Source organism: Candidatus Marimicrobium litorale, from assembly GCF_026262645.1.
Classification (GTDB): Bacteria; Pseudomonadota; Gammaproteobacteria; order Pseudomonadales; family Halieaceae; genus Marimicrobium; species Marimicrobium litorale.
Genome location: NZ_SHNO01000002.1, coordinates 1 through 113,170 on the forward strand (window position 1 = coordinate 1; position 113,170 = coordinate 113,170).

Consider the following 113,170-nt stretch of genomic DNA (forward strand, 5'->3'; position numbering starts at 1 on the left):
TCGCCAGGCTTCTAAACCCAATCCCGCAGTGCGTCAGTGCTGCGGGATTTTTTATGGGTGACGAATGTGCTGGATCGACGCCTCTTTGCGCATAGTGTGTTGCACCGTGAGAGGGGATCAGCGTATTTTGCTCTGGCGGCTTTACCTCGCAGGGTGTGCGTTTAGTGCCAAAGTATTAAAACGCAGTGAGCTTAGCAGTGGCTAAAGGCAGAGTGGGATTTGATCCCGGGGGTAGGTTGATGCCGCAAAGAACCACATTTCGATCGCGTAACGGGTGTTTGTCATGCTTTTGTCGATACCGGTCCTGTGCAGTGTCAGCTGGTCGAACAGCAGCGCGTCTCCTGTTTCAAAAACAGGGCGTACGATATTTTTCTCGCCGTAACCCGCAGCAGTGTCGTTACTGATCGACCAGTCGAAAATGTCTTTTCCTCCTGGCTTGACTAACTCTTTAAAAGGCCACGGGAAGATGTCCAGACTAGGCGCATCTACGCCGCACGGTGTGAACGCCGTCCAGATATTTAGAGAGCGTGTGTCTGTCCCAAGAAATGAGCCATCTTGGTGCCAGCCCGCCAGCGCAGTTGGCTCGGTCCGTCGCAATGTTGATTTTTTGACTGACAGAGCGGTGCGCTCGCCGAAGTACTCATTTACCACTTTGTTAAAATCAGCAGCATAAAGCGCATCAAGATGACGAAATAATGCCCTTGGAGAATCCACCGCTAAAACGCCGCCACCATCTGTGGCAAAGGCTCTGTCCAAACCGCCAAACTCATAACCATCGCAAGCTCTAAAAGGCGAGTACCATTCAGTTCTATCAGCTACAAGAGCGTTTTTGGAAGTCGTAACACCGTCGAAAGCTGCATCTATTGCTTCACGAATTCCTGCAGCTCTTTTCTCATCTACGAGTCCTCGAACTAACAGCGAGCCGTGGTGTTGAATGGCGGAAGCAATGGTTTCAGCAGTTAGTTCTGAAGCAAGCACCTCTGGAATCGATGCTTCACAATCCGGGAACAGGTCGTCTACAGGTTTAGGCCATGGCCCAGGCGGAGTGTCATCTACAACTTCTGCAAATGCTTGATGGCGAATCTTGACGAGGCGCCTCTCTATCTCGCCATTTTCAACCCGTTGGTTTGCCTTTGAAAGTACTTGAATTGCATCGTCCCAGGCCCCGTCAGCTACAAGTTTATCGGCCTCTTGTATTACGGTATTGGCTTCTATTGCGACCATGAACGCCTACTATTTTCAGTGTAATAGTAAAAAAACAATGTAGCCTACTTTAGATCGGCCTACAACAGCGTACCTATTATCATTTTTTAGGATCGTATTACGCTAAAATCGAGTTGTTTTTAGCTCCCGTCCCATACTTTATGACATGCATTATTGAGTCTTCATATGACGCGATCGCTTCCTCCGTCGATAGGGATTTGAGCGCCAGTTGTAGCCGCAAATACATCGCCCGCCATTACTGAGAGTAAGCGGCCAACATCTTGCGATCTAATTTCCTTTTTGAGCAAGTTTTTGGTTTTGTATTCTGCAACGCTCAGATTGTAACGTTTCGCTGACTTATTAAGCGTCTCTTCGGTCCATAATTCTGTGTCAAATACTGCATCGGGATGCACAACATTAACCCGAATTCCAGCGGCAGCCAGCTCCAAAGCGGCGACTCTGGCAAGTTGCGTGATTCCTGCCTTACTCACTGAATACGCGGCGGCGCCTCTGCCTGGCGCGGAAAAATTACGGGATCCCACTAAAAGGAGAGACGGATTGACCCCGAATTTCAGGTAAGGAATTGTCGTGCTCATGAAGCGCTGAGTTGCCGTCAGATTAATACTCAGGGTCTGGTCCCAGGACTCAGGACTAAGATCCTCTACATACTCTCCGGCATTGAATATTCCAGCATTACAAACGGCTATATCGATACCTCCGTAGGCCGCCACCACTTGCTCTACGGCTTCTGTCATTGCCTGATCGTCGGTCAGATCACAGCAAATACCAAGCATTCCATCCTTTTCGAGAGAGTCGTTTATCGCGGGGTTGATATCTATGCCAACAACCACTGCACCGTCGGCAAAAAGTGAATTGCAGCACGCCCGCCCGATGCCACTGTAGGCGCCTGTCACGACAGCAATTTTACCCGCGTGGGGCTTGGCGATTGCAGGTGTCTTCCCCAGCTTTGCTTGCTCCAGTTCCCAGTATTCCATCTCAAAGATATCGAGTTCAGGCAGCGCCGCCCACCCTCCGAGAGACTCACCGGTTTGAACAGCCCAGCGAGTGTGGCGCACTATATCTGAAATAATCGTGCATTCACTAACGCTGGATCCAAAAGCTATAGAGCCAGAATTTCTCCAAACTGCATAGCGAGGTGCTTGATCAAGAATCTTCTGATGAGGCTGACTGTGCCGTTCATAATATTTTTTATATTCCTCTACAAACTCGGCCACCTCGGGAACCCCTTGTTCTGGCTTGTTACCGATGATCACTGGTATGCGCTTAGTGCGTATCACATGGTCAGGCGTTATTGGCCCCCTGAGGGCAATATCTTTAAGACTGTCTAGTCGCGCGTAGCCCACAGCGTCAGCGGTATTTTCTAGAATAGCTAACTGCGCCTTTCCGCGAGCGCAGCAAACTGCCTGCCGAATTCGTGCGAGATCTTGTAGATCAATCGGGCCGTTTTTTGCTGTGGCGAGTGGTTTCGCATTTTCGCTGATGAAATCTTCAGCGCGGGTAACGAGCTCAATCATATTTTCATACGCTTCTTTTGCATCATCACTGAAAGTAAAAACGCCATGATTCTGCAGGATGATGCCTTTGCACTGCGACAAATCGGTGACTTTTATAGCATCATTCACCTGCCTGGAAAGGATAAAGCCAGGCATGATGTACGGAAGTATGAGGCAGTCAGGAAATAAATCCGCAAGTATCTCCTCGCCGCGCGGATTATTAGAGAGAGTAACAATAGCGTCTGTGTGTGTGTGGTCGATAAACTTTGGCGGCAATATTGCGTGCAATATGGCTTCTACAGAGGGAGAGGGAGCTGAAGGATCAAGCATGAGCGCGCGCAACTGACGAGTCATATCCGTATCAGATAGAGCCTCAAGATCTGCTAGCATTTTCGTTTCTTTTAGTCGCAGGGCAGGAAAGCCTTTTTGCTCTATAGTTTTTAAATCCCATCCGCTACCTTTTACATACAGCACATCAAGCGGGTTGCCGAAAAAATCCTGAACTTTGGCTTTTACGGATGTGTTGCCACCCCCGTGCATAACAAGATTTTCCTCAGACCCCAGGAGTCGCGATGTATAGACTCGCATGGCGAGACTATTATCCTCCAAAGCGGCGGCATCTTCTTCGCACCATAAACTTTGCATTGTAAAAAATCCTGTGTCGCGAAAATAACGTTATTGAGGTCCTATTTCCTCACAGAGCCAGCACGTGGGTCAAGGCAGGGAGAGGATGTATTTTATCGCTAGTTCAACCCTCATATTCGTAAGAGCAAATCTGAGGCTTTTTCGCGTCAATACCCTGCCGCGAGGGAGCGCGCGAAATCATACAGTTCTATGTCGGCCCAGTTATCTTTTGCAATACGACTTTCGAACTCATCTGATACTTTTTGAGTTGCGCCGACATTCCGCTTAGGCATGGTTTGTATTTCCCAGGAATACCGGTCCCGCAGTTGGTGGAGGAACTGATCATAAGTCTCGGTGACACCAACCAGTTCTACATGGGTAAGATTCTTTTTAGCGGTATCTAGTCTATTTCTGTCGATAGCGATGACGCCGGTGCTGGGGACGAAAGATTCGAGAGTAAAACGTGCCGGATTCAATTTCTCGAATTCGACGACTTCTTCAGATAAGTTTTCCCGAGTAATCAAATCCTGTAGTGATGGAATCGCAGGTGCATTGTCGGCGAAGCGTATCTTCGTCATGGCCTCAGCTACCGACATGGAAAACATCTTTGTTTGATAGTTCTGGATAAACGTATGTTTAAACCAGGCTCTTTCGTAAATCTCTTCCAAGGAAATATTTTCGTGCTCTTTATGGTATTGGCGACAATGCTTGAGATAGGACAAAGTCCGATCTACCGGGTGGCGTAATATTGTCATCGTTTCATAATGGCCATGCAGCAGCGAGCGTACAGCATAGGGAACATGTGCGCTCGCCACCCGCAGTTGTGACCCTAGTGAGTTAACGTCTTGTACAAAGGCCGGGACATCTGTGTAGGACTGAATTCGCCTCGCGTAATCGGTATCAGTGTTAAAGCAGGCGTTGGGATATCGAACCTTGTCGGAGAAATTAATCTTTAGAATATCTGCGAATGATGTCCCACCAGTCTTCATTACATGAATAAATAGAAATCGTTTATTGTTTAGTGGCGCCATTGTAGAACCTAATCTGGTATCGCTCACATACCTAAAAGGTGGTGAGGAAAAATGATTTCACTCAGGATATTTTACTTGAATCATAGAGTAAGTGGGCTGAGCAATCGCCTATTAGGTCTACATGCATTTCTCGAACTGAAAAAACCCATGACGATCCTGTATTGACAAAACGGTCATGATATCTGCCGGAGATTATGGGCTGCAACGGCAGGGAATCTGTTGATTGAATCACTGTGTAGTATGAGCGAGCGTTAGCTTCAGAAGAGCCATCTTCCAGCTCGATAATTACGTTCGTAGTCAGGTGTTTAGTCATTGGCGTTCCGGCTGGCGCGTACAGCCTCGCTGATTGCTGATACATCTGCAAGACCTCGTCGTAGCCGGTACAGCGAGAATTATGCGCAGGCGATACGATCACTGCATTTCTAAATAGCTCGGCCACACCTTTCAGGTCTCCCGCATCGATCAGCTCTGCGTAGTGGTAGATCAGATTTTCAATGTGTCGGCTGTCATTCATTGGCAGCATAGGCGGCTCCTGGGTGCTTTTTCATAAATACCCACATGCCTTACAACTACTCATTGTAGCTGGTGGTTGTTTATGTGGTGCTGATGGCGGGAATAAGATCAGCAGCTAACATGCCATCGGGATGTTTATCTCCATAGTCGAGTAAACGCCCCAGTGCGACATCGATATCACGGCTGACCTTCAGCAAGGATTGCTCTAGTTCAGTGACTGTTTCTGCTGTGGTTTCGCCTTCACTAAGTGCACGAAGTTCTTCAGTCAGCATGTTAATAGGGTCGTGATTACAGGTTTTGCAGACAGGCTCTCGACTTACCACCATGGCCAGTTTTTGTCGGGAGACTTGCAAGAAACTATAGTCAAAGACTGATCCGAGACTTGCCTGCTTTCGCCAGTCAGAACAGCAGAGATAGTAATTTCCATCGTAGCCGACGAACAGAAAACCCCAGGGCGCTCCGCACAAAGGGGGTGTGTCACCTTGTGTTAACTTTTGACGCGCTCTCACCATCTCACTGTATTGCTCAAACTGCATGTGCTCGACAAATAGCGCTCCACCTCGATTAATGACACTGTAGTCATGAAACTTTTTCAGGCCACGTTCACGCCAGAATGTCTGCATCGCCTTAATATGCTCACGACTATCGTGGTGATCGACGAGGATAATAACGGGTGTACAGCGGCCCTCCGCCAACTTGGCGAAGCGTGTGATATTTTCGCAGGTCGAGTCAAAGGGCAGGTTGTATATTTCTTCGTACTCTTCGTGAAGGTCAGAGATATTGATATAGATCTCGTCCAGCCCCGCATCCAGAATTTCGTGAGTCTTGTCTTCGGTCAGTAGGGCTCCATTGGAAGACATGGAGCAGGTAAAACCCTCTGCCTTCACTTTTTTGATATACGAGATAGTGTTTTTATTGATCAGGGGTTCACCGAGCCCACAGAGGCTAACAACAACCTCCAGGCCGGAGACGTCCTGCACTACCTTGCGGTATTCCACTGCACGGGCGAGCGCCTTGTCGAAAGTTTCAACGTCCATGACGCCCTGATGCGGTGTGGCATCCCTAGGGCAAAAGTGGCATGTGGCATTGCATCGATTGGTGACTTCGATGTCGATGGTTAAAAACATATTTTACTCGTAGCGGCGTGACTCAAAAAATGATGGCACCTAAGGCGATGGACTGTCAAGAAGTGTGCCTGTTTATGCGTTATCTGACTCATATCAGGCGAAATTCGTCATAATTTCGGACATTTCGTCGGTTATAAGGGCTTGCCCGTATTTCACCCCGTGAGGAAGTTGCTGGTTGAAACACTCACAGGTTGTCGATTTTTAGTCAGTCTTGCTTGCACAGTTCGGCATTCATTAGGCTAACAGGCGTGAGTGACAGTTTTTCACGCGCGAAGAGAGATTGATAGAAATCGGTAAACTGTGGCCGGATATTAGGGGCGTATGGGTCAGAAAAAGAACCCAGCATTAGGTTAGAAAATCGTGCCCTGCCGTTATAGTTCACGAAAGTCGGTTGGCTGAGTGCCCCATTGGTATCGGGTCGTTCCGGCAATCCCTGTTTGTAGTCACGAAGAAAGCCCGAGGAGTAAAGCTTCAGTTCTGACCGCGGATCTCGCTTGGCAAGATGCCCCCGGGGCTGTATGTAGCCCGTGAGCACAATGGCATTGCACCGGTTGGGCTCAAAACTTGCGTCCCTGAGTATGCTGTTACCCATGTGCCATTCCACGCCATGGCCCGGCTGATAGAGCAACTCCCAGCCATTTTTCTGTCCCGCGAGGACAACAGTTTCAGCTGAGGCAGGGTGGGGAAGCAGATCCGATAGCGGTCCGATTTCCAGGCCGATGGCAAAACCGTGCCTCAGCGGTGTACGCATAGCATCAAACCCGCCATAAAGCGTCTGTCCAGCCACAGACGCCTGGCTTTCAATCACAGGAAGCAAACTTTTTTCCCAGTGTTGTGACCAGAAACTGTCGGTCAGATCTTGCAGAATGGCGGTATTGTTGGCAGAGACATCATTGTCGGCGGACGGGTTTGCCGCGAGGTGGTAAAGGTGAGGTGGCATGCCTGAGCCCTGCTGGCTGGTCAGTCGCCAAGCACCTGAGGCAGACAGTGTGCTGAAATTCACCAGATTGACGTTGGGGCTATATATTTCCCAGCTCCTGCTGCGTTGGGCAAGTATGTGTTCCCCGAGTAGTGCTGGCCAAAGCGTTTCACCATCGAGCCGCCTAGCGACAGGCTGGTTTGCCGCCGTGAGAAGTGTGGGATACAAATCGACATTCATAACAACATCGTCAATTATTTGACCTTCAGAAATATGACCGGGCCAGCTGATAATTAGCGGAGTGCGGAAGCTGCCCTCAAATAGCTCGCCCTTCTTTCCGAAAAAGGGGTAATTATTGTCTCTCTCAACATTGGTCCCCCCGTTGTCGCTGATAAAAACGACAAGCGTGTTATTCCTGTCGATGGTCTTGAGAATTCGTCCTACGGCATCATCCATTTGTGTGACGAGTGCGGTGTACCTTCCCGCTGGAGTATCTGGAAAAAGGCTGGCGTAGCGCGGTGCGGGTTGGATGGGGTGATGAGGAGCAAGGAACGCATGGTATAAAAACCAGGGCTTGCCATTTGCCTGCAGTCTATCTATCTGGGCGACCGTGTGGTCGGTAAGTATGTCGGTTAGGTGCCCCCTATGTTTTTTCTGGTTGCCGCCATTTTCGCGCAACAGGGGATTGTGATAGGTGGGTTTGCGTGTTCCGCGGTCGCTTTCCGAGACAGCTCCGGACAGCTCCCATTGATTAAGAAAGCCAAACCACTGATCAAACCCCTTGCGCCCCGGCCATGCTTCAGCTCGTTCTTCGCCCGCGTGCCATTTTCCCGTCAGGTATGTGTTATACCCCGATTGCTTCAAGGCCTCTGCAATGGTCGGAAATTCTGCCGGTATCTCTGAGCCTACAGGTCGGAAGCCCGAGCGTTCCGGGTATTGACCTGTCAGAATTCCCACTCGGCTGGGAGTGCAGGTTGCGTCGGCATAATGACGTGTGAAGGTAGCTCCCCGGTTGGCCAGCTGTTTGAGGTGAGGAGTGTTCAGGCCAGTGCTGGTTAGCGCACTGGTGTCGTTATAGCCGAGATCGTCCGCGACGATCAGGAGTATGTTTGGCCGCGCTGCCTGAGGGGTTTCACTGGAGGGGTTCACCCAGTCCAGGAGGAGATTTTTAATTCCAAGGAACCAGGAAAAGAAAAGAGCTACGACTAACAGTAGGCCCAGGGAAAGTCTGTCACCGGAAGTCGATGATGGTGCCGAGGACATTGTCTCTCTCTGGGGTCATTGTGTATCGGACAGTCTAACACTGTGAGCGAGTGACAATAAGCATTGAATAGCAGAGCTGGATTGGAGCGGTCGACTCGGCTTCATAAGAGATAATCGTGATAAATAGATCGTGCCAGATCGTCATACGGGCGCGTCTATTTGCGGACCCACTTTTCCCATACGAAGTGATAGTCCCAGACTAACGTGTGAGTTTTGCTCAGTGCGCGTCGAATATGGCGTCGTCGCTGATAGGCTCGTGGATGCCATTCATGGAACTGGATGAGGTAGCAGTCGACCTTGCTCAGTAGTTCATTCCTGATCATTTGCTCCAGCAGGGGGAACTCTGCCCCCTCAATATTTATTTTCATCAGGTCGACATTGTGCAGTTCGAGCGTGCGCCATGTAGAGGCAATATCACGAATTTCTGCCTCAGCAGTTGGCGTGTTTGCTGCAGGCCGATTGCCTGTGTAGAGCGTGGAGCCCAGGTACTCGAGGGTAATACGAGCCTGCTCATCGCGATCGCCCAGACCGTATTTGTGGGGTTTTAGACAGGGTTCAATTTGTGCCTTTTTTTCCAGGTGCGAAAAGTTGCGAGGGTCGGGCTCAAAGGCGTGAATCGTAGGGTGATAACGGTCGATAATTTCTTTGGCCCACTCGCCGGTATAGGCGCCCGCATCGACCACGATACTTGTCGAATCGAGTTCTGCCTCATAAAGTAATTGCGGGTTTTCGCTGATGGCACCGCACCAGGTATAAAAGGCCGGTCGATAGTAGTGCAATTCCATCGCGCTCAACATGAAGCCCGGTTCGAGATTTTCACGGTGACGCATATAGAGCTTACGAGGGAAGCATGCGGCTTTTTTGAGTTCGTAAAGACTAGGAAAGGTTAGCGCCATATCATCTCCGGAGCACGTCCGGAGAACATCATGCAGCTCCGGTGTGTTCCTTTTTTTAGCCGGGTGGCGCGGTGAGCCTAAAATATTACCGTGTATTCAGCTACTCAGGGCGGATCTTCTCGCTACGGGCTTGTCAGGGATTTGCTTCCCGTCATGAAACCCCGGTACTTTCTCGCCGAAATTGAGTGAAAAAAGCCGACGTCTTTCTCCACCATTATAGCTGCCATGCACGGTGCGGAAGTTCCACAAAATTAAGTCGCCGGGTTTGCTGCTCACCGTTATAGAGGGAATGTCACCACTGGCCATACCGTAAATTTCTTCGACTCCGCTCTCATCCTTGAAATTTTTACGTAAGGTGCGGGAAAAAGTCTGCTGGTGGAAATGGCTGCCCGGGATGATGCGTATGGCACCGTTATCGCCGGACAGGTCATCCAGGTAAAAAGACAGTTTCACGTGATAATGATGCAGCGGCGCCGCGTAGTCATCAGGATGCCAGTAACTTTCGCAGTAGAACAGGTTGCCATCACTGCTTGACCAGATATAGTCGGGACCGAGAATGCTCTTCACTACACCCACAACGCGCGGATCGTGTTGCAGCGGAGCGAGCGTTGGCGACTGCTCTATGAATCCCGGGATGATAAGGCGCTTCTCATCGCCGTGCAGCGCTTCCTTGGTTTCCCAGACGGGTTGTTCCTCGTTACCAAACATGCCCTCGAATCCAGCAACGATATCGTCGATATCGTTGGCGAAAAGCCCTGGAATTCTCAAGAAGCCGAACGTCTCGTAGAAGTGAATCTGCTGCGGGGTGAGCAGGTACTGGCTATCGACCTCAGCTGTGTTTTCTGGCCGGGTGGTCAGTGCTTCACTCATGGTGCTGCCTTGCAAGTTTTGCTGGATTACGGAACACGCTACCACTAATAATGAGCGTAGTGAAGTCGGATGCCCGGGGATGAGAGCCGCGTGACAGTATTTCCTTGTCTAGGTGTCCGAAGCGCTGTTTACAGTAGACTTATCAATAACTTGGTGGAATATGGCGATGAAAGGCAGCCTGCTTGCGGCGCCCTCGGAAAAGGCCTCTAGGGGCCGCTTTTCACTGGGCGTGCTTTGCCTGTGTGGTGCGATCGCCTGGCCGACTTTAGCAGCAGAGTCCGATTCTCGCCCACTGCAGAGTCGATTTCTCAGGACTGCCGGTCATCTCCAGCACACGGGTTCCTCACTGCGCTCGGCGTTTGCCAGCCTGGCCTTGTCGGAGTTGTCTCGTGCCTACCGGGATGAAGTGACGCTTGCCCGGGATGAGAGTAGAAGTGCGCAAGCAGATAAAGGGTTGAGGGGCTGGTCTCGCTCTGTGGCCGGTTATGCGCGCGAGTTGCAGCGCTTGGTAGATGATATAGAAATGGGCTTGCCGGTAAGTCTGATGGTTGAAGATCGTAAGCCCCTGGCTCTGTTCGTATCCAGCCGGTTTCTCATCCTGAGCCATCCGCGACCCTTGCAGCAGCGAATGTTTGAACATCGTGTCCTGGAGCAATTTTGTGCGCGTTACCGCTGCGAACAATTTCTGCCGGGTGAGGTGGGCTCTGGACCGATTCCGATTGCCAGGGCGTCTGTTTCGCCCGACTGGCACTTCGGTCAAGGGCTGTGGTCCTGTTCCCACCGGGGAATTCGTGTTGAGTTCAAGTACCAATCAGATATATCGACCGCAAGGGCAATCTGCGAGGAGCTCATGCGCGAGGTGTTGGCGCTGGCGGACGAGGTTGCCTGGCAGGTCATACACGCGGTGGAGGTCGATTGGGATGGGCTGGCACTAGAAGTCGCTCCCGGGTCGACGCAGCATAGTCTGCCTCTCAACGTGTCTGGTGATACGGTTCTTGCAACTTTGCCGCTACTGCATAGCACTCCAGGGCTGTTTGATAGCGTTCTGCCCTGGATCAGGGCATGGGTGACACGACGGATTGATACAACGATAGAACTGCGGGCAGAAGATTTTGGTTGGCAGGAATCGTAATGGCGTTAATTGCGGAATTTCATTACAGCGCTGAGTAATTGCCGGCAGGTTATCTGGCCAATGAGTTTACCGTTTTCGACAACGGGTCTGCGCCGCTTGTTTTTGTGCAGCATGTCCTGCGCGACATCTACGATATCCTCGTTGGGGTGAGCGACAACCAGATTGTCGGATGTCATATGATCTCTGACAATGCCAATACTGGTGTTGTTATACACAGCCCCGAGGACAGCTTCGAGGCAGTCCATTTCCGAGAGTATGCCCACGAGATTCTCCTGAGCATCGACGACGCAGACACCGGAAATTTTGTGCTCAATGATAATCCGCATGGCATCCATAACATTGTCGTCCGGCGATAATTTAACCGGGTTGTGCAACATATAGTCGCGCAGATTTACGGATTGCAACATGTAGACCTCCTGTACCCGGATCCCTTCGGTGCCATGGGGGCGAATTAAGCCTCTCTCACCTTACTCTGGCTCGAGGCATTTATACGTCGTGATGCGTTCCTATCCAGTATAGCCTCTAATTGGCAGAAAGGTGAGGCAACGAAAATAGACGCATGCGCGGAATGCGGTCGTGTTGGAGTGCAGCACGGTATTCAGCGAGTACTCGGGCCGATGACGAGTCAGTTGATAAGGGTGTAAAACGTCGACCCCTGAGCGGGCTGAAACCCGCGGTGTCTAGCGTATCCTGAAGGGCCGGCCTGAGAAAAATGGCCCGAACAATTGCGGCATTATCGCAGGCTCGCCAGTTACCGCGCGTTGGGCAAATTTGCGTCCGCAGGTAGCGGTGGTTAGAGTGCGATTGAATGCTGCGACAGCGTCATAGCGAACAGAGATACGGTGGAGAGTGCCATGCGACGATATCTGCTTTTATTGATACCGATACTGTCCCTGACGAGCGGGGCAGGGCAGGCCGGCAACGCTGCGGCCGAGCGCCTGGCGGAGGCAGTTCGGTTCAAGACGATCAGTTACCAGGATCGTAGTCGTATCGATTATTCCGAATTTTTGCGTTTTCACGACTTTCTGAAATCGCATTACCCCCGCGTTTTTACGGAGTTGGATGTGGAAACGGTCAGCAACTACAGCTTGTTGATACTCTGGCCGGGCAGCGACCCGCAACTGACTCCGGTTATGTTTACGGCGCACATGGATGTTGTCCCGATAGAACCCGGTACAGAGACTGATTGGGATTACCCTGCTTTTGAGGGCGTCATAGACAACGGGCGAATATACGGTCGCGGCACTCTTGATGACAAACAGGGCCTGCTCAGCCTGATGGAAGCCGCCGAATCACTGCTGGAGGAGGGGTTCACTCCGCGGCGCACGGTGTTGTTTGCGTTTGGGCATGATGAGGAAATCAGCGGATTGCACGGCGCGGTCAATTTGGCTGCCAGAATCAAGGAGCGAGGTCTGCAAAGCGCCTGGATGATCGATGAGGGTGGGTTTTTGATTGCTGACAGTCCCCTACTGCCGGGGCGTCCGCTGGGTCTTGTCAGTGTCGCAGAAAAGGGTTACCTGACCGTTACGCTGTCGACCAGGGGAGAGGGCGGTCACTCCTCGCGTCCGCCGGCAACTGGCACTATTGGGCGCCTCTCTGCTGCGCTTGAGCGGGTGGAAAATAGTCCGTATCCGCCCCGGCTTGTGGGTCCTGTCCAGGCCATGTTCGAGACAATAGCGCCGCACACCGACCAGCCGCAGCGATTTATTTTCGAGAACCTGTGGCTGACGGGTGGTTTGTTGGCGAGTCAGCTGGCTGAGGACCCAGTGACAAGCTCTTTCGTGCGGACCACTGCGGCGCTGACTATGTTTAATGCGGGTGTTAAGGAAAACGTCATACCGCAGTACGCGGAGGCAAAAATCAATTTCAGGCTGCTGCCCGGGGATACCGCAGACACCGTGGTAGCGCGTATTACAGACATCGTAGACGACCCGCTGGTCGATATCAGCTATGACGCGTGGTCTGACCCCTCACCCGTATCTGACCATACAGGCGACGGTTTTGCGGTCATTTCTGAAGCCGTTGCTGAGGTTTATCCCGAGGCCATTGTGGTGCCCTCGTTGCTGGTGGCAACCACCGATAGCCGCCACTATGTGGATGTTAGCGATAACCAGTATCGGTTTCACGGCAACAGGCTTTCAATGGAACAGGTCAATTCAATGCACGGGACGAATGAGTTTTTGGACGTAGAAAGCTATGAAGATATGATTTCAATCGCTCGTCAGATGCTGAAAAAGGGAACCCGCTAGGCGTAATTTGCTTCGGTTCCCAGTGCGGCGAGCGCATGACAATGGTAGGCTGCGCATTGCCGGGATAATCGCCTCCGGCGGGGAGAAATAGATGAGAATCGCCAGCGTATTGGCGCTTTTAATGGTGGTCGCAGGTTGCGCCTCGACACCTGATATAGCATTTGAATGCAGTGAGCCGCGTCCCCAGGTGTGCACCATGGAGTTCGCTCCCACCTGTGCCCGATTGTCTGGCGGCGACCGCAAGGAGTTTGCCTCGCCCTGTACCGCCTGCGCTGACCCCGGGGTCAGCGGATACGACAAGGGTGGGTGCCCCGAGTGAGCCTCACCAACCGTATTTTGATTGCGATGGTTGCGGGCATCCTGACGGGCTCGCTGCTCAGTATGACGCTAAGTAGCGCGACGCTCCCCGAAATGGTTCGCGCGGCGCTGGAAGTGTATCTGATCGATGGTGTGCTGGACGTTGTCGGGCGTATTTTCGTGGCGTCTCTCAAGTTGCTGGTGGTACCCCTGGTATTTGTATCGCTCATCTGTGGAGCCAGTTCTCTGGGAAACAGTTCGCGGATGGGACCTATTGCGGGTAAGACCCTGTTTTTTTATTTGCTGACTACCGCCTTGGCGGTCACGGCGGCTCTTACCTTTGCGGTGTTAGTCAGTCCGGGTAGTGGTGTTGAATTGGCAGGGGAGGCGAACTTTCAGGCGAAGCAAGCTCCGCCGCTGACCGACGTGCTGGTCAATATCTTCCCCTCCAACCCGATTCAGGCGATGGCGGAAGGTAAGATGCTGCAAATCATTGTATTTGCCCTGCTGTTTGGTCTGGCCATATCCTGGGCGGGAGAGCCTGGACAGCGGATAGCCGGCTTCTTCCGCGACATGGAAGCGGTTGTCATGAAAATGGTTGAAGTGCTCATGCATCTGGCGCCCTACGGCGTGTTCGCCCTGCTTTGCAAGTTGTTTGCAACGTTGGGTATTACCGCTATTTTCGATCTGGCGACGTACTTCTTCACTGTTCTCGCTGTGTTGCTGTTCCACGCGTTGGTCGTCTACAGCCTGTTGCTCAAGGGCTTGACCGGCCTTTCGCCCGCCATGTTGTTCTCCAAGATGCGCCCCGTCTGGGCGTTCGCTTTCAGCACCGCGTCATCCGGTGCTACCTTGCCCGTCACCCTGCGTACGGTAGAGCGAAGGCTTGGCGTGGACAACTCGGTGGCGGGGTTCACTGTGCCGCTTGGCGCCACGATCAATATGGACGGCACGGCCATTATGCAGGGCGTGGCGACCGTATTTATCGCCGAGGTGTATGGCGTAGATTTGTCCTGGGTGGCGTATCTTACCGTGATTCTCACCGCTACTCTCGCATCGGTTGGTACCGCCGCGGTGCCGGGTGTCGGCCTCATAACACTAGCCATGGTCTTGTCTCAGGTGGGATTGCCGGTTGAGGGCATAGCACTGATCATCGGCGTCGATCGTTTGCTTGATATGGTGCGCACGGCCGTGAATGTGACGGGTGACTCGGTGGTGTCGTTGATCGTGAGCAGCAGTGAAAACAAGTTCGATGAGACGGTATTCCTCGATCCCCACGCGGATCATGATGGTGATGACGTGGGAGATTTTGTACCGCCTCCCCATTGAGCAAAATGCCAGACCCAGAACAAAGAGACCGATTCCATGTCCATTCAGTGCACTATTGTTCCCGTCACGCCCTATCAGCAGAATTGCTCCGTCGTCCGTTGCGAAGACACTGGACGCGCAGCAATTGTTGATCCCGGTGGTGATATCGAAAAAATACTGGAGGCTGTGCAGCAACTGGATGCCAAAGTAGAGAAGGTGATTCTCACCCATGCCCATCTCGATCACTGTGCCGCCTCAGATGTGCTGCGGCAGCAGTTGGGTGTTCCCATTGAGGGCCCTCACGCAGAAGACAATTTCTGGCTTGAAGGGTTGCCGGAGGCGTGCAAGATGTCGGGCTTCCCCATGACGGAAGCCTTTACGCCCGATCGATGGCTGAACCAGGGCGACACCGTGACGGTGGGCGCGCAAGTATTAAAAGTCATTCATTGTCCGGGACATACTCCCGGGCACGTGGTGTTCGTTCATGAGTCACAGAAAGTCGCCTGGGTCGGTGATGTGCTTTTTCAGGGCTCTATTGGTCGTACGGATTTTCCAAGGGGCAACCACGCAGACCTGATTTCCAGCATACGCGACAAGCTGTTTCCTCTGGGCGATGACATCACCTTTATTCCCGGCCATGGGCCCACGTCAACGTTCGGCCAGGAGCGTCAGGCTAACCCCTATGTCGCAGACTCGCTGCATGAATGATGGACCGGTTGGGCGTGAGGCGCTGCTGCGGAGTGAGTACCACGGCCAGACCGCTCGAATTCCCTGGCATGACCTGCAGACACACTATGCTCGCGGCAACGTGGTCATGGTCTCTCCAGCGCTTGATCTGGTGGAGGTGGCCGTGCAGTTGGGCATGGATAACAGCCAGGTGTTCCAGGCTTGGATAGAGGGCGGCGACATTGCTTCGGTGAGCGAGGAGCAGGCCTTGCACTGGTATGACACTCACGCGGTGCTGTGGGCTGTTGTGGCAGCCCCGTGGGTGCTGATACAGCAGCGCGAGCCGGACTCGAACCCTACCGAATAATCTTTATCCAGTCTCCCGTTCGGGGCTCGCCGCGCGGATAAAAATCATTCAACAAGCGCAGCTGTGCCTCGGCATCGGGAATTCGCATGCCGGCGGCCAGGCTGGCCAGGGTGGCGCCCCGTGGTACTTGTATGTAGTGCACATGGCTTCCGCTACTGGCGCGTTGTTCCTGCGGGTGCATGGGTCTGAAGCTCTCTATCATTTCAAGCAGCGTACTGTCCTGTGATGAGAAATTTCGAGCTTCCCCGTCAAAAAGATAGCTGAGGTTTCTGTAGTCAATCACCGCGAGCCGCCGCGTCCCGGTCGTGCTACTCGACAGCGCGGTAAAGCCCTTTAGTCCGGCTTGGTCGAGTGCCTCGCCATCGTTAATGACCCCCCCAGCACTGGTTTCCAGAACCTTGCGCGGTGTGCTGGCAGGCTCGCGTCGTCGCACTGTGATGTTCAGCTCGGCAGAACCGTCGGCGGCGCTGGCGACAATGGCTCGAGAACCGGCATTGACACTCCAGCCTGGGGGTTGCGTAAAGGTGAAAGCCAGCTTGTTGTGGTAGTAGCGATCACTGCTGCGGCTGCTCTGTACGCTGTCGCCCCAGACCAGCCCCTCAATATGGCGCCGAAATTCGCCCGGCACGGAAGGGTCCTCGGTGTAGGTATCCGTATCGAGTTCGGCTGCAGTGCTGACCACTTTTCTCAGTCGCTGGTCATTGCGCGGGTGAGTGGCATAGAGGCCGTGGTAGGTGGCTCTGCCTGCGCCCCCATTCTTTGCCTTCACCCGCTGAAAATTTTGTTGATTTTTGAGAGCACCGATCACCTCCAGCAGTGATTCAGGGTCGTAGCCGGACTCGTACATATACTCTGCCCCCAGCCCGTCCGCCTCCAATTCCATTTCCCGCCCAAAGCCGCTGATGAGTTCGTTGCCATACATGTTGGATGCAGCTGCCAGATCTCCACTGCCCGTGAGGATGTAGGCGGTGTTAGCGACTATGGTGTTCGTCACGGCGGCACCCTGCTGGCGGCCATGATGATTCGCTGTCACATGACCGATTTCATGACCCAATACGCCCGCCAGTTCTGCTTCATTCTCGAGGTAGGCCAACAGGCCTCGATTCACATAGATATAGCCACCCGGCAGCGCGAACGCATTGATATCGGGGCTATCAACGACAGTAAATGTGAAAGCCATAGTGGGCTTGTCGCTGTTGGCAACCAGCCGTTGTCCGATTCGATTGATGTATGCCTGTAGCTCGGGATCGTCGTACACCGCGTCCTGAGCGAGCATTTCCTGGTGCATCTTTGCACCCGTCGCCGGATTGCTCACGCATCCGTGGAGAAGGGGCAGTGCCGCCAGAAGTAGGGTACCGAGCAATCGCCCTCGTTTTGTCATCGGGCCCTCCTAGTATTCGCTGGACAGGAACTCAAGCAGTTGGTCCCCCACGCCATCGCAGGCGGTACCCTGCACCGGCGCAATAATTGGAATCGGCACAATGACGGCGGGCATATAGGACTGCCCTGACGCGCTGGTGCTGATGTGCCCGACTGCAGCGCGGTCTGAAAAGTCCCAGATGGTGGCTTCGTAGTTCGCATCGTGAGCCCAGGTGCCAAAGCCAAAGCAGCCGCCCAGACTGCACGCCATGGAGCCGCTGCCACCGCTGCGCTCGGTGGACCCGTCCAGCCAGATAATGTATTCGAGCTTCAAATCTGCAATTTTCTTCGCCACGGGTTCTTGTAGAACGAGTTGCTCCAGGCCTTCCGGATGCAGCGGCGCGGTGCGCGGCTCAAACCACGGGTAGAGCGCATTAATGAACTCCAGCTCTCCGATTACGGTAATGGAATTGTCGTAGGATGTAATATGTTCACCGACACAGAGTACGAAATCTGGCTCGGTCTCATAGTTGCTGCTGTGTCTTCGTCCAAGGATGACGACGCTGGATTCGCCGATACCTTCGACCGGTTCGTTGTAGATCATTTCATCCACAGTAGAGGTGACGCAGCCGGATAGCAGGCAAGCAGTGGTCAGGGTCAGGGTCGTCAGCAGCGCATATTTCATGGGCTCGACCCCGGTGCTGGCACGTTTTGAGCTTGCAACCACGCTTGAATAGGCGCGATTCTGGTAAAGGTGGTGGCGAAGTTTGCGCCGGCATCACGCAGGGCCATTACCGCGGCGAGATTCACCGCTTCCTGGTCAGATTGCAGGAAGGCAGTGGGCGTTTTACCGTAACTGCTCATGTCCCACTCGGCGACCGGCTGTGCATCGGGGGTGAGTAGTTCAAAACGGTAAAGCATCCAGATCTCGTAGACCTTGACCTGGGTATGCTTGGGGATGGTGTACTGCAGTTGTGAGACATGCGGAACCAGGATGCCATCGACGCCTGGTATGCTTTGCCCCGGTATCGGTGCGCTTTGTAAGTGGACCACCTCCTCAAAGACGCCGGCCAGCAGACTGTTCCACATCAGTATTTGTGCCTGTCCGGTCTTCACGATCCAGCTGGATTGTCCGCGCGTGGTGGACTCGTCAAAAAACTCATGCTGCGCGAAATCCGGGCCGTACCACACGCCCAGTTTAAGGGGCAGGGGTTCGATAAGGGGAGGAGGAAAGCGGCCCTCCACCACAACGGTAGCCGGCCCGCAACCGCTTAGCAGTAACAGCGATAACAAGACTGCGAACAGGTGTTGCTGATGCCGTTTAGCGAAAGTCATTGAGCGCGACAAAGGTTCCTCCGTTGCGGCGAGTCAGCTCCCGCATCAGAGTAGCGAAGCGGATACCGGTGGTCTGCAAATTCGGTGCGCGAATAAACTGTACGGGGAAACCCACGGCGTGGATGCGTACCAGTCTGTTTCCATTGGCGTCCACCTTGTTGATGCGATCAACCGCATCCAGCACGTCGGTGATGGACTCACCCGTGAATTCGTCTCCAAAGACATAGATGCTGATTTTTTCGCCGGGGCGGGCGAACGTCCGAATAGCGGCCTGTATACCCTCGACGGGGCTTGAGTTGCTAAAAATATTCCAGCCACGCAGATTTTTGATAATCGCACGTCGACGGGCGGGAGAATCGGGAATCCAGCGGCCTCGATAGCTGCTGAACATATAGTTTCCCATGTCGTTCATGATCTGTATGCCCTTCACTTCGGGATAGATATTGAGCGTGGCTTCCACCTCTTTCAATACCCGCTCCCAGGCGTAGGAGAACATAGAGCCAGAAGTATCAATAACGAAGATGATGTACTCGCTATCCACCGGGATGCCACCGATCAATTGATTTTTCGCTTTGTAGGAGGGCCCCAGCAGGCGCTGCATCTCCTCTGTCAGTGCCTGTTTTGCGATAGACAGTTGCCCTGCAATGGCCTCATTGCTCCCGGTTGCAACCTGCAGGCTGTCGTATCGGGACTTCGCGCTGGCCCTCTGTGCGCGCAGTATTGCGATCTTCTCCTCTTGCTCTGACAACTGTTCGTGTTTTGCGTTCAGGTCACGGTTGAGAATTTTTGTCTCGCCGCGAATGTCAAATACCTGCTCCGTGAGCTTGGCGAGTTTGCCTTCGAGATTCACGGTGGAGGCTTCGATAATTTGCGGTTCTACAGTCTTGGTAATCATCAGCAGCAGGATAATGGCACCGAAACCACAGCAGATTACGTCCAGAAAAGACATGGAGAACTCTTCGGGGGCTCTGCCCTTGCGCCGCGCCATCAGGGCCAATCCATCGAGGGCATGAGTAGCGACCCCCGTGTGCTCTGGGCCAGCTGCCACAGCGCCGATACCGCCATCGGGTCGCCTTCCATCGGCGTCAGGATAATATTGACCGGGACCCGGGCGGGGAGTTGTCGGACAGCACTGGCGAACAGGCGCAGACGTTCCTGGCCGCTCACGGTATTAGTCCTTGGCTTCGATTTTCCCTGCGTCGGCAGTCCATCGGTAATGAGGAAAATATTATCGGGTGGGGGTGACAGGCTGCCCAGCGCGAGGAAGGCATTTTCCAGACTGGTACCACCGCCGGGTGTGAGCTTGCGCAATGCCGCGCTCATGTCGGCCAGTTGCGCCTGATTGGCCACCTCCAGCCACTTACCCTCGGTGTCGGGCAGGGCAGCCCTGGCTTGCGTGCTAAAGGTCATGACCTGGTATTTGCTTGCGACCGGCAGCTGGGCAGTCAGCCAGTCTACGGTGTTGACACCCTGCATCCACTTCTCAGACTTGCGCTGGATGCTATCTCCCATGTTTCGCAAACGAATAATCTGGACCACTTTATCAGCCAGCATGCTGGCGGACGCGTCCAGCAGAATGGCAATACGCTGCCCGCCCAGCTTGAGGCCCGTCAGGTATTGGCGATTTCCGTCCCCAACAAAGGTGCGCGCATTCACTCCGCTATTGTCATTGGCGGCCTGGCGGCTTTTTTCAACCTCGGATTCCAGTGCCAGTAGTTCGGCCTTGAGTTGTTCTATCGCTTCGTCGTCGGTGAAGCCCTCGCGTTTTTTGTCTTCGATCAGGGCCTCACTGCGTTCCTTTTCCTCAGTAATTCGTGTTGCCAGACCCTGGGCCTCTGTCATTTGCAGATCTATCTCTGAAAGCGTATTGCGCAGTCGCACAAGGTTTTTTTCGCCGTCGGTTACATCCTCTTCAAGCAGGTCAATTTCAGACAGCAGGTTTTGGTTGAGGTCTGCCGACTCCTCATCGATAGCGTGATTCATGATGAGAAAAACAAGCACAACAGCCCCAAAGCCGCAGGACATAATATCCAGAAAGCTCAGATTGAAGGTCGTGAACTGACGTTTCTTCCTCGCCATGGCGCTAGGTGGTCACCTCAATGAGTTGGAAAACAGCGTTTTTATCGGTGCAGACCTTGTCTCCCGGCATGAGAGGCTCACCGGGCAGATAAGGACTGCCGTTGACTTGCGGTGCTGGTCCGTCACCACGCAGTTGCCAGCCGGTTTTATCACGGTACAAAACCCAGCCGTTATGCAGCGTCACACCGTCGTGATGCAGTGGCGCGGCGACGTGTCCGTTCAGTAAGTGGGTCGGTTCAGCAGGGGTGGGCGCTGCGGTGGTGCGAGTTTCAGCAGTCGCAGGAAGGGGTGGCACAGCCAGGCGTTCCAGCCCGAGGAAGGGAAGGTCGGTGACAAAGCTCAAGGCGTCTTGCCGTTGGATGATTTGTTCCTGATGGTTGTGCAATGCGGTGCGAAGGTCGCCCCCAGACAGAACATGTAAAGTCGTGAACGCTTCGGTGAGGCCCGGCAGCAATCCTGCCAGCGGGTCAGCGACAAGGTGGCCATTGTCATGCCCGCTACCGATGTTCTCCCTGATACTTTCAAACAGACGTTTGCCTGCGTCTTGTAGCTGTAACGCGCTGACCCGCGCTTGATATCCGCCTATATCGAGATTGGCTTCTGGTTGAGCATTGAGTGTGCGAAGGACCTGCGGCAGGGCATCGTACAGCTGTTGTTCGGTGGCCGCTTTGCGCCGCGGATCGAACCGCGTCTGGCGAATGAACTCTGCTGCAATAATTTCTACCAGGCGCTCCTGCAGTTGCAACAAGCCGCAGCCGGGTAGTGGGGTGCAACGTTTGAGGCTGGCGCTGTCCGCGCCCCCCGTTAGTTCGCTGATCACGGCCTGATGCAGCTGTATTTCAAGATGAAACAAGCGTTCCAAAGGTGAAAAAAGGCTGGCCAGCGCCACGCTTCGGTTGACCAGTGCGACTGCATCGAACGGGCACTGCTGCACTATACCTAGCAATAGAGCGAGTTGGTCGCGCTGCATGCTGGCAGGCACTGCCAGCATGATTTCGGCGGGCTTGTCCGCCTCTGCGTGCAGTTGCATGAGGTGCGCGTGCACCAGATCTCCGGTATGGCGAGCGGGTCCCAGTGCTGGTTGTAGCGCCTCAGTGCTCAGTCGCCACCAGTACCGGGTGTTGACGTCTCTGGGCTTAAGGCGCGCCGTCGCGCGGGCGGGCGTGCCAAATACATAGTCCTGGCCGTCCAGCAAGGCATAGCCCGGGCTCTGCACACACCTGTCTCCGTGCCACAGCTGCAAGGTGCTATCCAGCAGGTCAAGCAGAGCGGCAGGCATTAGTGCGATACCAGAAAGCGCAGTAAACGTCGGTCGGCGTAGCGTTGACTGTCCAGCACCAGTCGCTCTTGGGAAAGCTGCAACTGGTGTAGGCAAAACATGATCACGATACTCAGCACCAGCGCCACAAACGTGCTGTTAAAGGCGACACCAAGGCTCGCGGTTACCCCCGAGATATCACCCTCAACAGCTTTATAGGCCTGTCCGAGCGCGTCGCCGATCCCGCGCACGGTGCCAATAAAACCAATGGACGGAATGGCCCAGGCGATATACCTGACCATGGAGTTTTCGGAATCGAGGCGGTCGGATTCGATCTCGCATTGCTCCTTAATAGTATCGGACACCGCCTGGATGGAGCTGGTGGTCGCAAAACGCTGGAGTGCGGACAGCAGTGTCCGTGGCAGCAGATAGTCCTGCTCTGCTTCCGGCAGTGCCTCCAGAGAGCGACTGTATTCTCGTGCGTCCTCGGGCAGAACGCTGGTGCCCTCCGGGATATCCAGTAGCGGGCGCTCCAGCATGGCGCGTTCATGCATGCCGCGGCGGCCTTTGTAACCCATGATGGCCAGTGCCCAGATGAGCAGGATAAAACACGACTCTTGCTCAAAGTCGCCAATGACCACGGCCAAGCTGCGCGTGGTAACGTCCAGTTCTCCGGCCGCTTGTTGGGCCGCCTCCTGTGCCAGGTGCGCTTTGGCACTGGGCCTTATCAGGCCCACATAAAGCGCGTGCACCAGAATGACGGCAATCAGTAGTGCGAATAGCTGATAGATAAATTCCGACGACATTTTTTGTTTCATTGGGAGATCCTATATATCAACCGGAAAAGAAACGGGTACATCCTCGGATATTTCCTCGGAGGCACGATAATCAAAAGGGGATTCGCGCTCTGCCTGTGCATTTTCACGCGCTGCTGTTGCGTCGGTGGCGGAAGTCGTACTCGATTCCTCCCGGGGCACGGCGGGTTCGCTTGTGTCTGTCTGACCTACACAGGGCAGGGCAAATGTGAACAGAGCCAGTGCCAGTAGATTCAAACGGTGTGATTGCAGCATGCCTTACTCCGCGTAACGCGCAATTCTAAATCCTACGTCATCCCGCCCCGATTGCCCATAATCCCGGTAAGAGAGTCGCAGTTCCGAGAGCTTGGACAGGGTCCAGCTAGCCCCGCGAATCACGTAGTTGTCTCCGCCCTGGCGGCCCAATGGGTCTCGCTGTGTCGCCCCGTTGGCGGGCGGAATACTGTACACATTGTTGACCCACTCAGAGACATTGCCGCCCATGTCATACAGTTGGTGCTGGTTCGACTTAAACGAGGCGACCGGTGCGCTGACCACGTGACCGTCCTTGTAGTTGTTGAGCACGCGCCCGGTGATGTAGGCGGAGCTGCTGTCCGCGTAGTTCTCGACGATTTTGTCGGGTGGGAAGGCGTCGCCCCAGGGAAAACGCAACAAACGGTTACCGTCAGCGCGGGCAGCCCAGGCCCATTCTGCCTCAGAGGGCAGACGGTATCCGGTTGACTCGGGGCGGAAGCCCGTGACGATACCGTTTTGCTCCTTATAAAATGCGCGGACGCCCTGTTTCGCGCTCAGCCAGTTACAAAAGGCAGCGGCTTGCTGCCAGCTGACCTGGACCACGGGTTGATGCTCCCGGTTCAGGCTTTTGCCGGCTATGTTGCCCGAATTATGACTCGACTGGAACTGCCGAAACTGGGCATTGGTCACCTCGGTGGTTTGCAGATAAAACATGCGTTGCAGCGCCACCGGGTGTAGCACCTCGTTGGCGCGTCGGCCGGGGTCGCGTCGCGAGGCGCCCATGGTGAATTCTGCCAGGGGAGTTGCTGCCGGGTTGAAAAGAAGCAGGGTCTGGCCCAGTGGGGAGGTAATTTCTGGCTTGATGCGGGCCAATTTCGCGGCCTGTTGTGTCTGTAACTGCACGTCCACGCTTTGCTCGAGTCCGGGTCTGGGCGTCACCTTGCGCGTGACGCTGGAATAACCCTCGAGGCTCACGCGGATCGTGTGTTCTACAGCGGGTAATGACAGCGTTTGACCGCCTTTGCCGCGGCGGATGCCATTGATGCTCAGCACGGCGTTGCTTGGACTGATACGGAATCGGACCTCGCCCAGTTGCGCCAACAGCGTCACGGCACGCTGGTCTGTTGCGCCCGCGGAGAGCTCCACAGTCTCATTGAAGCGCTTGTAACCCGGTTTAAACACGGCCAGCCGATGGGGGCTGCCGGGGGTCAATTGTAGGCTAAGGGGCGTTTGACCCTGAAATTCACCGTCCAGCGTCACATTGGCCCCGGTCGGCTCGCTGGACAGCGCCAGAATACCCTCGGCCGGCAGCAATTCGATGGTGCCGAGGTCTGCATCCTTCCCGGCTTCCACAGTAAGGCGTTGCTGCCATTCGGCATAAGCAGGCAAAAGCAGCGTGATCGTCCGTTCGCCTTGCAATACCTCAAGTGTGAGGGGCGTTTGCCCGACCGGTTCGCCGTCCAGTTGTGCGGTGGCACCAGTCGGTGTGCTGGAGAGGCTGATGTCAGCCCAGGCGGGTGCCAGATCAATGTGTAGTTGCTGTTGTACGTTGCGCCCCGTGATCTCAATGTCCTGTGTCATTGTCAGGTGTCGCGGCTCTTCGAGTGACACGCTGTGAATGCCCTTGTCTAGTGACAGGTCGATCAGCGGCGTTTGCCCTACCGCCACATCATCGACGAGCACAGTGGCGCCTGAGGGTGTGCTGTTGATCGACAGGCGTCCCGGCAGGGCGTCCAGAGTCAGCACGACGCTTTGGTCGTCGCCGTCATCAACAGAAAAAGCGGCGGACAAGGGGCGATAGCCCGGTGCGCTCGCGTCGACCTGATAGTCCCCGGGGCGCAGCAGGTAGCGCTGGCCCAGCGGTAACGCAAGCCCGCTAACGGAGACATCAGCGGGGACTTCCGCGATCACCTTTATCTCGACAGACCGTGCCGTCAACAGGAAAAAAAGGACTAGGGCGGCCGCCGCCAGGCAGGCGTAAAGCAGGGCGCGCCCCGATCGCTGCTGACTGCGCGGTGCTTTCCCCGCCTGGTTCAATGGCGTGAAGCCGCTGGGCGCGATGACATCTTTCTGGTCTGATTGCGGTGACATCTCAGATTGGTTCCGAGCAGACGATGTTAACGGGCGCGGCTATGCCATTGCGCTTGATCGTGAACTGCCGACGTACGTCGCGGTAGCCGTCGCGCGTACCCACCGCGGTGTACGTGCCGGGGCGCAAGGTGAGTTCTTTCTGCGTAAAACGGCCCAGCCTTGCCACCTTGTAGACGATGATCTCGGTCTCTCCGTCGGAGCGTAACGTGATGTCATACTCTCTGTTGGCCTCGGCAAGCAGCGAGTCCAATTGAGTAATCTGGCCAGCCAACACAGTGCCTCGGGGAGACACTGTCCTGGCCCGTTCGAGCAAACGCGCAGCACCTTGCGCTACGGAGGTGTTCGCCAGGCGATCGGGTTCATCGAGCACTGTTTGCAGGTCCCGATTCAGTTGCGCCCTGCCGCGGCTGCGTTGCAGACCCTCACTTGCAAATAGCACGCTGCTATCTGTCTTCTGCGCCTCTTCATAGGTGTCTACTGCTTTCTGCCATTGTTCACCCTGCTCATACCGCTTCCCCCGACTGTCCAGCGAGCCAAGCTTTCGAGCGGTTTCCGCTGTTTCGACTTCCTGCAGTGCGCTGGCCGCCTCGGTAGACCCGGACTGCAGTGTGGCAGCTTGGCGAAAGGCCGTTCGCGCGTTGTTATAACGCCCCTCGTCCAGTGCGGCATAGCCCTCGCTCATGGCCGCGTTGAAGGCCTTTTTCGCGGCCGCAGCCGAAACGCGTTTTAGCTCGGCCGCGGTGTACTGATGCTGTGGGTCGAGTTTGGCGGCCTGTTGGAGTGCGTCCTCGGCCCCGGCCAGTTCGTCGCGGGATTCGCTGGCAGCGGCCTCCTCAAGCAGCGTCAGCAGGCGCGGCAGTGTCTCCAGTCGGGTTTGCAGAGTGGCTGCAGCGCTGCTGTCCGGGGCGATCAGCAGTGATAGCTCCAACGCGTTGCCCGCCGCTGCGGCATCTCCCACCTCTATAGCCTCCCGTGCCTGTTCCAGCAGGGTTGCCAGTGTTTGGGGTAGGCCAGCCTGAAGAGCCTGCAGGCTGCTCAAGCCCTCCTGGTAGAGCGTGTTGGCCTGTTCATAGTGCTGATCCCGGTAATGCGCATCACCGTCCTCTGCAAGGCGTTGAACGTTGGCGAACGGTTCCGGCGCCCAGCGCTCAATGCCTGTTTCGCGCAGTTCAAATTGCAGGTCCAGTAATTCCGCCGCGGTCTCCTGTGCTTCGCGGCGCAACCGGGCCGCTTGCGCATCAGACCAGGGCGAGGCAGCCGGTGCGACGTTTTTTTCGACCGTTTGTGTTGCCGTGCCAGCACCGGCAGGCGCGGTTCCAGAGGGAGTGGCGTCATCTGCCACTGCCTCTGCGGCGGGGCCATCAGACTGAAGACTGGCAGGTAGCCATACTACAACGGCAACGACCAGCGCGAGCAGTACCGCGAGAGCCGGCAGGACCCAGCGCGGCGTCGACTCCGCAGGGCGCGCGGTGCCGGCGGGGGATGACGCGGTGGCGGCCGGAGCGGGCTTTGCCGTGTCAAAGGGCGTCGGTTTTACTGGGTCGTTATGCGAGGGCATGCCAGGGCGGCCTTGTGAACAGGGACTGCGAGTCTAAAGTGTATCAGCTGAGCCGGGTGATTCCTCGGGTGAGGCCAATTCACCGATCTCTGCGAGATAAATATCGGCCAGCAGCTCGCGCCACTGACCGTATTGTTGTTCCACGTTGCCGCTGAGGGTGACCGTTTGGTCCTCCAGTTCAATGACCTGCGGACTGACTTCAGCCTCGAGGGATGCACCCAGTTCCTCCAGCTCGGCGACATGAAACTGCGCCTCGTTGCGTTTTTCAAGTCCGCTTTTCAACAGGTAGCCGCCACCAAGCACACCGATTTGTCCCGCGGCCCGGGTGGCAGCGCTATCGCCAGTGGTAGCGGCTGCCAGCCCCGCCAGGATGGCGACACCTCCGGCGATTAATCGCCGTGTACTTTCTGCTTGTAGCTCCTGTGCCGCCAGTGCAGCGTAGTAGCTGTTGCGTCGCCACTCTTGGTAAGGGCTGCTCATCTGCAGGTCAAAGTTGGTGTAGTAGCCTTGCAGCGTGTCCACGTAGACATGGTCGCGTTCCCGTATTTGTCGCACTCGCTCTAGCATCGGGTCTCCCTCTGCCGGCAAACGCCGTATCTCGTATTCGCCCTTGCGGCTTTTCTCGAGATAGCCTGAGAAGGCGTCCGGCGAAAAATCCTGGGCAAAGCGCAGTTCCGTCACGGCACGTATGGCGCTCAGGTCATCCACGCTCAAGCTCTCCGAGTCGGTCAATAAATCATTGGCAATGGTGTGATATACCGCCTGGAATGGATCGTAAGGATTGCGTGTAGAGGGTTGGTAGGCGTACCGGCTGGCATGGCCCTTGTAGGTCTTGTCCAGCCAGACCTGGCCGAGGGAGTCAGTGGCCACAATCTTCAACTGCAACTGTTCTCCATCGGAGTGCATAATTTTGCCACGCACGACCAGATCGGTGATTTGGCTATCGTTTGGCACGACCCGCACGGCACCCCACGCACCGCTGCCTTGCATGGCTTCGGCAAGTTGCAGGGGCATAAAGCGAGACTCTGCCTTGCGTACCTCCGGGTAAACCTGCTCATCGTCGTCGTAGTCATCCAGCCCCGGTTCGAAAATCACGATGGCAACATCGAGCAGCAAAGCCTCGGGTACCAGTGAGGAGGGCGTCTGGATCGGCGGCACAGAGGTGCTCTTGATAGACTGGCTGACGCACGCGGTCAGCAGCAGGCAGAGCATGCCAAGCAGAAACAGCCGAGTAGCATTCACGGGTCAATCCCTTTGTATTTGCGGTATTCATTCCATAATTTTTCCCGAATAGCGGGATCGGGTTCACGCATCGCAGCCTCTCGCAATTGCCGGGCGACGACGTCATCATCGTCTCCTGCAGGAATACCTGCGGGCGGCGGATACTTTGCCGTGTTCTGGGGTGGGCCGCCGCTGGCACCACCGAGACCGCCGCCGTAGCCGCCGGCACTGGCGATGCCGCCACCGTAGGGGCTATCCGCATCCGCGTTTTCTGAGCCATAGCCTGCGCTGCCGCTGCCTGTGGCAGGAGGCGGTGCTTGTTCTCTCGCGGCTTCGCGCTGCTGCGTCTCTGTTTGCATGATGATTTCGTCGAACTCCCCCGCACCCCGTGCCAGTTCCGCATCCAGAATGGCGATCTGTTCACCCGGTGTCAGAGCCCCTTCGGGATTGTCGCTACCATAGGCTCCGCCGGTGCCATAAGGACTGTTTTCGTCGTTGCTGCGCGCTGTCCCTGCATTGGTGCCGGGCACGGCATCGGGCATGGCACCGGCGATCTCTCCGTACGCCTCGGGTACGCCGCCTCCGGTGGCTGCGTCTGCGCTGCCGCTGTCGGGTTCATCTCTCAGATCAGGGAGCCCTGCGGCCCCTGTTGGCGCATTACCAAAGCCTGACTCGTCAGTGCCAGCAGTGGGTTCGCCAGTGCCGGCTTCTGCGCCGGCGGCAGCGCCGGATTGTGCGTTCGAGGAGGAGTCATTACCCTCTGCCCCGGCGGTCTGTTGCGAGTCATCTGCACCATTGGCTTGGCTACCGCTGGTGCCGGCGCCTTCCCCGGCTGCACTCTCGCCCCCGGAAGCTGTCTCGCCCTCGGCGCCGCTGCCGGTCGGACCCTGCTTGCTTCCGGAGGTGCTGCCAGCCGCGCCGCCCGCGCTGCTGGTGGGCGGTGGGGTGCTGGGTGAACTTGATTCCTGCGGCTTGGGCGGGTTGCTGGCACTGGGGCATCCCGACAGGAGCAGGCACAGGCAGGCCGCGCCTGTCGCGTAGCCGAGGGCGCGCAGGGTGCCGCTACTGGATGTCGAAGGCTTTGACAATGTGCTCGGCCTCTACTGGTTGTCCCGCTTCTATGCGTGGACGAAACGTTGTGTTGCGTAACTGTCGCATTAATCGTGATGCCCGTCTTTCATCGATATCATTCTCATCCAGCCGCTCCAGTTCCCGCACGCGGCCTTCATCACTGACGTTAAATGACAGCAGTATATCGGCTTCTTCCGGCTTCACGGTCGGCGGCAGCGTATTCACCGCCTCGAAGTCGGGCAAGGGGACGGGCTCCCCAAACAGCATGGTACTCATCGCTTGGGCATCATTAACGCCAGCAAGTTCCACCTCGGCGGCCTGATAGGCGGCGAAGGCGCTTTCCGTCTTGCCATTCCACAGACGCCAGTCCCCCAGCATGACCATGGAGCGGGCTCTGGAGAGCGCATTCTCGGGTGCTCGCTCCTGCTCGATATCGGACAGCGTGCCGAGCACAGCGTTACCCTGCTGGTAACTCTTCGCGCGGTACTTGTTGAAACGCATGAGCGCCTCGTTCGGTCGCCCGTCCTCGCCAAACGCCTGGGCTGGACTCCTGATTTCATAGCTGGAGATTAAATACTGGGTTTGCAGCATACCGAGCAGGGGCGGCAGTAAATTTGGGGAAGACTCTCCCTCGCGGTCGACGATATCACCCATTGCCAGTCTGTAGAGTTCCCACATATTCATCAGGCGAGCGTAGCGCTCCGACCCTTCAAGGCCGAGTTGATAAGCCTCAAATTGCCAGCTGGCCTGCGCCATCAGAGCCTGTGGCAGCCCCTCGTTATTTTGTAAACTGCTCATTTGCACCCGGTAGAGATAGTTTTGACGCTCATCGGCCTCGGTGTAATCCCGCTGCGCCTTGTGACTGTCAATCTCCGCGTGCAACAGGGGTATCTGCTGAGCGCAGTAAAGGCCCTCGTTGATGCGGGTCAGGTGGACACCCCGTTTCAGTACATCAATGGCTTCTTCATGCCGGCCCTCGCGCTGCAGCGCTTGGCCAAGACCGAGCAAGGACTCAGGTAGTCCCGCCGCGTAGGCACCTCCGCGAGATTCAATCGCCGCAATGGCGCGCTGATAGGATTGCTCATCAAGGCGTTCGTCTGCGAATGCCGCGGCTGCATCGGCCTGTTCCTGTGCCGCGACAGGGAGGGTCGTCAGCAGGGCACTGAGAACAAGGCTTATGAAGCGGCTGGGAATGTCGTCGATACTCATCTAACGTCGCGTCCTGTTTCAAGGCAGACTATACATTGCCTGCAATGGCGGACAAAATACCTGCGCGGCCTAAATCCGGGCGTAAGATTAACCAGAGTGTGGCCAAGATGAGTCAATTTGCAAGGGAAACTGCTGTTGAAGCGGTGGGTGAAAACCTCTACCGGGGTGAATTATGTGAGGGCTGGCGCGTCGGCGAGGTCCCCAACGGGGGCTATGTCATGGCAATCGCCGGGCGAGCCCTGCGGGCAGCGTTGCCTCATCGTGACCCGTTGACTGTGAGCGCGTTTTACCTCGCGCCGACGGCGCTGGGTCCTATCGATTGTCAGGTTGAGATGCTGGGAGGAGGGCGCGGCACCAGCTTTGCCGAGGTCAAAATGTTCCAGAACGAACAACTGAAAGTGAAGGTGACGGCCGCGTACACCGATCTTGACAAATTGAAGGGAGAAAACTGGTCGTCCAGGGAACGGCCCCACTACCCTCCATGGGACGAGTGTCCGCCATCGCGAGACAAGGGCGTCGAATTCCGGCAGCGGGCAGAAATCCGTCTGGTGTCTGGTCAGGAGGTATTCAGCGAACGCAAAGGCGATGGCAGTGGCGAATTCAGGGGGTGGATGGCCCATCGTGACGGTACCGACCCGGATATTATCTCGTTACTGATGTTTGCCGATGCGGGTCCGCCGCCCGTACTGACCGTGTTTGGGCCGGTGGGCTGGGTGCCCACCGTTGAACTCACCGTGCAGGTGCGTGCGCATCCTGCGCCGGGCCCTATTCAGTTCCGCACGGTCTGCCACTATCTGACCAATGGCGTGGTAGAAGAGGATGGGGAGTATTGGGATAGTGACGGTCAACTGGTGGTCATCAGTCGGCAGACCGCGAAGTTCAGGTTGCAGGGAAGCCCGCTCAAGAAAAAAGGCTGACAGTGCCAGTGGCGCTTTTTCGCCGGCTGGCGCTGGCTATCCCCGCGGTATCCTGTTCAGCGGTAGATGCCAAGGTGAGCAGCACCCGGCCACTGAGATCCTTGCCACGCCTTCGGGTGCATGCCTCGACAACAGCGATAAGCGCGCAGTAGCGCCTCATTCCTGAGCCTGCGTGCTGCCGTTCGGCGTTGTGTGCAGGCGCAAGGTTACTGACCCTGCGATGAATAGCCCGCGACAAACCCACCCGGGCGGCGCGTATCGGAGGCACCCAGTAACCAGCCATCCTGCAACATAATTGAGTTGGTGCGTCCGCTGGTCCGCGGTGAAATGCCCACCGGGTGACCCATGTCGATCAGGAGCTTGATCGTGTCCGGGCTGAATCCTTTTTCCATGCGCAGTTCATCCGGCATCCACTGGTGGTGAATGCGTGGTTCTGCAGCAGCTGTTGCGATATTCATATCAAATTCCATGGCGTTCAGAATTGTCTGCAGAACGGTAGTGATTATGACGCTCCCCCCCGGGCTGCCCGTGGCGATCCACGGTTGACCATCGCGAAACACGAGCGTGGGGCTCATGGAAGAGAGCGGCCGCTTTCCCGGCTCGATCCGATTAGCGTCACCCTGTATCAGTCCAAACGCGTTAGCCGTGCCCGGAGCAGCGGCGAAATCTGCCATTTCGTTGTTCAGCAGCATGCCGGTATGTGGCACCGCAATGTGTGAGCCGAAGCTGAAGTTTAACGTGTAGGTATTGCTGACCACGTTGCCAAAGCGATCTGCCACACTGTAGTGAGTGGTGTCCGTGCTTTCTCCATTGATCAAGAGTCCGGGTGCGATCTGCGCCGATGGCGTGGCTACCCCGGAGTCAATCCGCTCGCGTTGCAGTGTGGCGTAGTCCTTACCTATCAATTCAGTGACGGGTACATCGACAAAATCAGGATCTCCCAGATAGAGGCTGCGATCGGCGTATGCCAGTTTCATGCTCTCCGACAGGTGGTGCAGGTAAGCGGCCGAGTTGTGCCCCATGGCTTGCAAATCGTAACCCTCCAACAGATTGAGCATTTGCAGGATATGCACGCCGCCAGAGGAGGGGGGTGGCGCTGACACGATCTCAAAGCCGCGGTAGGTGCCGCGCACGGGTGAACGCTCGACGACGTTGTACTCTGCCAGGTCTTGCGCGGTGATCAGTCCGCCACCGTTTTCCATTTCTGTGGTGATATAGTCGGCCACAGAGCCCGCGTAAAAGCCGTCGCGACCCTGTTGGCTGATTGCCTCGAGAGTGCGCGCAAGATCGGGTTGGCGCCAGCGCTCGCCAATGTCGTAAAGGGTGCCGTCCTCGTGGAAAAATATGTCACGGGCCGCAGGGTTTGCGCGCAGGCGCTCGGCACTGGCGGAAATTTCAAAGTGCAGCCCGAACGATAGGTCTATACCCTCGCGGGCTAGCGCGATAGCGGGAGCCATCACCTCCTGGCGGCTGAGTAAGCCATATTTTTCTTGCGCATACAGCATGCCTGCGACGGTGCCGGGTACGCCAGCCGACTGCAGACTGAAAAATTCCCTTTGTCGATCGACCTCGCCCGCGGGGTTGAGATACATAGTTTCGGTTGCGGCTATCGGTGCTTTTTCGCGGTAATCAATGAGTGTTTGCTGATTTTCATCCGCCAGGTGGATCAGCATAAATCCCCCGCCCGCTAGATTGCCGGCGCGAGGATACGTCACGGCCAGCGCAAAACCGGTGGCAACAGCCGCATCGATGGCATTGCCACCTCTGCTCAGGATGTCGACGCCAGCTTGTGCGGCCAATTGCTCCGGGCCAACAACCATTCCATCACGGGCTACCACCGGCAGGAAACGTTCGCTGTAGTTGATAATCGGCGCTGCCGATTCGGTAGTCACCGGAGTGATGGTGCGTGTCGATACACTTTCGTCTGCCGAATCACCCGGACTCATAGCGGTACATGCGACCACAAGGGTCGCAGCGAGCAGTGATGTCAGTCGTTTGCCAAGTTGCTTAGTCATGCCTTGTGATTCCATTGTGCTGCCAGTGCCAGACTTTAACTGTTTTGATTTGCCACGCATACTGTAATGCGGGCGTATGTGGGAGCCGCGTCAGCGCCTGTTTTTTGGCGTGTTAAATCTATTATTACAGGGCATCGCGTATGCACCCGTTGGAAACAGAGCTGCAGGTCCGCTGGAATGAGATATTTCTTGCATTAGCCACCGGTGATGATGTGCCTCCCGCCGTGCGTCTGCGTGCCGAGGGTATGATGGAAGCGGCAGTGTTGCTCGGTGTGGCGTCTCGTGATGCGCTGATCGAGTCTATGGACGAGTGCTACCGTAATGCCGGCGGGCAGCTTATTGCTGAAGATTTCGGTGCTGATTGGCAGTCGCTGTTCCCCTTCCCCCAGATCCCGGCGATGATGCAGCGTGCACCGGTGTTTCCCAGCACCAAGGATTAAGCCGCATGCCCGGACAGACTAGCGGGGGTCGCGCCACATAAACCAGGCCATCGGCCCGTTTTTGCCCACTACCTGCTGCGCCTTGATTTGAAAACCATGGCGCTGGTAGAGCGGTACGTTGCGGTGATTCGAACACTCGAGGTAGGCCGGCATGCCGCGGTTATCGCAGATGGCCAGCCCATCCTTCAGCAGGGCTGCGCCGATGCCCTGACCCTGGTCTGCGCTGCGGCAGCCGATAAACTGCAGGTAGTAATGTGGCTCACGCGGGTAATGCTTCTCGAAGACCCTGCCTTGTCGATACAGTCGCGACAGGGCTCTCAGCCCCCCTGTTTTACCCACCAGTCTGATACCAAATCGCAGTAGGCCAAGGCGAGGTGCAACCTCCAGGCGTTCTGCAGGCGGTAGCCACAGTGCCGCCGCGCGGTCCCTCTCGTCCATGTGCACAATACCGTGCGGGAGGTACACTTTTTTCACCAGCAGATGAAAAAAGTGGGGATAGAGTTCCGTTTGTGGAAAGACCCAGTTAAACATGGGGTCAGTGGAAAAACTGTCGCTGAGTATGTCGACCAGAATGCCCAGATCGGTGTCATTGGCGATTTGAATGGTGGGTGGGTGTTCCATAGGGCCGGACTTTGCCTCTGTGAGGCCTCAAGGCTACACTACTAGGCCCGCAGCGTAACAGGCATTGACATTGGGATACGAGAAATTCCGGAGGGAATACACGGCAGGCGGCCTCGCCAGGGATCGGCTGGACGACAGTCCTCTGCGGCAGTTTGAGCTCTGGCTGGAGCAGGCTGTAGAGGCTGGTCTTAAAGATCCGACTGCAATGGTGCTGGCGACTGTCGGTGAGAACGACACGCCAGGGCAGCGGATAGTGCTGCTGAAGGGGATGTCTCAGGGTGGTTTTATATTTTACACCAACCTTGACAGCGACAAGGCAAGAGCGATGGCGCAGCGCCCCCAGGTATCTTTGCATTTTCCCTGGAACGTACTTGATCGCCAGGTCATTATTGGCGGTCATGCCGAGAAAATGACGGCGACTGAATCGGCGGCTTATTTCCTGACGCGCCCGAGAGAAAGTCAGATCGCGGCCTGGGCATCTCGTCAAAGTAGACCTGTCAGTGCCCGAGCCGTTCTCGAGCAACAGTTTCATGGTATCCGCGAGAAGTTTGCGCAAGGAGAGATTCCGATGCCCGATTTCTGGGGTGGTTACCGTGTGATTCCGCAGCGCATCGAGTTCTGGCAGGGGCGAGAGCACCGCCTTCATGACCGTTTCGTATACACCCTTGGCAGCAATGCCGTCTGGCAGATTGAGCAATTGCAGCCCTAGCGGGTATTACCCGGTGTGCTTGGCCTGACGCTGATCAAAGTAGCGCGGTTCAGTGTCAATGCCCAACAGGGTTCTTCGGATCATGTCGAGCCCTGCGGCGGCGATCATGGTTTGGAATAGCGTTCGCTCGACCGGCCAGCACAGGTTGCGCGTGTGTAAATCCTGCGCTGTGCCCCAGGCGAGCCACACTGTTCCCACCGGTTTTTCGGCGGTACCGCCGCTTGGGCCGGCTATACCGGAGACTGCGATTACGTAGTCCGCTGCGGCTTCTCGCAGTGCGCCCCTGGCCATTTCCCGAACCACTTCTTCGCTGACTGCTCCGCACTGCGCCAGCGTGTCTTCACTCACTCCCAGGACGGAGTGTTTGATGCTGTTGGAATAGGTGACAAAACCCGCATGAAAGCCGCTGGAAGCGCCGGGTACCTGCGTGAGGCTGGAGGCGATTAGTCCGCCGGTACAAGACTCCGCTGTGCACAGGGTGGCGTTTCGCCCGTCAAGTAGTTGCAGCACGCGCTGCGCCAGAGTCGTGTCTCCCTCTCCAATAATATGGTCACCAAACAGCTCATTCAGTTGTTGCCTGCATTTTTCCTGCGCGTCTGTGGCAGAGGGAGTATTGATGCTGAGCTTGATTTCCATTTGCGGCGAGCCGGCGCGAAAGCCCAGCTCAACGGCAGTGGGCCAGTCCGGGATCGCGTCGCTGATTATCTGCTGTGCAGTGGATTCTCCGAGACCAAAGGTCTGCAAGCGCAGTACGTTGCGTCTCGACGCAGAGGCTGTCTGCCCGGCGATGCTGGCGACAATAGGACCCAGCATCGCCTTGAGCTCCCCGGGCACTCCGGGTGTGCAGATGATGCGGCAACGGTCGATATTCAGCTCGAAGCCCACAGCGCTCCCGATAGGGTTATCAATGATCGCGCAACCCGCGGGGAGCATAGCCTGCTTTAGATTGGCTTGGTTCAGTTGCAGGTTGCGTCGTGCACACCATTGTTGCAAATGAGTGACCGCCTCCTGTCGTTCTTCAAGCGCCACGCCAGCGGCATTGGCGAGTATTTCGGCAGTAAGGTCGTCAATGGTCGGGCCGAGTCCACCATTGACGATAACCACATCTGCACTTTTGGCCATGTCGACAAGCTCGTCTGCGATCAACTGTGCATCGTCTCCCAGTGTGACCTTGCGGTGAATGCCCAGCCCCGCCTCTGCCAGCCGTTGGGCAATGACCGCAGAGTTGGAGTCGATAGTGTCGCCGCTCATAATTTCGTTGCCGGTGAGCAGTAATTGGATTTCTGGCAGACGGTCGTTCATGCGGCTATCTCGCTAGTGCAAAGGGTGCAGCATAGCGCCAATGCTTTTGCCAAGGCAAAGTGCTATCGTTTCCCGACAAGGAGTGGCCTGTTGTCCGATATCAAATATTGTCCCGAATGCTGTGGCCCGCTGATGCGCTCGGTGGTCGGTGGCGAAGTGCGTAACTATCTTTTTTGTCAGCGCTGTCAGGCACCGGTTTACGATTATCCCCGCGTGGTGGTGACAGCGTTTATCTCCTGCGGAAAGCGGCTTTTATGGGTGCAGCGCAGTCACCCGCCGCAGCGCGGAAAATGGGCTATTCCAGGTGGTTTCCTTGAGCAGAACGAGACACTGGCAGAGGGTGCTGCCAGGGAGCTTTGCGAAGAGGCCGGGGTTAGTTTGGCCCCTACTGAGCTGCAACTGTACATGGCGGGGAGCATCACGTTCATCAATCAGTTATATGTTGGTTTTCGGTCTGCCGTGGTGTCAGAGGAGTGCGAGCCTGGTGAAGAGTCTTTGGCCTGCCGTTTTTTCTCCCGGGATGAATGCCCTTGGGACGAGGTGGCTTACCCCCAGGTAAACGATTCTATTCGCCAGGCCTACGACGATCTGGAAAGCGGCTGCTTTGGTGTCTGGGAAGCGCAAATGACGGAACAGCGTTACGAGCTGCGGCCTGTTCGGACCAAGGGTCATGCGGGAAGCGTTGACCCCTGATGATTACGGCTACCCCACTAGCCCCGCCTTTCGCGCCAGCTGCAGTGTTTTTTTACCGTAATGAGCTCGACCTTTCGTGCGGGTCGCCTTGACCTCGCATACCTGCCTTGCGAGAGTGCCACCTCAAAGCACATCAATGCACAAAAGTACGTCACAGGAGATCGCGCAATGGCGTCGATAATTAACCTGCCCCGCATTCTGCGTGTCGGCGCCGGAGCTAGCGCAGAACTGGTCACGACACTGACAGAACTCGGACTTTCCAGGCCGTTATTGGTGACCGACCCCTTCATGCGAGAGTGCGGCTACAGTGATCGTATACAGTCGCCCCTGTCGGAGGCAGGTATTGCCTGCGGCCTGTTCGGTGACTGTGTGCCCGATCCGACAACCGAAAGCGTGTATGCGGCCCTCGAGGTGTGTCGCGCCGGTGAGTACGATTGTGTCGTTGCTCTGGGCGGAGGTAGCTCTCTGGATACCGCCAAGGCGGTGGCGGTATTGGCGGTGCACGGTGGCGTTATGCGCGACTATAAGGTGCCTCATCAAGTGAATTCCGGCTTGCCTGTTATCGCCATTCCCACGACCGCCGGCACGGGGTCCGAAGCGACCCGTGTGGCGGTCATTACGGATACACAGACGCAGGAAAAAATGCTGTGCATGGGGCTGGGGATGATGCCGGTCGCTGCCCTGGTCGATTTCGAGCTGACTCTGAGCATGCCTTACAGGCTGACTGCAGACACAGGTATCGATAGCTTCTGCCACGCGATGGAGGCCTTTGTGAGTCGCAAGTCCAATCCCTTCACCGACAGTGTCGCGCTCACCGCAATGCGCACTATTTATCAGAATATTCAGACCGCTTGCGCCGAGCCGGACAACCGGCAGGCGCGCGAAGCGATGATGCTGGCGGCGACTCAGGGTGGTATTGCTTTTGCCAATGCCTCCGTGACCCTTATCCACGGCATGAGCCGCCCCATTGGCGCCTTGTTCCATGTGCCGCATGGGTTGAGCAATGCAATGCTGCTGCCGGAGGTGACCGCATGGTCTGTTGGTGCTGCAGCGCAACGCTATGCCGAATGTGCCCGCTATATTGGCGTTGCAGAAGCATCAAACGCCGATGCACTTGCCTGCGAGAAATTGGTTGACGCACTGCGTGCATTGACACGGAATCTGCAGGTGCCCGGGCCTGCCACGTGGGGCATCACTGAGCGAGACTGGTTTGACTCGCTTACGCTGATGGCGACGCAGGCACTGGACTCGGGCTCCCCGGCAAACAACCCGCGTATTCCCGACACGGGGGAAATTATCAGCCTGTATGAGCGTATCTGGTAGCATGCAACCGACTGCGACAGGGCATATCTATATACTTTGCGGTTATTGGTAACTAGGTTTTTGATTCTATAAAGTTCATTCCACGAAAATGGGAATAGGGTGGTGTCATCCGCCGTGGATTTGGATATTGACAACCTGAATAAAACCTTGCGCGATGCCAGTGCCGGGGACATCGTGTCCTGGGCGCTGGGTTTGCAGCAGCCTACGATTGCGACTACCAGCATGGGCCGCAATGCTGCGGCCATGTTGCACCTCGTGGGACAGGTCGATGCGACAGTGCCTACCATCTGGGTTGATACCGGCTACAACCTCCGCGATACCTACGTGGTAGCAGACAGGCTGATCCGCAGCCTCGATGTGAATATCCATGTGTACTCACCAGAGATGACATCGGAGCGCCGCAATGCATTAACGGGCGGGATTCCTACGGTAGATGAAGAAGAGCGGCACCAGGAGTTTACCCGGCAGGTGAAGCTGGAGCCTTTTGATCGTGCGCTGAACGACTTCCAGCCGCAAATCTGGCTCACCGGTATTCGTCGCGAGGAGACAGAGCACCGTAAAACCCTCGATATCGTCTCCAGAGATGCGCGGGGAATTCTTAAGGTAGCACCCCTGTTTTATTGGTCCGAGGAGGATGTCGAAGCCTATATGGAGCGCTTCGAACTACCTACCTGTAAGCATTACTTCGATCCCACCAAGGTGCACGACGGTCGTGAGTGCGGTATGCATACGGCCGCCTGAATGGCTGAACCCATGACAACGGCAATAGCGATGGCCATTGCTGCCGTTGCAGCGATAAAACAACCGACTACCATACCCAGGCGCCGCATGATGCGTTGATCTTCAATGTCGTGTTGGTGCAGTACGTGTTGCGACATGAGTCTTTCTCCACTGGTTTTTGTCTTTCACAGTGGCATGGTTTCTTATTGTTTGAGTGTTCGCATTGATACAGGTCAAGTGGCAGGGAAATTGACTCGGATATAGGCGCGCCGCTGCATTTTACCGGTTAATTTTGAGAAAAAATCGGCCGCCAGCATTTGCAGGCCGTATTTGCGGCGCAAGGCGTCAAGTGCTGTTTTCTCATCTGCAGGTGTGGTGAGCAGGCAGGCCTCGGCTTCGATCCATGCGCCGGTGACGGTGCCAGTGACCGTGCACGGCGCGACGCGAGCGTCTGGGAAGTTGCGCAGTCGTTTCACTTTTCCCGCGTGGCCGGCGGAAAAGAGGTAAACACTATCGCCGTCGGGTGCGAACCATACCGGGGTAGATACCCAGTCACCACTGCGTTTGCGGGTCGAAAAACTGCAGTAGGCGTTTCCTTGCAGTGCTGATGATCCGTTTTTCGTCATAGTGACCTCGTTGTCCGCGCGCCCCTTTGGCGCACTCTGCATTAAATCGACAACGCTCGCAGAGCACAACAGCTGCGCCCCGTAGGCGTCAAAAAGAAAACGGTGCACGAAACCGTGTGCCAGTTGGGTAGTGTCACCCGGTTGCGCGGGAGACTTATGTCTGGAAGCCTGCGAGCGCATTGGGTAACCTACTGCCCACTGCATTCTTAAACGGTAAGTTCCACCCGATGTCTGATATTCACACAGTTGCGGTTCTTCTCAGTGGCAAACCTCCTGTTAGTGGCAGGGTAACGGTCAGGGGTTGGTTGCGCAGCAAGCGCGATTCCAAGGCCGGTATTTCTTTCCTCGCCGTGCATGATGGCTCCTCTTTTCACGCGGTACAGGCGGTTGTGCCCAACACGCTGGCGAACTATGAGTCCGAGGTGCTGGCGCTGACCACCGGCTGCGCCGTCATAGTCTCGGGGGAGCTGGTCGCGTCGCAGGGCAAGGGGCAGAGTGTCGAAATTCAGGCGACCTCGGTGGAGGTGGTAGGTGTGGTAGATGACCCAGAGACCTATCCCATCGCCAAGAAGCGGCATACGTTTGAGTACCTGCGCTCCCAGGCACATCTACGCCCGCGTACGAATACCTTCGGTGCAATTTCCCGGGTGCGCAGCACTATGGCGAATGCGATTCATAATTTCTTTCATGATGATGGCTTCCAGTGGGTCAATACACCCATCATCACTGGCAGTGACTGCGAGGGTGCTGGAGAGCTGTTCCGGGTGAGTACTCTGGATTTAACGAACCTGCCGCTTACTCCGCAGGGAACGGTCGATTACGCGCAGGATTTTTTTTCGGGCGAGTCTTTTCTCACTGTGTCGGGCCAATTGGAATTGGAGTCTTACTGCCTTGCCATGAGTAAGGTATATACGTTTGGGCCCACGTTCCGCGCCGAGAACTCACATACCAGCCGTCACCTTGCTGAGTTCTGGATGGTGGAGCCGGAGGTGGCTTTTGCGGATCTGGACGAGAATGCCCGCTTGGCTGAGCAATTGCTGAAATATGTTATTGGCGCAGTGCTGGATGCGCGTGAGGATGATATGGCGTTTTTTCAACAACACATCGATGAGGGCCTCATACCGCGCTTGCGCGGTGTACTGGATAGCCCGTTTGAGCGCATGGACTACAGCGAGGCCATTGAGGTGCTGAAAAGCAGCGATGAGACGTTTGAATTTCCGGTGGAGTGGGGGCTGGATCTGGCATCCGAGCATGAGAGATATCTGACGGAAAAATACATCGGACGCCCGCTGGTGGTAGTCAATTACCCCGCTGAGATCAAGGCGTTTTATATGCGGCTAAACGATGACGGTAGGACCGTTGCTGCAATGGATGTGCTGGCTCCGGGTATGGGTGAAATTATTGGTGGCAGTCAGCGAGAAGAGCGGCTGGATGTGCTGGACGCACGTATGGACGAGGCACTGCATGAGGAATTGTGGTGGTATCGGGATCTGCGTCGCTATGGAACAGTGCCGCATGCAGGATTTGGCTTGGGTTTCGAGCGACTGCTGAACTACGTGACCGGTATGGAAAATGTGCGAGACGCCATACCTTTCCCAAGAACTCCGGGCCACAGCGTCTTCTGACAGCCCGGTGAGCGGTGTAAATCGATTGCCCTATATTGGGTGTATTCGGCGTTTTCCGGCGATATCTGTGTAAAATTCCCCAAAATGACGGGTGGCGCTGCGCAGGGGTCGTCCATACTGAATAGGTGTTCAACGGCCTTGATAACAGGGGAGTGCCAGTGCGACGATCCTATAAAGATGGCGGCATGGACTGTACTAATGAGATGACGGTAGTCGATACCTTCACCCGGTTGATTTTCGGGGATTCCGATTTCTCTGACGGCGAGATAGAGATCATTGAAACCCTGCGAGTGGTAAACCCCGATGTGTGGTGTGATACCTATCCGCAGATGGGCGAGTACCTGCGTAATCTTGGCGTTCGAGAGATGATTCAACTGGTATTGCGGGTCAGGGAGCAGATGGCGAAAGATACGCATAGATCAGTGACAGGGGGTGCTACCACCGAGGTTTCAGGCTCCCCGATCTCTAGGAAGTAGCATCCTGTATGGCTGGTGTGGCCACAGTCTTCAGGCCGCAGCCCGGGACTGGAGCAAACAGCGCCTGATTGCTAATCTCGTCATCAAGCCCTATCAATGAAAGCTCTACTGTCTGTTCGATTTGAAAGCGGCGAGTGGTACTGGTCAGGCTGGCGGTCCATTTATCATAGCTGAACTTTTCAGGGTCTTTGCGCAGATCTACAAAACCGGTCAGTCCGTTTTGTGTCAGGCGTGCTGTGAATCCACTGCTGGTCACGTGGGAGACTGTCGCCTTAAAAGTGACGCCGCCGTCCTGAGTAAGCCGCTTGAGGTAGTTCCCCGCTAACCAACGATCAGTTGCCATGGTCGCTTCACGACTTGCGCCAATGCGGCTTCTCAGTCCCTTTAACAGTGTTTCCTCAACATTTTCAGTCGGTTCTTTTTTGTTCAGTATGGCCTTGATCTGAAGGTGCACCAGGAAGTCGACGTATTTGCGCAAGGGCGAGGTGCAGTTGGTGTAACAGTCCAGGGCCATGCCCATGTGGGGTGCGTGCTGTGTTGTCACTGCCGCGCGGGTTAGAAGCCTGTTAGCCATGGTGCGTAAAGGCAGTTTTCGCCCCTCAGCAGAGAGCCCCTTTATGATGTCGCGGTAGCCTTGCACGGTGTCGGGATCCAGTTCGGCGAGATCGGGCGCGTGCATTTCGAGAAATTTTTTCAATTCCTCCCGTCGGTCCGAGCGAAATCCCGGGTGGGCGATGAACGGTCCGGTTGTGTTGTTTGTCACTAAAAATCGCGCCGCACACCGATTCGTCGCAACCATACATTCCTCGACCAGCTTTTGAGAGAGTAATTTCTCCGCGGTCTCGATGGTCTCGATCTGTTTGTTGTCATTGAGAATCCATCGAAACTCCTGTCTGTCATCCATAAGCAGGTTGTTCTGCTCGCGGCGGCTGCGCAGTGCTCGATAAACCTGATAGAGAGATTCCAGCGGTGTGGAGTGGCTCATTAACTCGTCATACTGCCCATTGAGGTAGCGCTCGACTGCATAGTAAGACAGCTTGGCTCGCGAGCGCACGGTGGCTTCAATAAACTCAAACTCACCTACCTCTCCAGCGTCGCTGACAGAGATCTTGCATACCAGCGCCGGCCGGTCCACACCCTCGGAAAGGGCGCAGGTTTCTTGCGAGAGTATTTCGGGGAGCATTGGCAGGACATCACCATGAAAATAGACGGAGGTAGCGCGCTGCGCTATGTCTTTGTAAAGCCTCGACGCGGTGCTCACATAGGCTGTTGGGTCGGCAATGGCGACAAATAGTGTCCATCCATCGTCACTGATTTCAGCATAGAGCGCGTCGTCAATGTCCTGTGTTTTTGCCGCATCTATGGTGACAAACTCGAGATCAGTCAGGTCCCGCCGATCCAGCGTCGTCTCTGGAGGGTGTTCTGCGAGGCTTTTTTCAATGTCATTGAGGCTGCCCTTGCTCCACTGGTTAGGCAGATGGTGCTTGCTGATGCTGTAGAGAATTTCTATCCCGGGGGTGGTTTCATCGCCCAGAACCGACAGGACCTTGGCCTGTGGTTTGCCGTCTCGAATAGGGTGGCGAAGTATCGCGCAGCGCAGGAAGTCTCCCTCCTTTGCGCCGTTGCGGGCCTGTGTGGGGAGGAATAGCCAGCGGCTGAACTGGGGCAGATCCGGCACGACGAAAACGGCTTTGCCCTTGCGCACGCAGCGCCCCGTGAATTCTTCAACGGGACTGTCAATCAGCTTTTCAATATCCGCAATGGTTTTGTTGTCCTTGGTGGGACGTATACAAATCTGTACTCGATCGTTGGGAAAAACCTTGAGCATTTCTTGCGGGGGGATGAACACTTCACGCCCATCGTCCAGCACGGCGAATCCGTACCGGGCTTGAGTACCTTTGACAACTGCTTCGGCGCGTTCCTTCGCAGCCTCCATCTGGTTTTTCAGATCTGTAAGCTGGGTGAGATTATCCTGAGTAAGCATGAAGCAAAGTAATTATCATGGAATCAGCGCACCATCGTAGCGTAATTCCACGTTGCTGTCAGTGCGTTATGCTGGAATGACACAAAGCTTTGCGAATTTCTCGCGATGCCTTGACAGTGCGCCACAGCCAGTCCAATAATCAAGTTATTGCGGTTGCATGCCGCCGGGATGTGGATTTGAATAATTTTCAGACGCCGGGCTGCCTTATCAATACAGTCGTTCCGGAGTCGAACGCCAGGTACCGTCATCTCACCAGTGAGTGTCCTTCACTGGGGTGTACCTCTCGCGCCGTCACAATGCCCTCGAAAAAAGCTTTGTCCATCGTGTTTTATGTCTCCCAGTCGTTAAAGCGGCTGAGGGATTGTTGTGCTCCCTTGAAACTCACCGAGAGGAATTCTTTATGGACCGAGATTCTACGCTGCGTGTAGAAAAAACCACTTCACTCAAAGCTGTTGTCAAAAAGACATATGTACTGGATACCAACGTATTACTGCACGATCCGACGGCGGTAGCTGCCTTCAAACAACATCATGTGGTCATTCCGATGACCGTTCTGGAAGAACTCGATCATATCAAGGACCGTCGCGACAAGACCGTCAGCCGTGAGGCGCGTATCGCGATACAGATGATCGATAAGGTCGTCGATAACGCATCACCGCAAGATATTCAGGCCGGCGTGCCCGTGCCCGGTTCAACGCCTGAGGATGTGCCCCGGGGAACACTTGCGATATACCCTGACCAGCGCCTGATTGGCGACGCTGATGTGCCCTATCTCGACGGCACGCAAGATCAGGCGAATGACAATCGCATAATCAATGTGGCCTTGAGCCTGCAGGCGGAAAATCCCGCTGAGTTCGTCTGCCTGGTGACCAAGGACATCAACATGCGAATCAAGGCGAAAGGTTCTGGCCTGATACACGTTGAGGACTACCGGCGCGACAGGGTTCTCGATGATATTGACCTGCTTGCGCGCGGTTACGAGCATGTGGAGGGCGATTTTTGGTCCATGATCAGCGAAGTCGATACGCTGCGAGAGGGCAACTGCACGCTGCACCGGATTCCGCGCAAGTCGCTGCCACAGGCGTATCCCAATATGTTTGTGCACGACGATCAGGAATTCATTGCCTTCGTGCAGCGCGTGGACAGGGACTTTGTCTACCTGCGTTGTGATTCCCGCGACAGCCTGATGCACAAGCGTTTTTGGGGTTTGTCACCGCGCAATCTGGAGCAGGCAATGGCCATGTCCCTGCTGGATAATGACAGCGTAGACATGACGGTGATGACCGGCCCTGCCGGGTCGGGGAAAACATTGCTGGCGCTCGCTTACGGCCTGCACGCGATCCTCGAGCAAAACAAGTACAGTAAATTGATTGTGGCGCGCTCGACCCCCCCGATCGCAGAGGATATCGGTTTTCTGCCGGGTACAGAGGAAGAGAAAATGGCGCCTTGGCTCGCCGCATTTGACGATAATCTGGAGGTATTGCACGGCACGGATGAATCGTGTCATGGCAGTATTACCTACGTCAAGGAACGGGCCAATATTCAGTTCAAGTCGCTGAACTTTATGCGCGGACGCTCGTTTAATAATGCCTACATCGTGATTGACGAGGCGCAGGGATTGACCCAGTTTCAACTCAAGTCGGTGATTAGTCGCGTCGGGGCCGATTCCAAAATTGTGGTGCTGGGTAACCTGGCTCAAATAGACAACAAGTATATTTCACCGCTGACGTCGGGGCTCACTTACCTGGTAGAAAAAAGTAAGGCCTATCCCCACGCGGGCATCATGCACGTGAACGGTATTGTGCGTTCACGCCTGGCCGCCTTTGCTGAGGAGAACCTGTAGCGATAGAGTTCCGGGACAGGAGTCGGAGTGTGTGAAATTGTGCTCTTCGGCTCCGTCCGCTGACAGGCACAGTGCGCAGAAAAATCCATGCAGGGGTTTAGTGTAGCGGCACAAACGATCACCCCTTAAAGGCGGTTTGCGGGTACACTGTGCGCCATGGAAAAACTATTTATCTTGTTTCAGGCGCTGGCGCCGCAACACCTCTTGTCTCGCTTCACCGGTGCCCTGGCCGAGTGGCGTCATCCGGCCTGGTTGAAAGACTTTGTTATCCATCGTTTTATACGCGCCTTTGATGTGGATATGTCAGAGGCGCAGGAGCCAGAGTACCGACGTTATTCCTGTTTTAACGAGTTCTTCACGCGCCCCCTGCGAGAGGGCGTGAGACCCCTGGCGAGCGCGGATCTTGTTTGCCCTGCTGATGGGGCCGTGAGCCAGATAGGTGACATTGTCGAGGGGCGGCTTTTACAGGCCAAGGGTCGTGATTATACGGTGACCGATCTGCTGGGCGGAGATTCGAGCCGTGGAGCAGCGTTTCGCGGCGGCCGATTCGCGACTATTTACCTGTCGCCAAGGGATTACCACCGCGTACATATGCCCGTGGCGGGCCAGTTAACGGCGAGTTGCTATGTTCCTGGCCAGTTGTTCTCGGTGAATGGTGTTACCGCTGACAACGTGGAGAGGCTGTTTGCGCGTAACGAGCGCCTGGTCTGCTACTTTGATACGGACTTCGGTCCCATGGCGATGGTGCTGGTCGGTGCAATGGTGGTGGCAGGCATCGAAACGGTTTGGTCGGGTCGTGTAGCACCGCCGCAACGGCGCCGACAGTTGGTGGATCATGTGAATCCCCCTGCAGCGGTCTCGCTGGCCAAAGGTGAAGAAATGGGGCGCTTTTACCTCGGCTCTACGGTGATTCTGCTGTTCCCTGAAGGGGTAATGGAGTTTGATGAGCGCTATGCTCCCGGAGTAATGACGCGCGTGGGGGAAAGTTTGGGCGCAGTGGTCTGATCCTGAGCTGGATTACTGTCGACTGTCTTCCAGACTGGCCACGATGCGCCGATAACTTTGCAGCCTCTGCTCGCCGATATCACCCGTAGCGACGCATTGCAGGATCGCGCAGCCCGGTTCTTCCTCGTGCTGGCAGTCGCGGAACTTGCAGTGCCCCAAGAGTGGCTGAAATTCACGGAAACCCTGCTCTACTTGTTCTCGGGTCATGTGCCACAGCCCGAACTCGCGTACTCCAGGAGAGTCTATCAGTGACCCGCCACATTGCAGATGCAGCAATTGTGCGGTGGTAGTGGTATGCGTGCCCTTTTGCGTATTTTCTGACAGTGGTCCTACCGGCATCTGCGCGCCCGGCAGCAAGGCATTCACCAATGATGATTTGCCGACACCAGATTGCCCGACGAAGACGCTGGTGTGTTCTTCCAGAGCGCAATGGAGAGCGTCCGTTCCTCCGGTTTTGACTGAGGTGTGAATGATTTGGTAGCCCAGGTCTCGGTAGACGCTGAGCATGCTGTGAATACTTTCCTCTCTGGCTGCATCCTGCGCAAGCAGGTCGACTTTGTTCAGCAGGATTACCGGCTCTATTCCGACCGCGTCTGCTGCAACCAGGTAACGGTCAATTAAATTGGCATGGGGTTCGGGGTAGGGCGCTACGACCAGCATAATCCTGTCGATATTGGCAGCGACTGGCTTCAGTTTGCCGTAGGAGTCCGGCCGGCAAAGCTCGCTGCTTCGTGCCCGCTGAGCCACAACGACGCCGAAGGGATCCCCCTCACGCCAGATTACATTGTCACCGGTAACCAGTCCTTCCAGATTGGCTCGCAGGTGGCAGCGGCGACTCGAGCCCGGTATCGACTCCACCGCGACCTGCGTACCGTAATGGGCCACGATCAGGCCGTCCTGCTCGGGCCCGAGTTCCCCGCCCGACAGCGCACCTTGTGCGGCCTCGTCACGCCTCGCGGCGCGTTTGGCGCGCTCCTCTTGGATTTTTTCTACTCGCCAGGCCTGCTGGCGGCTCAGTTTACGTTTACTCATCTCCCCATTATTAGTTGGCAGTCTTGGTCTGTCGAGGCAATTTGTTACACTGCGCGCCTCACATACCGGGCAGGACGGGAATCGTATGCAGGATGCCAATAATCTCATTTGGGTTGACATGGAAATGACCGGCCTCGATCCGGAAGGCGACGTTGTTATTGAAATCGCCACCATCGTCACTGATAGTTTGTTGAACACCCTCGCGGAAGGACCTGTCATCGCGGTGCATCAGTCGGATAGCCGGCTGGATGGCATGGACGAGTGGAATACAAGGCATCATAACCAGTCTGGCTTGGTGGCGCGTGTGCGCGCCAGTGACATCGATGAGGCGCGCGCGGAGCGAGACACCGTTGCCTTTCTGGAACAATGGGTTCCGGCGGGAGCGTCTCCTATGTGCGGCAACTCAATCTGCCAGGACAGGCGGTTTATGGCGCGGCACATGCCGGGACTGGAGACCTATTTCCATTACCGCAACCTTGACGTGAGCACGCTGAAAATATTGATGATGCGCTGGCGGCCTGAGCTTGCGTCAGGTATTTCCAAGTCCGCCGCCCATCTGGCGCTGGACGATATTCGTGAGTCGATCAGCGAAATGCGTTACTACCGGGAGCATTTCCTCAGGCTGGAGTAACGCCATGCTGATTGAGTGCCCAGGCAACGTGCTCGCGGACCAGGGAAGAAGCGTGGTGCTCCCGTTGGCGCAGCGCCTGTATGACGCGCTCGGAAGAAGGCGCATTGCCCAGCGCTATCGCGACATTGCGCAGCCAGCGTTCATAGCCGATGCGGCGAATGGCAGAGCCGGCGGTCTTTACCAGGAACGTGTCCTCATCCCATAGCAACAAGGCCGTGAGCTCTGTATTCGACAGGCCATGACGCGGACGAAAGTCCGGTTCATCAGTATGGCGTGCAAATTTATTCCAGGGGCAGCACAGCTGGCAATCGTCGCAACCGAATACCCGGTTTCCCATCATGGGTCGCAACGCTGGATCGATGCTGCCTTTGTGTTCGATGGTTAGATAGGAAATACATTTGCGCGCGTCCAGCTGGAAGGGTCCTGTAAACGCCTTTGTCGGGCAGATATCAAGGCAGGTGGTGCACGTGCCGCAATGCTTCTCGCTGTGGGGTGTGTCAATGGGCAGAGGCAGGTCTGTGTAGATTTCCCCAAGGAAAAACCAAGAGCCGGCGTCCTTATTGATGAGCATTGTATTTTTAGCGATCCAGCCAAGGCCGGCCTGTTCGGCGATGGCACGTTCCAGCACTGGCGCGCTATCGACAAAGGCGCGGTAGGTGCCACCTCCCGCTGCTTCCTCAATGCGCGTGGCGAGTTGGGCAAGCCGCTTGCGGATCAGCTTGTGGTAGTCACGCCCGAGAGTGTAGCGTGAAATATAGCCGGACTCCGGTGACTCCAGCACGTCAAGCGCTCTGGTGTCATCCGTTAGATAATCCATTCGCAGTGAGATTACGCGCAGTGTGCCTGGAATGAGTTCGTCTGGTCTGGCGCGTTTGCTGCCGTGGCGCGCCATGTAGTCCATATCACCGTGGAAGCCTGCGTCCAGCCATTTCTGCAGGTAGCGCTCGTGCTCGCCCAGCTCCACATGGGTAACGCCAGTTTGCTGGAATCCCAGTTCACCGGCCCATCGCCTGATGTCCGACGACAGTGCCTGCAGCTCCTGTTCTGTTGGCGTTTTCTGCAATTCACATCGCCCCGTGGTTTGTCTCTGAGCACTAGTTTGACAGAACCTATCTCACTCTGCGCTGCTTAATTCGGGCGCAGGTGAATGAAACGTTTGCCGATCTTATGCTCCTTGCGCAGAGCAGTGGATGTTCACCAGAATAAGGCCTGTTATCCTAGCTGCAGAGGTACGGCGTGAAATGGCCGGCCATTATCAATCGCGGACTGGAATATGTTGGGAACTGAAGCGCTGTATACCGCTGCACAAACTCGCGCCCTCGATCAATGTGCCATCCATGAGCACGGTATCGCTGGCGTGACACTAATGGCCCGTGCTGCCGCCGTGGCCTTTCGTTATTTGCTCGAACTGTGGCCTGCAACCGATGCCATAACGGTATTCTGTGGTACGGGTAACAACGGCGGCGACGGCTACCTTTTAGCCGACCTCGCGCACAAACGTGGTATCAGTGCCACAGTGGTGCAGTTGGGTGATAGCGGCAAAATAACCGGCGATGCCCTGATGGCGCGGGAGCAGGCGATGGCCAACGGTGTGCCGGTTTGCTCCTTTGACGGATATGAAATGCCCATCGACGGTGTACTCGTGGATGCCATGCTCGGGACCGGCCTGGCAGGCGCTTTGCGAGGTGAGTATCCGGCGGTTATCTCCAGCATCAACAGCAGCAACTTGCCGGCACTGGCGATCGATATTCCTTCGGGTATTTGCAGTGACACAGGCAAAGTGCTCGACGACGCAGTGAGAGCGGATTTGACGGTAACGTTTATTGGCATGAAACGCGGTTTGTTCACATGCGAGGCGCCGGAATATACCGGCGCGGTCCAGTTTGCCGACCTGGAAGTGCCCGCCAGCGTTTACGAATCGACGGGCGGCAACTGCGCAAGACTGGATCTCGCCGCGCTGCTGGAGCAACTGCCGCCGCGGTCGTTAACCACCCACAAAGGCCACTGCGGTGCGGTGCTGGTTGTGGGCGGTGACTATGGCATGGCGGGTGCGGCCGCGATGGCTGCTGAGGCCGCATTGCGATGTGGCGCGGGTTTGGTGAGCGTAGCGACGCGTCCCGAACATGTTGCGGCGCTAGTGGCTCGCGCTCCAGAGGCCATGTCCCGCGGTGTCTCTTCTGATGAAGAATTTGCGCTCCTGCTGGAGGCGGCTGACGTGCTGGTGGTTGGCCCCGGTCTTGGCGACGCTGCCTGGTCGAGGCAGTTACTGCACAGGTCGCTGGCGAGTGGCAAGCCGGTCTTGCTGGATGCCGATGCGTTGACTATGCGGGCCAAGGGAGTGGTTGAAGATTCCGGGGCAGGGCCGCGGATCATGACGCCGCATCCGGGCGAGGCGGCCCGCCTGCTTGGCACGACTGCTGCCGTCGTTCAGGCTGATCGGTTTGCCGCGGTAGAGGAGCTGCAGGCGCGCTATGCGGCCACGGTCGTGTTAAAGGGCAATGGCAGCCTCATTGCTGATCGCGAACAGACGCTGTTGAGCGACTACGGTAATCCTGGTATGGCAAGCGGCGGTATGGGGGACGTGTTAAGCGGTGTCATTGGTTCATTATGGGCGCAGGGTCTCACCGCGATTGAGGCGGCCGCACTCGGCACCTGTCTGCACGGTGCCGCTGCAGATGTCGCGGCCGAGGAGGGTCAGCGAGGGCTGCTGGCAACGGACTTACTGCCGCGCCTCCGGGCTTTGCTGGGCTGATGACAGCCTTTGCGCAGACGGCCGTTGACGAACCTGCTCTGGTAGCGAGTGGTGCTGCATTGGCGCGTGCCGCGGAGCGCGGGCTGGTTGTTTACCTGCAGGGCGGTCTGGGCATGGGCAAGACAACGTTCAGTCGCGGATTCATCCAGCAACTTGGCCATTGCGGTGCGGTAAAGAGTCCCACCTATACCTTGGTCGAGCCTTACGAGCTGCAGGCGTATCAGGTTTTCCATTTCGACCTCTACCGGTTGGTCGATCCGGAGGAGCTCGAATTTATTGGTATCCGGGATTATTTTGGTGATTTTTCCGTTTGCCTGGTGGAATGGCCCGAGCGGGGTGAAGGCGCTTTGCCCTCGGCAGATTTAGTGATTACCATTGATCGCGACGAACCGGGGCGTCGCGTGGGTTATGACGCCAGGTCCGAGCGAGGTGAGCGAGTAATGGCGCGGCTGCGAGCGCAGCCCGACGGGTAGATGTCGGGTCTATAAAAACAGTAATGGGTCAGCGGGAGTGTTATGGGCAGGGCGTGTTGGATCTGGGTGGCCCTTTTTTTGCTGGTTTGCCCTTCCGTGTGGGCGGTAGAGGTGCACGATGTGCGCTTGTGGCGAGCACCTGACCACACGCGTATTGTTTTTGATCTCAGTGGCGCGACCGAGCATTCACTGATGGTGCTATCCAATCCGCGACGCATCGTGATAGACCTTCGCGAGGCCACTTTGGGTGCTGACTTGACCAAACTGAACCTGGAAAAAACGCCGGTGACCGCCATTCGCTCGGGCATACGCGATGGTGATGATTTGCGTGTTGTGCTCGAGGTCAATGCTGAGGTCGACCCTCGCAGTTTTGACCTCCGCGCCAATGAACAGGCTGGCGACCGCCTTGTGCTTGACCTTTACGACAAGCAGGCGCGGCCTGTTGAGGTCAAGAAGCAGGTAGATGCTGCCGGGAAGCGCGACCTCATAATTGCGATTGATGCTGGACACGGAGGAGAGGACCCGGGCGCGATCGGCCCCTCCCGGGTTCGCGAAAAGGACATTGTGCTGGCTATCTCCCGGGAATTATTCGCCTTGCTGGAGTCGGACACAGGTTTTCGCCCTACGCTCGTTCGCAGCGGCGATTATTACGTTAGTCTCAAGGGGCGCAGGGAACTCGCGCGCAAGCGCCAGGCAGATCTGTTTGTTTCCATCCATGCTGATGCGTTCCGGCGGCCCTCGGCCCACGGTGCCTCTGTGTATGCCCTGTCCACTACCGGTGCAACCAGTACCGCCGCTCGGTACCTCGCGCAGCGGGAGAATGCGGCCGATCTGGTCGGGGGGGTCAGCCTGTCAGACAAAGACGACGTGCTGGCTGGCGTGCTGGCGGACCTGTCCATGACGTCGACACTGGATACCAGCCTCAACCTCGGAGACCGTGTGCTGCAGAGCATGGACAGCGTCGCTCGATTGCACAAAAAAAAGGTAGAACAGGCCGGATTTGCTGTGCTCAAGTCGGCAGACATTCCCTCTATTCTGGTGGAAACGGGGTTTATCTCCAACCCCGACGAATCACGTAAACTGGCGAGCCGCAGCTACCAAAGGAAAATGGCTGCGGCGATTCACCGGGGCATCAAGAGCTGGTTTCTCGCCCATCCCCCGTCGGGCACGTTGCTTGCCTGGCAGAAACAGCAAGGCGGCCAAGAGTACATTATAGCGAGGGGTGATACACTCTCCGGCATCGCGAGTCGCTTTCGTGTGCCCCTGACTGACCTGATGAGTTATAACGACATCAGCAGTACCAAGATAAGGGTGGGGCAAAAGCTCACCATACCCAAGAGTTGATCCCAAGTTTACATGTCTCGAATCCGTTTGCTCAGTTCCAGACTGGCCAACCAGATCGCCGCCGGCGAGGTGGTAGAGCGCCCGGCGTCCGTGGCCAAGGAATTGCTGGAGAACAGTCTGGACGCGGCTGCGAGTAGAGTAGAGGTGGAGGTTGAGTCGGGCGGTGCCCGCCTGATTCGCATCCGCGATGACGGCATTGGCATACCCTCCGAGGACATGACTCTGGCGTTGGCGCGGCACGCCACCAGCAAGATCACTTCTCTGGAGGACCTCGAGGAAGTGGGCAGCCTGGGCTTTCGCGGAGAGGCGCTGGCCAGTATCGGTTCTGTGTCGCGCCTGGTGCTTACCAGCAATAACGCCGAGGATGGCAGTGAGGGCTGCAGTGCTGTCTGTGAGGGGCGAGAAATGGAGGTGCAGATCAAGCCTGCGGCGCACCCCCGGGGCACGACCGTAGAGGTGCGAGACCTGTTTTTCAATACGCCTGCGCGGCGCAAATTCCTGCGCACGGAAAAGACGGAGTTCGGGCACCTGGAAGAGGTGATCAAGCGTCTCGCCCTCTCCCGCTTCGACGTAGCCTTCAACCTGCGGCATAACGGCAAGGCAGTGCACAGCCTGAAAGCGGCGACGACGCTCGTCGAGCAGGGGCGCCGTGTCGCCTCGGTGTGCGGTCCCGCCTTCATGGAGCAGGCGGTTGTCATCGAATCTGATGCCTCCCCCTATCGGCTCACGGGCTGGGTCGGGTTGCCTACGTTCTCCCGCAGCCAGGCGGACCTGCAGTATTTCTTTGTGAACGGGCGCATTGTGCGTGACAAGTTGGTGGCTCATGCGATTAAACAGGCTTACCGGGATGTGCTTTACCACGGTCGCCATCCTGCGTTCGTGCTATACCTCGAGCTCGATCCCGCCCTCGTGGACGTGAACGTGCATCCCACAAAACATGAGGTGCGCTTCCGTGACGGCCGCGCAGTGCACAATTTCCTGTTTTCTACTTTGCATCGTGCTCTGGCGGATCTGCGGCCCGGCAATGAGCCGGCTCTGGCCGATGGCACTGCTCACACGCCAGTGGCGGTTGACGGTATGGCGGTCGATACCGCTACGGGCGAGATACGCGCTCAGGGCGCGCTGTCCTGGGATGTATCGCGGGCAGGTAGCGCGATGTCGGGCGGACGCGCCCCTATGGCTGTGGGCCCGGCACGAGTGACTGAGCAGTTGCAGGGCTATGCCAGGCTTTACGGCTCAAACTCCCCGGTTCCGGAGGACGCTGAGATACCGCCGCTGGGTTATGCACTGGCGCAGTTAAAGGGCATTTATATTCTCTCGGAAAATGCCCTTGGCCTGGTGCTGGTAGATATGCACGCTGCCCACGAGCGCATTACCTACGAGGGTCTTAAAACGTCCCGCGATGCAGAGGGTGTTAGAAGCCAGCCCTTGCTGGTGCCGCAGTCGATCGCCGTCAGTCAGCGGGAAGTCAGTGTGGCTGAGACGCATGCGGCGCTGTTCCGCAACCTGGGTATGCTGGTTGAGACGGGTGGAGAGGAGAGCCTGGTGATTCGCTCGGTGCCTGCGTTGCTAAGAGATTCTGACCTCGAAATGCTATTGCGTGATGTGCTGGCTGACCTCGTGGAATACGGCAGCTCAGAGCGTATCGAGGCTCACATGGATGAAATTCTGTCGACGATGGCTTGTCATGGCTCTGTCCGGGCCAACCGGCGCTTAACTGTGCCGGAGATGAACGCGTTGTTGCGCGACATGGAAGAGACCGAGCGTTCCGGGCAGTGTAATCACGGGCGCCCGACCTGGGTTCAGCTGGGCCTCGAGGAGCTGGACAAGCTGTTCCTGCGTGGTCGCTGAGGCCCGAATGACGTCCGCCAAACCCGCGCTGGTCTGCTTGATGGGCCCCACCGCCTCCGGTAAGACAGAGTTGGCGATCGCTCTTGCGGCTGAGTTGGATTGTGAATTGGTCAGCGTCGACTCCGCGCTGGTCTATCGCGGCTTGGATATAGGTAGCGCCAAACCGGATTATCCGCATCATCTGGTGGATATCTGTGACCCCACTGAGGCCTATTCAGCGGCGCGGTTTTCCGAGGATGCGAGAATCCGGGTGGCAGAGATCGTTGCCCGTGGCCGCACCCCCCTGCTGGTAGGGGGAACAATGCTGTATTTTAAAGCCTTTTTGGAGGGTCTCGCCGATATGCCCGAGGCGGACCCGGTGATCCGTGCACAAATCGAGCGGGAGGCCGCGGCACAGGGCTGGCCGCATATGCACCGGCAACTCGCGGCGGTAGATCCGGCAGCAGCGGCGCGTATTCACCCGCGGCATTCGCAGCGTCTGAGTCGGGCGCTGGAGGTTTACCGAGCGACAGGGACTACGTTGTCGGCCTTCCATGCCCAGGGCAGCCAGGGAGGCGGAGGCGCCATCCGTGAGCTTTATCGGGTAATCCAGTTGGCGATCTGCCCGGCGGACCGAGCGCAACTGCATCGCCGTATCGAGCAGCGTTTCAGCCTTATGTTGGATGCGGGGCTGGTGCAGGAGGTGCGTCAACTGCAGGCGAGGGGTGACTTGCATCCAGACTTGCCCGCCGTCAGGGCGGTGGGTTATCGACAGGTCTGGCAGTACCTGGATGGACTCTGCACGCTCGAAGAAGCGCGTGACAGGGCAGTCGCAGCGACACGGCAGCTGGCTAAAAGACAATTGACGTGGCTCAGAAAATGGCCGGAAATTGAGTGGATATTAACCGATCATGCAGGTAACGTCGCGCAAAGTGACCAATTTGTATCCGGTGATGCAGGGGTGCCGTGCACGCCGCTGGCGCATGCATTGCAGGCCATTGGCGATGTTCGAGCATAACTCGGACTCGCCTACTATCAGATTGTTGTAAATACATTATAATGGACGGCCTGAAATTCAGGTTCAGACCACATCTGCTTGTTGCAGGACGTGGTAAGACGTTATTTTATAAAGCTTTTTGGCTCGAGTTTGAGCCTTGTCAAATTAGGAGATTGTTATGTCAAAAGGGCATACGCTACAAGACCCTTACCTGAACATCCTGCGCAAGGAACGAGTGCCGGTTTCTATTTATCTGGTCAATGGCATCAAATTGCAGGGTCAAATTGAGTCCTTTGACCAGTTTGTTGTGCTGCTCAAGAATACCGTTAGCCAGATGGTCTATAAGCACGCTATATCGACCGTCGTGCCCTCGCGGGTAGTGCGCGTGCCGTTGCAGAATGCGCCGGATGATGAAGAAGCCGGCAGCTAGCTGCTGCGGGGCCGTGGGTCCTGAGCAGGGTGTCGCAGCCATCCGACGTGTTGTCACGAGGTAGCATTGTTTTTTGAACGCCCCAGTTCGGGTGAAAAAGCGGTACTCGTTCATCTAAATCTCGATAGTGAGTCTCAGCGTGAAGACCCGCGTGAATTCGAGGAGCTCGTGATCTCAGCGGGCGGGGATCCCACCGCCTATATCATGGGCTCACGCAGGGCCCCGGATCCCCGCACGTTCGTGGGGTCGGGTAAGCTCGATGAGATTGCGCGGGAAGTCGATGCACACGGTGCTGAAATCGTCATGTTCAATCATGCCCTGAGTCCCAGTCAGGAGAGAAACCTGGAAACCGAACTCAAGTGTCGTGTACTGGACCGCACGGGCTTGATACTCGATATTTTCGCCCAGCGCGCTCGAACGCATGAGGGTAAGCTGCAGGTGGAGTTGGCGCAGCTGCAACATATGACGACCCGCTTGGTGCGAGGCTGGACCCACCTGGAGCGACAAAAAGGCGGGATCGGGCTCAGGGGTCCCGGGGAAACGCAGTTGGAAACGGATCGTCGCCTGCTGCGCGCACGCATTCGCTCTATTTCGGCGCGGCTGGAAAAAGTGCGCAAGCAGCGGAATCAGGGGCGACGGTCCCGTCTGCGGGCGGAAATTCCAACGGTGTCACTGGTCGGTTATACCAACGCGGGCAAATCGACGCTGTTCAATCGCGTGACGGCATCGAGTGTATATGTAGCGGACCAGCTGTTTGCGACCCTTGATCCCACGCTGCGACGGGTATCTGTGGAGAGCGTCGGTCCAATAGTATTGGCTGATACAGTGGGCTTTATCGCTCATCTGCCGCACAATCTGGTCGAGGCGTTCAAGGCGACTCTGGAGGAAACTCTGAGTGCCCAGATACTGATCCATGTGGTCGACGCATCAGACGCGGAAAAAGAGCGAAATATGGGCGAGGTGCAGGACGTACTCGCGGAGATTGGCGCGCAGGATATTCCGCAGTTACAGGTGTTTAACAAGCTGGATCTGCTGCAGCAGCCACCGCGCCTCGATCGTGATTCTGATGGTCGACCACTGCGGGTCTGGCTGAGTGCAGTCACCGGCGAGGGGGTTGAACTTCTGATGCAGGCGATTGCCGAATTGGTAGGCCGCGATATGGTGTCGGAGGATGTCTCCCTCGATCCGGGTCAGGGGGATTTACGCTCGGCATTTTATAGCCTTGGCGCGGTGCAGACGGAGCAGTACGGCGAGGACGGAGTCGCCCATCTCAAGGTGCGACTGCCGCGTGCGGACTGGAACCGCCTGATGAAAAAAGGCCCGGAGCCTATTTATTAATGCGTCCTTGTATCGCCCGATTGCGGTCTGGACACGAAAAGTTTGTTAAACTGTTGGTCTCAATGAATTAGGAGTTAGATATGTCCTGGAATGAACCGGGCGGTGGTGGAAACAAGCCCAAGGATCCTTGGGGTGGCGGCGACAATAATGGCCCGCCCGATCTGGATGAGGCATTGAAAAAACTGCAGGAGCGCCTCGGAGGCCTGTTTGGCGGCGGTGGCTCATCATCCGGGGGCGGGTCTGGACCTGCTTTCTCGGGCGTTGCCATTGGTATTTTGTTGTTGGTTGTGGTCGTGATATGGGCGGCAATGGGTTTATACCAGGTCGACCAGCAAGAGCGCGGCGTCGTCCTCCGTTTTGGTAAGTACTATGAATTGGTCGGTCCGGGTCTTCACTGGAATCCACCGTTGATCGACGATGTCACCCTGCTGAATGTTACAAAGGTACGTTCGGTCAGTTTCAGGGAAATCATGCTGACTCAGGACGAGAACATCGTTGAGGTTGCAATGTCCGCGCAGTATGTCATCAACGACCCTGTGAAATTTGTTCTGAAAGTGCGTGATCCGGAGCGCTCTCTGAGCCACGCCGCCCAGAGTGCTCTGCGTCATGTCGTAGGCGGGATCAGCATGGACATGGTGCTGACCGAAGGCCGTGTGCAGATTGCTATCGATGTCGAGGATAGGCTTCAGGAGTATCTCGACCTCTATGAGACCGGTATTTTCGTAGAAAAGGTCACGGTAGACGAGGGTAAGCCTCCCACACAGGTGCAGGCCGCATTCGACGATGTGATCAAGGCGAGGGAAGACGAGGAGCGGGTGAAGAACGAGGCTCAGGCTTATGCGAACGGAGTGGTTCCGGAAGCGCGTGGTGCGGCTCAGCGCCAGATAGAGGAAGCTAACGGATACAAGGAGCAGGTGATAGCCAATGCTCAGGGTGAAGCGGAGCGTTTCACGCGGCTGCTGGAGGAGTACGAGAAAGCGCCTCAAGTAACCAGAGAGCGCTTGTACCTCGACGCGATACAGACGGTGTACGCCCAGTCAAGCAAGGTGATGGTGGATGTCGAGGGGGGTAATAATGTGATGTACCTCCCGCTGGACAAGCTGGCGGCGCAGAGCCCGCGAGTTAACGGCGGTGATGGCCAGCTCAAGGTAGACAGTACCAATATTCGCGAGTTGACCAACGCGGTCACAGAACAATTACGCCGCGATGCCGCGGTCAGTGAGCGCCGCAGGGGAGGGCGTTGAATATGTCCGGACGTAATATCGTAGTCATTCTGGTGGCACTGGTTTTGGTGCTGGTGGCCAGTAAATCGCTTTTTGTGATCAAGGAAACCGAACGTGGTGTGTTGTTGCGGTTTGGTGAGGTGGTTCAGCCGGATTTGCAACCGGGTCTGCATGTAAAGATTCCTTTCGTGAACAATGTGCGGAAGTTCGATGGGCGCGTATTGACGGTAGATTCAACGCCTGAACGTTTCTTTACACAGGAAAAGAAAGCCCTGATTGTGGACTCTTATGCCAAGTTCAAGGTGTCTGATACTGAGAAGTACTACACGGCAACCAATGGCGACGAGGCACGCGCCATGAATCTTTTGGCACAGCGCATCAATAACGGCTTGAAAGATCAACTGGCGGTAAGAACGATCCAGGAGGTGGTTTCGGGCGAGCGAGATCAGCTGATGCAGGCGCTTACAGAGGAGCTTTCGACAGTTGTGCAGGAAGTGTACGGTGTTGAAATGGTAGATGTGCGCGTGAAGCAGATCGATCTTCCCCCGGAAGTGTCCGAATCGGTATACAGAAGGATGAACGCCGAGCGTGAGAAAGAGGCCCGGGAGTTGCGTTCGCAAGGTCAGGAGCTTGCAGAGGGTATCCGTGCGGCGGCTGACCGTGACGCGACGGTACTGAAAGCCAACGCCTATCGTGATTCGGAACTGATCCGCGGTGAAGGTGATGCCACCGCTACCTCCACTTATGCGGGTGCTTTCAATCAGGATCCCGAGTTTTACTCATTCACCCGCAGCCTCAAGGCGTATCAGGATGCGTTTCAGGGGCAGGGCGATGTCCTGCTGCTGCACCCGGACAGTGAGTTTTTTAAATATCTCAAGGATTCTCAGGGCGGAAATTAGGCCCCCGGGCACCTGACCGACCGCTCATCTGAAATAAGAGCCATAGCGGTCGTTGCAGGTTGTAATAATCACGGGAAACCCCTTACCGGGCTGTGTTAAAATTGGCTAACCGTGGGTATCCGCGCTTACCCTTAAGCGCAGTTGTCGCGGTTTTTTTGTGCCCCGCAGTTAGGTGAGGGAGGGTGAATGGACTTCTGGCAAATACTTCCGGTTGCCGTGGCCCTGGTGTTCATTATTGAAGGCATGTTGCCTTTCATCAGCCCACAACGCTGGCGCAATATGCTGGTGGTGGCTGAGCAGATGGACGACAGCGTGATTCGAAAAATCGGCCTCGCCTGTATGCTATTTGGGGTGGTTGTCCTTTACTGGGTGCACTAGGTTCAGGTGAACGTGATGAAAATGGTAGATCACTGGCAACTGCCCGACGGAGTGGAAGAGGTTCTTCCCGCCCAAGCCGAAGCTGTGGAGCGGCTGCGCCGCCAACTGTTGGACCTGTTTCACGCTTGGGGGTACCGGCTGGTGATCCCGCCGTTGGTGGAATTTACCGAGTCGTTGCTGGTGGGCCTGGGAGAGGATCTGGACCTGACCACGTTCAAGCTGACCGACCAGATTAGCGGTCGAACACTCGGACTTCGCGCGGATATCACGCCGCAGGTCGCGCGCATAGATGCGCACAGCATAGCTGACGAGGGCGTCACTCGACTTTGTTATGCCGGCTCGACATTACACACGCGCCCGAAATCACCCTTCGCCTCTCGCTCACCTATACAGCTGGGCGCGGAATTATACGGGGACGACAGTGTTGGTGCGGATGTTGAGGTCGTGTGCATGATGCTGGCGACTCTCGAGGCAGCGGGTCTCTCTGGCATCACCCTGGACCTCGGTCACGTGGGGATTTATGAGGCGGTTCTGCTGCATGCTGAACTGGAAGAGGCGCGGGAAGCAACGGTGTTTGATGCCTTGCAACGCAAATCGGTGCCCGATTTGATACAGGCGCTTGAAGGCGTTGACCCGGGCACTACCGCGTTGATCATCGCTCTGGCCAAGCTGCACGGTGACGAATCTATTCTTGACGATGCCCGAGCTCTTTATGCTGAAACAGTGCCGGACGCATTGTTGGGACTGGACACGCTGCAGCAGGTGGCGCGGACGATTCGCCGTCAGCGGCCTGACCTTGATATTTACTTTGATCTGGCCGAATTGCGCGGCTACAACTACCATACCGGCCTCGTTTTCGCCGCTTATGTGCCGGGCGTTGGCGAGGCTCTGGCGAATGGTGGTCGCTATAATGATGTAGGGGCTGTTTTTGGCAGGGCCCGGCCCGCCACCGGTTTCGCCGCGGATCTGAAAGCCCTCATGACCCTGGTGCCGGACGTGACTGAAAGCGGGGCTATCAGTCTGCCCGGGGTCGATGACGAGGCGCTGCTTCTCCGCGCCCGAGAGTTGCGTGAGTCCGGCGAAGTCGTCATCCAGAGTTTCTCGGGTGAGGTTGACCCGCGCTGCGATCGTGAATTGGTCGAGATGGAGGGTCAGTGGTTGATTCGCCCACTCAAGACAACAGGGCGTGACTGAATCGCGCCATTTTCGTACACCTGAAAATTTAGAGCTGACTCAATGAGTAAGAACGTCGTGGTTCTGGGCACCCAGTGGGGTGATGAGGGCAAGGGCAAGATTGTCGATCTACTGACGGATCAAGCGACTGCCGTTGTCCGCTTTCAGGGGGGGCATAATGCCGGGCATACGCTCGTCATTGATGGCAATAAAACAGTCCTGCACCTCATTCCTTCGGGTGTTCTGCGCGAGAATGTGTCCTGCCTGATTGGCAATGGTGTGGTGCTTTCTCCCGCGGCAGCCCTGAAAGAGATCGAAGAGCTGGAATCGCGGTCGGTGCCGGTGCGCGAGCGTCTCAAAATTTCTCCTGCCTGTCCTTTGATACTGCCTTACCACGTCGCGTTGGATCAGGCCCGTGAGGCCAAGCGAGGCAATGAAAAAATTGGTACGACGGGTCGAGGTATCGGGCCGGCGTATGAAGACAAGGTGGCACGGCGCGGTTTGCGTTTGGGCGATCTGGCCGACGAGCAGCGGTTTGGACGCAAACTGCGGGACGTGATGGAATACCATAACTTTGCTCTCGAAAACTACTTCCAGGTGGAGGCGCTGGATGTGGACAAGGTGCTGGAAGAGACGCTTGCACTGGGGCGTGAGCTGGTACCGATGATGGCTGATGTCTCGTCTATCCTGCACCAACATCGACTGGCGGGAGACAATATTATGTTTGAGGGCGCCCAGGGCGCCCTGCTGGATATAGACCATGGTACCTATCCCTTCGTGACCAGCTCCAATACGACGGCTGGCGGCACCGCAACCGGATCTGGTTTTGGACCGCTGTATCTTGATTACGTGCTGGGGATTACCAAGGCGTATACCACTCGCGTCGGCTCGGGGCCTTTTCCGACTGAATTGTTTGATGAAACGGGGGCGCATCTGGCCGAAAAAGGCCACGAATTCGGTGCAACCACAGGTAGGCCGCGGCGCTGCGGCTGGTTCGATGCCGTCGCATTGCGCACGGCAGTCAACATCAACTCGGTTAGCGGGTTGTGCCTGACCAAGCTCGATGTGCTGGATGGGTTGGAGTCTATTCGCATCTGTGTGGGCTATACCTGCAAGAATGGCAAACCTGTGCCCAACCCTTTTGACTCCGAAGACTATGAGGGGCTGGTGCCCGTTTACGAGGAAGTGCCTGGTTGGAGTGATTCAACGCTGGGAGCAAGAGCCCTCGAGGAACTGCCGCAGCAGGCACGCAACTACATAAACAAAATCGAGACGGTCGTGGGCGCGCCGATTGATATTATCTCCACCGGCCCGGAGCGTTTGGAGACGATCGTACTCAGGCACCCCTTCGACGCGTGAGGGGGCGTTTTCGGCGACGTTTCCGTCAGAAACTTTGTCTCTAAAGAGAAAAATAAAGTATGCATTTGAGAAAGCGAGTTTTGGTAACAGGTGGGGCGGGTTTTCTGGGTTCGCACCTGTGCCAGCGATTGGTTGAGCGGGGCGACGACGTATTGTGTGCGGATAACTTTTTCACCGGTACCAAGGACAATATTATCGACTTGACGGACAAGCCGAATTTTGAGTTGATGCGTCATGATGTGACATTTCCCCTCTACGTAGAAGTAGACGAAATTTATAATCTCGCTTGTCCCGCTTCACCGGTGCATTATCAGCACGATCCGGTGCAGACCACAAAGACCAGTGTCCATGGCGCGATCAATATGCTGGGTCTTGCCAAGCGCACAGGCGCAAAGATATTTCAGGCCTCAACCAGTGAGGTTTATGGCGATCCTCAGATACACCCTCAACCTGAAAGCTACTGGGGTCATGTCAATCCAGTAGGTGAACGCTCCTGTTACGACGAGGGCAAGCGCTGTGCTGAGACGCTCTTTTTTGACTATCACAGACAGCATGGTCTGAATATCAAAGTAGCCAGAATATTCAACACCTACGGGCCCAAAATGCATCCCAACGATGGCCGGGTGGTGTCGAATTTTATTATGCAGGCCCTCAGAGGAGATGCGATCACGATCTTTGGTGACGGCGATCAATCGCGGTCTTTTTGCTATGTTGACGATCTGATTGATGGTTTCCTTGCCTTGATGGATACCGATGACGCAGTGACCGGCCCCGTGAACCTTGGTAACCCGAATGAGTTCACGATTCTGGAGTTAGCGGAAAAAGTGATTGCCCTAACAGGTTCGAAATCTGAATTGGTCAACAATCCCCTGCCCAGCGATGATCCCCTGCAGCGCCAACCCAATATTGACGCGGCAAAGGCTTTGCTGGGCTGGGAACCCGGAATTCAGCTTGAGGAAGGGCTGAAAAGTACAATTGACTATTTTTCACGCATGCTCTGAGGTTGCGGCGCGCGCTCTAACGTCAGCGCGGTGGAGCGATGTATTTCGCACGCTTTCGCCTTTGTACAGTTGGCGTTACCCTGTTGTTCCAGATTTGTGTACACAAGGTGATTGTCTCGCCAACGATTGACGTGGCCTGCAAAAGTGAATGATTTGGCGCTGTCTAGGTAATGATCATTCGTCGTTGGTGGTCCCGTAGGCGCTTAACGCCCGACGCAGCTGTAGTGGAAGCCGTGAGATTGCACGCGACCCCTTTCGTACACGTTACGCAGGTCGATGAAAACGTCGCCGCTCATCAGGGATTTCACTTTACCGAGGTCGAGTCCTCGGTAAACGTTCCATTCCGTCATCAGCACTATGGCATCAGCGTCGGCGATAGTATCTTCAACGCTCTCCTGGTACTGGATGGCGTTGGGGAGTTCCTTGCGGGCCTCATCCATGCCCTGAGGATCATGGGCCTTGATGCAAGCGCCCTGCTCCAGCAGCGCGGGCAGAATAGTGAGCGAGGGCGCATCACGCATATCATCCGTTTCGGGCTTGAAGGTGAGTCCGAGAACGGCAATCGTTTTATTGGCCGCGCTGCCTCCCAGTGCCTGTTCAATCTTTTCCACCATGCGTCTCTTTTGCGCTGTGTTAACGTCAACTACCGCCTGCACAATACGACTCGTTGCACCTGCATCCTGTGACATACGGATCATGGCAAGCGTATCTTTTGGAAAGCAGGACCCCCCGTACCCTGGGCCGGCATGCAAAAACTTTTTACCGATACGCCCGTCAAGCCCCATCCCCCTTGCAACCGCGTGCACGTCGGCGCCGGTTTTTTCACACAGCTCCGCCACCTCATTGATGAAACTGATTTTTGTGGCAAGAAACGCATTGGCGGCATACTTGGTAATCTCCGCGCTCTCAAGGTCGGTGACCATAATGGGGGTTTCTATCAAGTTGAGTGGTCGGTATAGCTCGCGAAGCATAGTGCCTGCTCGTTCGGATTGTACGCCCAGTACCACCCGGTCAGGACGCATGAAATCGCCGATCGCTGAGCCTTCACGGAGAAACTCGGGGTTGGATGCGACATCGAAATCCGCGTCAGGATTTGTTCGGCTGACAATGTTGTGTACTTCACGGGCAGTGCCTACCGGTACGGTGGATTTATCGACGATGACGGTGTATCCCTCGAGGTGTTCAGCGATTTCTTCCGCTGCGGCATAGACATACTTTAGATCTGCGTGACCGTCTCCACGTCGCGTCGGTGTGCCCACAGCGATAAAGACGAGGTCCGCGTCAGCAATCCAGTCTTTTAGCTGGTCGGAAAATTTTAGACGTCCACCCTTCACATTGCGAGAAACGAGGTCGTCCAATCCGGGTTCATAGATTGGGATGTTAGCAGCCTGCAGTGCTTTTATTTTTGATGCATCAACGTCGACGCAGGTTACATTTGCGCCGAACTCTGCAAAGCAGGCACCGGAGACCAGCCCCACGTAGCCTGCGCCTATCATCACAACATTCATTTAATGCCCCTTATCCATGTGGCTCATATACCATTCGATAAAATGATCGATGCCTTCCTGTATCGGCGTTCTGGGATGATAGTCCACCGCCTCTATCAGGGCGCCAATGTCGGCATAGGTTGCCGCTACATCACCAGGCTGCATGGGGAGCAACTGCTTTTCTGCTTTTTTTCCTATGGCCTGTTCGATTGCACCAATAAATTCCATTAACGAGACGGGGTTGTTGTTTCCAATATTATAGAGTCGATAAGGGGCGCTGCTGGTTCCTGGATCGGGTTGTCGTGAGTCCCAGTCAGGATTGGGGGTGGCGGGCTTGTCTGTCACACGGATGATGCCTTCCACAATATCGTCGATGTAGGTGAAATCCCTTTGCATCTCACCGTTATTGAAAACCTTGATAGGTTCGCCCTTTAAAATGGCATCGGTGAAAAGGAAAAGCGCCATGTCGGGTCGCCCCCACGGTCCGTAAACAGTGAAAAACCGCAAACCCGTGGTCGGAATGTTGTACAAGTGCGAATAGGTATGCGCCATTAGCTCATTGGCCTTTTTAGTCGCCGCGTAGAGTGATATCGGATGATCGACATTGTCGTGAACGGAAAAGGGCATGCTGCCGTTCATGCCGTAAACCGAGCTGCTGCTGGCGTAGACAAGGTGGCCGATGCGATGGTGTCGACAACATTCAAGTATATTGGTGAAGCCTATGACGTTGCTGTCGATGTAGGCGTGTGGATTTTCCAATGAGTATCTCACCCCTGCCTGGGCGGCGAGGTTGATAACCGCATCGAAACGCGTTGCCTCGAAGAGCGCATTCAACGCGTCCCGGTCTCGCAGATCGGCCTTGACGAAGGTGAAGTGATCCTGACGGCGCAATCGCTCCAGGCGTGCCTCTTTCAGGCTGACGTCATAATAATCGTTGAGGTTATCCAGCCCGATAACCCTGTCGCCTCGGGCGAGGAGTTTTTCACTGAGGTGGTAGCCAATAAAGCCGGCGGCGCCGGTGACGAGTATCTGCATGGGAAGGGATCTATTACCGAGTTGGAGTCACATAATATAGAGTTTTTCTGATATTTTCATAGTCGGATAGTCAGAGAGTATGACGCCCTGCGGGTTTTTCCCTCATACCAATCGGTTATACTCACAGTCTTTATTACAGTCGACGTGATGGGATAATACTATGACGGGTACCGTGTTGGTGACTGGAGGAGCGGGCTACATTGGCAGCCACGCCTGTGTTGCTTTGATTGACGCGGGATATGACGTGGTTGTGCTGGACAACCTGTCTAACAGCAGCGCCGTAGCCTTGGAGCGATGCGGCAGTATTTGTGGGACAGTGCCTGAGTTTGTGCAGGGTGATATACGCGATCGCCAGTGCCTGGACGCGGTATTCAGTCGGCATACAGTGCGGGCGGTGTTGCACTTTGCCGGTCTCAAGGCAGTGGGTGAATCGGTAGCAATGCCATTGGAATACTACGACTGCAATGTCTCTGGTTCGCTTGTGCTGCTGGAGGCGATGGCGAAAGCAGGGGTAAAAAATCTTGTGTTTTCCTCATCGGCTACGGTCTATGGCGACCCGGCAACTGTGCCTATCCGCGAGGATTTCAATCTGGCGCCCACCAGCCCCTACGGGCGAACCAAGCGCATGGTTGAGGACATACTTGCTGACTGGCAGGTGGCCAACCCGGACTGGAGTATTTGCCGCCTACGCTATTTCAATCCGGTCGGTGCCCATCCAGGTGGTACGATAGGCGAAGACCCGCAGGGCCACCCGAATAATCTGATGCCATTCATTGCGCAGGTCGCTGTAGGTCAGCGCGATAAGCTGTTTGTTTTTGGCGACGACTATGCAACATCTGATGGTACGGGTGTTCGCGACTACATTCACGTCATGGACCTTGTAGAGGGACACGTGTCTGCGCTCGACTATGTGTGTCGTCAAACAGGGTTGCACACCATTAACCTCGGTACCGGTAACGGTGTGTCAGTGCTGGAGATGATCAGCGCGTTCGAGCGTGCCAGCGGAAAGGCGGTGCCCTACGAGATTGTTGCAAGGCGACCGGGCGATATCGCCACCTGCTGGGCCGACCCAACGCTGGCGCAAACATTGCTGCAGTGGAGGGCGTCTCGCGACCTTGCGCAGATGTGTCAGGATACCTGGCGTTGGCAAGCGTCTAATCCGCGGGGCTACGCCTCCTGATTAACGCGTTGCACGATTCAGGCCCGGTGACCGAGATCGTTCCTGTGCCAATCGGCCCGCCGTTCGTGTGTACTTCGAAAGAAAATCTAATCAGCAATACGCGCAGAAACACCTTTTATGCTGCGGGATTTTGGCCCTTCAGGTAGCTCGCCGAGCTCAGTGGAGCGAGGACTTTCCGGTGCGGCCGCCGCAAAACGGAAAATGTGACCCGAACGCGTCGCCATTCTCATCTTCGTTTTGACGCAGCCCCCGAAGGCCCAATAGCGCCAGTAAGCCTGACATTAGAGCGAGTAGCCAGAGCGGAGCCAGCGGCACAGAGGTTGGGCCCGTGCTCGAACAATTTATGGGCGTGGATGCGAGGCTGACGCTACCGTTGTAAAAGGTCTGTCCAGACCAATTCAATGCGTTGCTGCAATAGCTGACAGTGGCCAGCCCAGTATTGTTTTGAAACATGGTGTCTATATCGAAGGCTTCGAATGCCCCCCTGAACTCGACTGTGCTGAGGTTGTTCCTATTGAAAGCATTAGCGTCGATAGTAGTGACACTAGCGGGAACGGTTAGAGTTTCAAGAGCGTTGCTCTCGAACGCTTTCTTTCCGATAATTTTTACGCCGTCCGGAATTCTTATATTTTTGAGGGTGTTGCCCTTAAAGGCTTTTTCGCCAAAAGTCTGTATGTTTTGTCCTATGACTACGCTGAACAGATTTTGATCTTCAAAGGCTTGAATTTTGACACGGGTCACTGCGTAATCGATTGAGCCTTCCCGCACCGTAGCTGGAATTGTTATGTTTAAGTCACTGCATATTGCTGTATCACAGCCTGCCAGTTCGACCTGATTATCGGGCGTTCCGGCAATGACGTCATAACTCAAGCCAAGCGCGTTGAAAGCAAAGGTTTGACTCGAAAAGAGTGTTGAAGAAATAAGAAGAAAATAAAGAGCTGGCAAGCCGTATTGCGGTATTCGAAGACGTGACATCTCCATTAGAGAATTCCTAATGCGTAATCTATGATGCGAAAACCGCGGGTATGCAGTGATAGTATCGATCGGTTCGGTTAAGTCAAGGGCATGGCATGGCCCTGCAGGCTTGAGAAGCGACCGGCTGGAAATTGTCGCCATCGTCGCTGCGCGTACATCCGGTCAATCAAAGTATTAATGTCAGGTCCGGGCGCACACGCTGCTGTTGACTGAGCGTTGTATCAACGTTGCGGTCATCATGAGCGAACAGATTGTCGCTTGCAGTTTTCCCCCAAGCTTAACTTTCGGTTTTACTGCGGCTGAGACTAACCGCTCGTAAAGCGACCAATTATTGCGAAATAGACAAGCAGCGATTATTCGGCGTGGTCTTCCTCTACGAATGCCCAGGTAAGCTCTGCTGAAACGATCTTACCCGCATTGGCACTCATGGTGGGCCTTGTACTCGCTATAGGTCAGGCCGGTCCATCGTCGGAAGGCTCGGTAAAAGCTGTTGACCTCGAGATAACCAAGCTCATCTGCCAGACATTTACCCGGCAGCCATGCCTGTTTTAGCACTTGTTCACACCGATATTGTCGAGCTCGATCGAGCAAAAACTGGTAGCACGTATGGTCGGCACGCAGACGCCGACGCAGGGTGGTGCCACTCATACCAAGGGTTTCAGCGACCGAGTCCGCCCGCAGGCGGGCGAGATCTCCGCCAAGCAAGATTGTCAGCACCTTATCGGTTGTTCTCGTGGGCGCTGGGTACTCAGTGCGATGGGGCGGGGTCGCGTGGTGGCTGCCCGAGACTAGCAGGGATAAATTTTCCATAATCAAAACGTCCTTGTTTCGGTTTCTGGATGACGAATAGTGAGAGACTGAAGGTTTTCAGGGCCACAATCCGTGTCGCCCCGGTACACCTATTTTCAGGCTAGCACAGGTTCTGCGGAAATAAAGCCGGCCGCGCGCCCTGACTGAATATGATGGTAATCATCACCGGCCTGAAACGATATGGCCTAAAAATCGGGAGTAGGGCAGTCCATGACTGCGGCGACGCTGCAGATCAATTCTCGTTCCTGCGGGTTGAGCTCCCCGTCGATACTCGCAGACAGCGCCATGGCTTTCAGTATTCGGGGTTTGAGCAGAGGATAGCAGTCGTTGAGCTCGTTTACTGCCCGGCTGAAAGTGGCAACATCGCATGACTGGGAGGGCGCGATCGTCATGTCGCTGAGGTCCAGACTGTTTGCGGCAGCACCAAAGGCTAACCCGGAATCATCGTCTCCGTGGTAGGCCAGCACTGATAACACAGTGCGCAGTTGCTGGGAAACCCGACGCAGTGTGCGATGGCGCGGGCGGCCGGGGCGCACGCGGAAAAACTCGGGGTCCAGGTAGTGGCGAATCAATTGGAACAGGCACCACTCGTAAAGGCTCGTTCGTCGGTCCGCCCTGATCAGGGCGAGCAGGGTATTCTTGAACACCCGATACTGCTGCCTTGACATGGACTTCAGCGCCGGCAGACACATCTCCACCAGCGGCAGCCGCTGTCCGGCGTTCAACTCCTGTACCGCTGGCGACACGGCAATCATTGTCTCCCTTAGCCCTGAAATCTCTGCAGCGGCAATCACCTCAAACTGTTTCTGGCGTATAGATATCACAGGGTCTAACAACAGTGAAAAAATCAGAACATGGGCGCCCAGCGGTTCCCTGCACTGTTGAGCCAGCGCCAAAGGAATGCCCTCTGGCAGTGCGGACGCCGTCCCAGGTGGGTCGGTGGCGAAATGCGCATCTGCAAGCGTCGTAGAGTCGCCTTTGTCCATGATTGCCCCGGCTATTGCCGCGGTGACAATGGCAGCTCTGCCCACGCCTGCCTCGCTGCTGCGGGTATCCGTGGGCGTCTCTCTGTAATGAACAGGTTCGCGTCTGATGAACTCTCCGTTCCACTCTGGCTCCACTCGCCGGATTCTGTTTTCCAGTGGCGGGTGTGTGGCGAACAAGTGCCACAGTCTGTGTTCTATTTGACCGAAAAAAATATGGGACATCTCGTTAGCGCGCGCAGCGTGCACCAGCGTGCCCGGAATATAACCGCCGATAACCTTTAATGCGTCTGCAATACCGGTTTTGCTCCGTGTCAATTGCACCGCGCTGGCATCGGCGAGGTATTCCTTCTGGCGGGAAATGGCAGCTTTTATAAAGCCTGCTACCGCTCCCCCCAGCCATCCAAGGGCGAGCAAGCCCAGCCCGAGGCCGAGAAAAGCGGTTCCGCCATTACGGCGGCTGCTGGAGCCGGTGCGGGCATGGTTGCTTGAGCGCAAAATGAAATGGCCGACATCGCCGATAAAGGTAATCCCCTTCAGCATGGCTGCCAGGCGGATGTTCAATCGCATATCGCCATTGAGTATATGGCTGAACTCGTGGGCGATGACCCCTTGCAGTTCATTCCTCTGCAGGTGATCAATGGTGCCGCGGGTCACTGCCACTACGGCATTCGCCGGCGTTATGCCCGCGGCAAACGCGTTGATACCGCGCTCGTCGTTCATCACATAAACGGGTGGGACGGGCATGTTGGCCGCCAACGCCATCTCTTGCACCACGTTCAGGCAGCGTTGCTCTGCGGCGTCATCCGACTGCGGTAAAACCCGGGTGCCTCCCATACGTTCGGCCACGGTCTTGCCGCCGGTAGACAACTGTATCCACTTTACGAGTACTACCATGGCGACCGTGGCAGAGACCGCAAGGCCGATCATGCCGAAACGCGCCCAACTGAAATAGGCGGCAAAGCCATCTATACCAGTACCGCCGCTGTAGAGGTTGTAATCCTGACTGACGAAGAGAAAGGCTGCTACGGCGGCATTAGTCAGTGTCACCAAAAGCAAGACTGCGGCGACAAAAAGCAGCACTAACAGGCGCGTGTTGCGCCTTGCGTGATCCTGCTGGGCAAAGAAGTCCATCCGGCCGGGGCCGCCGAATCAGAATGACACCTGCGGTGCTGCCTGAATCGCCGGGGAATCCTCAAACTCCAGTAGAGTGGCGTCTTCGGGGTGGCCAAACCGTGCCGCAAAGAACAGGGGCGGAAAGCTCTGCCGGTAAGTATTGTAGGTCATGACAGCATCATTGAAGCCCTGTCGAGCAAAGGCTACGCGATTTTCGGTGGTAGTAAGCTCCTCGGTGAGCTGCATCATATTTTCATTGGCTTTCAGTTGTGGATAAGCCTCCATTGTAACGTTCAGTTTGCCCAAGGCACTACCCACCGCGCCCTCAGCGCTTGCGAGTTTGCCCAGATCAGCAGGGCCAATATGACCGCCTTGCATCCCCTTGAGTATGGCCGCAGCGTCATTGCGTGCAGTCACAACAGCCTCCAGTGTTGTTCGCTCATGCTCCATATAAGCCCGCGCAGTTTCCACCAGGTTGGGTATCAGGTCATAGCGGCGTTTTAGCTGTACTTCAATCTGGGAAAAAGCATTGAGGTAACGATTCTTGAAAGTGACCAGAGTGTTGTAAATATTGGTGACGTAGATCACCAGGCCAATGAGCACCAGCCAAAGGATAATGGTCGAGACGTCCATGCGGTCTACCCCGGTTATTAATTTTTCGTGGTGGCGTGATCCTGAGACTCATACTGGCGAAGCCACGCGGTATTTTCAACTCGTTAATTGCCGTTTTGCCGAAGCGCCGGCGCGTATTAATATAAAACTTCTTTCTCAATTAGCTTGACTGACCGTGCGTAGCCTTGAAAGATGTTGATGGCGGCTCGGGGATAATGAATTTCTAGCTGATGTGTTTGGTTTTAGCCTACGGATGGGGGCGTTTATGGACAAACGAAAACTGGTGGTGCAGCTGGCCGGGCGCATGGGTGTAGCCGAGGAGAAGGCCGAGGAATGGCTGCAGGCGGTGATGGATTTGCTTCATCAGGCTTACGTTGGCGATGCGGTGTCCGACGGTGAAGCACAGGAACAGCCGGTAGATCGGTCGCTCAGCAGTCAGGGTTTGCCTGTCTTGCGGCCGCTTACACGGGTGACAAAGCTCGCGATTGACGATGAAGTTGCAGTTGCAGTGGATCGTTTTCCCTACAGGGTAGGGCGTTACGAAGTGCCATTGGATCGCTTTCCCTTCAGGGTGGGGCGTGAAGCGCGGGTTCAAACTGCCGCGGGCGTTCGCGGGCTGATGGAGCGTCGCCAAACCCCGGCCAAGAAAAACAACGAGTTGTATGTCAAGGATCAGGGTAAGACGGTCAATGTTTCGCGCGAGCATTTCCAGATCGAATTGAAACCTGATGGTAGCTATGAATTGGTCGATCGTGGCAGTGCGTGCGGCACAATCGTAGAAAATCAGGCGGTAGGCGGTAACTACGCAGGGGGCCGGTGCCCTCTGAATTTCGGTGATTCCATTATCGTGGGCACGCCGGAGTCGACGATCGTCTTTGAATTCTCAAGAGTGGATCAGTGAGCTGCGGCTGTTCGCTTCGTGCTCAGCCTGGAGCGTCTTCCCTGGTGCGTATGAAGGACCGCCAGGCGCCGGTATCGGTGCGAATTGATTGGCCCTTTGCTCACTCAGCGAAGTGTCTTCCTTAACGGATCGTGCAGTAGTCGCAGAACGTGGTGGCGACGTCCCGGCATACCTGCCTTTTTAAACGGCCAATACAATAACCGGCCCCAATAAGGTAAGGATGACATTCGACACGGCATAGGGAACGGTATACCCGAACACGGGCGCTTCACTATCGGCTTCACTGACCAGCGCATTGAGCGCGGGAGTGCAGGTCAGCACCCCGGCCAATGCGCCACAGATCACCGGTGGTGGCATTTTCAGCACGCGGTGGGCGTAGAGTGTGCACGTCAGCAAGGGGACGCTCACGGTTATAAGTGCGAGCAGAGGTAACAACATGCCCTTTTCCTCGAGTAGTGTCAGGGCGTGGGGGCCACTGGCCAATCCCACAGAGGCGATGAAAATCGCCAGGCCATAGTCTCGTAGATGCAGTGCCGTCGTGGCAGGGAGGCTGCCGAAGGTTGGTTTTCGTGCACGCAGCCAACCGAATACCAGGCCCGAAATCAAGCACCCCCCTCCTGTATGCAGGCCAAGGTCGGCGCCGGCCACGGGAACGGTAACGAGGCCGAGAATCATGCCCACGATGATGCCAACACCAAGATAGACGTAATCTACTCCCTTGCTGGGGTCCACAGAGTAGCCTATATCGCGTGCTGTTTTATCCACCGAGTCGCGGGGTCCGTAAAGAGTCACAACGTCACCGGGTTGCAGCATGACCCCTCGCCAAATTTTCAGTTCTCGATCGGCGCGCTTGAGGCGAAGTACGAACACGCCTCGGCGAATGGCAGGATCGACCACCTGCTTGGCTTCTGCGAGAGTAATGCCGCTCAGTTTCCTGGTGGTAACTACGACGTCCCGTGTTTCGTCGATCAATTGGATGCCATCGACTGTTCCCTCCTCGGCGCCCAGTTGTGGGCCGTAGGAAGCGAGCGCTGTGCGCGGGCCCATCAGCGCGACCAAGTCACCGTGTTCCAGGCGCGTCGTGGGCGAAATTTTGATTTGTCCGTCGCCTCGGTATAGCTGAACAACGTGAACTGCTTCTTTGCTGGACTCACGAATGTAAGCCACAGTTGACCCGACAAAGCTTTTTTCGGTGAGTCTGTAAAGCCGCGCCCTAACGTCCTGCAGCGGTTCTGACTGACCGTCCTCCAGATCCTTCTCAGGGCCTCCCATGGCGTCCTCGAACTCCTTGGAAGCCTGCCGCAGATTTACCCCCATCAATCGGGGAGCAATTTTGGTGGTGAAAAAAATGACCAGTGTGAAGCCGAAGAGATAGGTGATGGCGTAGGTGACAGCAATATTGGATTGTAGGCGCAGTTTTTCTTGCTCAGTGATCTTCAGGTTGGCAATGGCATCTCCCGCGGTACCGACCGACGCGGATTCTGTTGTGGCACCGGCAAGCAGTCCTGCTGCTGATCCTGGGTCTAAATCGAAGAAGCGAGCTGCGCACCAGACGGTAATAAATATTATTACACCCGCAAAGACAGTCAGGTGAAGCTGATCGAGTGTCGTCCGGCCAAGGCTTTGGAAAAATTGCGGGCCGCTAACGTAACCCAGAGTGTAGATAAAAACTGCAAACGACATCGTTTTTATATTGTCGTCTACTTCAACGCCGACCTGACCAATGATAATGGCGGCGAACAACGTGCCGGCGAGACCGCCCAGTTGAAAGCGGCCAAACTGGATTTTTCCGATAGTGTAGCCCGCCGCAAGTGACAGGAAGAGGGCGCTGATGGGAAGTGCTGCAAACAAGGTTCGCAGATGAACGTTTATGCTGTCGATTAGAAAATCCACTCTTGCTCCCGTTGAAGTTATCAGTGCGGACAAGGCCGTCTGTAGGGCCGGTAATTACGATGGTGTGATGAGAGTATAGAAAAAACTATCAAGAATTCCGCGTTATCAAAATCTGGATCGCCGTCGCCTCGCTGATTCGCTGGGGTATATGGGTGTGCCGCCAGGATGCTTACCTCACTTCCCGCGGCAGGGCGGCCCAGTGTTGTTCACCGCGGTCACCTTCAGTGGCCTCGCTGCGCGCGGGATTCATAAAACGTGCCATGAAAGGCTCCGAAAAACTCCCCCAGCTGCGGATGGTCCACCTCCTCGCCGCTGTGGTCTTCGAGAAGGTTCTGCTCAGACACATAAGCGATGTAGGTCTGTTCGCTGTTTTCAGCCAGCAGGTGGTAAAACGGCTGATCCTTGCGGGGTCGCACGTCCGCCGGTATCGATTCCCACCATTCCTCGGTGTTGTTAAAGGTGGGATCTACATCAAAAATGACGCCCCTGAATGGGAAAAGGCGGTGTTTTACTACCTGGCCAATGGTGAACTTCGCATCTCGTTTGAGCATTTTTTACCCCTGTTCGACAGCGTCCAAAATAACAGATTTACGCAGGGAGGGGGGTAGGTCGTTGGGTCGGGTAAATCAGTGTAAGAACGGCGTTAAACGGTAAACCGCTTCATCCGGAGGGATGAGAGACAGAATGAGGGGCCAGCGTAAGGCGGGTCACTTTTATCACTAGTGCCCGGTTTGAGGGTTGAATCATCAGTATTTATCTCATTTTTTGTGGGATACCAGGCCACTTGCCCTCCGTATCCGCTATTTTTTATATGGGGGTGCTACGCCCGTAAAAAAGTCTTATACGGCGGGCCGCCTCCTTAACGCAGGTCATGTCTGTGGTATCGCCTTGTCCGTCCACCGGCGCACTGAGGATACGCTTCACTGGAGCGGGCCTTGGGGTTGAACCAGCACTCGCTCTGCTGCGGCGCTGCGCTCATTCTCGCGTGCGTTTGGATCGATGATGCTCTGCTCCGGGAATCCGAGTGCGTCTTCTTCCACTGTCTGCGTTAATGCGCAGTGTGCCAAGGCTATTGTATTACCTTGTTTTTTTAAAAACGAAACCGTATCTCAGCTGGCCCGACTGAGCGGGGTTTGGGCAGCTCCGGTGTGGCAGCCACATGTCCTACCCTCGGGGGTAAGCGGGCTCCTCTCGCGGTCAAATGGCGAAAGCGTAAGCTCCGAAGGTACTGCGCAAGTTGTTATGAGTCGCTACTCTTCCCCGTCTTGTGATGCTCTCGGGAGTGCTCTTTGTGATCTCGCTTTTTGTTTTGATGGTGCCTGTCATCGCTCTGAGAATGCCCATCATGATGTTGCTTGGTGTGTTTATGTCCTTCGGGATCTCCGCCATGTTGGGTGTGAGGATGGGACTTTTCGTGAGCGCGATACTCGGTATGGTCCTTGTTGTGCTTATGTTCGTGCCCATCGTCGTACTTCTTTTCCATTTTTTGCTTCATCTGATTGCTCGTTTTCTGCTTCTTGTCTGACATGTTGACTCCCTTTGAAATGACCGGCTCGGTCGCATGTGTATCGGTCTTGATTCGCCTGTAATGGCAAATCTACCACTGCATTAAACGGAGATCCAGCGCGATAAATTGTCTGGTTAGGTTTAAACAATCCGAGGCGCGCGAAACAGGGTTTCGTGCGGTTCGTCAACGCAGTCTCGGTCTATTGCAGCGACGCAAGCAAAAGCCAGCAGTGGGAGACGAAGAGGGTGGGGGATGCAGGAGGGGTTGCTCGTTGCTGAGCCCGAGTAGGGTTAAACCAATGGGGTCTTGTGAAGTCTGTAATGGTGCCCAGGAGAGGACTTGAACCTCCACGCCCTTTCGAGCACTAGCACCTGAAGCTAGCGTGTCTACCAATTTCACCACCTGGGCACGTTTGCCTGCCCTCAGTGAAGGGGAAGGTCAAAGCGAGCGCGGCGACTTTACTTTTCCCGCGCGTCCATGTCAATGCCCAGCGGGTGGTGGTGGGGATACGCAACTGAGCGGTGTGGAGTGATCTCGCGTATAATTGTCGGAATACACCATCGAGAACTCATTATAAGGCCCCCTTTATGGCCAGGAAAGGCAGGATTGCCGACCCGTACGCAGCCCGCGAAGCGGAACGCTACGATAACCCCATCCCCAGCCGCGAAGTGATTCTAGAGCTGTTGTCTGATGCGGATAAACCACTCGGCCATGGCCATATTGCCCAGGCGCTGGGTCTTGAAGAGGTTCCTCAGCAGGAGGCCCTGAAGAAGCGTCTGCGCGCCATGGAGCGTGACGGGCAGATCATGGTGAATCGTCGCGGGGCCTATGCTCTGGTGGACCGTATGGACCTGCTGCACTGCCGGGTGCAGGGGCACAGGGATGGGTATGGTTTTGCCATACCCATGAACGACGGTGAAGATATCTATCTGGGCCCGCGGCAGATGCACTTTGTGTTTAATGGCGACGAAGTGCTGGTGCAGGTAACGGGCGAAGACCGTCGAGGTCGCCTTGAAGGCAAGGTCGTTGAGGTATTGCAACGCGGCCAGACCTCTTTCGTAGGGCGCTACGATGAAGAGAGTGGCATCGGATTTGTCATTCCCGATAACGGCCGCGTCAGCCAGCAGATATTGATTCCGCCCAAGGAGAAAGGTGGTGCACGTCCCGGTCAGGTGGTGACGGTCGAAGTCACAGATTATCCAACGCGCAAATTGGGTGCCAAGGGTCGTATCGATGAGGTACTCGGTGATCATCTCGATCCGGGCATGGAGATCGACGTGGCAATACGTTCCCATGGTATTCCGTGGGAGTGGTCAGAGGAGGTCCTCGCCGAAGCGTCTGCGCTGGAGGATGAGCCGCTGACGGTGGACAAGCAGCACCGGGTAGATTTGCGGAAGCTGGCCTTTGTCACGATCGACGGCGAGGATGCCCGGGATTTCGACGATGCGGTTTATTGTGAAAGGCGCAAGGGAGGCGGCTGGCGTCTGTGGGTCGCGATTGCGGATGTGTCGCACTATGTGATGCCGGGCTCGGCTCTGGATACGGAGGCCGCGCAGCGGGGTAACTCGGTGTATTTTCCCGCCCGGGTGGTACCGATGCTGCCCGAGGCCCTGTCCAATGGGCTCTGTTCCCTGAAGCCTGCGGTCGATCGCCTGTCGATGGTCTGCGAAATGGATCTTGGCCCGCAGGGAGGGCTCGAGGTTTACACGTTCTACGAGGCGGTGATTCACTCCCACGCTCGGTTGACCTATACGCAGGTAGGCGGTGTGCTGGAGAAGGGGCATCACGCCGAAGTGGATGAGGCACGTGTTGCCGATCTCGAGCGACTGCACCAGTTATACAAGGTGCTGCGTGAGGCGCGCGCCGAGCGCGGTGCAATCGATTTTGAAACGGTAGAAACGCGGATCCTGTTCGATGACTTGCGCAAGATTGATGCCATTGTGCCGGTGATTCGTAACGATGCCCACCGCCTGATCGAGGAATGCATGTTGTGCGCCAACGTGGCTACGGCTCGGTTTTACGAAGACAATGGGCTGCCTGTGCTTTATCGCGTGCATGAGGGTCCCAGCGAAGAAAAGCTGGAGGGGTTGCGCACTTTCCTGAGTGAATTAGGATTGAATCTCGGCGGCGGGACAACCCCCACCCCTGTTCATTACCAGGAGTTGTTGGCGCAGATTTCCGACCGGGATGACGCCCATGTGATCCAGACTATGCTGCTGCGCTCCCTGAGTCAGGCGGTCTATCAGCCCGAGAACAAGGGACACTTCGGTCTTCATTACGAGGCCTACGCGCATTTTACCTCACCTATACGACGTTATCCGGACCTGCTGGTGCACCGGGGTATTCGCCGGTTGATTCGCGGTGAGGTGAAAGCTGTGGGTGTGCGCCGGGTGGAGGCGGCAAAGGCTATCCCTGTGAAAAAGATTTTTCCCTACGATGCGCAAAGTATGGCTATTCATGGAGAGCACTGCTCCATGACAGAGCGACGTGCCGATGATGCCACGCGAGAGGTGGATGCCTGGCTCAAATGTGAGTACTTGCAGGAGCACGTGGGGGACGAATTTGACGGGGTGATCGCTGCGGTGACCGGTTTTGGCTTGTTTGTGGAGCTGAAGGACCTCTACATTGAGGGGCTCGTGCACATTACCAGCCTACCCGGTGATTACTACGAGTTTGACAAGGCGCGGCAACGGTTGACCGGTGAGCGCACCGGGCGCAGCTTCCAGATTGGTGGTTACGTTCGGGTGCAGGTGGCACGGGTAGATCTGGATGATCGAAAAATCGATCTGGACCTGGTCGATTCTGCGCCGCCACGAAAGTCGCGACCGGGCAAGAGTCCCACCAGAACTGCCGGGAAAGCAAAAGGAAGGGGTGGGCGCAAGGAGGCCAAAACCCAGGGTAAAGCCAAAACCAAAGGTAAAGCCAAAGCCAAAGCCAAGGGTAAAACCGGCCACAGGCGACACCATTGATGCTGGTTTACGGTATACATGCAGTAGATGCCCTGCTGCGGCGCAATCCTCATACGGTAGATCAGCTTTTGTTACAGGATGGTCGGGATGACAAGCGACTCAAGGCGCTGCTCGCTCTGGCGCAGAACCAGGGTGTCAGCGTTGAGCGGGTTTCTCGGGAAGAACTGGCCCGTCTGGTCGAAGGTCGACATCAGGGCGCAGTGGCTCGCGTAGCAGCATCGGATGCCGAGGGTGGGGGAGGGCTGCAGTGGCGAGAGCCGGAACTATTGCGTCACGTTGAGGGTAAAGCGGGCCCGGTCCTGTTGCTGGTGCTGGATGGGGTGACCGATCCTCACAACCTCGGGGCGTGTCTGCGCAGTGCTGATGCGGCCGGCGCCGACGCGGTGATTGTACCCCGCGATAACTCGGCCAGCATGACGCCGGTGGTGCGCAAAGTGGCCAGCGGTGCGGCGGAGGCTTTGCCTCTGGTCACGGTCACCAACCTCAGTCGCACCCTGGAGGCCCTGAAGGGCAGCGGTGTGTGGCTTTTTGGCGCGGCTGGAGAGGCTGAAAATTCCATATATAACAGTGATTTAACCGGTTCCGTAGCCTTGATTATGGGAGCTGAAGGCAGGGGTATGCGGCGTCTCACCCGGGAGCACTGCGATCATCTGATCAGCCTGCCGATGACCGGTTCTGTCGACAGCCTGAATGTCTCTGTGGCCGCGGGCGTTTGCCTGTTTGAAGCCCGCAGACAGCGGCTTGCTGCCTCCTAATAATCCGCTTGTCAGTCCGTTGCAAAGCCGATACACTTCGCAGCCTCAAAATTTGCCCGGCTGTTTCTGATGGCCGATCCTCCTTGCTGCACCGCGTTTAACACAGGCGACGGGTAGCACTAACCCATAGGGAGCCTTTCGTATGCGACATTACGAGATCGTTTTCATGGTCCACCCGGACCAGTCTGAACAAGTACCCAGCATGATAGAACGCTACAGCTCTGTCATCAGTAAAGACGGCGGCACTGTCCATCGTCTGGAAGATTGGGGGCGTCGCCAGCTCGCCTATCCCATCAATAAAATTCACAAGGCGCACTACGTGCTGATGAATGTCGAGGCATCCGGGGACGCATTGGATGAATTGACAACCACTTTCCGATTCAACGATGCGGTGGTGCGTAACCTCGTGATTCGCCGTGACGAGCCGGTGACCGAAGAGTCTTTCATTATGAAGGCCGAGAAGGAAAACCGTGAGCGCAAGAGCCGCTACGAAGAACGTCAGGCTGCCGATGCGGCGCGCGAGAAGTCAGTTGAAGATAAGAACAAAGCTGCCGAAGCCCAGAGCGAAGAGTCTGAGGCGCCCGCAGAGGACGAGAAGACGGAAGGCTGAGCAGGCGCTTCCCGGCACTTAACACATATCGAGGTTTTGGAGGAATATCATCATGGCACGTTTTTTCCGTCGCCGTAAGTTTTGCCGCTTTACCGCCGAAGGCACCAAGGAAATTGATTACAAGGACCTGGAAACACTGAAGGCCTACGTATCCGAGACGGGCAAGATTGTGCCCAGCCGTATTACAGGCACCAAGGCCAAGTATCAGCGCCAGCTGGCGACCGCCGTCAAGCGGGCCCGTTACTTGTCACTGTTGTCTTATAGTGATTCGCATAACTAAAGGACGCAAGGTGAGCCGTTGAGGTCGCTGTGAAGGGACTGGCGGAGTTTGTTCTGCGCGGACGTGCCCAGGCGCTATTGGTCACGCTTGCAGGTGCCACCAGTATCGTTTTCTGCTGGTTGAGCGCGGCGGTTATCGGCCTCGTCACCCTGCGCAAGGGCGCTGTTGCCGGAGGCTGGTTGTTTGTTTGGGCCCTGCTTCCGGCCGGGGCAGTTTGGTACATGTACGGTGATGGCGGCCCGCTGGCTCTGCTGGCCGGAACGTTGACGCTGGCAGCGGTATTGCGTGCCACTGTAAGTCTGCCCCTGACGATATTAGCGACGGTTGGGGTAGGGGTGGTGACAGGAATTGCCACATTGGGGCTGTCCGGGGTGTATCTCCAGGAAATGGCCACCTACTTTGCAGAGTTTCTCGGCTCGCTGGAACAAAGCTTGTCCGAGGGCGGGCAGCAGGTTGAGCTGCCCCGGGTGCAACCCGCCCAGATTGCCGGGATGTTGGGGGCGGGTACGGCCATGACCGCGGCGCTGTGTTTGTTATTAGCACGCTATTGGCAGGCCGCATTGTTCAACCCCGGCGGTTTCGGGGCTGAGTTCAGGGAGTTGCGTTACCCGGCGTCAGCCAGTCTGGTGTTGGTACTGGCGACACTGGTGCTGTCCAGCACGGGGCCGCAGTTACGCGCCTGGGCCATGATTTGCATGATCCCGCTCACGTTTGCGGGTATTGCCCTGGTGCATGCGAACGCCAAGGCACGGGGGCGCGGTACGGGATGGCTAGCGGGTTTTTACCTCCTGTGGCTGATATTCGACCCGGTAAAATTGCTGGTGGTGTGTCTGGCCATTGCAGATAGTTGGTTGGATTTTCGCCGGCGCTGGGCGAAGGTGGAGAGTGAGCATCACCAACCACCGCAAGAGCGTGACGACGACAGAGATCTTTGAGAGAGCGGGAAGTTATTCCCCAGAGAGGAACCAAAAATGGAAGTCATATTGCTGGAAAACATCAGCAAGCTGGGCAAGCTCGGCGACACTGTGAACGTGAAAGCGGGCTTTGGCCGCAATTACCTGATTCCACAGGGCAAGGCGGTTTACGCGACAGATGCCAACACGGCGGAGTTTGAGGCCCGTCGGTCGGAGCTGGAGACCGCGGCCGCGAGCCAGCTGCAAGCGGCGGAAACGCGCGCGGAAGCCATCACGGCGCTGGGAACGTTGACCATTCCTGCCAATGCCGGTGAGGAAGGTAAGCTGTTTGGCTCTGTGGGTACCCGCGATATCAGTGACGCTATTGTCGCTGCCGGTTGCGATGTGGACAAAGCCGAGGTTCGCTTGCCCGAGGGTGCACTGCGGGAGTTGGGCGAGTACGAGATTGCAATCCAGGTGCATGGCGAAGTGACCGCTACTGTTTCCCTCGAGGTTGTTCCGGAGTAACCCCCTCCGGACCGGACGCCGCTGCCGGTGGGTGGTTGCTGCTCACCGAGCCGCCTTGAGGGCGGCTCGCGTTGGTTCACCGCCATTCTTCGGCAAGCGATTCCCTGTAGGTCTTCTTCTGGTCGCTCCTTTCCTATAATCTGGTAGACCCCCTTAATAATAAGCGCAGTGATGGCCGATACGGATTTTCCAGACAATGTATCCGAAATGCGCCACCCCGGTGACGGGGAGGTTTCGCGGATCAAACTGCAGCCCCACTCGATCGAGGCTGAACAATCCGTACTCGGAGGCCTTTTGCTTTCCGCGGAGGGTTGGGATGCGGTCGCAGAGATTGTGGTGGCCAGCGATTTTTATCGACCGGGGCATCGCCTCATTTTTCGTCAAATCGCACAGCTGGCCGAAGCCGCACAGCCTATCGATGTCATTACGGTGGCCGACAAGCTCGATGCTGCGGACGAGATTGATGCGGCCGGCGGCCTGCCCTATCTGGCGGAACTTGCGCAGAATACGCCCAGTGCTTCCAATATCCGCGCCTACGCCAATGTGGTCCGTGAGCGCGCCAATCTGCGCAACCTGATCGAGGCGGCACAGGAGATCGCAGAAAGCGGTTTTAACCCTGAAGGGCGCAATTCCACTGAACTGCTCGACGCCGCGGAGCGGCGCATCATGCAGATTTCCGAGCAGGGGCCAAAACTCGGTGGCCCGGAAGAGATCAATCCGCTGCTGCAGAACGCACTCGCGCGTATCGAAGAGCTGTTCCAGTCTGGCGGCGATATTACCGGCTTGAGCACCGGCTTCCTGGAGTTGGACGCGAAGACGTCGGGGCTGCAGGAGTCCGACCTGGTGATTGTTGCGGGGCGTCCTTCTATGGGTAAGACCGCCTTCGCCATGAATCTGGTGGAGCACGCGATACTCAACCAGAAAAAGCCCATATTGGTGTTCAGCATGGAAATGCCTGCTGACTCACTGATTACCCGAATGCTGTCGTCTGTAGGGCGCATCGACCAGACGCGTCTGCGCAACGGTAAGCTGGAGCAAGAGGATTGGCCTCGTCTCAGTAACGCGGTGAACAAGCTAAAGGACGTTCCCCTGTTTATTGACGATACCCCCGCACTGACGCCAACCGAGGTTCGCAGTCGCGCCCGTCGCGTTGCCCGGGAGCACGGTGACCTGGGTATGATCATGGTCGACTACATGCAATTGATGCAGGTAGCGGGTGCCTCGGATGGTCGCACCGCTGAGATCTCTGAAATCTCCCGCAGCCTGAAGGCGATTGCCAAGGAATTTAAAGTGCCCATGGTGGCGCTCTCCCAGCTGAATCGCTCCCTCGAACAGCGGCCCAACAAGCGCCCGGTCAATTCCGATTTACGCGAATCCGGTGCCATTGAGCAGGATGCCGACGTCATTATGTTCATCTACCGCGATGAGGTGTATCACGAGGAGTCTGAAGATAAGGGTATCGCCGAGATTATTATCGGCAAACAGCGTAACGGGCCTATTGGCATCGCGCGTTTGGCCTTTATCGGTGAGTACACCCGCTTTGAGAATCTTGCACGGGGCTCATACGACGATCGTGGATAGAGTGTTCGCGCTCGCTCTGAACGGCGGCGCACCGTCCACCGGTTTCCGCTAGATACCCGTTTCTTTCCGCAGCTTAGCCAGCTGCTCGAGTTGCTCTTCCTTTGCCAGAGGGGCGGGCCGCGCGTGCTGCAGGCGCTCGGCGGGGGGCAGTTCCAGCGATTCTCCGCGCAATACGCGGCTGCAGTATTGCTGGTAATGCTCTCGGAATATGGGCCACGTGGTGCGCTCTGTATTGTTGGTCAGGAAAAACCAATCGCTGTCGCGCCCGGCCAGGTAAACGGCGGGATGGCTCCACTGCTGCGCAACGCGCGGTGAGGCTGCCCGGCAGGCTTCCGTGAACGCATCGTGACCGCTGGGTAAGCCGAACTCTGCGAGCCCCTTGTGGCAGCACTCCAGCATGCGGTTGAGCGTGGGCAAGTACTCGCTGTTCTCGATAGCGTGCTTGGCCCCCTTGAGAATTTGTTCGACAGGGATCTCCGCCAGGGCATCAAGCCACAGGCGCTTGATCTGAACCAGCTGTGTTTCATCGGGGTAAGCGGCGTAATACTGGTTGTGATAATTCAGGCGGAATAGGGCGAAGACCTGATTAAGTGCCTCGACATGACCCTCTGTTGCCGTCCGGGGGGATTCACTTGGCCCAGGAGGTGTCTGTGAGGTCTTGCTCGAGGCTTCGATCCCTTGTGCGGCCTGTTGTACCAGATCCTGGCTGTCCCTCATGCTTATGCTTACCTCCCGCTTGCGCTAACTGGTGGCGTTTTGCCCAGTGGTACTTTACGTGCTGTATGAATTTACTGTTCCAGGAGGTCTGTGCCTGGTTACTGTCGCGCCAGTATACGATGAACTCGGGCAGGAGTGACTGGGCGAAGGTATGATCGATGTGGGACAGTTGAAGTATATCGAATACGTCCCGGGAAGGCTGCCATTGCTCATGCATACGCTTGGGTTCAGTGCTGTGCTCCATACTGGAGGTGTACTTGGCCCACTGGATGCGAATATGCTGAATAAATTTCGAGTTGAGCTCTTTTGGGTTGGTGCCTCGTTCTCGCCAGTACAGGATAAACTCCGGGATGGCCTGCGCGATGAAGTCCTCGGCGATGCCGGCCCGGTCCATGATTTCCATCGCGTCTTGACTGGGTCGCCATTCATTATCCAATGCGGCGGTGGGCGTGCGAAAGGCCTCGGCCTCGTGTTGCTGGTGACGCCGCCAAAGACTGACGACGTGCTGCCTGAACTTGTTTTCCCAGGCATGGCTGGTTTCACCCCGCTCGCGCCAGTAAAAGGTGAAATCTTCCAGTTGGTCCAGGGCGAACTGCCTCGGTATGCTGTGGTTCAGGCTCATCAGCTGCAGCAGATCCTCGCTGGGTGACCAGTGCGCGGGGAGCAAGCCTGCGCTGCGTCTGGTTGGCGCTGCCGGCGCAGTCGCCTGCGGCGGAGGTGTTACATTGCTTTGCACTTGCTCGTTAAGGGCAAAGACCAGCGTCGCTGCGCTGAGTAGAGGAGGTGACTCAATCAGCAGTATCCCTTTGTCCGCCAGGTTGCGACTGACACGGTGTAAATCTTCCGCGCACCAGAAGGGTAGCGTGCTCAGCAGGTAGTCCCGCTCTGCCGTAAACCACGCGTATCCCCCACGCACATCCGCTCGCTGGTGGTCGCACAGTTGTTGCAGGTGCTGCAACAGGATGGCCTCTTCCAGACCGATGGTGGAAGCCAGCGTCGGCGAAAAAACAAGCTGTCGCTCGGGGACTAGGGAGGAATCTGGCATCGGGTTACCGGTTTAGGCTTGTAACTCTGTTAGCATAACAGCTTAGCGCCACGGGTGCTCATTACCGAGGCGGTCGCCGCGGGCAAGTGACACGCAAACCAGTGAGTGACTGGCTCAGCAAGCCCGCCAAGTCTGCACAGAGACGCGGGTTTGGCGATGCTCGTCCAGCACACGGGTCGGTTTTGTGGCCTCGGCGCTCGACAGGAACTCAACGACGGTGGCCAGCCACCGTGATGGAACCAACATGGCAAAACAGAAAACCGCGTTTGTTTGCAGTGATTGCGGCTCCGATTATGTGAAATGGCAAGGGCAATGCGGTGACTGTCACGCATGGAATACATTAAAAGAGATTCGCTTGGGTCCGGCTAAGGGCTCGGGCCGGGCCGGTGCCAGTGTTGCTGATCAGCGCAAGGGTTTTGCCGGGGCTTTGGATAGCGCCCGAGTGCTCAAGGAAATCGATCTCGACGCGGTGCCGCGTATTTCCTCGGGGGCAGGGGAGTTTGACCGGGTGCTGGGTGGCGGGCTGGTCTCCGGCTCGGCGATTCTGATCGGCGGCAACCCCGGAGCGGGAAAGAGTACCCTCCTGCTCCAGACCATGTGCCATCTGGCGAAGTCCATGGATGCCCTGTATGTCACGGGTGAAGAGTCGCTGCAGCAGATCGCTATGCGCGCCAAACGACTCGGCCTGCCCACAGACGCGCTGCGACTGATGGCCGAAACCAATGTAGAAGCCATTGTTGCGGCGGTGGATGAACTGAAGCCGCGCGTGCTGGTCATCGACTCCATACAGGTTGTGCATACCGACGAGCTCACCTCTGCTCCCGGCAGTGTCTCGCAGGTGCGTGAGTGTGCCGCCTATCTGATTCGTTATGCCAAGCAGAGCGGCACCGTGCTATTGCTGGTGGGTCACGTCACTAAAGATGGCTCACTCGCGGGCCCCAAGGTGCTGGAGCATATGATCGACTGTTCGATTTTGTTGGAGGGCAGCGAAGATGCGCGGTTTCGTATTCTCCGGGGCCAGAAGAACCGGTTTGGTGCAGTCAACGAGCTGGGTGTTTTCGCGATGACGGAGCAGGGCATGCGGGAAGTAAAAAACCCCTCTGCAATTTTTCTCGATCGCGGCAGCGAACCCGCCTCGGGCAGTGCAGTCATGGTGGTCTGGGAGGGAACCCGGCCACTGCTGGTAGAGGTTCAGGCGTTGGTGGATGATAGCCAGCTGGGCAATCCGCGCCGAGTGGCGGTGGGTCTGGAGCAGAATCGCCTGGCAATGCTGCTTGCCATACTGCACCGGCACGGCGGCCTGCAGGTGGGTGATCAGGATGTGTTTGCCAATGTTGTGGGGGGGGTTAAGGTGCTTGAAACCAGTGCCGACCTGGCCCTGTTGCTCGCCATTGTGTCCAGCTTTCGTGACAGGGTGTTACCCACAGATTTGGTGGTGTTCGGCGAGGTCGGATTGTCCGGCGAGATTCGTCCTGTGCCCAATGGCCAGGAGCGTCTTTCGGAGGCGGTCAAGCATGGTTTTAAGTGGGCTATCGTGCCCAAGGGCAATGCGCCGCGGGCAGACATTAAGGGTATGCGTGTGACCGCGGTAGCCAAACTGTCCGAGGCACTTGCCGCGCTGGAGTGACAGGGCGCGACCTGGACAGCCTCTTACCCGGGACGTTACGTACTCAGCAGGGTCAGCTCTTCCTGCAGGGTCGCTAAATCCATATGTGCTTCGAGTACATCCAACAGGGGCTGCAAATTTTCTCGATCTACGTGTTGGACTGAGAAACCGAGCCTGCCGGCCTCGACGTGTTGCAGGTAGGCGTGTAACTCCAGAGCGTCGCCGTTGTCTGTCTTGATGATGAGAGTAAACGGCTCGTTGTACTGTGCGTCCCACTCCGCAGGCTGGTCGGTCGCGACTCCACTCAGGGAGATATCAATGAGGCTCTGCTGCCACACGCTGCCGCCCTGGTGGACCTCTACCGGAAGGGTCAACTCGACGCGTGTGAATCGGCGTTTTTCGGTGTGTACTTCGCTCATGTGGCACTCTGAACAGCTCGAATTCGAGCCACTATAACGCCGCACTGTGGTTATTGCGAGGGCCTGCGTCGCAGTATGCCCTCCTGTGCAATGGTAGCGACAAGGTTCCCCTGATCACTAAACGTATTCGCTGTGGCGAAGGCACGACCGTCATGGGTGCTCGGTGAAACACTGTGCATCAGATGCCAGTCATTGATGTTCAGACTGCGGTGAAACCACAGGGAGTGATTCATCGTCGCTATAGCGAGCCCCGGATCTTCCCAGGTCAGGGAGTGCGGCTGAAGTGCGGCTTGTAAAATAGAGGCATCCGAGACAAAAGCAAATAACATTTGCTGCAGGAGACTGTCCTCAGCAGCATTAAATCGCGGTTTGGTCCATACCGAGGAATAGGGCTCGCGGCCACCGCTGGTGGGTGGGCACACCACAATCCAGAAGGGAAATGGTGCGTTATCGTCATCCGAAAACTGCATCTCGTGGTCACCGGTCGCCAGCAAGGTCTCCGGCCTGTCCACCGCGGGCATCGGCACTTGGTGCGAGTACCCTTCAGAGATGGTCTGGAATGACAGAGCCGCCGCCAACAGTGTGGTGCCCGCTTGGCTTACTTCGACCTGCCGATTGCTGGTGCTCTTTCCGTCGCGCAGCTTGCGCACTTCAAAATCCAGAGGCTTTGTCGGGTCGCCGCTGGCAATAAAACTTGCCTGCAGATAGTGAGCCGGCCTCGGGTTGTCCAGTGTTTGCGCTGCGCTGTGCATCACCTGTGCCATCAGCTGGCCGCCATAAATCGTGGGGATATTCAGGGGTGGAGTAATACCGCGAAAGCGGAGTTCGTCGATACGCTCTGGTTGCAGGGCGCAGATGAAATCGAAGTCCTCTGTCACGGCGGCTATTTTAGCTTGCGGTATTTCACGCGCGTTGGTTGCTCAGCTGCATTGCCTATCCGGTTTTTGCGGGACTGCTCATAGTCGCTGTAGTTGCCCTCGTGAAAGACGACGTCGCCGTCATCCTCATAGGCGAGAATATGCGTCGCGATACGGTCGAGGAACCAGCGATCATGTGATATCACCATGGCCGCGCCCGGGAATGCCAGTACGGCGTCCTCCAGGGCGCGCAGGGTTTCCACATCCAGGTCGTTGGTGGGTTCGTCCAGCAGCAGCACATTGCCACCTTGTTTCAGCAGTTTGGCAAGATGCAGGCGGTTGCGTTCACCGCCGGAGAGATCCTTGACGAATTTTTGCTGGTCGGAACCCTTGAAGTTGAAGCGGCCCACGTACGTCCGCGAGGCCACCTCGTAACTTCCGATACGGATAATATCCTGACTGCTTGAAACTTCTTCCCAGACGGTTTTACCGCCATCGAGTTCATCGCGTGACTGGTCCACGTAGGCCAGTTGTACCGTCTCGCCAACCTTTACTGCGCCGCTGTCGGGCTGTTCCGCGCCCATCAAGATCTTGAATAGGGTGGACTTGCCCATACCGTTGGCCCCGATAATGCCGACGATGCTGCCCTTGGGCACAGTGAAGCTCACTTTGTCGAACAGCAGGCGGTCGCCGAAGCTCTTGCTGAGGTCGGTTACTTCGATGACGCTATCGCCCAGACGCTGGCCGGGCGGAATATAAATTTCGTTGGTTTCGTTGCGCGACTGGAATTCCTCGGATTGCAGTTCCTCGAAGCGCTGCAGACGCGCCTTGCTCTTCGCCTGTCGACCCTTGGGGTTACTGCGCACCCAATCCAGTTCGGACTTGATCGCTTTCTGGTGTGAAGCCTCCTGGCGCTTCTCCTGTTCAAGGCGCAGCTCCTTGGCTTCCAGCCAGTTGGAGTAGTTGCCTTCGTAGGGAATACCTCGGCCCCGGTCGAGTTCCAGTATCCAGCCGGCAGCATTGTCGAGGAAGTAACGGTCATGAGTAATGGCAACGACGGTGCCAGGGAAGTCGTGCAGGAAGCGTTCGAGCCAGCCGACGCTCTCGGCATCGAGGTGGTTGGTCGGTTCATCCAACAGGAGCATATCGGGGTTGGATAGCAGCAGTCGACAAAGGGCTACCCGGCGCCGCTCTCCGCCTGACAGGGTGTCCACATTGGAATCCCAGGGTGGCAGGCGCAGCGCGTCGGCGGCTACTTCGAGTCTGTGGTCCAGGTTGTGGGCGTCTGTGGCCTGGATGATGTCTTCCAGTCGGGCCTGTTCCTTGGCCAGGGCATCGAAGTCCGCATCGGGCTCAGCGTAGTCGGCGTACACCTTTTCGAGGCCAGCCAGGGCGTCTATGGCGTCCTGCACCCCCTCTTCAACATTGCCACGCACATCCTTCTCACTGTTCAGTTGTGGCTCTTGCTGCAGGTAGCCGATCTTGATGCCTGCCTGGGGCCTGGCTTCACCGAGGATATCCGTGTCGATGCCCGCCATGATACGGAGCAATGTGGACTTGCCTGACCCGTTGAGACCCAGTACGCCGATTTTGGCGCCCGGGAAGAACGACAGGGAAATATCCTCGAGAATCTTTTTTTTGGGTGGCACGATCTTGCCGACCCCACTCATGGTGTAGACGTACTGGGCCATTGCGCGTAGTTACTCGATGATGGATGACAAGCGAGGCATATTAGCAGGTTGGGGCGTTCAAGGCTCCAGTCTCGTCTGCCTGTTCGACCGTGGTCAGCAATACTCTTGGTATGAGCCCCTTGTTTTGGGTAGAATGCGCGCCTTCCAGTCGTAGTGAAGAAAAAGCACTCCAACGTCCAGCAGGGGGCCAGTATGTTTGAAAAGAGCATGACTATTGAGGGGTTTGACGATGAAATCTTTGCCGCCCTCGGTGAGGAGGAGCGTCGCCAGGAAGAGCATATTGAGCTGATTGCCTCGGAAAACTATACCAGCCCCCGAGTGATGCAGGCCCAGGGCACGGTGCTCACCAATAAATACGCCGAAGGCTACCCCGGCAAGCGCTACTACGGCGGCTGTGAATACGTCGACAAGGCCGAGGAATTGGCGATCGAGCGGGCTAAAGCACTATTTGGTGCCGATTACGCCAACGTGCAGCCGCACTCTGGTTCCCAGGCAAACTCTGCCGTCTATCTCGCTTTGTGCAACCCTGGCGATACCATCCTGGGCATGAGCCTGGCGGATGGTGGCCACCTCACCCACGGTGCCAAGCCCAATTTTTCCGGCAAGGTCTACAACCCGGTGCAATACGGTCTCAACCTGGAGACCGGCGAAGTCGACTACGATCAGGTCGAGGCGCTGGCGCTGGAGCACAAGCCGAAAATGATTGTTGCGGGTTTTTCCGCCTATTCCCAGATTATGGACTGGGCCCGCTTCCGTGCGATTGCCGACCAGGTGGGCGCTTACCTGTTGGTTGATATGGCTCACGTTGCCGGCCTGGTCGCCGCGGGCGTGTACCCCAATCCCGTGCCCCATGCTGACGTGGTGACCTCCACTACGCATAAAACCCTGCGCGGTCCGCGCGGCGGCATCATTCTGGCGCGTGAGAACGAGGAGTTGGCCAAGAAATTCAATTCTGCTGTATTCCCCGGTGGCCAGGGTGGCCCTTTGATGCACGTGATTGCGGCGAAGGCGATTAGCTTCAAGGAGGCCCAGAGCCCCGAGTTCGTCGAGTACCAGAAGCAGGTGGTCAAGAACGCCAAGGCAATGGCGGCTACCTTTATCGAGCGGGGCATCAAGATTGTATCCGGTGGCACCGAGAACCACCTGATGCTGGTGGATCTGATCGGCAAGCCCTACACCGGTAAGGACGCGGATGCAGGCCTGGGCGCGGCCAACATCACCGTGAACAAAAACGCCGTGCCTAATGATCCCCGGTCACCGTTTATCACGTCTGGTCTGCGCGTCGGTACCCCGGCCATTACGACCCGCGGGTTCGGTGAAGCTGAAACCGTGGAGCTGACGGGTTGGATGTGCGATGTGCTGGAATCTCTGGAGAACGGTAACTCAGAGCAGGTCATTGCAGAGGTTAAGGCTAAAGTATTGGATATCTGCGGACGCTTTCCAGTTTACGTCTAGCGCCTGTTTGGGTGGGCAGTGGGGATCATGCTGCCGGTTGCCGTCCTGTTCGGCGCGGCCTTTTGGGATTTTACGCGCCGAGCGCGCCTGATATCGGGCTTTCCAGTGGTGTCTTACCTCAAATAAGGGACACGCCTCGGTTTGGAAATGTGTTATGGTTCATAGACTTAGCACAATAGGGTAAGTCTATGCACTGTCCGTTTTGCCAAGCGGAAGACACTCGGGTAATCGACTCAAGGTTGGTCGCCGAGGGTGATCAGGTACGTCGCCGCCGCGAATGTCTCGACTGCTCCGAGCGCTATACCACGTATGAGACCGCAGAACTGGTCTTGCCCCGGGTAATCAAGCAGAACGGTAATCGCGAGCCGTTTGACGAGGCTAAAATGCGTGCAGGGTTTCAGCGCGCTTTGGAAAAACGGCCGGTTTCCGTCGAGGATATCGAGGCGGTGATTAACCACATCAAACATGCCCTGCGCGCCACCGGAGAGCGCGAGGTGGCATCGATACAGGTCGGTGAACTGGTGATGGAATCGCTCAAGCAGCTGGACCAGGTAGCCTATGTGCGTTTTGCTTCCGTATACCGCAGTTTCCAGGATATTGCCGAATTCCGTGACGAGATCGAGCGTCTGGAGGCCGAACCGGGCAGTGAGTAACCGGCTTCCCGTCGTCGCCTATGAACAGCCTCACTGACATCCCCATTATGGCCCGCGCGTTGCAACTGGCACGCCGTGGGCGCTATTCCTGTATGCCCAACCCCCATGTCGGTTGTGTGCTGGTGCGCGACGGCGAGGTGATCGGGGAGGGATATACACGCCCCGCTGGGGGCAACCACGCGGAAATCGAGGCCTTGCAGGCCGCGGGTAATGCACAGGGCGCAACCGCCTACGTCACGTTGGAGCCCTGTAGTCACCAAGGTAAAACAGGTCCCTGTGCCGATGCGCTTGTAAATGCTGGCGTGGTGCGGGTTGTGGCAGCGATGACGGACCCCAATCCCGAGGTGGCGGGGCAGGGCTTGTCGCGGTTGCGGGCTGCGGGTATCGCGGTTGAATGTGGTGTGCTGGAAAACGAGGCCCGTGCCTTGAACCCGGGCTTTATAGCACGCATGAGTCGCGGTCGGGGCCGTGTTCGCGCCAAGCTTGCCATGTCGCTTGACGGGCGCACGGCAATGGCTTCTGGCGAGAGCCGGTGGATTACGAGCGCCGCAGCGCGGCAAGATGTGCAGCGCCTGCGTGCCGGGAGTTGTGCCGTATTGACCGGCAGCGGTACGGTACTTTCGGATAACTGCGCCCTCACGGTCAGACCGGCGGAGCTGGCTTTGCCGCCTGAAGAGGCAGACCTTGCCAGCCTCCGGCAACCGTTGCGTGTGGTGCTCGACTCCCGACTGCAGACGCCCTCGGACGCTCGCGTGCTGGCTGGCGACGGGCCTACCTACCTCTGCCACAGTGCCGCGGTCAGTGCGTCCACGGCACTGCGAGCGACCGGCGCGAGTTTTCTTGCGTTGCCGCAGGGTGAGGGCGGTTTGGCATTTGCACCACTTTTTTCATTTCTAGCAGAGCAGCAGTGCAACGAGATTCTGGTAGAATCTGGCCCCCGCCTCGCCGGTGCGTTATTGCAGGCAGGGTATCTGGATGAACTCATCGTTTACATGGCGCCTGCGTTGCTGGGCAGTCGGGCGCGGCCCCTGTTGCAATTGCCGCTGGACGCGATGGCGGACAAGGTGCCACTGACCTTTGTCGATGTGCGCACGGTGGGTAGGGATTTACGTTTTACAGCGATACCGGGGCACCCGGAGCCTGACGGTCAGGCGCATTAGGGAAAGGACGAGTAAGGCCATGTTCACTGGAATTATTGAAGCGTTGGGTACTATTGCTGCTATGCAGGAGCAGGGCGGGGACATGCGTCTCTACATTCGCACAGGTAAGTTGTCACTGGCGGATGTGCAGCTGGGCGACAGCATCTGTACCAGCGGTGTCTGCCTGACAGCAGTTGAGTTACCCGGCGATGGTTTTTGGGCCGATGTGTCGAGGGAAACGCTGAATTTCACCACGCTGGGTGATCTCGCCATAGGCGACCCGGTCAACTTGGAGAAATCTCTGACGCCGTCCAGCCGGCTGGGGGGGCACATTGTCAGTGGTCATGTTGATGGGGTAGGTGAGGTGGTCAGCCTGGCGAAGGATGCGCGCTCTGTGCGCTTTGTGGTGCGGGTTCCCGATAATCTGGCACGCTATGTTGCGCACAAGGGCAGTATTTGTGTTGATGGCACGAGTCTCACGGTCAATGCCGTTAACGGTCCCGAATTTGATCTCAATATTATCCCTCAAACCATGGCTGAAACGGTGTTCAGTGAATATCGGCCGGGGTCGTCTGTTAATTTGGAGGTTGATGTGATTGCGCGATATCTCGAGCGCCTGTTGCAGGGCGAAGGGGCAGCCTCCGCCGACGGACTCACCTACAATACCCTGATGGCCAGCGGCTACCTCCAGGGCGCAAAGCCAGCAGCCGGGGAGTCCTGAGTCGTGGAACTGCACCCGGTAGACGAAATGATCAGCGACATCCGGCAGGGACGCATGGTTGTCCTGCTTGACGATGATGCCGATAGTCACAACGAGGGAGTGGTCATGGTGGCCGCCGATCACTGTGAGGCCAGTCATGTTACGTTCATGGCCCGACAGGCCCGTGGACTGATCTGTCTGACACTGACCCAAGAGCGTTGCGAACAGTTGGATCTCCCGCCAATGGTGGGGAACGCCCGGGGAGAGAAATCTAACTTCACCCTGTCGATAGAGGCTGCGGTGGGTATCGATACCGGAATTTCTGCTGCGGACAGGGCACGCACGGTGCAGGCCGCCGTTGCGCCGCATGCCGGCCCCGTCGATATTGTGCAGCCCGGACATATATTTCCTTTGACAGCGACCCCCGGCGGCGTCTTGACCCGTGCGGGACACACCGAAGCCGCGTCTGATTACGCGCGCCTTGCGGGTCTGCTCCCCGCTGCGGTTATTGCTGATATTCTCAATACCGACGGCACCGTTGCCGACGGTAAGTCCCTGCGCGATTTTGCACAGCAGCATGAGTTGAAAATTGGTTCCATCGCAGACCTTATCCATTTTCGCATGGTCAACGAGCGCACCATTCGTCGTCTGCGTGAGGGCGTGATTGATACGGCCCACGGTGAGTTCCACCTGACGGTGTACCGTGACCAGACCGGCGACGATGTTCATGTGGCGCTGTCTCGTGGTGATATCCGTGCGGATGAGCCGACCCTGGTGCGTGTTCACGTGCAGTCTGTAATGCGGGATCTCGTCACCAGCAAGGTCCCTGGCCGACCCGCCTGGAGCTTTGGTAAATGCCTGCAGGCCGTCGCCGACAACGGTTGCGGGGTCATCGTGTTGTTGGCGAGAGGGGAGAGCCCCGACCAGTTGCTGGCCAGCATTGATATGGCGCTGGGAGAGGATGTGCCAGCCGTGTCAGTGCCCCCCGATACCTATACAACAGTCGGGCTGGGCTCGCAGATCCTCAAGGACCTCGGGGTGGGGAAAATTCACCTCATGGGCGCACCCATAAAGTACAATGCGATATCGGGTTTTGATCTGGAAGTACTGGATTACGTGAACCCCGGAGATTAAAAGGACAACACTATGACAGACATCAAAACGATCGAAGGCACCTTCGAGGGCGGCAAGGGTCAGTTCACGATTGTCGTCGGGCGCTGGAACAGTTTTGTGGTGGAGCACTTGCTGGACGGCGCGCTCGATACCCTGCGACGCCATGGCGTGAGCGACAAGCAGATTACCGTTGTACGGGCGCCGGGTGCGTTCGAAATCCCACTGGTCTGCAGGCAGGTTGCGGCTGCAGGCAAGACAGATGCGATTATCGCGCTGGGCGCTGTCATTCGAGGCGGTACACCGCACTTTGAGTATGTTGCAGGTGAGTGCACCAAGGGTATCGCCTGCGTCAGCATGGAGTATGGTCTGCCAATCGCGTTTGGCGTATTGACCGTGGACACGATCGAGCAGGCTGTTGAACGCTCCGGCACCAAGGCCGGCAACAAGGGCGAGGAGGCGGCTCTGTCGGCGCTGGAGATGGTCAGCCTGCTGGGCAAGCTGGGCTGAATGAGTTCCCCCAACCGGAATACGCTGGCGGCTGAAAGGCGCAAGGCCCGGCACTACGGCATGCAAGCGCTTTACCAATGGTTGATGGCGGGTGCATCACTGCATGACATTGAGGCTGAATTTCGCGCAGAGTATGATTTCAGCCACGTAGACCTGGACTATTTTCAGGCGCTGTTACACGAGATTCCCGCCTGCGTGGATGAACTGGATGCCAGTCTCGCCCCAATGCTGGATCGAGACCTGAAAGATCTCGACCCTATAGAGCATACGCTGCTGCGTATGGGTTGCTATGAGTTGGTGCAGCGTGTCGACGTGCCTTACAAAGTTGTCATTAATGAGGAGGTTGCGTTGGCGAAGAAGTTTGGCGCGACCGACAGCCACAAGTATGTCAACGGCGTGTTGGACAAGGCCGCACGACAGTTTCGCAAGGCCGAAGTCAACGCGGCATCCTGATGCCCGACGATGAATTTTCCCTGATCGAACAGTATTTTTCCGGCCTGGACGCAGGCGGCTCGGTCGAGCTTGGCGTGGGTGATGACTGCGCTATCCTGCGACTCGAGACAGGAGAGCGGCTGGTAACGTCGGTGGATACGCAGGTAGACGGTGTTCATTTTCCTCCGGGCACACCGCCCCAGCACGTCGCTTTTAGGGCGGTATCCGCCGCGGTCAGCGATCTGGCGGCGATGGGTGCGCGTCCCTTGGGAATGACTCTGGCCGTTACCCTGCCTCAGGCGGACGCCGCATGGCTTGCCCTCTTTAGAGAGGGCCTTGCGGCGGCGGTCTCGGAGTATTCGCTGCCGCTGGTCGGCGGAGACACCACCCGCGGGCCGCTCTGCCTGTCAGTACAGGTAATGGGCGCTGTGCCCGTTGGCAAGGCGATAAAGCGCAGCGGAGCGCAGGTAGGCGATACGCTGTGCGTCTCCGGGTACCTCGGTGACGGGGCCGGGGGCCTGGCGGTACTGGAGGGACGTTGGCAGCCCGGGCATCCTCATGCCGCCTACCTTGAACAGCGTTTTTATCGACCCCGCGCCCGTGTCGCACTGGGGCGTCAGTTGCGCGATTACGCGACCGCCGCGATCGATGTATCCGATGGGTTGCTCGCGGATATTGGCCACATGGCCGCAGCCAGTGGGGTAGGGGTGAGGCTGGAGCCAGACAGCGTGCCTCTCTCGGCCGCGCTATTGTCCCACGACAACAAGGATACTGCTCTGCGCTGGGCGCTCGCAGGCGGTGACGATTATGAACTGTGTTTTTGCCTTCCCGGCGGACACGAGCCTCCCGCGGGTGCAGCCTGCATTGGTGAGGTGGTCGCTGGTGAGGGCGTTGATTGCGGCGATGACATTGACATTGTATCCGGATACCAGCATTTTTCAGCATCGGCGCCGCGATGAGCTGGACTGCCATGACAGCAAGGGGAGGCAATGTATGTCTGTAACGGACGGAAAACCGGCCATCGCGCCCAACTTGCGCCGCCACCCGGCACAGTTGCTGGCGTTCGGCTTTGGCAGTGGCCTGTCCCCCGTAGCACCGGGCACTGCAGGCACTCTTCTGGCAGTGCCGATTTACCTGGTGGTAGCTGAGTGGGGGCTGCTCTATTACTCGCTTTTTATCGTCGTTACTCTGCTTGCCGGAATCTGGCTTTGCGATGTGGCCAGTCGCCAGTTGGGCGTGCACGATCACCCCGGCATCGTCTGGGATGAGTTTGTCGGGTTCTGGATTGCTATGTGGGCGCTACCGGCGGAGTGGGTCTGGATATTGGCGGGTTTTCTGGCCTTTCGCTTTTTCGATATTCTAAAGCCCTGGCCTGTTAGCCAGCTGGATAAAAAAGTGCCCGGAGGGCTTGGTATAATGATCGACGATGTTGTGGCCGGCGTGATGGCTTGCGCCTCGGTACATGTGTTGTTCCGTCTGTTTTAGCGGGAGAGTGTGAAGCATGCAGGCGGTAAAGGTCGCACACGCACTGCTGGGTTTGCTGTTGCTTGCGCTGCCGGTTCAGGCGATAGCGCTGTCGGTGCAGGTGCAGGCGATTCTCGGGGAAACAGTGATTGTTGTCATCGATGGACAACAACAAACCTTGAATGTGGGAGAGTCTGTCAGCGGTGTTACGTTGGTTGCTGCGCAGCCGACTGCCGCGACCCTCGAGATTATGGGTGAGACAAGAACTGTGCCCCCGTCCCAGACTATCAGTACCCAGTTCGAAGCGCCCCGGGAGCAGGTCGTAACGATCGTCAGAGATGCCCGGTTACAGTATCAGACGGGCGCTGTTATCAATGGGCGGCGCGCCCAGGTGATGGTGGATACCGGGGCGAATCTGGTTGCCTTGAGTTCTGCCCAGGCGCGGCAGATGAATATCGATTACAGCGGTGGGAAGCCCTCCCGGGTGCAGACTGCGAGCGGCATGGGTGATGCGTACGCGATCACTCTGGACACGGTCAGCATCGGCGGCATTGAGGTACGGAATGTGCCCGCGATGGTGGTGAAGGGCGATTATCCGGCCATGATTCTGCTGGGTATGAGCTACCTGAGGCATGTCAGTATGCAGGAGAAAAACGGTGTGCTCTCCCTTTTTCGAAGCCAGTGAGTCCGCCACGTGCAAAACCGCGTAATACTGGTAAAATGTGCGACCTTTTTTAACGGATGTCCCTTGTGACGGCACGTTTCATAGAATCCTCGCGACTACCCACCAAGTGGGGCGAGTTTCATATCCACGGTTTTGAGGATACGGAATCCAACAAGGAGCACGTGGTGCTGACCATGGGCGACGTATCCGATGGACAGCCCGTGCTTGTGCGTGTGCATTCTGAGTGCCTGACAGGCGACGGCCTGTTCAGTCTGCGCTGCGATTGCGGTACCCAGCTTGAGGTTGCGCTAGAGGCGATCGCGAGGGAGGGTCGAGGAGCGCTCTTCTACTTGCGCCAGGAGGGTCGCGGTATTGGCCTGTTGAACAAGATCAAGGCTTACAAATTGCAGGATGCCGGTGCCGATACGGTTGAAGCTAACGAGCGCCTTGGGTTTGGCGCAGATATGCGGGATTACAGCATCCTGGTGCCCATGATTGAGCATCTCGGTGTCAAGACGGTTCGCCTTATGACTAATAATCCGCGCAAGGTGGAAGCGCTGAATGAGATGGGCGTGTCGGTGGTAGAGCGGATTGCCCTACATACGGGCAGTAACCCACACAACGAAAAGTATTTGAAAACCAAAGTCGGCAAGCTGGGCCACATGCGTGAGGGAGACGAATAGTCTCGCGCCCGGAGGGCCAGTGTTAGTGGTCCCGCTCCACAATGTAACGGGCAATGTCTCTCAGTGCGTCTGCTGAGTCGCCGAAGCTCTCCAGGGCATCCAGCGCCGATTGCAACAGTCTTTGCGCCTCCGCTTTAGCGCCGACCAAGCCCAGTAGTTTGACGTACGTCGGTTTGTTGGCCTCACTGTCTTTGCCGGATGTTTTCCCCAGGGTGGCGGTATCTCCCTCCACATCGAGGATGTCGTCCACCACCTGGAAGGCAAGGCCGATACAATGGCCGAATTCATCCAGTGCCTGCAACTGCGCGTCGTTCGCCCCTGCCGCTATACCGCCCATTCTGAGCGACGCCTTGATCAGGGCGCCGGTTTTCAGAGCGTGCATGGCCTGCAGCTGGTCGAGAGGCATATCCGAGTTTGTTGCGTGGACGTCGATAAATTGTCCGCCCACCATGCCTTCGGGACCCGCGGCCAGCGATAGCGCCTCGATCATGCACACCCGTTGTTGCGCACTCAACGCGGGGGCGGTTGCCAGCAGTTCAAAGGCCTTTGCCTGCAGTCCGTCGCCCACCAGAATCGCGGTTGCCTCGTCAAAGGCTCTGTGCAAACTGGGCTTGCCACGACGCAGGTCATCATCGTCCATGGCGGGAAGGTCGTCGTGTATGAGGGAATAGCTGTGCACTAGCTCGACTGCGACACAGGGCGCATCAAGTACCTGATGGTTGATTTCTTTATCAAGGACTCCGGCGGCGGCGCGAACAAGGAGTGACCTTACCCGTTTGCCGCCGCTTTCGACGCTGTAGCGAGAGGCCTCGAACAACGACGTAAAGGGGCTGCTACCGGCATCAGCCTCGGGCGCTGGCAGCAGTCGCTGCATTGCCTCAATTGTGCGTTGCTGGTTGTCTTGCAATATCCGGCTGAAGTTAGTTCTCACTCGGAGCCAGCAGCCTCATCAAAATCCTCAATAACGAGTTCACCATCATCTTCCAGCAACAGTGCAACCTTTTGCTCGGCCTGTTGCAGCATTTTTTGTACCTCCCGGGTGATGCGTATGCCGTTCTCGAAAGCCTTCATAGCATCCTCCAGAGAGGTCTCCTCATTTTCCAGCACTTCAATGATGCCTTCCAGTTGGCTCGTAGATTCTGCGAAGCTGGAGGCAGGTTCTGCCTTCTCGTTCTTCTTTGTGGCCATGTCTGCGTCTACGCCTTGTAAAGTGTGAGTGTTATGGGCCTGTGGCGCCACGGCTATAAAAACCGAGCCACGTTAATGTCGTTACGAACGGCCCTCGAATCCATTGATAGTGAATGTCTATACCGGAACTATTCCCGCCAAAAAACGCCTGAAAGAATCGATTTGGCCGGTATTGGGTGTTGGCTTGTATTATAGTATCCACAGGGAAACGGGGCGTTGTCAAACGAGTATGATCGAAACTTTCTTCAAGCTGTTCAGGCTTTTGGTGAAGAAGCAGAAGCGTGAGTTTATGTTTCTGCAAATTGCTACGCTTGCCTCTTCTGGTTTAGAGAGAGTGCCCACTGCATTTACTGTGCGGTTAATAGCTCTGGAGACTCACATCGCCGCCGGCGACCGAGCGAATTCTGATCATGGGTAGTTTTCGATGCGAGACCTTACGCGACTGCGCGATCGCTGGCCCTTTAGCGCTTACAGGTTCAGCTAACGTGTTCCAGTTGGCATCATGATCGGAACGTTTCCAAAACTTTTACAACTCCTGACGCGAAAGCAGCGCAGAGAGTTTTATATTCTTCAGTGTTTCATGTTTGCTGCGGCGTTGTCAGAGCTGGTCGGTACGGTTTCGATCATGCCCTTTATTGCGCTTGCGTCGAACCCTGAAATCATCCACACCAATGCTTACTTTGCCCGGCTTTATCAATTAATGGGTGCGCCCTCACACGAAAAATTTCTGATAAGCGTTGGACTGATTTTTATCGGACTAACCGTGGCAGCGAATGTCACCATGACGATTACCCAGTTCCTGATGAATCGATACTCATTCAGGGTCGGTGGTGAATTGTCAGCCAGACTGTACAAGTATTATCTTGCACAGAACATTCTGTATCACGCACGTACAAATGCTTCCGCACTGGTACAGAGGGTGATGCGTGACTCTTTAATACTCAGTACTTTCCTTATTGCGCCTACGCTGCGTCTCAATGCAAGGTTTTTTTCCATAGCGCTGCTAGCCAGTATGATTGTGTATATTGATCCGATTGTGGCCTTTACTACTGTGTTGGTATTGGGCGGTGTTTATTGGTTCTTCTATCGTTTTGTCAGACGGGTCATACATAAAAATGGCTTGTTGGTCTCACAATTGGGCCAACAGCGGAATCAGATTCTCAATGAGAGCTTTGGCGGCATCAGAGATGTGAAGCTGTACGCCTATGAGGCGGGTTATTTGTCCCAGTATCAGCGTTATACCAAACTTTCGGATAGAGCCTCAGCGGACAATCTCATTCTGGGGGAAGTACCGTACTTTTTCGTTGAGACAGTGGTTTTAGCGGGTATGGTGCTGCTGACACTTTATCTTTACTCGGCGGAAAGCGGATTGAGCGCGGCTTTGCCAATGCTTACGCTTTATTGTCTGGCCGGTATAAAAATTGTTCCAAAAGTGCAGCAAAGTTATCTCGCTGTAACAAGGATTCGCAGTGCCCAGCCTGTTTTCGACCGGCTTCGCTCAGATTTAACAGCTTCTCTCGAGGCCAGCCAGTTCCAGGGTGAAGGCGTGCGCATAATGAACCCGAAGCACGCTATAGACATAAAGGATGTGAGTTTTTCATATGGGAATGGTGCGGCACCACTATTTTCCGATTTTTCCGAGTCTTTTGAGTCAGGTAAGGTGACCGCTGTGACCGGTGGTTCAGGGGCAGGTAAGAGTACTTTGCTGGAAATTATAATGGGCCTGGTGCAACCTCAAGACGGCTATATAGCCATAGACGGCAAGCCTTTGCGCGAGAGAGACTTGCCGAATTGGAGAGCGTCTATCGGTTATGTTCCTCAAGAAGTCTATCTAATGGACAGCTCGATCGCAGAGAACATCGCTTTTGGAGAAGACCGCGAAGATATTGATATGGAGCGAGTCGCCCGCGTAGCTCGTTACGCGAGTCTCGAGCAGACCATCGCTACATTGCCCGATGGGTATTGGGCTCAAATTGGCGAGCGTGGTGGATTGCTCAGTGGGGGGCAGCGACAACGCATTGGTATAGCCAGGGCGCTTTATCGCAATGTCTCGGTGCTTTTTTTAGACGAGGCTACCAGTGCGTTAGATGTGGACACCCAGTCAGATATTTTGACAGTGTTGGCTGAATTAGAGCCTAAAATTACGGTCGTGATGATTACCCACAGGGCGGAAACCCTGGCAATAGCCGATAAGATTATTGAGCTGGATTGAGCCGGTAATAAACAGAGCGCGATGACCTACTGCAGACAATGAGTATAAATTACAGAAAGAGCTGGGGAAAAGTTGTTCGGGAGCGCGCTGAAGCCTTATCTGCGCTAGAGGGGCCGTTCCTGGATGTCGGGTGCTCTTCTGGTGGCTATGTGTCGCTACTTGTTAGCCAGGGTGAGACGGCAGTCGGCATGGACATCGAAGAGAACGAAACTTGGAAACACTCACCCGAGCGTTTTAGTGTGGGTTCAACGCAGGCCCTCGAATATCATGATAACGAATTTGAAACTGTTTACAGCTTTGAAGTATTGGAACATTTGGATCAGCCAGCGCTTGCCTTACAGGAAATGGTAAAGGTCAGTCGACAGAATGTTTTGATCTCCGTGCCGGATTGTGAGGTGCCCAAAATTTTCCGTCAATCCGGCCTGACCTTCAACGCTATGAATCCCAGCTATTACATATGTATGCTGACGGTATGCCAACTGAACAAGCGTTAACTGACAATGCGGTGATTTTTCGCTGGCACCAGCATCCGGGTCTGGCGGCTGCAATGGAGGATTGGTGGAGTGAGCTTAATATCTATACCCAAAGGGATCAGCTCAGCTTGCCCTATATTCTTTGGAAGCAGAAGTTGCCTAACAAAATCTGGGATTGGAGTTTACGGTTGCCAAATCCGTATTTCGAGAAGTATCCCCATAAAAGCAATTTTTTTCGCAATACCCGCAGCAGGCTAAGAAATCGTGCAACAAAAGTCCGAAAGAGGCTGGGAACCTAACGGAAATACTTTGTAGTGGAACAGGAGTGATTAGGTGGGTGACTGATACTAGAGAACTAAACAAGTCGTATATCGGTGTTCGAAGCGATATTCTTGATGTTATACCGGCGCGGGCAAGAAAATTTCTGGACGTGGGTTGTAGTGTAGGTGCACTGGGCGCGGAATTGGTCGCCGTTAATCCCGAGGCTGAGGTATACGGGATCGAACTGGACCCCGATATGGCGCGACTGGCAATGGAAAAGTTGCACAAGGTATATGTGGCAAACATGGATGATTTTTCCCTGGCGGCGGAATTTGCTCCTGATACGTTTGATTGCGTAGTGCTGGCTGATATTTTGGAACACCTGAAGAATCCATGGCAAGTCGTTGTCGAGGCCGCCGAGATTACCGCTGCTGAGGGCTTTGTGATTGCGTGCATTCCCAATGTGAGACACCTCGATACCGTCCTCAATTTAGTGTTTAGAGGCGTTTGGCCTTATCGGAATCGGGGAATTCACGATCGAACACACCTTAGATTTTTTACCCGAAAAAATATTGTAGAGTTATTTTCCGTAGAAGGCATCGAGATTGAAGCGATCAATACAAATTATCGATTGTTGGAGCGCCCTTCTCGAATCAACCGCTGGGCGAAGTATTTCGCGCTGCCCGGTCTAAAGCACTTTCTCGCTTTTCAATACATTATTGTTGCGCGGAAGCAGTGAGTGACAGCTTGCTTCAAGTTATTTTACTCATCGCACTCGGTCTTCGAGCCTGAGTCCCCGTGAAAATATCCATTGCATTGGCTACCTATAACGGCTCTCAATACCTGACCGAGCAGCTACAAAGCTATCTAGATCAGGACCGCATGCCCGACGAGCTTGTTATTAGTGATGACTGTTCCACCGATGGGACCTGCAATCTGATCGACAGGTTTTCAGAAAGAGCCCCTTTCGATGTGCGGGTTATGCGTCAGCCCATACAGCGGGGATACGTGGCAAATTTTGACTATGCTCTGAGCATGGCGACCGGAGATTTGATTTTTCTTAGCGATCAGGATGATGTTTGGCTGCCCCAAAAGATCAGCGAGGTGTGCGATTTTATTGGAAAAAACAGCGATTTTTTGCTTGTTTTGAATGACGCAGAAATCACCAAAGATGATCTTTCGCGGACCGGATTGACGAAGCTGGGGCAGCTGCGTTCGGCTGGAAGCCCGGACAGCGCTTTTGTGATGGGTTGTTGCTGCGCTATTCGGCGGGAACTTCTCGACCTGTGTCTGCCGATACCTGAAGGTGCTACAGGGCATGACAATTGGCTTGTCGATTTTTCCAATGGTTTGGGCGCAGTTTTAGTCCTGGAGAGCGTATTGCAGTTGTACAGGCGGCACGGCTCGAATGAGTCATTAGTGATTGCAAATTCCTTGCGTCGGATACATTCCATTGACCGGCTAAAATGGCAGCTCGCAAGAGCCCTCTCCAAGGATGCAGATGAATACGCGGAAAGGGAGATAGGCCATCTCGAACAGCTTCATTTTGCGTGTCACAGAGCGCGTGGTAGGTGTGACGGAAAGTACGATATAAAAATCAGGCACTACGAGGAACAACTGGATAGAAAGATTAATTTTTTGCATGTTCGTCGCGAATTGCGCGGTAAAGCAATGCATATCAGATTAATCAACGCTTCTCGCCTCTGGCTTTCAGGCGCGTATGGTCAGGCGAACGGTCTCAAGAGCGTGATCAGAGATTTGATCGGTTAATGGATTGCTGTAATGACAGAGAGCGGACGTTGTCTTGCGGACGATTTTCTTACACTGTAAGTCGGGATGGGGCTCACGCTATTGGATATTGATGCAGTCTATACATGGGTGAATCATCTTGATCCTAGGTGGAGAGAGGAGTATGCGGCAGCCTGTCGACTTCCCGTCGACGCTGGCTCCTCTCACGAGACAGCAAACACGTTAGCGAGATTCAGAAACCGCGATGAATTAGTCTATTCAGTCAGGTCTTTGAGGAAGCACGCGCCCTGGATCAGAAATATTTTTGTCCTTACTAATTGTGATCTTCCTTTAGAAATAGCCATGGAACCGCGACTCAGAAAAATCTCGCATGAGAGCGTTTTCCCCGATAGGGCAGTGCTCCCCAGTTTCAATAGCAGGGCGATTGAGTCTAATCTACATCGTATTCCAGAGCTTTCTGAGCATTTCCTCTACCTGAATGACGATGTTTTTCTTTGTAAAAATGTTGAGCCTACGGATTTTTTTTCGAGCGACGGGACGCCCTATATATTCCCAAGTCGACACGATATGCCGTACGAGAAGGTCGAGCCGTTGTCACCCTTCGAGCATGGTGCGCTCAACGCGTGCCGCCTTATAATAGAGGAAACAGGCTTTCGGCCACAGAAGAGGCTTCATCATGCGCCGTTTCCGCTGGTGCGCAGTGTGTTGGAAGAAATTGAGAGCAAATATCGCGAGATATTAGATAAAACTCGGGAACACAAATTTCGCCATGAGGATGATCTCCCTCTGGCGACCTCAATGCATGCTTATTACTCCGTGGCTCATTCCCGTGGTCTGTTGCGTGATATACGCTGTCGTTACATTGATATCGGTGATCCGCTTTGCATCTTTTTGATTCATCCTTTTTCGCCTTTGCGCAGAGGCCACTACACAACCTGTTGCATTAATGAGGTGACCGATATAAAGATATTTTCGGGCCTGCGCGATAAAATAGTGCAACGGTTCCTGCGAAAAATGTTTTCGTGAGATCTCTGTAGGGAGTTTTTAATAATGCATGGAACAGTCCTTACGTTTGGAACATTTGATGTTTTTCATGTCGGTCATTTACGTATACTGGAAAGAGCGGCCAGTTGCGGCGTTCGATTGATCGTTGGCGTCTCCACTGATCAGTTAAGCATCGTAAAAAAAGGGCGCCCACCAGTGTATACGCAAGCCGAGCGGTGCGAAATTATTGGTGCGCTGAAGTGTGTCGAAGAGGTATTTCTCGAAGAGTCTCTGGAATTAAAGAGAGACTATATTCTCCATTACAAAGCCAACACACTGGTGATGGGGGACGACTGGCTAGGCAAGTTCGATGAATTTGAGTCGATGTGCAAAGTAGTCTACCTGACGCGCACGCCGGCCATATCAACGACAGAGATTATTGAGAAAATCAGGGTCTGAACTGTTCGAATCGTTGTCTACGCTTTATTGGGGTCGCTGCGGATAAGCTCGCATAAGTGCTCCAGTTGGCGCCTGGCTGCATTGCCGTCAGTATTTTCTCCATAGACAGCAGATTTGATGCGTCGGTGAATCTCGTTCTGCTCGTTTGAGTAGACGTCTTCGTTATTCAGTACTTCCTGAAGAAAACTACAGGTAGTTGACAGCCGCTTTGCTATTTTCCCGAATCGGTATTCTGGGCCTAGTGAAAAGCCGTTTCTGAAGGGCGGCGACACGTCGAGAAACAGCGTAGGTCTATCCAGTGCCAGAAAATCGAACGCGATGGATGACCAGTCGCATATCAGGATGTCGGTTTGCAGTAGCAAGTCTTCAGTGTCCGCGAAGTCTTGCATGGAGCAATAGGCAATATGGGTATAAGTCTTTTGGCTGATACGGGCATTCAGGTGGCTTCTAACCAGCAAGGTGGCTCCTTGGGTGGCGCAGACGGTATTCAGTGCTTCGAGAAAAGTATCCTGGCTCTCACCAAAGGGAAAGAGTTCCCTGCCATTATCATCCTGTTGCCAGGTGGGGGCATAGAGAATGATCTTGTGTTTCGCAGGTATTTGCAAATGCGCTCGAACATCGGTGCTCGGAAAGTCGCGGCGAAACAGTTTGTCCGTGCGAGCATAGCCGAGCGCTTTCACCCTCTCTGCTGAAAACCCAAATTGGTTGACGTAGATTTTTTCCAGCAGGGGAGATGAAACCCATGTCTCGCTGTAGGTTCGCTGAACACGAAAGTTTTGTTGTGTGAACCCTTTGTAGGGAATGCCATGCCATACATCGATAAAACAGATGGTAGTAAATCGAATCAGTGGACTCATGGCATGAAGCCCGTGGTCGGTAATCATCGCGCTAGCGCGACCCACGCTCAGCATATCAGCGAGCTTGCCACAACGCAGCACGTTGATGCCCGCTGAAGCCAACTGTGGGCCATAGGTCGGGTCCAATGACAGAAAGAAGCAGTCCCACTCATTTTTATAATGCCTGTTCCATTCCTCATAGAGTGCTTTCAAATTGCCAGAGAGTTGATGGCCATATAGAACAATCACTGGCTTTTCGGGCGCACTGGTCAGATAGCGAGAGAATATTGCCAACAGGGTAAAGAAACCCTGCCGCAGAAGGAGTAGCCAGTGACTGATGTTGCGCTTGTCTATTTTCATGCAGGGACCTAGGTGCGTGTATCCGGTCCGGACATCAAGTGCTGAAAAAGCGCAGAGAACTGTTCGCTGATCACCGTCCAGTCGTAATGTTCTGTTATCCATGTGCGACCGTTGCTGCCAAGCGTGGTGCGCAAGTCTGTATCACCGAGTAAATGATTTGCCGCATCTGCCAGTGCCTGCGGGGAGCGCCCTTCCACAATGAGGCCTGTTGTGTCGTGTTGGATAATATCGGTGGCGCCCGGATAATCGGCGACGACAACGGGGCAGGCGCAGGCCAGAGCCTCCATAATGGACACCGGCGATCCTTCTTGGTCACCGCTGTCGGTGACAACCGAAGGGAAGAGGGCGACGGCAGTGCGCTGCAAATAAGGGGAGATCTCTCGATTGGTCACGGCGCCCGCAAACGTGACATGGTCGTCAACGGAAAGTTCGTGGCAGAGGTCCCGTAGCGAGCGTAGCAGCGGACCGTCCCCAACGATAACCAGAGGGGTGCCGGGATGTTCACGCAGTATTAGCGGTAGCGCTCTGATGAGGTACTCGACGCCCTTTTTATCGACCAGTCGCCCGACAAATAGCAGGCCTTCCCGTGGGCAGGTGGCACGGGGTGGACGAAATTCTTGCTGCGAGTCGACCCCCATGGGTATGCAGTAGACGGCTTGTGCGGCCTTCAGTTTCATCGATATTGACTGCTCTCTCATTGTCTCACTGACCACGGTCAGTGCGTCCGCCCGGCGTGTGATCCATGCTTTCAAGCGCGTTAATAGTCTTCCCTTTAGTGCAAAGAGATCACCTCCATGAGAAGTCAGTACTATCCGCGCGTGGGAGCCCGATAGACTGCGGGCGAGCAGCGCAATCAGGCCCTGGGGAATGATCCAGTGGGCGTGGATAATCTCGTAATGATTCTTGTGCAGGAGCTGGAGGACCATCAGCCCCTGTCCCAGGAGAAAGAAGGGTATGAGTAGGAATAAGAACGGATTTTTTTTCAAGTTAGGCAGAATGCCACCCTCATAGGCCAGAGACTCACCCGCCTCAAAGAAATACCGATAGCGGAACACAGTGACCTTGCCGACCGTTTCCTCACAGAGCGCTCCCCTCGCGTGTGGCGCGACAACATGAACGCTGTGCTCCAAGGCCAGATTCTGGCACAGGTGTTCCACGAATCTGGGGTCTGTGTCATCCTTCCAGCGAGGAAACGTTGATGTGAGGACAAGGATGTTCATTGATTATTTTTCTTAACACCGGGCATTGAAAAGCGTTTATGCGCAGGACTTGTCGATCAACCGCGCGGTGCTTCCACCCTGCCGCGAAGGCCGACCGTGGATACCGAAGTGATGTCGTAAGTCTGCATGGCGTCCCTGACTTTTCGCGTAATATTTTCGCTGTTAAGCCCGGTCCAGTCTAATTGGTCCGTGTGGGTCCCGTGCTCTATGAAGGTATCCGGCAGCCCCAGATTGAGCGTCGGAGTTTTAATGCCCTTGGCCGACAGCAGTTCATTGACCGCGCTTCCGGCGCCACCTGCGATGGCATTTTCCTCCAGAGTAACCAGGAGCGCGTACCGTGCTGTCATTGCCAGTATCAGCGCTTCGTCCATCGGCTTTACCCAGCGCATGTCCACAACGGCAATATTCAATTCGTTGGCGGTGATTATTGCCTGGTCCAGTAGCGTGCCGAAGTTCAGAATGGCGACCTGTTCGCCGTCACGTATTGGCTTTGCCTTACCGATGTCCAGTTGTTGCATGGTTTCCGCAATCTCTGCTCCGGGGCCGGTGCCCCGCGGATAGCGCACGGCGGCGGGGCCAGGATGCTGGTAGGCGGTGTAGAGCATTTGTCGGCATTCGTTTTCGTTGGAGGGCGCACCAATAACAATATTGGGGATACAGCGCAGATAGCTCAGATCAAACGCACCGTGATGTGTTGGACCGTCCTGACCAACCAGTCCTGCCCGGTCGATGCCGAATGTGACATCGAGGTTCTGCAGTGCGATGTCGTGAATCAACTGGTCATAGCCGCGTTGCAAAAAGGTCGAGTAGATCGCCACCACGGGCTTTAGGCCGTCGCACGCCATGCCCGCAGCCAGTGTTAAGGCATGCTGTTCTGCGATTGCTACGTCGTAGTAGCGTTCGGGAAAGCGCTCGGCGAACTCAACCATGCCTGAACCCTCGCACATGGCGGGAGTAATGCCCGCGAGGCGGTTGTCACGCTCGGCCATGTCGCACAGCCATTGCCCGAAGACGGCCTGGTATTTGGGTCTTGCAGGTAATGCCGGTGTTGCCGCCGGTTGTGGTCCCTTCGGTTTCGCTTCTATCTTGTTGATTGCATGATAGCCAACGGGGTCGAGTTCGGCGGGCTCAAAGCCTTTACCCTTCATGGTGCGGATGTGCAGAAACTGCGGCCCATCAAGTTCTTTCATGTTTTCCAGGGTTTGCACCAAGCCAGGTAGGTCGTGTCCGTCCAGCGGGCCAATATAATGAAAGCCCAGTTCCTCGAAGAGAGTGCCGGGGGCGACCATACCCTTCATGTGTTCCTCGGTGCGCTTGGCCAGTTCCCAGGCAGGACGTATTTTTTCCAGCAGCTTCTTGGAGCCTTCGCGCATACTGATATAAAATTTACTGGCCCAGATTTTGGCGAAGTAGGTTGCCAGCCCGCCCGTGTTGTGACCGATAGACATCTGGTTGTCATTGAGAACGACGAGCATGTTCGGCCGCTCGTGTCCGGCGTGAGCAAGAGCTTCAATGGCCATGCCGCCGGTGATCGCTCCATCGCCAATTACCGCGATAATCTTGCGCTGTATTTCCTGTTGCTTGGCCGCTAGCGCCATGCCCATGGCTGCCGAGATGCTGGTCGATGAATGACCGACGCCGAAGGTATCGTGGTCGCTCTCCGAGCGTTTCGGAAAGCCAGCCAGCCCCTCCGCCTGACGCATTGTGTGCATCAGGTCTTTACGTCCGGTGAGAATTTTGTGGGGATAAGTCTGGTGTCCCACATCCCATACAATGCGATCGTGTGGGGTGTTGTAGACATGGTGCAATGCAACGGTCAGTTCAACGACGCCGAGGCCTGCGCCGAAATGGCCTCCGGTTTGACCCACACTGTACAGCAGGTAGGCGCGCAGCTCGTCGGCCAACTGCACCAATTCATCGGACTGCAGCGCTTGCACGGATAAACCCTGCTCGATCCTGTTCAGGAGCGGCGTTGCAGGTGGAGTGATGGGTAGTTCAGAAAACATTATGCTGATTCTACCGTAAATTAGCTCAAAAGTAGTGTCTTTGCAGGTTCCTGAGTCCAGATGCCCGGTGGGGTTCTGCCACTTTTCGGGTGCTGCGCAGTGCGCCAGAGGAGCGTAAACACTGGCCGTTGTTGAGGTTTATGCGACACCCGTGGAGGGTGGCTTTGCGGGGCCTGCCGCCGGTGGACTGCGGTCAGTGCTGCGTCGGCCCCGCTTTTCGGCGCCGGTCGACCATCGGCGCAGCATTCCTGTGGAGGTTGCTGACAGTGATAGGCCGAAGCGACGCGCGCGCTGACGCCTGTCATAGCGCCTGCTGGGTTTAAACGGGTTGGGCCACGCCACCCGCTATGTCGATGATGCGCGTGTTACTCCTGCGCCTCCTTAAATGAGTGAATCTGTCGCCGTTGTTTCTTGGTGGGTCGCTGCGGTGGACGGTCGAGCATGCCGCCTGCCGCCTTGCGTGCCTTGGCTTCTGCCTCTCTTTTCTCGATGCTCTGCGGCGTTTCCTCGTAAAGCCGTTGCGCGTCCGCTGCGCCCCGTCTCTGGTCGCTCAGCTCGCGAACCACGACAATTTTTTCATCCCACCCCTGACGTATTTTCAAGGTGCAGCCTATCGTCACTTCACGGGACACCTTGACTCGCTGACCGTCCATCTGCACCTTGCCACCGTCGATAGCCGCTTTGGCCAGACTGCGCGATTTGAAAAAACGCGCCGCCCAGAGCCATTTGTCGAGTCTGACCTTGTGCTGTGATTCGTGGGATGCGGTCATGGGTTGGATTCGTCGGGCATAATTTCGTCAAAATGGTGGATGCCCCGGAAGCGGGTGTCAATGCGCTTCTGGCGGCGGCTGTCCGGTTGCAGGAGTGTCAGCAAATGGGCAATCCCGTAATGCTGAGCGCTGGCCAGTACCTGCTCCGTATCGTCAATGAGCAATGTTCTCGCTGGGTCAAAGGGGTGCAGCGACTGCAAGCGGTGCCAGAACTGTTGGTCTTCCTTGGGGGCCTGCAGGTCGTGGGAGATTACCATCCTGTCGAACCACCGACGGATGTCGACGTTGTCCATCTTGATGTCCAGTGTCTGGCGATGAGCATTGGTCACCATCACAACATCCCGCTCGCTGCGGTGCAGGCGGGTCAGAAACTCTACCGCGAATGGACGGATACTGATCATGTGCTGCACTTCGCGTTTTAGTCCTGCGATATCGATATCCAGTCGTTGCGACCAGTGATCCAGGCAATACCATTCGAGGCTGCCCTGCTTTGCGCTGAATTGTCCATGCAGATGCCTGCTCGACTCTGTTGCGGAAATACCCTTGCGCTGGGCGTAGACGTCGGGCAAGTACTCCGTCCAGAAATAATTATCAAAGTGCAGGTCCAGCAGGGTGCCGTCCATGTCCAGCAGGACGGTGTCGATGTCATTCCAGTTGATCATGCGTAATTTGGCGCGCTCTGGACCATGGCGGTTGTTATATTTGATTATGCCTCGATTCGCGTTGGCGTGCAGGGATGGGTTTGGGGTCGGTCAGTGCTATATTGTGGCGCATGGTGATAAAGGCTGATAGACAAGACCTACGGGGGCAGGTGCCGGCGTTGCTGGCGCTTTGTCAACGTGCCGGGGCGGCGATCTGCGAGCACTACGCCCACCCCTCCGCCGGGGAGTTTGAGTCGAAGGGTGATGATTCGCCACTCACTCGGGCTGATCTCGCTTCGCATGCCATCCTCAGTGAGGGCCTTGGCGCGATGGATGAATCGCTGCCCCTGCTCTCGGAGGAATCTACACCCGGAGAAATAGCCGGCAGGCAGCAATGGCCGCGCTATTGGCTCGTGGATCCGCTTGACGGCACCAAGGAGTTTCTTGGCCGCACCGGTGAATTCACTATCAACGTCGCCCTTATTGAGAATCATTGTCCCGTGCTGGGCGTGCTGTATCGTCCCCTCGATGATCTTGCCTACGTCGGTATCCCGGGCCAATCGGCGAAACGCTACCATCTGATCGAAGGAGAGGGCTGGACTGACTCCCCCTTGGCGACTCGCCCATTGTCGGACTCACATGAGCTGTTAGTACTGGCGAGTCAACGCCACCGAGACGACCGGTTGCTGTCCTGCTTGGAGTGGCTGGAGTCGAGCTGGGGGCCTGTGGCGCGAGGCAATATGGGCAGCGCGCTGAAGTTTTGTGTTATGGCTGAGGGAGAGGGAGATTTTTATCCCCGCTTTGCTCCGTGTTGCGAATGGGATACCGCCGCCGGTCATGCGATTCTGGAAGCCGCTGGCGGTGCTTTGCTCGGGCTTGATGGCAAGCCGTTGCGCTATAACATGGGTGAATCCTTGTACAGCCCACCCTTTTATGCGGTGGCGGACGCCGCGCACCCGCTGTGGCATGCGCTGTTGGATGCTCCATTCAATTCGCATTAGTGAGAGAACGTCAAGGTTGTCACTGTAATCCAACAGGGTATAGAGTGGGCGATTGAGTCCATCACGAGCCTGGTAATCGCCGCCATCCAATGACTGAGCCACCCGAAAGCGCTGACGAAACAGAAGAAAACGCGGCCAATGACGCGCTTACACCGGCCATGCAGCTGCTTGAGCTACAAAAACAGCACCGTTTGCTGGATGACAAGATTGCTGAATTACACAGTTTCCCCTACCAGAACCAGGTGTTATTGCAGCGTCTGAAGAAAGAAAAACTCCGCCTGAAAGATAGGATCATGCGGCTCAAGGACGACATGATTCCTGATCTCAATGCCTGAGGCATCCCTTCCCGGGGGCATGTGCCTCTTCCACCCCTAGCTGTTTT

The 113,170-nt window shown here is 56.0% G+C and carries 112 protein-coding genes and 1 tRNA gene (1 of these 113 cut by a window edge); 62 read left to right on the plus strand and 51 right to left on the minus strand.

Features of this window, described 5'->3' with window-relative positions:
* Window positions 1-201 precede the first annotated feature (201 nt).
* From EYC82_RS16430 to EYC82_RS16465, 8 genes are all read right to left on the minus strand, one after another.
* A complete protein-coding gene (locus EYC82_RS16430; RefSeq protein WP_279250715.1) occupies window positions 202-1,224 on the minus strand; it encodes a phytanoyl-CoA dioxygenase family protein in 1,023 nt (340 codons plus the stop codon).
* Between the two features lie 161 nt (window positions 1,225-1,385).
* Complete coding sequence (locus EYC82_RS16435; RefSeq protein WP_279250716.1) at window positions 1,386-3,362, minus strand: bifunctional aldolase/short-chain dehydrogenase; 1,977 nt, start codon at window positions 3,360-3,362, stop codon at window positions 1,386-1,388.
* A gap of 146 nt (window positions 3,363-3,508) precedes the next feature.
* Window positions 3,509-4,372, minus strand: a complete 864-nt coding sequence (locus EYC82_RS16440) for a sulfotransferase family 2 domain-containing protein (RefSeq protein WP_279250717.1) — start codon at window positions 4,370-4,372, stop codon at window positions 3,509-3,511.
* A gap of 61 nt (window positions 4,373-4,433) precedes the next feature.
* The gene (locus EYC82_RS16445) at window positions 4,434-4,895 is read right to left on the minus strand and encodes a nuclear transport factor 2 family protein (RefSeq protein WP_279250718.1); all 462 of its coding nucleotides are present in this window, start codon (window positions 4,893-4,895) and stop codon (window positions 4,434-4,436) included.
* Between the two features lie 70 nt (window positions 4,896-4,965).
* On the minus strand, window positions 4,966-6,012 hold the full coding sequence (locus EYC82_RS16450; protein WP_279250719.1) for a radical SAM/SPASM domain-containing protein: 1,047 nt from the start codon (window positions 6,010-6,012) through the stop codon (window positions 4,966-4,968).
* A gap of 205 nt (window positions 6,013-6,217) precedes the next feature.
* Window positions 6,218-8,194, minus strand: a complete 1,977-nt coding sequence (locus EYC82_RS16455) for a sulfatase family protein (protein WP_279250720.1) — start codon at window positions 8,192-8,194, stop codon at window positions 6,218-6,220.
* A 155-nt stretch (window positions 8,195-8,349) separates the two neighbouring features.
* The gene (locus EYC82_RS16460; RefSeq protein WP_279250721.1) at window positions 8,350-9,090 is read right to left on the minus strand and encodes an FkbM family methyltransferase; all 741 of its coding nucleotides are present in this window, start codon (window positions 9,088-9,090) and stop codon (window positions 8,350-8,352) included.
* Between the two features lie 96 nt (window positions 9,091-9,186).
* On the minus strand, window positions 9,187-9,960 hold the full coding sequence (locus EYC82_RS16465; RefSeq protein ID WP_279250722.1) for a phytanoyl-CoA dioxygenase family protein: 774 nt from the start codon (window positions 9,958-9,960) through the stop codon (window positions 9,187-9,189).
* 166 nt (window positions 9,961-10,126) lie between these two features.
* Here EYC82_RS16465 and EYC82_RS16470 point away from each other — a divergent pair, with 166 nt between their 5' ends.
* Window positions 10,127-11,092: a hypothetical protein gene (locus EYC82_RS16470; protein WP_279250723.1), complete on the plus strand. Its 966-nt coding sequence runs from the start codon at window positions 10,127-10,129 to the stop codon at window positions 11,090-11,092.
* Between the two features lie 5 nt (window positions 11,093-11,097).
* Here the strand turns inward: EYC82_RS16470 and EYC82_RS16475 are convergent, their stop codons facing one another.
* On the minus strand, window positions 11,098-11,499 hold the full coding sequence (locus EYC82_RS16475) for a CBS domain-containing protein (RefSeq protein WP_279250724.1): 402 nt from the start codon (window positions 11,497-11,499) through the stop codon (window positions 11,098-11,100).
* 447 nt (window positions 11,500-11,946) lie between these two features.
* Between EYC82_RS16475 and EYC82_RS16480 the strand changes: the two genes are divergently transcribed.
* The 5 genes from EYC82_RS16480 to EYC82_RS16500 all read left to right on the plus strand — a co-directional run bounded on the left by EYC82_RS16480 (window position 11,947) and on the right by EYC82_RS16500 (window position 15,979).
* On the plus strand, window positions 11,947-13,341 hold the full coding sequence (locus EYC82_RS16480; RefSeq protein ID WP_279250725.1) for a M20/M25/M40 family metallo-hydrolase: 1,395 nt from the start codon (window positions 11,947-11,949) through the stop codon (window positions 13,339-13,341).
* Window positions 13,342-13,432: 91 nt separating this feature from the next.
* Window positions 13,433-13,660: a hypothetical protein gene (locus tag EYC82_RS16485; protein ID WP_279250726.1), complete on the plus strand. Its 228-nt coding sequence runs from the start codon at window positions 13,433-13,435 to the stop codon at window positions 13,658-13,660.
* Entirely contained in the window at window positions 13,657-14,967 is a 1,311-nt protein-coding gene (locus EYC82_RS16490; protein WP_279250727.1) for a dicarboxylate/amino acid:cation symporter, read from the plus strand. The genes EYC82_RS16485 and EYC82_RS16490 overlap by 4 nt, the downstream gene beginning before the upstream one ends.
* Window positions 14,968-15,003: 36 nt before the next feature.
* Window positions 15,004-15,654, plus strand: coding sequence for an MBL fold metallo-hydrolase (locus EYC82_RS16495; RefSeq protein ID WP_279250728.1), 651 nt, complete (start codon window positions 15,004-15,006; stop codon window positions 15,652-15,654).
* Complete coding sequence (locus EYC82_RS16500) at window positions 15,647-15,979, plus strand: DUF2288 domain-containing protein (RefSeq protein ID WP_279250729.1); 333 nt, start codon at window positions 15,647-15,649, stop codon at window positions 15,977-15,979. Before EYC82_RS16495 ends, EYC82_RS16500 begins: the two co-directional genes overlap by 8 nt.
* Here the strand turns inward: EYC82_RS16500 and EYC82_RS16505 are convergent.
* Genes EYC82_RS16505 through EYC82_RS16565 form a run of 13 tightly spaced genes read right to left on the minus strand, consistent with a single transcriptional unit; the run spans window position 15,969 to window position 30,209 of the window.
* Window positions 15,969-17,360 (minus strand): M48 family metalloprotease, encoded by a 1,392-nt coding sequence (locus EYC82_RS16505; RefSeq protein ID WP_279250730.1) that lies wholly within the window; start codon window positions 17,358-17,360, stop codon window positions 15,969-15,971. The two genes, EYC82_RS16500 and EYC82_RS16505, sit on opposite strands and share 11 nt — an antisense overlap.
* A 9-nt stretch (window positions 17,361-17,369) precedes the next feature.
* Window positions 17,370-18,023: a hypothetical protein gene (locus EYC82_RS16510; RefSeq protein ID WP_279250731.1), complete on the minus strand. Its 654-nt coding sequence runs from the start codon at window positions 18,021-18,023 to the stop codon at window positions 17,370-17,372.
* Window positions 18,020-18,673 (minus strand): hypothetical protein, encoded by a 654-nt coding sequence (locus EYC82_RS16515; protein ID WP_279250732.1) that lies wholly within the window; start codon window positions 18,671-18,673, stop codon window positions 18,020-18,022. Before EYC82_RS16515 ends, EYC82_RS16510 begins: the two co-directional genes overlap by 4 nt.
* Window positions 18,660-19,661 carry a vWA domain-containing protein gene (locus tag EYC82_RS16520; RefSeq protein ID WP_279250942.1) on the minus strand — a complete coding sequence of 334 codons (1,002 nt, stop codon included), beginning with the start codon at window positions 19,659-19,661 and terminating at the stop codon, window positions 18,660-18,662. The genes EYC82_RS16515 and EYC82_RS16520 overlap by 14 nt, the downstream gene beginning before the upstream one ends.
* Window positions 19,661-20,752, minus strand: a complete 1,092-nt coding sequence (locus EYC82_RS16525) for a vWA domain-containing protein (protein ID WP_279250733.1) — start codon at window positions 20,750-20,752, stop codon at window positions 19,661-19,663. Before EYC82_RS16525 ends, EYC82_RS16520 begins: the two co-directional genes overlap by 1 nt.
* A gap of 4 nt (window positions 20,753-20,756) precedes the next feature.
* The gene (locus tag EYC82_RS16530; RefSeq protein ID WP_279250734.1) at window positions 20,757-22,031 is read right to left on the minus strand and encodes a hypothetical protein; all 1,275 of its coding nucleotides are present in this window, start codon (window positions 22,029-22,031) and stop codon (window positions 20,757-20,759) included.
* The gene (locus tag EYC82_RS16535) at window positions 22,031-22,828 is read right to left on the minus strand and encodes a MotA/TolQ/ExbB proton channel family protein (protein WP_279250735.1); all 798 of its coding nucleotides are present in this window, start codon (window positions 22,826-22,828) and stop codon (window positions 22,031-22,033) included. Before EYC82_RS16535 ends, EYC82_RS16530 begins: the two co-directional genes overlap by 1 nt.
* 9 nt (window positions 22,829-22,837) lie before the next feature.
* Window positions 22,838-23,080 (minus strand): hypothetical protein, encoded by a 243-nt coding sequence (locus EYC82_RS16540; protein WP_279250736.1) that lies wholly within the window; start codon window positions 23,078-23,080, stop codon window positions 22,838-22,840.
* 3 nt (window positions 23,081-23,083) lie between these two features.
* Complete coding sequence (locus tag EYC82_RS16545; RefSeq protein ID WP_279250737.1) at window positions 23,084-25,150, minus strand: PEGA domain-containing protein; 2,067 nt, start codon at window positions 25,148-25,150, stop codon at window positions 23,084-23,086.
* A gap of 1 nt (window position 25,151) precedes the next feature.
* On the minus strand, window positions 25,152-26,708 hold the full coding sequence (locus EYC82_RS16550) for a tetratricopeptide repeat protein (RefSeq protein WP_279250738.1): 1,557 nt from the start codon (window positions 26,706-26,708) through the stop codon (window positions 25,152-25,154).
* A gap of 33 nt (window positions 26,709-26,741) precedes the next feature.
* Window positions 26,742-27,950: a hypothetical protein gene (locus tag EYC82_RS16555; RefSeq protein WP_279250739.1), complete on the minus strand. Its 1,209-nt coding sequence runs from the start codon at window positions 27,948-27,950 to the stop codon at window positions 26,742-26,744.
* Window positions 27,947-29,017 (minus strand): dermokine domain-containing protein, encoded by a 1,071-nt coding sequence (locus tag EYC82_RS16560; RefSeq protein WP_279250740.1) that lies wholly within the window; start codon window positions 29,015-29,017, stop codon window positions 27,947-27,949. The genes EYC82_RS16555 and EYC82_RS16560 overlap by 4 nt, the downstream gene beginning before the upstream one ends.
* Window positions 28,992-30,209: a tetratricopeptide repeat protein gene (locus EYC82_RS16565; protein WP_279250741.1), complete on the minus strand. Its 1,218-nt coding sequence runs from the start codon at window positions 30,207-30,209 to the stop codon at window positions 28,992-28,994. Before EYC82_RS16565 ends, EYC82_RS16560 begins: the two co-directional genes overlap by 26 nt.
* A 107-nt stretch (window positions 30,210-30,316) precedes the next feature.
* Between EYC82_RS16565 and EYC82_RS16570 the strand changes: the two genes are divergently transcribed.
* Window positions 30,317-31,126, plus strand: coding sequence for a thioesterase family protein (locus EYC82_RS16570; protein ID WP_279250742.1), 810 nt, complete (start codon window positions 30,317-30,319; stop codon window positions 31,124-31,126).
* Window positions 31,127-31,332: 206 nt separating this feature from the next.
* Here EYC82_RS16570 and ggt read toward each other — a convergent pair whose 3' ends face one another.
* Window positions 31,333-33,141, minus strand: a complete 1,809-nt coding sequence (gene ggt / locus EYC82_RS16575; RefSeq protein ID WP_279250743.1) for a gamma-glutamyltransferase — start codon at window positions 33,139-33,141, stop codon at window positions 31,333-31,335.
* A 140-nt stretch (window positions 33,142-33,281) separates the two neighbouring features.
* Between ggt and EYC82_RS16580 the strand changes: the two genes are divergently transcribed.
* The gene (locus tag EYC82_RS16580; protein ID WP_279250744.1) at window positions 33,282-33,581 is read left to right on the plus strand and encodes a hypothetical protein; all 300 of its coding nucleotides are present in this window, start codon (window positions 33,282-33,284) and stop codon (window positions 33,579-33,581) included.
* Between the two features lie 18 nt (window positions 33,582-33,599).
* On the opposite strand, the gene EYC82_RS16585 is transcribed toward EYC82_RS16580, so the two are convergent.
* On the minus strand, window positions 33,600-34,202 hold the full coding sequence (locus EYC82_RS16585) for a GNAT family N-acetyltransferase (RefSeq protein WP_279250745.1): 603 nt from the start codon (window positions 34,200-34,202) through the stop codon (window positions 33,600-33,602).
* 70 nt (window positions 34,203-34,272) lie between these two features.
* Between EYC82_RS16585 and pdxH the strand changes: the two genes are divergently transcribed.
* Window positions 34,273-34,911: a pyridoxamine 5'-phosphate oxidase gene (gene pdxH / locus EYC82_RS16590; RefSeq protein ID WP_279250746.1), complete on the plus strand. Its 639-nt coding sequence runs from the start codon at window positions 34,273-34,275 to the stop codon at window positions 34,909-34,911.
* A 6-nt stretch (window positions 34,912-34,917) separates the two neighbouring features.
* On the opposite strand, the gene EYC82_RS16595 is transcribed toward pdxH, so the two are convergent.
* On the minus strand, window positions 34,918-36,213 hold the full coding sequence (locus EYC82_RS16595) for a CinA family nicotinamide mononucleotide deamidase-related protein (protein ID WP_279250747.1): 1,296 nt from the start codon (window positions 36,211-36,213) through the stop codon (window positions 34,918-34,920).
* A gap of 90 nt (window positions 36,214-36,303) precedes the next feature.
* Between EYC82_RS16595 and EYC82_RS16600 the strand changes: the two genes are divergently transcribed.
* The 3 genes from EYC82_RS16600 (at window position 36,304) to EYC82_RS16610 (ending at window position 38,970) form a co-directional block, all read left to right on the plus strand.
* Window positions 36,304-36,906, plus strand: coding sequence for an NUDIX domain-containing protein (locus EYC82_RS16600; protein WP_279250748.1), 603 nt, complete (start codon window positions 36,304-36,306; stop codon window positions 36,904-36,906).
* 168 nt (window positions 36,907-37,074) lie between these two features.
* Complete coding sequence (locus EYC82_RS16605) at window positions 37,075-38,229, plus strand: iron-containing alcohol dehydrogenase (protein WP_279250749.1); 1,155 nt, start codon at window positions 37,075-37,077, stop codon at window positions 38,227-38,229.
* A 114-nt stretch (window positions 38,230-38,343) separates the two neighbouring features.
* Complete coding sequence (locus EYC82_RS16610) at window positions 38,344-38,970, plus strand: phosphoadenosine phosphosulfate reductase domain-containing protein (RefSeq protein WP_279250750.1); 627 nt, start codon at window positions 38,344-38,346, stop codon at window positions 38,968-38,970.
* Window positions 38,971-39,182: 212 nt separating this feature from the next.
* On the opposite strand, the gene EYC82_RS16615 is transcribed toward EYC82_RS16610, so the two are convergent.
* A complete protein-coding gene (locus tag EYC82_RS16615; RefSeq protein ID WP_279250751.1) occupies window positions 39,183-39,755 on the minus strand; it encodes a PPOX class F420-dependent oxidoreductase in 573 nt (190 codons plus the stop codon).
* 47 nt (window positions 39,756-39,802) lie between these two features.
* Between EYC82_RS16615 and asnS the strand changes: the two genes are divergently transcribed.
* Both asnS and EYC82_RS16625 read left to right on the plus strand, forming a co-directional pair.
* Entirely contained in the window at window positions 39,803-41,200 is a 1,398-nt protein-coding gene (gene asnS, locus EYC82_RS16620; protein WP_279250752.1) for an asparagine--tRNA ligase, read from the plus strand.
* A gap of 158 nt (window positions 41,201-41,358) precedes the next feature.
* Complete coding sequence (locus tag EYC82_RS16625) at window positions 41,359-41,676, plus strand: hypothetical protein (RefSeq protein WP_279250753.1); 318 nt, start codon at window positions 41,359-41,361, stop codon at window positions 41,674-41,676.
* Here EYC82_RS16625 and EYC82_RS16630 read toward each other — a convergent pair.
* Window positions 41,666-43,660 carry a VacB/RNase II family 3'-5' exoribonuclease gene (locus EYC82_RS16630; protein ID WP_279250754.1) on the minus strand — a complete coding sequence of 665 codons (1,995 nt, stop codon included), beginning with the start codon at window positions 43,658-43,660 and terminating at the stop codon, window positions 41,666-41,668. The genes EYC82_RS16625 and EYC82_RS16630 overlap by 11 nt on opposite strands.
* 400 nt (window positions 43,661-44,060) lie before the next feature.
* Here EYC82_RS16630 and EYC82_RS16635 point away from each other — a divergent pair, with 400 nt between their 5' ends.
* Together EYC82_RS16635 and asd are read left to right on the plus strand one after the other, a co-directional pair.
* Window positions 44,061-45,503: a PhoH family protein gene (locus tag EYC82_RS16635; protein WP_279250755.1), complete on the plus strand. Its 1,443-nt coding sequence runs from the start codon at window positions 44,061-44,063 to the stop codon at window positions 45,501-45,503.
* A gap of 156 nt (window positions 45,504-45,659) precedes the next feature.
* Window positions 45,660-46,508, plus strand: coding sequence for an archaetidylserine decarboxylase (gene asd / locus EYC82_RS16640; RefSeq protein WP_279250756.1), 849 nt, complete (start codon window positions 45,660-45,662; stop codon window positions 46,506-46,508).
* A 12-nt stretch (window positions 46,509-46,520) separates the two neighbouring features.
* Here asd and rsgA read toward each other — a convergent pair whose 3' ends face one another.
* Window positions 46,521-47,540: a small ribosomal subunit biogenesis GTPase RsgA gene (gene rsgA, locus EYC82_RS16645; RefSeq protein WP_279250757.1), complete on the minus strand. Its 1,020-nt coding sequence runs from the start codon at window positions 47,538-47,540 to the stop codon at window positions 46,521-46,523.
* 85 nt (window positions 47,541-47,625) lie between these two features.
* Between rsgA and orn the strand changes: the two genes are divergently transcribed.
* Window positions 47,626-48,171 (plus strand): oligoribonuclease, encoded by a 546-nt coding sequence (gene orn, locus EYC82_RS16650; protein ID WP_279250758.1) that lies wholly within the window; start codon window positions 47,626-47,628, stop codon window positions 48,169-48,171.
* Here orn and queG read toward each other — a convergent pair.
* Window positions 48,158-49,234 (minus strand): tRNA epoxyqueuosine(34) reductase QueG, encoded by a 1,077-nt coding sequence (queG, locus tag EYC82_RS16655; RefSeq protein WP_279250759.1) that lies wholly within the window; start codon window positions 49,232-49,234, stop codon window positions 48,158-48,160. The two genes, orn and queG, sit on opposite strands and share 14 nt — an antisense overlap.
* Before the next feature lie 210 nt (window positions 49,235-49,444).
* Between queG and EYC82_RS16660 the strand changes: the two genes are divergently transcribed.
* The 13 genes from EYC82_RS16660 to EYC82_RS16720 all read left to right on the plus strand — a co-directional run bounded on the left by EYC82_RS16660 (window position 49,445) and on the right by EYC82_RS16720 (window position 63,368).
* Entirely contained in the window at window positions 49,445-50,923 is a 1,479-nt protein-coding gene (locus EYC82_RS16660; protein ID WP_279250760.1) for an NAD(P)H-hydrate dehydratase, read from the plus strand.
* Window positions 50,923-51,396 (plus strand): tRNA (adenosine(37)-N6)-threonylcarbamoyltransferase complex ATPase subunit type 1 TsaE, encoded by a 474-nt coding sequence (gene tsaE, locus EYC82_RS16665; protein WP_279250761.1) that lies wholly within the window; start codon window positions 50,923-50,925, stop codon window positions 51,394-51,396. Before EYC82_RS16660 ends, tsaE begins: the two co-directional genes overlap by 1 nt.
* A gap of 42 nt (window positions 51,397-51,438) precedes the next feature.
* Window positions 51,439-52,740 (plus strand): N-acetylmuramoyl-L-alanine amidase, encoded by a 1,302-nt coding sequence (locus tag EYC82_RS16670; RefSeq protein WP_279250762.1) that lies wholly within the window; start codon window positions 51,439-51,441, stop codon window positions 52,738-52,740.
* Window positions 52,741-52,752: 12 nt separating this feature from the next.
* On the plus strand, window positions 52,753-54,591 hold the full coding sequence (mutL, locus tag EYC82_RS16675) for a DNA mismatch repair endonuclease MutL (protein ID WP_279250763.1): 1,839 nt from the start codon (window positions 52,753-52,755) through the stop codon (window positions 54,589-54,591).
* A gap of 7 nt (window positions 54,592-54,598) precedes the next feature.
* The gene (miaA, locus tag EYC82_RS16680; RefSeq protein ID WP_279250764.1) at window positions 54,599-55,588 is read left to right on the plus strand and encodes a tRNA (adenosine(37)-N6)-dimethylallyltransferase MiaA; all 990 of its coding nucleotides are present in this window, start codon (window positions 54,599-54,601) and stop codon (window positions 55,586-55,588) included.
* Window positions 55,589-55,745: 157 nt separating this feature from the next.
* Entirely contained in the window at window positions 55,746-55,997 is a 252-nt protein-coding gene (hfq, locus tag EYC82_RS16685; RefSeq protein ID WP_279250765.1) for an RNA chaperone Hfq, read from the plus strand.
* A gap of 66 nt (window positions 55,998-56,063) precedes the next feature.
* Entirely contained in the window at window positions 56,064-57,335 is a 1,272-nt protein-coding gene (gene hflX, locus EYC82_RS16690) for a ribosome rescue GTPase HflX (protein WP_279250766.1), read from the plus strand.
* Between the two features lie 80 nt (window positions 57,336-57,415).
* Window positions 57,416-58,579 (plus strand): FtsH protease activity modulator HflK, encoded by a 1,164-nt coding sequence (gene hflK, locus EYC82_RS16695; RefSeq protein ID WP_279250767.1) that lies wholly within the window; start codon window positions 57,416-57,418, stop codon window positions 58,577-58,579.
* Between the two features lie 2 nt (window positions 58,580-58,581).
* Entirely contained in the window at window positions 58,582-59,457 is an 876-nt protein-coding gene (gene hflC / locus EYC82_RS16700) for a protease modulator HflC (protein ID WP_279250768.1), read from the plus strand.
* A gap of 186 nt (window positions 59,458-59,643) precedes the next feature.
* Complete coding sequence (locus tag EYC82_RS16705) at window positions 59,644-59,835, plus strand: DUF2065 domain-containing protein (protein WP_279250769.1); 192 nt, start codon at window positions 59,644-59,646, stop codon at window positions 59,833-59,835.
* 15 nt (window positions 59,836-59,850) lie between these two features.
* Entirely contained in the window at window positions 59,851-61,029 is a 1,179-nt protein-coding gene (locus EYC82_RS16710; protein WP_279250770.1) for an ATP phosphoribosyltransferase regulatory subunit, read from the plus strand.
* Between the two features lie 42 nt (window positions 61,030-61,071).
* On the plus strand, window positions 61,072-62,367 hold the full coding sequence (locus EYC82_RS16715; RefSeq protein ID WP_279250771.1) for an adenylosuccinate synthase: 1,296 nt from the start codon (window positions 61,072-61,074) through the stop codon (window positions 62,365-62,367).
* Window positions 62,368-62,426: 59 nt separating this feature from the next.
* Window positions 62,427-63,368: a UDP-glucuronic acid decarboxylase family protein gene (locus EYC82_RS16720; RefSeq protein WP_279250772.1), complete on the plus strand. Its 942-nt coding sequence runs from the start codon at window positions 62,427-62,429 to the stop codon at window positions 63,366-63,368.
* 203 nt (window positions 63,369-63,571) lie between these two features.
* Here EYC82_RS16720 and EYC82_RS16725 read toward each other — a convergent pair whose 3' ends face one another.
* Together EYC82_RS16725 and EYC82_RS16730 are read right to left on the minus strand one after the other, a co-directional pair.
* Window positions 63,572-64,876 carry a UDP-glucose dehydrogenase family protein gene (locus tag EYC82_RS16725; protein WP_279250773.1) on the minus strand — a complete coding sequence of 435 codons (1,305 nt, stop codon included), beginning with the start codon at window positions 64,874-64,876 and terminating at the stop codon, window positions 63,572-63,574.
* Complete coding sequence (locus EYC82_RS16730; RefSeq protein ID WP_279250774.1) at window positions 64,877-65,890, minus strand: NAD-dependent epimerase; 1,014 nt, start codon at window positions 65,888-65,890, stop codon at window positions 64,877-64,879.
* A gap of 160 nt (window positions 65,891-66,050) precedes the next feature.
* Between EYC82_RS16730 and galE the strand changes: the two genes are divergently transcribed.
* On the plus strand, window positions 66,051-67,070 hold the full coding sequence (galE, locus tag EYC82_RS16735) for a UDP-glucose 4-epimerase GalE (protein ID WP_279250775.1): 1,020 nt from the start codon (window positions 66,051-66,053) through the stop codon (window positions 67,068-67,070).
* 156 nt (window positions 67,071-67,226) lie between these two features.
* On the opposite strand, the gene EYC82_RS16740 is transcribed toward galE, so the two are convergent.
* The 4 genes from EYC82_RS16740 to EYC82_RS16755 form a co-directional block, all read right to left on the minus strand.
* Window positions 67,227-68,051: a leucine-rich repeat domain-containing protein gene (locus EYC82_RS16740; protein WP_279250776.1), complete on the minus strand. Its 825-nt coding sequence runs from the start codon at window positions 68,049-68,051 to the stop codon at window positions 67,227-67,229.
* Between the two features lie 402 nt (window positions 68,052-68,453).
* A complete protein-coding gene (locus EYC82_RS16745) occupies window positions 68,454-68,855 on the minus strand; it encodes an AraC family transcriptional regulator (RefSeq protein ID WP_279250777.1) in 402 nt (133 codons plus the stop codon).
* A gap of 185 nt (window positions 68,856-69,040) precedes the next feature.
* Window positions 69,041-70,972 (minus strand): M48 family metallopeptidase, encoded by a 1,932-nt coding sequence (locus EYC82_RS16750; RefSeq protein WP_279250778.1) that lies wholly within the window; start codon window positions 70,970-70,972, stop codon window positions 69,041-69,043.
* An 18-nt stretch (window positions 70,973-70,990) separates the two neighbouring features.
* On the minus strand, window positions 70,991-71,587 hold the full coding sequence (locus EYC82_RS16755; protein ID WP_279250779.1) for a LemA family protein: 597 nt from the start codon (window positions 71,585-71,587) through the stop codon (window positions 70,991-70,993).
* 244 nt (window positions 71,588-71,831) lie between these two features.
* On the opposite strand from EYC82_RS16755, the gene EYC82_RS16760 reads away from it, so the two are divergent.
* Window positions 71,832-72,467, plus strand: a complete 636-nt coding sequence (locus EYC82_RS16760; RefSeq protein ID WP_279250780.1) for an FHA domain-containing protein — start codon at window positions 71,832-71,834, stop codon at window positions 72,465-72,467.
* Window positions 72,468-72,647: 180 nt separating this feature from the next.
* Here the strand turns inward: EYC82_RS16760 and aspT are convergent, their stop codons facing one another.
* Both aspT and hspQ read right to left on the minus strand, forming a co-directional pair.
* Window positions 72,648-74,360, minus strand: a complete 1,713-nt coding sequence (gene aspT, locus EYC82_RS16765; RefSeq protein WP_279250781.1) for an aspartate-alanine antiporter — start codon at window positions 74,358-74,360, stop codon at window positions 72,648-72,650.
* A gap of 221 nt (window positions 74,361-74,581) precedes the next feature.
* Window positions 74,582-74,911: a heat shock protein HspQ gene (gene hspQ / locus EYC82_RS16770; RefSeq protein ID WP_279250782.1), complete on the minus strand. Its 330-nt coding sequence runs from the start codon at window positions 74,909-74,911 to the stop codon at window positions 74,582-74,584.
* A gap of 740 nt (window positions 74,912-75,651) precedes the next feature.
* Between hspQ and EYC82_RS16775 the strand changes: the two genes are divergently transcribed.
* Window positions 75,652-75,885, plus strand: coding sequence for a hypothetical protein (locus tag EYC82_RS16775; protein ID WP_279250783.1), 234 nt, complete (start codon window positions 75,652-75,654; stop codon window positions 75,883-75,885).
* 303 nt (window positions 75,886-76,188) lie between these two features.
* Here the strand turns inward: EYC82_RS16775 and EYC82_RS16780 are convergent.
* Window positions 76,189-76,275 (minus strand) — tRNA-Leu (locus EYC82_RS16780).
* A gap of 179 nt (window positions 76,276-76,454) precedes the next feature.
* Between EYC82_RS16780 and rnr the strand changes: the two genes are divergently transcribed.
* From rnr to dnaB, 7 genes are all read left to right on the plus strand, one after another.
* Window positions 76,455-78,836, plus strand: coding sequence for a ribonuclease R (gene rnr / locus EYC82_RS16785; RefSeq protein ID WP_279250784.1), 2,382 nt, complete (start codon window positions 76,455-76,457; stop codon window positions 78,834-78,836).
* Window positions 78,836-79,591, plus strand: coding sequence for a 23S rRNA (guanosine(2251)-2'-O)-methyltransferase RlmB (rlmB, locus tag EYC82_RS16790; RefSeq protein ID WP_279250943.1), 756 nt, complete (start codon window positions 78,836-78,838; stop codon window positions 79,589-79,591). Before rnr ends, rlmB begins: the two co-directional genes overlap by 1 nt.
* Window positions 79,592-79,733: 142 nt before the next feature.
* On the plus strand, window positions 79,734-80,201 hold the full coding sequence (gene rpsF, locus EYC82_RS16795) for a 30S ribosomal protein S6 (RefSeq protein ID WP_279250785.1): 468 nt from the start codon (window positions 79,734-79,736) through the stop codon (window positions 80,199-80,201).
* A 52-nt stretch (window positions 80,202-80,253) separates the two neighbouring features.
* Entirely contained in the window at window positions 80,254-80,481 is a 228-nt protein-coding gene (gene rpsR / locus EYC82_RS16800; RefSeq protein WP_279250786.1) for a 30S ribosomal protein S18, read from the plus strand.
* 29 nt (window positions 80,482-80,510) lie between these two features.
* Window positions 80,511-81,416 (plus strand): hypothetical protein, encoded by a 906-nt coding sequence (locus tag EYC82_RS16805; protein WP_279250787.1) that lies wholly within the window; start codon window positions 80,511-80,513, stop codon window positions 81,414-81,416.
* Between the two features lie 36 nt (window positions 81,417-81,452).
* Window positions 81,453-81,902 (plus strand): 50S ribosomal protein L9, encoded by a 450-nt coding sequence (gene rplI / locus EYC82_RS16810; protein ID WP_279250788.1) that lies wholly within the window; start codon window positions 81,453-81,455, stop codon window positions 81,900-81,902.
* A 171-nt stretch (window positions 81,903-82,073) separates the two neighbouring features.
* Entirely contained in the window at window positions 82,074-83,483 is a 1,410-nt protein-coding gene (gene dnaB / locus EYC82_RS16815; protein ID WP_279250789.1) for a replicative DNA helicase, read from the plus strand.
* 48 nt (window positions 83,484-83,531) lie between these two features.
* Here the strand turns inward: dnaB and EYC82_RS16820 are convergent, their stop codons facing one another.
* Together EYC82_RS16820 and EYC82_RS16825 are read right to left on the minus strand one after the other, a co-directional pair.
* Window positions 83,532-84,200 carry a replication protein P gene (locus tag EYC82_RS16820; protein WP_279250790.1) on the minus strand — a complete coding sequence of 223 codons (669 nt, stop codon included), beginning with the start codon at window positions 84,198-84,200 and terminating at the stop codon, window positions 83,532-83,534.
* Window positions 84,112-85,245, minus strand: a complete 1,134-nt coding sequence (locus tag EYC82_RS16825; protein ID WP_279250791.1) for a DnaT-like ssDNA-binding domain-containing protein — start codon at window positions 85,243-85,245, stop codon at window positions 84,112-84,114. The genes EYC82_RS16820 and EYC82_RS16825 overlap by 89 nt, the downstream gene beginning before the upstream one ends.
* Window positions 85,246-85,489: 244 nt before the next feature.
* Here EYC82_RS16825 and radA point away from each other — a divergent pair, with 244 nt between their 5' ends.
* The gene (gene radA, locus EYC82_RS16830; RefSeq protein ID WP_279250792.1) at window positions 85,490-86,872 is read left to right on the plus strand and encodes a DNA repair protein RadA; all 1,383 of its coding nucleotides are present in this window, start codon (window positions 85,490-85,492) and stop codon (window positions 86,870-86,872) included.
* Between the two features lie 35 nt (window positions 86,873-86,907).
* On the opposite strand, the gene EYC82_RS16835 is transcribed toward radA, so the two are convergent.
* The 3 genes from EYC82_RS16835 to ettA are packed head-to-tail and all read right to left on the minus strand — an operon-like array spanning window position 86,908 to window position 89,818.
* Window positions 86,908-87,270 (minus strand): PilZ domain-containing protein, encoded by a 363-nt coding sequence (locus EYC82_RS16835; RefSeq protein ID WP_279250793.1) that lies wholly within the window; start codon window positions 87,268-87,270, stop codon window positions 86,908-86,910.
* Between the two features lie 50 nt (window positions 87,271-87,320).
* Window positions 87,321-88,148: an acyl-CoA thioesterase gene (locus tag EYC82_RS16840; protein WP_279250794.1), complete on the minus strand. Its 828-nt coding sequence runs from the start codon at window positions 88,146-88,148 to the stop codon at window positions 87,321-87,323.
* Between the two features lie 5 nt (window positions 88,149-88,153).
* Window positions 88,154-89,818, minus strand: a complete 1,665-nt coding sequence (ettA, locus tag EYC82_RS16845) for an energy-dependent translational throttle protein EttA (protein WP_279250795.1) — start codon at window positions 89,816-89,818, stop codon at window positions 88,154-88,156.
* Window positions 89,819-90,010: 192 nt separating this feature from the next.
* On the opposite strand from ettA, the gene glyA reads away from it, so the two are divergent.
* From glyA to ribA, 11 genes are all read left to right on the plus strand, one after another.
* The gene (gene glyA, locus EYC82_RS16850) at window positions 90,011-91,273 is read left to right on the plus strand and encodes a serine hydroxymethyltransferase (protein ID WP_279250796.1); all 1,263 of its coding nucleotides are present in this window, start codon (window positions 90,011-90,013) and stop codon (window positions 91,271-91,273) included.
* 188 nt (window positions 91,274-91,461) lie between these two features.
* Window positions 91,462-91,926, plus strand: a complete 465-nt coding sequence (gene nrdR / locus EYC82_RS16855) for a transcriptional regulator NrdR (RefSeq protein WP_279250797.1) — start codon at window positions 91,462-91,464, stop codon at window positions 91,924-91,926.
* 20 nt (window positions 91,927-91,946) lie between these two features.
* Window positions 91,947-93,086, plus strand: coding sequence for a bifunctional diaminohydroxyphosphoribosylaminopyrimidine deaminase/5-amino-6-(5-phosphoribosylamino)uracil reductase RibD (ribD, locus tag EYC82_RS16860; protein WP_279250798.1), 1,140 nt, complete (start codon window positions 91,947-91,949; stop codon window positions 93,084-93,086).
* A 19-nt stretch (window positions 93,087-93,105) separates the two neighbouring features.
* Window positions 93,106-93,786: a riboflavin synthase gene (locus EYC82_RS16865; protein WP_279250799.1), complete on the plus strand. Its 681-nt coding sequence runs from the start codon at window positions 93,106-93,108 to the stop codon at window positions 93,784-93,786.
* Between the two features lie 3 nt (window positions 93,787-93,789).
* Window positions 93,790-94,899 carry a 3,4-dihydroxy-2-butanone-4-phosphate synthase gene (ribB, locus tag EYC82_RS16870; RefSeq protein WP_279250800.1) on the plus strand — a complete coding sequence of 370 codons (1,110 nt, stop codon included), beginning with the start codon at window positions 93,790-93,792 and terminating at the stop codon, window positions 94,897-94,899.
* Window positions 94,900-94,911: 12 nt separating this feature from the next.
* The gene (gene ribH, locus EYC82_RS16875) at window positions 94,912-95,385 is read left to right on the plus strand and encodes a 6,7-dimethyl-8-ribityllumazine synthase (protein ID WP_279250801.1); all 474 of its coding nucleotides are present in this window, start codon (window positions 94,912-94,914) and stop codon (window positions 95,383-95,385) included.
* The gene (nusB, locus tag EYC82_RS16880; protein WP_279250802.1) at window positions 95,386-95,838 is read left to right on the plus strand and encodes a transcription antitermination factor NusB; all 453 of its coding nucleotides are present in this window, start codon (window positions 95,386-95,388) and stop codon (window positions 95,836-95,838) included.
* Entirely contained in the window at window positions 95,838-96,776 is a 939-nt protein-coding gene (thiL, locus tag EYC82_RS16885) for a thiamine-phosphate kinase (RefSeq protein ID WP_279250803.1), read from the plus strand. The genes nusB and thiL overlap by 1 nt, the downstream gene beginning before the upstream one ends.
* Before the next feature lie 34 nt (window positions 96,777-96,810).
* On the plus strand, window positions 96,811-97,302 hold the full coding sequence (locus tag EYC82_RS16890; RefSeq protein ID WP_279250804.1) for a phosphatidylglycerophosphatase A family protein: 492 nt from the start codon (window positions 96,811-96,813) through the stop codon (window positions 97,300-97,302).
* Between the two features lie 16 nt (window positions 97,303-97,318).
* Window positions 97,319-97,966 (plus strand): retropepsin-like aspartic protease family protein, encoded by a 648-nt coding sequence (locus EYC82_RS16895; RefSeq protein ID WP_279250805.1) that lies wholly within the window; start codon window positions 97,319-97,321, stop codon window positions 97,964-97,966.
* A 65-nt stretch (window positions 97,967-98,031) separates the two neighbouring features.
* On the plus strand, window positions 98,032-98,628 hold the full coding sequence (gene ribA / locus EYC82_RS16900; RefSeq protein ID WP_279250806.1) for a GTP cyclohydrolase II: 597 nt from the start codon (window positions 98,032-98,034) through the stop codon (window positions 98,626-98,628).
* Window positions 98,629-98,650: 22 nt separating this feature from the next.
* Here the strand turns inward: ribA and EYC82_RS16905 are convergent, their stop codons facing one another.
* Window positions 98,651-99,559, minus strand: a complete 909-nt coding sequence (locus tag EYC82_RS16905; protein WP_279250807.1) for a polyprenyl synthetase family protein — start codon at window positions 99,557-99,559, stop codon at window positions 98,651-98,653.
* Window positions 99,556-99,816 (minus strand): exodeoxyribonuclease VII small subunit, encoded by a 261-nt coding sequence (locus tag EYC82_RS16910; protein ID WP_279250808.1) that lies wholly within the window; start codon window positions 99,814-99,816, stop codon window positions 99,556-99,558. The genes EYC82_RS16905 and EYC82_RS16910 overlap by 4 nt, the downstream gene beginning before the upstream one ends.
* A 109-nt stretch (window positions 99,817-99,925) precedes the next feature.
* Here EYC82_RS16910 and EYC82_RS16915 point away from each other — a divergent pair, with 109 nt between their 5' ends.
* From EYC82_RS16915 to EYC82_RS16945, 8 genes are all read left to right on the plus strand, one after another.
* Window positions 99,926-100,234 (plus strand): hypothetical protein, encoded by a 309-nt coding sequence (locus tag EYC82_RS16915; protein WP_279250809.1) that lies wholly within the window; start codon window positions 99,926-99,928, stop codon window positions 100,232-100,234.
* 84 nt (window positions 100,235-100,318) lie between these two features.
* Complete coding sequence (locus EYC82_RS16920) at window positions 100,319-102,028, plus strand: ABC transporter ATP-binding protein (RefSeq protein WP_279250810.1); 1,710 nt, start codon at window positions 100,319-100,321, stop codon at window positions 102,026-102,028.
* A gap of 38 nt (window positions 102,029-102,066) precedes the next feature.
* The gene (locus EYC82_RS16925) at window positions 102,067-102,522 is read left to right on the plus strand and encodes a class I SAM-dependent methyltransferase (protein ID WP_279250811.1); all 456 of its coding nucleotides are present in this window, start codon (window positions 102,067-102,069) and stop codon (window positions 102,520-102,522) included.
* Entirely contained in the window at window positions 102,486-102,800 is a 315-nt protein-coding gene (locus EYC82_RS18240) for a hypothetical protein (protein WP_423243923.1), read from the plus strand. Before EYC82_RS16925 ends, EYC82_RS18240 begins: the two co-directional genes overlap by 37 nt.
* Before the next feature lie 38 nt (window positions 102,801-102,838).
* The gene (locus tag EYC82_RS16930) at window positions 102,839-103,501 is read left to right on the plus strand and encodes a class I SAM-dependent methyltransferase (RefSeq protein ID WP_279250812.1); all 663 of its coding nucleotides are present in this window, start codon (window positions 102,839-102,841) and stop codon (window positions 103,499-103,501) included.
* Window positions 103,502-103,560: 59 nt separating this feature from the next.
* Window positions 103,561-104,532: a glycosyltransferase gene (locus tag EYC82_RS16935; RefSeq protein WP_279250813.1), complete on the plus strand. Its 972-nt coding sequence runs from the start codon at window positions 103,561-103,563 to the stop codon at window positions 104,530-104,532.
* 66 nt (window positions 104,533-104,598) lie between these two features.
* On the plus strand, window positions 104,599-105,537 hold the full coding sequence (locus tag EYC82_RS16940; protein ID WP_279250814.1) for a stealth conserved region 3 domain-containing protein: 939 nt from the start codon (window positions 104,599-104,601) through the stop codon (window positions 105,535-105,537).
* Between the two features lie 24 nt (window positions 105,538-105,561).
* The gene (locus EYC82_RS16945; protein ID WP_279250815.1) at window positions 105,562-105,954 is read left to right on the plus strand and encodes an FAD synthase family protein; all 393 of its coding nucleotides are present in this window, start codon (window positions 105,562-105,564) and stop codon (window positions 105,952-105,954) included.
* 17 nt (window positions 105,955-105,971) lie between these two features.
* Here EYC82_RS16945 and EYC82_RS16950 read toward each other — a convergent pair whose 3' ends face one another.
* From EYC82_RS16950 to yrfG, 5 genes are all read right to left on the minus strand, one after another.
* Complete coding sequence (locus EYC82_RS16950) at window positions 105,972-107,150, minus strand: CDP-glycerol glycerophosphotransferase family protein (RefSeq protein ID WP_279250816.1); 1,179 nt, start codon at window positions 107,148-107,150, stop codon at window positions 105,972-105,974.
* A gap of 8 nt (window positions 107,151-107,158) precedes the next feature.
* Window positions 107,159-108,370 carry a glycosyltransferase family 4 protein gene (locus tag EYC82_RS16955; protein ID WP_279250817.1) on the minus strand — a complete coding sequence of 404 codons (1,212 nt, stop codon included), beginning with the start codon at window positions 108,368-108,370 and terminating at the stop codon, window positions 107,159-107,161.
* A gap of 56 nt (window positions 108,371-108,426) precedes the next feature.
* Window positions 108,427-110,376, minus strand: a complete 1,950-nt coding sequence (gene dxs, locus EYC82_RS16960) for a 1-deoxy-D-xylulose-5-phosphate synthase (protein WP_279250818.1) — start codon at window positions 110,374-110,376, stop codon at window positions 108,427-108,429.
* 365 nt (window positions 110,377-110,741) lie between these two features.
* Window positions 110,742-111,146, minus strand: a complete 405-nt coding sequence (locus tag EYC82_RS16965; RefSeq protein WP_279250819.1) for an RNA-binding S4 domain-containing protein — start codon at window positions 111,144-111,146, stop codon at window positions 110,742-110,744.
* A complete protein-coding gene (gene yrfG, locus EYC82_RS16970; protein WP_279250820.1) occupies window positions 111,143-111,808 on the minus strand; it encodes a GMP/IMP nucleotidase in 666 nt (221 codons plus the stop codon). Before yrfG ends, EYC82_RS16965 begins: the two co-directional genes overlap by 4 nt.
* A gap of 74 nt (window positions 111,809-111,882) precedes the next feature.
* Here yrfG and cysQ point away from each other — a divergent pair, with 74 nt between their 5' ends.
* Window positions 111,883-112,788 (plus strand): 3'(2'),5'-bisphosphate nucleotidase CysQ, encoded by a 906-nt coding sequence (cysQ, locus tag EYC82_RS16975; RefSeq protein WP_279250821.1) that lies wholly within the window; start codon window positions 111,883-111,885, stop codon window positions 112,786-112,788.
* Between the two features lie 89 nt (window positions 112,789-112,877).
* Entirely contained in the window at window positions 112,878-113,123 is a 246-nt protein-coding gene (locus EYC82_RS16980) for a YdcH family protein (RefSeq protein WP_279250822.1), read from the plus strand.
* Between the two features lie 36 nt (window positions 113,124-113,159).
* Here the strand turns inward: EYC82_RS16980 and EYC82_RS16985 are convergent, their stop codons facing one another.
* Window positions 113,160-113,170: the end of a methylated-DNA--[protein]-cysteine S-methyltransferase gene (locus EYC82_RS16985; RefSeq protein WP_279250823.1), read on the minus strand. Its footprint extends 466 nt past the window's final position; 11 of the gene's 477 nt are visible here — the last part of the coding sequence; its start codon lies beyond the right edge, outside the window — the gene reads right to left on this strand; the stop codon is at window positions 113,160-113,162.

Bases quoted from the DNA above. Each gene is read 5' to 3' on its own strand.
- EYC82_RS16430 (WP_279250715.1), bottom strand. From the start codon at position 1,224: ATGGTCGCAATAGAAGCCAATACCGTAATACAAGAGGCCGATAAACTT.
- EYC82_RS16435 (WP_279250716.1), bottom strand. From the start codon at position 3,362: ATGCAAAGTTTATGGTGCGAAGAAGATGCCGCCGCTTTGGAGGATAAT.
- EYC82_RS16440 (WP_279250717.1), bottom strand. From the start codon at position 4,372: ATGGCGCCACTAAACAATAAACGATTTCTATTTATTCATGTAATGAAG.
- EYC82_RS16445 (WP_279250718.1), bottom strand. From the start codon at position 4,895: ATGCTGCCAATGAATGACAGCCGACACATTGAAAATCTGATCTACCAC.
- EYC82_RS16450 (WP_279250719.1), bottom strand. From the start codon at position 6,012: ATGTTTTTAACCATCGACATCGAAGTCACCAATCGATGCAATGCCACA.
- EYC82_RS16455 (WP_279250720.1), bottom strand. From the start codon at position 8,194: ATGTCCTCGGCACCATCATCGACTTCCGGTGACAGACTTTCCCTGGGC.
- EYC82_RS16460 (WP_279250721.1), bottom strand. From the start codon at position 9,090: ATGGCGCTAACCTTTCCTAGTCTTTACGAACTCAAAAAAGCCGCATGC.
- EYC82_RS16465 (WP_279250722.1), bottom strand. From the start codon at position 9,960: ATGAGTGAAGCACTGACCACCCGGCCAGAAAACACAGCTGAGGTCGAT.
- EYC82_RS16470 (WP_279250723.1), top strand. From the start codon at position 10,127: ATGAAAGGCAGCCTGCTTGCGGCGCCCTCGGAAAAGGCCTCTAGGGGC.
- EYC82_RS16475 (WP_279250724.1), bottom strand. From the start codon at position 11,499: ATGTTGCAATCCGTAAATCTGCGCGACTATATGTTGCACAACCCGGTT.
- EYC82_RS16480 (WP_279250725.1), top strand. From the start codon at position 11,947: ATGCGACGATATCTGCTTTTATTGATACCGATACTGTCCCTGACGAGC.
- EYC82_RS16485 (WP_279250726.1), top strand. From the start codon at position 13,433: ATGAGAATCGCCAGCGTATTGGCGCTTTTAATGGTGGTCGCAGGTTGC.
- EYC82_RS16495 (WP_279250728.1), top strand. From the start codon at position 15,004: ATGTCCATTCAGTGCACTATTGTTCCCGTCACGCCCTATCAGCAGAAT.
- EYC82_RS16500 (WP_279250729.1), top strand. From the start codon at position 15,647: ATGAATGATGGACCGGTTGGGCGTGAGGCGCTGCTGCGGAGTGAGTAC.
- EYC82_RS16505 (WP_279250730.1), bottom strand. From the start codon at position 17,360: ATGACAAAACGAGGGCGATTGCTCGGTACCCTACTTCTGGCGGCACTG.
- EYC82_RS16510 (WP_279250731.1), bottom strand. From the start codon at position 18,023: ATGAAATATGCGCTGCTGACGACCCTGACCCTGACCACTGCTTGCCTG.
- EYC82_RS16515 (WP_279250732.1), bottom strand. From the start codon at position 18,673: ATGACTTTCGCTAAACGGCATCAGCAACACCTGTTCGCAGTCTTGTTA.
- EYC82_RS16520 (WP_279250942.1), bottom strand. From the start codon at position 19,661: ATGGCGCGGCGCAAGGGCAGAGCCCCCGAAGAGTTCTCCATGTCTTTT.
- EYC82_RS16525 (WP_279250733.1), bottom strand. From the start codon at position 20,752: ATGGCGAGGAAGAAACGTCAGTTCACGACCTTCAATCTGAGCTTTCTG.
- EYC82_RS16530 (WP_279250734.1), bottom strand. From the start codon at position 22,031: ATGCCTGCCGCTCTGCTTGACCTGCTGGATAGCACCTTGCAGCTGTGG.
- EYC82_RS16535 (WP_279250735.1), bottom strand. From the start codon at position 22,828: ATGAAACAAAAAATGTCGTCGGAATTTATCTATCAGCTATTCGCACTA.
- EYC82_RS16540 (WP_279250736.1), bottom strand. From the start codon at position 23,080: ATGCTGCAATCACACCGTTTGAATCTACTGGCACTGGCTCTGTTCACA.
- EYC82_RS16545 (WP_279250737.1), bottom strand. From the start codon at position 25,150: ATGTCACCGCAATCAGACCAGAAAGATGTCATCGCGCCCAGCGGCTTC.
- EYC82_RS16550 (WP_279250738.1), bottom strand. From the start codon at position 26,708: ATGCCCTCGCATAACGACCCAGTAAAACCGACGCCCTTTGACACGGCA.
- EYC82_RS16565 (WP_279250741.1), bottom strand. From the start codon at position 30,209: ATGAGTATCGACGACATTCCCAGCCGCTTCATAAGCCTTGTTCTCAGT.
- EYC82_RS16570 (WP_279250742.1), top strand. From the start codon at position 30,317: ATGAGTCAATTTGCAAGGGAAACTGCTGTTGAAGCGGTGGGTGAAAAC.
- ggt (WP_279250743.1), bottom strand. From the start codon at position 33,141: ATGACTAAGCAACTTGGCAAACGACTGACATCACTGCTCGCTGCGACC.
- EYC82_RS16580 (WP_279250744.1), top strand. From the start codon at position 33,282: ATGCACCCGTTGGAAACAGAGCTGCAGGTCCGCTGGAATGAGATATTT.
- EYC82_RS16585 (WP_279250745.1), bottom strand. From the start codon at position 34,202: ATGGAACACCCACCCACCATTCAAATCGCCAATGACACCGATCTGGGC.
- EYC82_RS16595 (WP_279250747.1), bottom strand. From the start codon at position 36,213: ATGAACGACCGTCTGCCAGAAATCCAATTACTGCTCACCGGCAACGAA.
- EYC82_RS16605 (WP_279250749.1), top strand. From the start codon at position 37,075: ATGGCGTCGATAATTAACCTGCCCCGCATTCTGCGTGTCGGCGCCGGA.
- EYC82_RS16615 (WP_279250751.1), bottom strand. From the start codon at position 39,755: ATGCGCTCGCAGGCTTCCAGACATAAGTCTCCCGCGCAACCGGGTGAC.
- asnS (WP_279250752.1), top strand. From the start codon at position 39,803: ATGTCTGATATTCACACAGTTGCGGTTCTTCTCAGTGGCAAACCTCCT.
- EYC82_RS16630 (WP_279250754.1), bottom strand. From the start codon at position 43,660: ATGCTTACTCAGGATAATCTCACCCAGCTTACAGATCTGAAAAACCAG.
- EYC82_RS16635 (WP_279250755.1), top strand. From the start codon at position 44,061: ATGGACCGAGATTCTACGCTGCGTGTAGAAAAAACCACTTCACTCAAA.
- asd (WP_279250756.1), top strand. From the start codon at position 45,660: ATGGAAAAACTATTTATCTTGTTTCAGGCGCTGGCGCCGCAACACCTC.
- rsgA (WP_279250757.1), bottom strand. From the start codon at position 47,540: ATGAGTAAACGTAAACTGAGCCGCCAGCAGGCCTGGCGAGTAGAAAAA.
- orn (WP_279250758.1), top strand. From the start codon at position 47,626: ATGCAGGATGCCAATAATCTCATTTGGGTTGACATGGAAATGACCGGC.
- EYC82_RS16660 (WP_279250760.1), top strand. From the start codon at position 49,445: ATGTTGGGAACTGAAGCGCTGTATACCGCTGCACAAACTCGCGCCCTC.
- tsaE (WP_279250761.1), top strand. From the start codon at position 50,923: ATGACAGCCTTTGCGCAGACGGCCGTTGACGAACCTGCTCTGGTAGCG.
- EYC82_RS16670 (WP_279250762.1), top strand. From the start codon at position 51,439: ATGGGCAGGGCGTGTTGGATCTGGGTGGCCCTTTTTTTGCTGGTTTGC.
- mutL (WP_279250763.1), top strand. From the start codon at position 52,753: ATGTCTCGAATCCGTTTGCTCAGTTCCAGACTGGCCAACCAGATCGCC.
- miaA (WP_279250764.1), top strand. From the start codon at position 54,599: ATGACGTCCGCCAAACCCGCGCTGGTCTGCTTGATGGGCCCCACCGCC.
- hfq (WP_279250765.1), top strand. From the start codon at position 55,746: ATGTCAAAAGGGCATACGCTACAAGACCCTTACCTGAACATCCTGCGC.
- hflK (WP_279250767.1), top strand. From the start codon at position 57,416: ATGTCCTGGAATGAACCGGGCGGTGGTGGAAACAAGCCCAAGGATCCT.
- hflC (WP_279250768.1), top strand. From the start codon at position 58,582: ATGTCCGGACGTAATATCGTAGTCATTCTGGTGGCACTGGTTTTGGTG.
- EYC82_RS16705 (WP_279250769.1), top strand. From the start codon at position 59,644: ATGGACTTCTGGCAAATACTTCCGGTTGCCGTGGCCCTGGTGTTCATT.
- EYC82_RS16710 (WP_279250770.1), top strand. From the start codon at position 59,851: ATGAAAATGGTAGATCACTGGCAACTGCCCGACGGAGTGGAAGAGGTT.
- EYC82_RS16715 (WP_279250771.1), top strand. From the start codon at position 61,072: ATGAGTAAGAACGTCGTGGTTCTGGGCACCCAGTGGGGTGATGAGGGC.
- EYC82_RS16720 (WP_279250772.1), top strand. From the start codon at position 62,427: ATGCATTTGAGAAAGCGAGTTTTGGTAACAGGTGGGGCGGGTTTTCTG.
- EYC82_RS16725 (WP_279250773.1), bottom strand. From the start codon at position 64,876: ATGAATGTTGTGATGATAGGCGCAGGCTACGTGGGGCTGGTCTCCGGT.
- EYC82_RS16730 (WP_279250774.1), bottom strand. From the start codon at position 65,890: ATGCAGATACTCGTCACCGGCGCCGCCGGCTTTATTGGCTACCACCTC.
- galE (WP_279250775.1), top strand. From the start codon at position 66,051: ATGACGGGTACCGTGTTGGTGACTGGAGGAGCGGGCTACATTGGCAGC.
- EYC82_RS16740 (WP_279250776.1), bottom strand. From the start codon at position 68,051: ATGGAGATGTCACGTCTTCGAATACCGCAATACGGCTTGCCAGCTCTT.
- EYC82_RS16745 (WP_279250777.1), bottom strand. From the start codon at position 68,855: ATGGAAAATTTATCCCTGCTAGTCTCGGGCAGCCACCACGCGACCCCG.
- EYC82_RS16750 (WP_279250778.1), bottom strand. From the start codon at position 70,972: ATGGACTTCTTTGCCCAGCAGGATCACGCAAGGCGCAACACGCGCCTG.
- EYC82_RS16755 (WP_279250779.1), bottom strand. From the start codon at position 71,587: ATGGACGTCTCGACCATTATCCTTTGGCTGGTGCTCATTGGCCTGGTG.
- EYC82_RS16760 (WP_279250780.1), top strand. From the start codon at position 71,832: ATGGACAAACGAAAACTGGTGGTGCAGCTGGCCGGGCGCATGGGTGTA.
- hspQ (WP_279250782.1), bottom strand. From the start codon at position 74,911: ATGCTCAAACGAGATGCGAAGTTCACCATTGGCCAGGTAGTAAAACAC.
- rnr (WP_279250784.1), top strand. From the start codon at position 76,455: ATGGCCAGGAAAGGCAGGATTGCCGACCCGTACGCAGCCCGCGAAGCG.
- rlmB (WP_279250943.1), top strand. From the start codon at position 78,836: ATGCTGGTTTACGGTATACATGCAGTAGATGCCCTGCTGCGGCGCAAT.
- rpsF (WP_279250785.1), top strand. From the start codon at position 79,734: ATGCGACATTACGAGATCGTTTTCATGGTCCACCCGGACCAGTCTGAA.
- rpsR (WP_279250786.1), top strand. From the start codon at position 80,254: ATGGCACGTTTTTTCCGTCGCCGTAAGTTTTGCCGCTTTACCGCCGAA.
- rplI (WP_279250788.1), top strand. From the start codon at position 81,453: ATGGAAGTCATATTGCTGGAAAACATCAGCAAGCTGGGCAAGCTCGGC.
- dnaB (WP_279250789.1), top strand. From the start codon at position 82,074: ATGGCCGATACGGATTTTCCAGACAATGTATCCGAAATGCGCCACCCC.
- EYC82_RS16820 (WP_279250790.1), bottom strand. From the start codon at position 84,200: ATGAGGGACAGCCAGGATCTGGTACAACAGGCCGCACAAGGGATCGAA.
- EYC82_RS16825 (WP_279250791.1), bottom strand. From the start codon at position 85,245: ATGCCAGATTCCTCCCTAGTCCCCGAGCGACAGCTTGTTTTTTCGCCG.
- radA (WP_279250792.1), top strand. From the start codon at position 85,490: ATGGCAAAACAGAAAACCGCGTTTGTTTGCAGTGATTGCGGCTCCGAT.
- EYC82_RS16835 (WP_279250793.1), bottom strand. From the start codon at position 87,270: ATGAGCGAAGTACACACCGAAAAACGCCGATTCACACGCGTCGAGTTG.
- ettA (WP_279250795.1), bottom strand. From the start codon at position 89,818: ATGGCCCAGTACGTCTACACCATGAGTGGGGTCGGCAAGATCGTGCCA.
- glyA (WP_279250796.1), top strand. From the start codon at position 90,011: ATGTTTGAAAAGAGCATGACTATTGAGGGGTTTGACGATGAAATCTTT.
- nrdR (WP_279250797.1), top strand. From the start codon at position 91,462: ATGCACTGTCCGTTTTGCCAAGCGGAAGACACTCGGGTAATCGACTCA.
- ribD (WP_279250798.1), top strand. From the start codon at position 91,947: ATGAACAGCCTCACTGACATCCCCATTATGGCCCGCGCGTTGCAACTG.
- EYC82_RS16865 (WP_279250799.1), top strand. From the start codon at position 93,106: ATGTTCACTGGAATTATTGAAGCGTTGGGTACTATTGCTGCTATGCAG.
- ribH (WP_279250801.1), top strand. From the start codon at position 94,912: ATGACAGACATCAAAACGATCGAAGGCACCTTCGAGGGCGGCAAGGGT.
- nusB (WP_279250802.1), top strand. From the start codon at position 95,386: ATGAGTTCCCCCAACCGGAATACGCTGGCGGCTGAAAGGCGCAAGGCC.
- thiL (WP_279250803.1), top strand. From the start codon at position 95,838: ATGCCCGACGATGAATTTTCCCTGATCGAACAGTATTTTTCCGGCCTG.
- EYC82_RS16890 (WP_279250804.1), top strand. From the start codon at position 96,811: ATGTCTGTAACGGACGGAAAACCGGCCATCGCGCCCAACTTGCGCCGC.
- EYC82_RS16895 (WP_279250805.1), top strand. From the start codon at position 97,319: ATGCAGGCGGTAAAGGTCGCACACGCACTGCTGGGTTTGCTGTTGCTT.
- EYC82_RS16910 (WP_279250808.1), bottom strand. From the start codon at position 99,816: ATGGCCACAAAGAAGAACGAGAAGGCAGAACCTGCCTCCAGCTTCGCA.
- EYC82_RS16920 (WP_279250810.1), top strand. From the start codon at position 100,319: ATGATCGGAACGTTTCCAAAACTTTTACAACTCCTGACGCGAAAGCAG.
- EYC82_RS16925 (WP_279250811.1), top strand. From the start codon at position 102,067: ATGAGTATAAATTACAGAAAGAGCTGGGGAAAAGTTGTTCGGGAGCGC.
- EYC82_RS18240 (WP_423243923.1), top strand. From the start codon at position 102,486: ATGTATGCTGACGGTATGCCAACTGAACAAGCGTTAACTGACAATGCG.
- EYC82_RS16940 (WP_279250814.1), top strand. From the start codon at position 104,599: ATGGGGCTCACGCTATTGGATATTGATGCAGTCTATACATGGGTGAAT.
- EYC82_RS16945 (WP_279250815.1), top strand. From the start codon at position 105,562: ATGCATGGAACAGTCCTTACGTTTGGAACATTTGATGTTTTTCATGTC.
- EYC82_RS16950 (WP_279250816.1), bottom strand. From the start codon at position 107,150: ATGAAAATAGACAAGCGCAACATCAGTCACTGGCTACTCCTTCTGCGG.
- EYC82_RS16955 (WP_279250817.1), bottom strand. From the start codon at position 108,370: ATGAACATCCTTGTCCTCACATCAACGTTTCCTCGCTGGAAGGATGAC.
- dxs (WP_279250818.1), bottom strand. From the start codon at position 110,376: ATGTTTTCTGAACTACCCATCACTCCACCTGCAACGCCGCTCCTGAAC.
- EYC82_RS16965 (WP_279250819.1), bottom strand. From the start codon at position 111,146: ATGACCGCATCCCACGAATCACAGCACAAGGTCAGACTCGACAAATGG.
- yrfG (WP_279250820.1), bottom strand. From the start codon at position 111,808: ATGATCAACTGGAATGACATCGACACCGTCCTGCTGGACATGGACGGC.
- cysQ (WP_279250821.1), top strand. From the start codon at position 111,883: ATGGGTTTGGGGTCGGTCAGTGCTATATTGTGGCGCATGGTGATAAAG.
- EYC82_RS16980 (WP_279250822.1), top strand. From the start codon at position 112,878: ATGACTGAGCCACCCGAAAGCGCTGACGAAACAGAAGAAAACGCGGCC.